The organism is Agarivorans sp. Alg241-V36, from assembly GCF_900537085.1.
Classification (GTDB): Bacteria; Pseudomonadota; Gammaproteobacteria; order Enterobacterales; family Celerinatantimonadaceae; genus Agarivorans.
Window position 1 is genome coordinate 749728 of the sequence record NZ_UNRE01000001.1, and the last position, 115343, is coordinate 865070.

Annotated in this window: 110 protein-coding genes and 1 tRNA gene (2 of these 111 only partly in view); 100 read left to right on the forward strand and 11 right to left on the reverse strand. The window is 43.1% G+C overall.

The annotated features are described in order from the left end of the window. The 6 genes from G6R11_RS03570 to ubiG all read right to left on the reverse strand — a co-directional run. Positions 1 to 520, reverse strand: partial view of a hypothetical protein gene (locus tag G6R11_RS03570; protein WP_163131526.1) — the 5' portion only. 353 nt of this gene lie to the left of the window's left edge; only the first 520 of its 873 coding nucleotides appear in the window; the start codon lies at positions 518 to 520; the stop codon falls past the left edge of the window. 240 nt (positions 521 to 760) lie between these two features. Beyond that, on the reverse strand, positions 761 to 1048 hold the full coding sequence (gene yfaE, locus G6R11_RS03575; protein WP_152781350.1) for a class I ribonucleotide reductase maintenance protein YfaE: 288 nt from the start codon (positions 1046 to 1048) through the stop codon (positions 761 to 763). Further along, positions 1048 to 2178 (reverse strand): class Ia ribonucleoside-diphosphate reductase subunit beta, encoded by a 1131-nt coding sequence (gene nrdB / locus G6R11_RS03580; RefSeq protein ID WP_163131528.1) that lies wholly within the window; start codon positions 2176 to 2178, stop codon positions 1048 to 1050. The genes yfaE and nrdB overlap by 1 nt, the downstream gene beginning before the upstream one ends. Before the next feature lie 50 nt (positions 2179 to 2228). Next, entirely contained in the window at positions 2229 to 4514 is a 2286-nt protein-coding gene (nrdA, locus tag G6R11_RS03585; RefSeq protein ID WP_163131530.1) for a class 1a ribonucleoside-diphosphate reductase subunit alpha, read from the reverse strand. A 290-nt stretch (positions 4515 to 4804) separates the two neighbouring features. Further along, complete coding sequence (locus G6R11_RS03590) at positions 4805 to 5479, reverse strand: HAD family hydrolase (RefSeq protein WP_163131531.1); 675 nt, start codon at positions 5477 to 5479, stop codon at positions 4805 to 4807. Beyond that, positions 5479 to 6201, reverse strand: coding sequence for a bifunctional 2-polyprenyl-6-hydroxyphenol methylase/3-demethylubiquinol 3-O-methyltransferase UbiG (ubiG, locus tag G6R11_RS03595; protein WP_163131533.1), 723 nt, complete (start codon positions 6199 to 6201; stop codon positions 5479 to 5481). The genes G6R11_RS03590 and ubiG overlap by 1 nt, the downstream gene beginning before the upstream one ends. Before the next feature lie 205 nt (positions 6202 to 6406). On the opposite strand from ubiG, the gene gyrA reads away from it, so the two are divergent. The 84 genes from gyrA to ppiC all read left to right on the forward strand — a co-directional run bounded on the left by gyrA (position 6407) and on the right by ppiC (position 93434). Then, positions 6407 to 9112, forward strand: a complete 2706-nt coding sequence (gyrA, locus tag G6R11_RS03600) for a DNA topoisomerase (ATP-hydrolyzing) subunit A (RefSeq protein WP_163131535.1) — start codon at positions 6407 to 6409, stop codon at positions 9110 to 9112. A gap of 107 nt (positions 9113 to 9219) precedes the next feature. Further along, positions 9220 to 10308: a 3-phosphoserine/phosphohydroxythreonine transaminase gene (gene serC, locus G6R11_RS03605; protein ID WP_163131537.1), complete on the forward strand. Its 1089-nt coding sequence runs from the start codon at positions 9220 to 9222 to the stop codon at positions 10306 to 10308. A 9-nt stretch (positions 10309 to 10317) separates the two neighbouring features. Further along, entirely contained in the window at positions 10318 to 11427 is a 1110-nt protein-coding gene (hisC, locus tag G6R11_RS03610; protein WP_163131539.1) for a histidinol-phosphate transaminase, read from the forward strand. A gap of 16 nt (positions 11428 to 11443) precedes the next feature. After that, the gene (aroA, locus tag G6R11_RS03615) at positions 11444 to 12724 is read left to right on the forward strand and encodes a 3-phosphoshikimate 1-carboxyvinyltransferase (RefSeq protein ID WP_163131541.1); all 1281 of its coding nucleotides are present in this window, start codon (positions 11444 to 11446) and stop codon (positions 12722 to 12724) included. Positions 12725 to 12882: 158 nt separating this feature from the next. Further along, positions 12883 to 14109: an EAL and HDOD domain-containing protein gene (locus G6R11_RS03620; protein ID WP_163131543.1), complete on the forward strand. Its 1227-nt coding sequence runs from the start codon at positions 12883 to 12885 to the stop codon at positions 14107 to 14109. A 249-nt stretch (positions 14110 to 14358) separates the two neighbouring features. Beyond that, positions 14359 to 16545, forward strand: a complete 2187-nt coding sequence (locus tag G6R11_RS03625; protein ID WP_163131545.1) for an EAL domain-containing protein — start codon at positions 14359 to 14361, stop codon at positions 16543 to 16545. Between the two features lie 72 nt (positions 16546 to 16617). Further along, positions 16618 to 16962: a flagellar hook-basal body complex protein FliE gene (gene fliE, locus G6R11_RS03630; protein ID WP_163131547.1), complete on the forward strand. Its 345-nt coding sequence runs from the start codon at positions 16618 to 16620 to the stop codon at positions 16960 to 16962. Positions 16963 to 17004: 42 nt separating this feature from the next. Continuing rightward, a complete protein-coding gene (gene fliF, locus G6R11_RS03635) occupies positions 17005 to 18699 on the forward strand; it encodes a flagellar basal-body MS-ring/collar protein FliF (protein WP_163131549.1) in 1695 nt (564 codons plus the stop codon). Continuing rightward, positions 18689 to 19723 (forward strand): flagellar motor switch protein FliG, encoded by a 1035-nt coding sequence (gene fliG / locus G6R11_RS03640; protein WP_163131551.1) that lies wholly within the window; start codon positions 18689 to 18691, stop codon positions 19721 to 19723. Before fliF ends, fliG begins: the two co-directional genes overlap by 11 nt. 2 nt (positions 19724 to 19725) lie before the next feature. Continuing rightward, positions 19726 to 20901, forward strand: a complete 1176-nt coding sequence (gene fliH, locus G6R11_RS03645; protein WP_163131553.1) for a flagellar assembly protein FliH — start codon at positions 19726 to 19728, stop codon at positions 20899 to 20901. Next, on the forward strand, positions 20879 to 22222 hold the full coding sequence (fliI, locus tag G6R11_RS03650; RefSeq protein WP_163131555.1) for a flagellar protein export ATPase FliI: 1344 nt from the start codon (positions 20879 to 20881) through the stop codon (positions 22220 to 22222). Before fliH ends, fliI begins: the two co-directional genes overlap by 23 nt. A 30-nt stretch (positions 22223 to 22252) precedes the next feature. Then, on the forward strand, positions 22253 to 22696 hold the full coding sequence (fliJ, locus tag G6R11_RS03655; RefSeq protein WP_163131557.1) for a flagellar export protein FliJ: 444 nt from the start codon (positions 22253 to 22255) through the stop codon (positions 22694 to 22696). 97 nt (positions 22697 to 22793) lie between these two features. Next, complete coding sequence (locus tag G6R11_RS03660; protein WP_163131559.1) at positions 22794 to 24863, forward strand: flagellar hook-length control protein FliK; 2070 nt, start codon at positions 22794 to 22796, stop codon at positions 24861 to 24863. 83 nt (positions 24864 to 24946) lie between these two features. Then, a complete protein-coding gene (fliL, locus tag G6R11_RS03665; RefSeq protein WP_163131561.1) occupies positions 24947 to 25456 on the forward strand; it encodes a flagellar basal body-associated protein FliL in 510 nt (169 codons plus the stop codon). A gap of 9 nt (positions 25457 to 25465) precedes the next feature. Further along, positions 25466 to 26494: a flagellar motor switch protein FliM gene (gene fliM / locus G6R11_RS03670; RefSeq protein WP_163131563.1), complete on the forward strand. Its 1029-nt coding sequence runs from the start codon at positions 25466 to 25468 to the stop codon at positions 26492 to 26494. Between the two features lie 16 nt (positions 26495 to 26510). After that, positions 26511 to 26882, forward strand: coding sequence for a flagellar motor switch protein FliN (gene fliN / locus G6R11_RS03675; protein ID WP_016401707.1), 372 nt, complete (start codon positions 26511 to 26513; stop codon positions 26880 to 26882). Further along, on the forward strand, positions 26882 to 27286 hold the full coding sequence (gene fliO / locus G6R11_RS03680) for a flagellar biosynthetic protein FliO (protein WP_163131564.1): 405 nt from the start codon (positions 26882 to 26884) through the stop codon (positions 27284 to 27286). The genes fliN and fliO overlap by 1 nt, the downstream gene beginning before the upstream one ends. Further along, a complete protein-coding gene (gene fliP / locus G6R11_RS03685) occupies positions 27276 to 28019 on the forward strand; it encodes a flagellar type III secretion system pore protein FliP (protein WP_163131566.1) in 744 nt (247 codons plus the stop codon). The genes fliO and fliP overlap by 11 nt, the downstream gene beginning before the upstream one ends. A gap of 16 nt (positions 28020 to 28035) precedes the next feature. Continuing rightward, on the forward strand, positions 28036 to 28305 hold the full coding sequence (locus tag G6R11_RS03690) for a flagellar biosynthetic protein FliQ (protein WP_163131568.1): 270 nt from the start codon (positions 28036 to 28038) through the stop codon (positions 28303 to 28305). Further along, a complete protein-coding gene (fliR, locus tag G6R11_RS03695) occupies positions 28305 to 29084 on the forward strand; it encodes a flagellar biosynthetic protein FliR (RefSeq protein WP_163131570.1) in 780 nt (259 codons plus the stop codon). Before G6R11_RS03690 ends, fliR begins: the two co-directional genes overlap by 1 nt. Positions 29085 to 29102: 18 nt before the next feature. After that, positions 29103 to 30230, forward strand: coding sequence for a flagellar biosynthesis protein FlhB (gene flhB / locus G6R11_RS03700; protein ID WP_163131572.1), 1128 nt, complete (start codon positions 29103 to 29105; stop codon positions 30228 to 30230). A 98-nt stretch (positions 30231 to 30328) separates the two neighbouring features. Continuing rightward, positions 30329 to 32440, forward strand: coding sequence for a flagellar biosynthesis protein FlhA (gene flhA, locus G6R11_RS03705; RefSeq protein ID WP_205472566.1), 2112 nt, complete (start codon positions 30329 to 30331; stop codon positions 32438 to 32440). Between the two features lie 37 nt (positions 32441 to 32477). Then, on the forward strand, positions 32478 to 33905 hold the full coding sequence (gene flhF, locus G6R11_RS03710; RefSeq protein ID WP_240352393.1) for a flagellar biosynthesis protein FlhF: 1428 nt from the start codon (positions 32478 to 32480) through the stop codon (positions 33903 to 33905). Beyond that, positions 33895 to 34788: a MinD/ParA family protein gene (locus G6R11_RS03715; protein ID WP_016401699.1), complete on the forward strand. Its 894-nt coding sequence runs from the start codon at positions 33895 to 33897 to the stop codon at positions 34786 to 34788. Before flhF ends, G6R11_RS03715 begins: the two co-directional genes overlap by 11 nt. Continuing rightward, positions 34781 to 35500 carry an RNA polymerase sigma factor FliA gene (locus G6R11_RS03720; RefSeq protein WP_163131576.1) on the forward strand — a complete coding sequence of 240 codons (720 nt, stop codon included), beginning with the start codon at positions 34781 to 34783 and terminating at the stop codon, positions 35498 to 35500. The genes G6R11_RS03715 and G6R11_RS03720 overlap by 8 nt, the downstream gene beginning before the upstream one ends. A 127-nt stretch (positions 35501 to 35627) precedes the next feature. Next, a complete protein-coding gene (gene cheY / locus G6R11_RS03725; protein WP_084681816.1) occupies positions 35628 to 36011 on the forward strand; it encodes a chemotaxis response regulator CheY in 384 nt (127 codons plus the stop codon). Between the two features lie 13 nt (positions 36012 to 36024). Continuing rightward, positions 36025 to 36765, forward strand: a complete 741-nt coding sequence (locus G6R11_RS03730) for a protein phosphatase CheZ (RefSeq protein WP_163131578.1) — start codon at positions 36025 to 36027, stop codon at positions 36763 to 36765. A gap of 11 nt (positions 36766 to 36776) precedes the next feature. Beyond that, on the forward strand, positions 36777 to 38927 hold the full coding sequence (locus G6R11_RS03735; RefSeq protein WP_163131580.1) for a chemotaxis protein CheA: 2151 nt from the start codon (positions 36777 to 36779) through the stop codon (positions 38925 to 38927). 25 nt (positions 38928 to 38952) lie between these two features. Beyond that, a complete protein-coding gene (locus G6R11_RS03740; RefSeq protein ID WP_163131582.1) occupies positions 38953 to 40077 on the forward strand; it encodes a chemotaxis response regulator protein-glutamate methylesterase in 1125 nt (374 codons plus the stop codon). Then, positions 40070 to 40816, forward strand: a complete 747-nt coding sequence (locus G6R11_RS03745) for a flagellar motor protein (protein ID WP_163131584.1) — start codon at positions 40070 to 40072, stop codon at positions 40814 to 40816. Before G6R11_RS03740 ends, G6R11_RS03745 begins: the two co-directional genes overlap by 8 nt. Position 40817: 1 nt before the next feature. Then, the gene (locus G6R11_RS03750) at positions 40818 to 41741 is read left to right on the forward strand and encodes a flagellar motor protein MotB (RefSeq protein ID WP_163131586.1); all 924 of its coding nucleotides are present in this window, start codon (positions 40818 to 40820) and stop codon (positions 41739 to 41741) included. Then, positions 41741 to 42526 carry a ParA family protein gene (locus G6R11_RS03755; RefSeq protein WP_163131588.1) on the forward strand — a complete coding sequence of 262 codons (786 nt, stop codon included), beginning with the start codon at positions 41741 to 41743 and terminating at the stop codon, positions 42524 to 42526. The genes G6R11_RS03750 and G6R11_RS03755 overlap by 1 nt, the downstream gene beginning before the upstream one ends. Then, the gene (locus tag G6R11_RS03760; protein WP_163131590.1) at positions 42523 to 43341 is read left to right on the forward strand and encodes a chemotaxis protein CheW; all 819 of its coding nucleotides are present in this window, start codon (positions 42523 to 42525) and stop codon (positions 43339 to 43341) included. The genes G6R11_RS03755 and G6R11_RS03760 overlap by 4 nt, the downstream gene beginning before the upstream one ends. A gap of 138 nt (positions 43342 to 43479) precedes the next feature. After that, a complete protein-coding gene (locus G6R11_RS03765) occupies positions 43480 to 43968 on the forward strand; it encodes a chemotaxis protein CheW (protein WP_016401689.1) in 489 nt (162 codons plus the stop codon). Further along, the gene (locus G6R11_RS03770) at positions 43969 to 44394 is read left to right on the forward strand and encodes a DUF2802 domain-containing protein (RefSeq protein WP_205472568.1); all 426 of its coding nucleotides are present in this window, start codon (positions 43969 to 43971) and stop codon (positions 44392 to 44394) included. A gap of 321 nt (positions 44395 to 44715) precedes the next feature. Continuing rightward, positions 44716 to 45351, forward strand: a complete 636-nt coding sequence (gene ccmA, locus G6R11_RS03775) for a cytochrome c biogenesis heme-transporting ATPase CcmA (RefSeq protein WP_163131592.1) — start codon at positions 44716 to 44718, stop codon at positions 45349 to 45351. Further along, on the forward strand, positions 45351 to 46016 hold the full coding sequence (gene ccmB / locus G6R11_RS03780) for a heme exporter protein CcmB (RefSeq protein WP_163131593.1): 666 nt from the start codon (positions 45351 to 45353) through the stop codon (positions 46014 to 46016). The genes ccmA and ccmB overlap by 1 nt, the downstream gene beginning before the upstream one ends. 27 nt (positions 46017 to 46043) lie before the next feature. After that, on the forward strand, positions 46044 to 46796 hold the full coding sequence (locus tag G6R11_RS03785) for a heme ABC transporter permease (protein ID WP_163131594.1): 753 nt from the start codon (positions 46044 to 46046) through the stop codon (positions 46794 to 46796). Positions 46797 to 46800: 4 nt separating this feature from the next. Next, positions 46801 to 47007, forward strand: a complete 207-nt coding sequence (gene ccmD / locus G6R11_RS03790) for a heme exporter protein CcmD (RefSeq protein ID WP_163131596.1) — start codon at positions 46801 to 46803, stop codon at positions 47005 to 47007. Continuing rightward, positions 47004 to 47498: a cytochrome c maturation protein CcmE gene (gene ccmE / locus G6R11_RS03795; RefSeq protein ID WP_163131598.1), complete on the forward strand. Its 495-nt coding sequence runs from the start codon at positions 47004 to 47006 to the stop codon at positions 47496 to 47498. The genes ccmD and ccmE overlap by 4 nt, the downstream gene beginning before the upstream one ends. Before the next feature lie 11 nt (positions 47499 to 47509). Further along, on the forward strand, positions 47510 to 49522 hold the full coding sequence (locus G6R11_RS03800; RefSeq protein WP_163131600.1) for a heme lyase CcmF/NrfE family subunit: 2013 nt from the start codon (positions 47510 to 47512) through the stop codon (positions 49520 to 49522). Then, a complete protein-coding gene (locus G6R11_RS03805) occupies positions 49523 to 50053 on the forward strand; it encodes a DsbE family thiol:disulfide interchange protein (protein ID WP_163131602.1) in 531 nt (176 codons plus the stop codon). A 2-nt stretch (positions 50054 to 50055) separates the two neighbouring features. After that, positions 50056 to 50526, forward strand: a complete 471-nt coding sequence (locus G6R11_RS03810; RefSeq protein WP_163131604.1) for a cytochrome c-type biogenesis protein — start codon at positions 50056 to 50058, stop codon at positions 50524 to 50526. Continuing rightward, positions 50526 to 51794 carry a c-type cytochrome biogenesis protein CcmI gene (ccmI, locus tag G6R11_RS03815; protein WP_163131606.1) on the forward strand — a complete coding sequence of 423 codons (1269 nt, stop codon included), beginning with the start codon at positions 50526 to 50528 and terminating at the stop codon, positions 51792 to 51794. The genes G6R11_RS03810 and ccmI overlap by 1 nt, the downstream gene beginning before the upstream one ends. 159 nt (positions 51795 to 51953) lie before the next feature. Continuing rightward, the gene (locus G6R11_RS03820) at positions 51954 to 52727 is read left to right on the forward strand and encodes a VacJ family lipoprotein (RefSeq protein WP_163131608.1); all 774 of its coding nucleotides are present in this window, start codon (positions 51954 to 51956) and stop codon (positions 52725 to 52727) included. Positions 52728 to 52947: 220 nt separating this feature from the next. Further along, positions 52948 to 53949 (forward strand): response regulator, encoded by a 1002-nt coding sequence (locus tag G6R11_RS03825; RefSeq protein WP_163131610.1) that lies wholly within the window; start codon positions 52948 to 52950, stop codon positions 53947 to 53949. A gap of 216 nt (positions 53950 to 54165) precedes the next feature. Next, positions 54166 to 55071: a sulfate adenylyltransferase subunit CysD gene (cysD, locus tag G6R11_RS03830; protein ID WP_163131611.1), complete on the forward strand. Its 906-nt coding sequence runs from the start codon at positions 54166 to 54168 to the stop codon at positions 55069 to 55071. Positions 55072 to 55174: 103 nt separating this feature from the next. Beyond that, positions 55175 to 56596, forward strand: a complete 1422-nt coding sequence (cysN, locus tag G6R11_RS03835) for a sulfate adenylyltransferase subunit CysN (RefSeq protein WP_163131613.1) — start codon at positions 55175 to 55177, stop codon at positions 56594 to 56596. After that, positions 56596 to 58323, forward strand: a complete 1728-nt coding sequence (locus G6R11_RS03840) for an SLC13 family permease (protein WP_163131615.1) — start codon at positions 56596 to 56598, stop codon at positions 58321 to 58323. The genes cysN and G6R11_RS03840 overlap by 1 nt, the downstream gene beginning before the upstream one ends. 32 nt (positions 58324 to 58355) lie before the next feature. Then, complete coding sequence (cysC, locus tag G6R11_RS03845) at positions 58356 to 58964, forward strand: adenylyl-sulfate kinase (protein WP_163131617.1); 609 nt, start codon at positions 58356 to 58358, stop codon at positions 58962 to 58964. A 14-nt stretch (positions 58965 to 58978) separates the two neighbouring features. Then, the gene (locus G6R11_RS03850) at positions 58979 to 59938 is read left to right on the forward strand and encodes a DHH family phosphoesterase (RefSeq protein WP_163131619.1); all 960 of its coding nucleotides are present in this window, start codon (positions 58979 to 58981) and stop codon (positions 59936 to 59938) included. A gap of 256 nt (positions 59939 to 60194) precedes the next feature. Then, positions 60195 to 60710 carry an outer membrane beta-barrel protein gene (locus G6R11_RS03855; RefSeq protein WP_163131621.1) on the forward strand — a complete coding sequence of 172 codons (516 nt, stop codon included), beginning with the start codon at positions 60195 to 60197 and terminating at the stop codon, positions 60708 to 60710. 198 nt (positions 60711 to 60908) lie between these two features. After that, positions 60909 to 63707 (forward strand): SLBB domain-containing protein, encoded by a 2799-nt coding sequence (locus G6R11_RS03860; RefSeq protein ID WP_163131623.1) that lies wholly within the window; start codon positions 60909 to 60911, stop codon positions 63705 to 63707. A 60-nt stretch (positions 63708 to 63767) separates the two neighbouring features. Then, the gene (locus tag G6R11_RS03865) at positions 63768 to 64742 is read left to right on the forward strand and encodes a Wzz/FepE/Etk N-terminal domain-containing protein (protein WP_163131625.1); all 975 of its coding nucleotides are present in this window, start codon (positions 63768 to 63770) and stop codon (positions 64740 to 64742) included. Positions 64743 to 64781: 39 nt separating this feature from the next. Continuing rightward, positions 64782 to 65903 (forward strand): UDP-N-acetylglucosamine--undecaprenyl-phosphate N-acetylglucosaminephosphotransferase, encoded by a 1122-nt coding sequence (gene wecA / locus G6R11_RS03870; protein WP_163131627.1) that lies wholly within the window; start codon positions 64782 to 64784, stop codon positions 65901 to 65903. 43 nt (positions 65904 to 65946) lie between these two features. Continuing rightward, positions 65947 to 66417 (forward strand): GDP-mannose mannosyl hydrolase, encoded by a 471-nt coding sequence (locus G6R11_RS03875; RefSeq protein ID WP_163131905.1) that lies wholly within the window; start codon positions 65947 to 65949, stop codon positions 66415 to 66417. A gap of 70 nt (positions 66418 to 66487) precedes the next feature. Next, positions 66488 to 67891 (forward strand): mannose-1-phosphate guanylyltransferase/mannose-6-phosphate isomerase, encoded by a 1404-nt coding sequence (locus G6R11_RS03880; RefSeq protein WP_163131629.1) that lies wholly within the window; start codon positions 66488 to 66490, stop codon positions 67889 to 67891. 15 nt (positions 67892 to 67906) lie between these two features. Further along, on the forward strand, positions 67907 to 69334 hold the full coding sequence (locus tag G6R11_RS03885) for a phosphomannomutase (protein ID WP_163131631.1): 1428 nt from the start codon (positions 67907 to 67909) through the stop codon (positions 69332 to 69334). A 51-nt stretch (positions 69335 to 69385) separates the two neighbouring features. Continuing rightward, positions 69386 to 70519: a GDP-mannose 4,6-dehydratase gene (gene gmd / locus G6R11_RS03890; protein ID WP_163131632.1), complete on the forward strand. Its 1134-nt coding sequence runs from the start codon at positions 69386 to 69388 to the stop codon at positions 70517 to 70519. Positions 70520 to 70524: 5 nt separating this feature from the next. After that, positions 70525 to 71493 carry a GDP-L-fucose synthase gene (locus G6R11_RS03895; protein ID WP_163131634.1) on the forward strand — a complete coding sequence of 323 codons (969 nt, stop codon included), beginning with the start codon at positions 70525 to 70527 and terminating at the stop codon, positions 71491 to 71493. A gap of 262 nt (positions 71494 to 71755) precedes the next feature. After that, on the forward strand, positions 71756 to 72388 hold the full coding sequence (locus G6R11_RS03900; protein ID WP_163131636.1) for a hypothetical protein: 633 nt from the start codon (positions 71756 to 71758) through the stop codon (positions 72386 to 72388). Beyond that, a complete protein-coding gene (locus G6R11_RS03905) occupies positions 72381 to 73016 on the forward strand; it encodes an HAD family phosphatase (protein ID WP_163131638.1) in 636 nt (211 codons plus the stop codon). The genes G6R11_RS03900 and G6R11_RS03905 overlap by 8 nt, the downstream gene beginning before the upstream one ends. Further along, positions 73009 to 74100 carry a hypothetical protein gene (locus tag G6R11_RS03910; protein WP_163131640.1) on the forward strand — a complete coding sequence of 364 codons (1092 nt, stop codon included), beginning with the start codon at positions 73009 to 73011 and terminating at the stop codon, positions 74098 to 74100. Before G6R11_RS03905 ends, G6R11_RS03910 begins: the two co-directional genes overlap by 8 nt. Beyond that, complete coding sequence (locus G6R11_RS03915) at positions 74093 to 74416, forward strand: cupin domain-containing protein (RefSeq protein ID WP_163131641.1); 324 nt, start codon at positions 74093 to 74095, stop codon at positions 74414 to 74416. Before G6R11_RS03910 ends, G6R11_RS03915 begins: the two co-directional genes overlap by 8 nt. Further along, complete coding sequence (locus tag G6R11_RS03920) at positions 74417 to 75169, forward strand: glycosyltransferase family 2 protein (RefSeq protein ID WP_163131642.1); 753 nt, start codon at positions 74417 to 74419, stop codon at positions 75167 to 75169. Positions 75170 to 75263: 94 nt separating this feature from the next. Continuing rightward, positions 75264 to 76133, forward strand: coding sequence for a hypothetical protein (locus tag G6R11_RS03925; RefSeq protein WP_163131643.1), 870 nt, complete (start codon positions 75264 to 75266; stop codon positions 76131 to 76133). Beyond that, positions 76109 to 77293 carry a hypothetical protein gene (locus G6R11_RS03930; RefSeq protein WP_163131644.1) on the forward strand — a complete coding sequence of 395 codons (1185 nt, stop codon included), beginning with the start codon at positions 76109 to 76111 and terminating at the stop codon, positions 77291 to 77293. Before G6R11_RS03925 ends, G6R11_RS03930 begins: the two co-directional genes overlap by 25 nt. Next, entirely contained in the window at positions 77294 to 78241 is a 948-nt protein-coding gene (locus G6R11_RS03935; protein WP_163131645.1) for a polysaccharide pyruvyl transferase family protein, read from the forward strand. A gap of 649 nt (positions 78242 to 78890) precedes the next feature. Then, complete coding sequence (locus tag G6R11_RS03940) at positions 78891 to 80093, forward strand: glycosyltransferase family 4 protein (RefSeq protein WP_163131646.1); 1203 nt, start codon at positions 78891 to 78893, stop codon at positions 80091 to 80093. Positions 80094 to 80095: 2 nt separating this feature from the next. After that, complete coding sequence (locus G6R11_RS03945) at positions 80096 to 81271, forward strand: glycosyltransferase (RefSeq protein ID WP_163131648.1); 1176 nt, start codon at positions 80096 to 80098, stop codon at positions 81269 to 81271. Positions 81272 to 81545: 274 nt separating this feature from the next. Further along, entirely contained in the window at positions 81546 to 81797 is a 252-nt protein-coding gene (locus G6R11_RS21965) for a hypothetical protein (protein ID WP_370525624.1), read from the forward strand. A gap of 268 nt (positions 81798 to 82065) precedes the next feature. Then, a complete protein-coding gene (locus G6R11_RS03955; protein WP_163131652.1) occupies positions 82066 to 82854 on the forward strand; it encodes a glycosyltransferase family 2 protein in 789 nt (262 codons plus the stop codon). A 15-nt stretch (positions 82855 to 82869) separates the two neighbouring features. Further along, complete coding sequence (locus G6R11_RS03960; protein WP_163131654.1) at positions 82870 to 84108, forward strand: hypothetical protein; 1239 nt, start codon at positions 82870 to 82872, stop codon at positions 84106 to 84108. Between the two features lie 84 nt (positions 84109 to 84192). Further along, a complete protein-coding gene (locus G6R11_RS03965; RefSeq protein ID WP_163131656.1) occupies positions 84193 to 85329 on the forward strand; it encodes a hypothetical protein in 1137 nt (378 codons plus the stop codon). Between the two features lie 101 nt (positions 85330 to 85430). Further along, positions 85431 to 86228, forward strand: a complete 798-nt coding sequence (gene kdsA, locus G6R11_RS03970) for a 3-deoxy-8-phosphooctulonate synthase (RefSeq protein ID WP_163131658.1) — start codon at positions 85431 to 85433, stop codon at positions 86226 to 86228. Positions 86229 to 86232: 4 nt separating this feature from the next. After that, on the forward strand, positions 86233 to 86793 hold the full coding sequence (locus G6R11_RS03975) for an HAD family hydrolase (RefSeq protein WP_163131660.1): 561 nt from the start codon (positions 86233 to 86235) through the stop codon (positions 86791 to 86793). Beyond that, positions 86790 to 87539 (forward strand): 3-deoxy-manno-octulosonate cytidylyltransferase, encoded by a 750-nt coding sequence (kdsB, locus tag G6R11_RS03980; RefSeq protein WP_163131662.1) that lies wholly within the window; start codon positions 86790 to 86792, stop codon positions 87537 to 87539. Before G6R11_RS03975 ends, kdsB begins: the two co-directional genes overlap by 4 nt. Before the next feature lies 1 nt (position 87540). Beyond that, entirely contained in the window at positions 87541 to 88467 is a 927-nt protein-coding gene (locus tag G6R11_RS03985) for an SIS domain-containing protein (RefSeq protein ID WP_163131664.1), read from the forward strand. 269 nt (positions 88468 to 88736) lie between these two features. Continuing rightward, the gene (gene rfbB / locus G6R11_RS03990; RefSeq protein WP_163131666.1) at positions 88737 to 89813 is read left to right on the forward strand and encodes a dTDP-glucose 4,6-dehydratase; all 1077 of its coding nucleotides are present in this window, start codon (positions 88737 to 88739) and stop codon (positions 89811 to 89813) included. An 8-nt stretch (positions 89814 to 89821) separates the two neighbouring features. Next, the gene (gene rfbA / locus G6R11_RS03995; protein WP_163131668.1) at positions 89822 to 90739 is read left to right on the forward strand and encodes a glucose-1-phosphate thymidylyltransferase RfbA; all 918 of its coding nucleotides are present in this window, start codon (positions 89822 to 89824) and stop codon (positions 90737 to 90739) included. 20 nt (positions 90740 to 90759) lie between these two features. Next, positions 90760 to 90885, forward strand: a complete 126-nt coding sequence (locus G6R11_RS21860) for a hypothetical protein (RefSeq protein ID WP_255494534.1) — start codon at positions 90760 to 90762, stop codon at positions 90883 to 90885. 716 nt (positions 90886 to 91601) lie between these two features. Beyond that, positions 91602 to 91757 carry a hypothetical protein gene (locus tag G6R11_RS04005; RefSeq protein ID WP_163131670.1) on the forward strand — a complete coding sequence of 52 codons (156 nt, stop codon included), beginning with the start codon at positions 91602 to 91604 and terminating at the stop codon, positions 91755 to 91757. 117 nt (positions 91758 to 91874) lie between these two features. Then, positions 91875 to 93041, forward strand: a complete 1167-nt coding sequence (locus G6R11_RS04010; RefSeq protein WP_163131679.1) for a nucleotide sugar dehydrogenase — start codon at positions 91875 to 91877, stop codon at positions 93039 to 93041. 114 nt (positions 93042 to 93155) lie between these two features. Beyond that, entirely contained in the window at positions 93156 to 93434 is a 279-nt protein-coding gene (ppiC, locus tag G6R11_RS04015) for a peptidylprolyl isomerase PpiC (RefSeq protein ID WP_163131681.1), read from the forward strand. Positions 93435 to 93543: 109 nt separating this feature from the next. Here ppiC and G6R11_RS04020 read toward each other — a convergent pair whose 3' ends face one another. Further along, positions 93544 to 94203 (reverse strand): glycine zipper family protein, encoded by a 660-nt coding sequence (locus G6R11_RS04020; RefSeq protein ID WP_163131683.1) that lies wholly within the window; start codon positions 94201 to 94203, stop codon positions 93544 to 93546. 423 nt (positions 94204 to 94626) lie between these two features. Between G6R11_RS04020 and G6R11_RS04025 the strand changes: the two genes are divergently transcribed. From G6R11_RS04025 to G6R11_RS04070, 10 genes are all read left to right on the forward strand, one after another. Then, positions 94627 to 95841, forward strand: coding sequence for a lipopolysaccharide biosynthesis protein (locus G6R11_RS04025; protein ID WP_163131685.1), 1215 nt, complete (start codon positions 94627 to 94629; stop codon positions 95839 to 95841). 24 nt (positions 95842 to 95865) lie between these two features. Next, positions 95866 to 96822: a hypothetical protein gene (locus G6R11_RS04030; protein ID WP_163131687.1), complete on the forward strand. Its 957-nt coding sequence runs from the start codon at positions 95866 to 95868 to the stop codon at positions 96820 to 96822. Further along, on the forward strand, positions 96804 to 97976 hold the full coding sequence (locus tag G6R11_RS04035; protein ID WP_163131690.1) for a glycosyltransferase: 1173 nt from the start codon (positions 96804 to 96806) through the stop codon (positions 97974 to 97976). Before G6R11_RS04030 ends, G6R11_RS04035 begins: the two co-directional genes overlap by 19 nt. Positions 97977 to 97998: 22 nt before the next feature. Beyond that, entirely contained in the window at positions 97999 to 99093 is a 1095-nt protein-coding gene (locus tag G6R11_RS04040) for a glycosyltransferase (RefSeq protein WP_163131691.1), read from the forward strand. 86 nt (positions 99094 to 99179) lie between these two features. Beyond that, positions 99180 to 100319, forward strand: a complete 1140-nt coding sequence (locus tag G6R11_RS04045) for a glycosyltransferase family 4 protein (RefSeq protein WP_205472570.1) — start codon at positions 99180 to 99182, stop codon at positions 100317 to 100319. Positions 100320 to 100334: 15 nt separating this feature from the next. Further along, on the forward strand, positions 100335 to 100931 hold the full coding sequence (locus G6R11_RS04050; protein ID WP_304503123.1) for a sugar transferase: 597 nt from the start codon (positions 100335 to 100337) through the stop codon (positions 100929 to 100931). Next, a complete protein-coding gene (locus G6R11_RS04055; protein WP_163131694.1) occupies positions 100928 to 101548 on the forward strand; it encodes an acetyltransferase in 621 nt (206 codons plus the stop codon). The genes G6R11_RS04050 and G6R11_RS04055 overlap by 4 nt, the downstream gene beginning before the upstream one ends. Positions 101549 to 101627: 79 nt before the next feature. Then, positions 101628 to 102803 (forward strand): DegT/DnrJ/EryC1/StrS aminotransferase family protein, encoded by a 1176-nt coding sequence (locus G6R11_RS04060; RefSeq protein ID WP_163131696.1) that lies wholly within the window; start codon positions 101628 to 101630, stop codon positions 102801 to 102803. A 26-nt stretch (positions 102804 to 102829) separates the two neighbouring features. Beyond that, positions 102830 to 104728, forward strand: a complete 1899-nt coding sequence (locus tag G6R11_RS04065; RefSeq protein ID WP_163131698.1) for a nucleoside-diphosphate sugar epimerase/dehydratase — start codon at positions 102830 to 102832, stop codon at positions 104726 to 104728. Further along, the gene (locus G6R11_RS04070) at positions 104729 to 105112 is read left to right on the forward strand and encodes an AAA family ATPase (RefSeq protein ID WP_163131700.1); all 384 of its coding nucleotides are present in this window, start codon (positions 104729 to 104731) and stop codon (positions 105110 to 105112) included. 44 nt (positions 105113 to 105156) lie between these two features. Here the strand turns inward: G6R11_RS04070 and G6R11_RS04075 are convergent, their stop codons facing one another. Further along, positions 105157 to 106938, reverse strand: coding sequence for a long-chain fatty acid--CoA ligase (locus tag G6R11_RS04075; protein WP_163131702.1), 1782 nt, complete (start codon positions 106936 to 106938; stop codon positions 105157 to 105159). A 617-nt stretch (positions 106939 to 107555) separates the two neighbouring features. Between G6R11_RS04075 and galE the strand changes: the two genes are divergently transcribed. Genes galE through galK form a run of 3 tightly spaced genes read left to right on the forward strand, consistent with a single transcriptional unit; the run spans position 107556 to position 110866 of the window. Continuing rightward, positions 107556 to 108575, forward strand: coding sequence for a UDP-glucose 4-epimerase GalE (galE, locus tag G6R11_RS04080; protein ID WP_163131704.1), 1020 nt, complete (start codon positions 107556 to 107558; stop codon positions 108573 to 108575). Positions 108576 to 108629: 54 nt separating this feature from the next. Further along, positions 108630 to 109691: a UDP-glucose--hexose-1-phosphate uridylyltransferase gene (locus G6R11_RS04085; RefSeq protein WP_163131706.1), complete on the forward strand. Its 1062-nt coding sequence runs from the start codon at positions 108630 to 108632 to the stop codon at positions 109689 to 109691. An 11-nt stretch (positions 109692 to 109702) separates the two neighbouring features. After that, positions 109703 to 110866 carry a galactokinase gene (gene galK, locus G6R11_RS04090; RefSeq protein WP_163131708.1) on the forward strand — a complete coding sequence of 388 codons (1164 nt, stop codon included), beginning with the start codon at positions 109703 to 109705 and terminating at the stop codon, positions 110864 to 110866. A gap of 655 nt (positions 110867 to 111521) precedes the next feature. On the opposite strand, the gene G6R11_RS04095 is transcribed toward galK, so the two are convergent. After that, positions 111522 to 111597: transfer RNA gene (locus G6R11_RS04095), tRNA-Arg, on the reverse strand. A 79-nt stretch (positions 111598 to 111676) separates the two neighbouring features. Then, positions 111677 to 112819 (reverse strand): flagellar assembly protein T N-terminal domain-containing protein, encoded by a 1143-nt coding sequence (locus G6R11_RS04100; protein ID WP_163131710.1) that lies wholly within the window; start codon positions 112817 to 112819, stop codon positions 111677 to 111679. Between the two features lie 106 nt (positions 112820 to 112925). On the opposite strand from G6R11_RS04100, the gene G6R11_RS04105 reads away from it, so the two are divergent. From G6R11_RS04105 to G6R11_RS04115, 3 genes are read left to right on the forward strand one after another with little or no spacing between them, the layout of a single operon-like run. Beyond that, positions 112926 to 113510, forward strand: coding sequence for a FlgO family outer membrane protein (locus tag G6R11_RS04105; protein ID WP_163131712.1), 585 nt, complete (start codon positions 112926 to 112928; stop codon positions 113508 to 113510). Continuing rightward, positions 113491 to 113967, forward strand: coding sequence for an LPP20 family lipoprotein (locus G6R11_RS04110; RefSeq protein ID WP_163131714.1), 477 nt, complete (start codon positions 113491 to 113493; stop codon positions 113965 to 113967). The genes G6R11_RS04105 and G6R11_RS04110 overlap by 20 nt, the downstream gene beginning before the upstream one ends. Before the next feature lie 58 nt (positions 113968 to 114025). After that, entirely contained in the window at positions 114026 to 114772 is a 747-nt protein-coding gene (locus G6R11_RS04115) for a FlgO family outer membrane protein (protein ID WP_163131715.1), read from the forward strand. A gap of 244 nt (positions 114773 to 115016) precedes the next feature. On the opposite strand, the gene flgN is transcribed toward G6R11_RS04115, so the two are convergent. Next, positions 115017 to 115343: the 3' portion of a flagellar export chaperone FlgN gene (gene flgN, locus G6R11_RS04120; protein ID WP_163131716.1), read on the reverse strand. Its footprint extends 93 nt past the window's final position; 327 of the gene's 420 nt are visible here — the last part of the coding sequence; the start codon falls outside the window, past its right edge — the gene reads right to left on this strand; the stop codon is at positions 115017 to 115019.

Consider the following 115343-nt stretch of genomic DNA (forward strand, 5'->3'; position numbering starts at 1 on the left):
GGCCACAAATATGGTTTGCTTTTAGCAGCGCGACGGTTTGCTGAATAATTTGGTTAGTATCAAAACCTTCACCATACATTTCATGAATGCCGGTGGCTAAATCGTGTTTCGCTAAACGTACCTTAGAAAAGGTGAGCTGCTCTCTGGTAAATAACCTAACCCGGCTAGGGGCTGCTGGACGGGGCACAATAATCGCTATTTGATTGCGTTTTTGCTCAAAGTACACATTGGCAATAGCTTGCTGCTGCTCACTAATGCTGATGAGCTGGCCGCTAATCTGGCAGCCTACCGATTTAGGTACATCTCCCAAATGGCTAGCGCTTACATACTGGTGAGGGTAGTCGGGCAACGCTTGAATCTGGCCAAGTTGGCGCTGCATAAAGTGGGTAGCAATAGCGGCGCGACATATGGCATTTTCACTAAGAGCCGGTGGGTTAAACACCTTCCAAGTAATCAACACGGCAGTAAGCAGCAACAGGCTGCTACTAATTGCTATTAAAGGTTGGCGCCGAATGATCATGCTGGCCTCACAAGACAAAGAAAAACACAGATAGTTAAGTTATCTGTTACTTGCCGAAAAACTAAAGAGATTATTGAAAGTATAGATCAAGCTCAGCTTAGATAAGTCTGATTTAGCTCCTTGTTCTACAGCGAGTTATCAATAAGTGAAACGCCTAACTCTTACTACATGGTTAAGCGGCATATATAAAAATAGCGCTATCAATTAGCGCTATTTTTAATACATAGTACGTGGTTGTAGCTAGGCAATTTGACGTTTGAAAGGTGGTTGCTCCGCCAGTTCAACGGTGCCTTTGGGCTTGCTACAACAGCTAAGGATTTGTCCTTTGGGAATGTTAGCTAAAGGCGTGTGGCTATATTCCACTTCGCCTTTTACTAGGGTGGTACGGCAGGCACCGCAAACACCTTCGCGGCAATGATACTCGGGGGTAAAACCCGCTTGTTCATAAGCCTCTAAGATGCTTTTGTGGTGGCTATCAACCACCACTTCAATGCCGCCTGCTATTACGCGGCCTTCTTTTTGAGACATTACAGCTCAAAGTCCTCGAAGTCGTCAATGTCGATACTAGAGTCAATTTGGCCCACTAAGTAGGAGCTAATTTCCGCTTCTTGTGGCGCTACTTGCACGTTGTCTGACACTAACCAAGAGTTAATCCATGGAATTGGATTACTGCGGTCTTCAAAGCAAGGCAACAAACCGACCGCTTGCATACGAGTATTGGTAATGTATTCAACGTATTGGCAAAGAATATCTTCATTTAAACCAATCATCGAACCATCTTTGAATAGGTATTTTGCCCATTCTTTTTCTTGCTCGGCAGCATCGGTAAACATGCGCCATGCTTCTACTTCACACTCGGCAGCAATTTCGGCCATTTCTGGGTCGTCTTTGCCTTCGCGCATTAGGTTAATCATGTGCTGAGTACCGGTTAAGTGCAGCGCTTCATCACGGGCAATTAGCTTAATGATTTTAGCGTTACCTTCCATTAACTCGCGCTCAGCAAAGGCGAATGAACAGGCAAAACTTACATAAAAGCGAATCGCTTCTAATACGTTTACTGACATTATGCAGAGGTAGAGTTTTTTCTTAAGCTCTCGCTCTGTGATGTTATGAACCACACCATCAACCTCGTGCTCACCTTCGCCATGGAGGTGGTAAATAGAGGTGGCTTGAATAAGTTCGTCGTAGTAGCCAGCAATGTCGTTGGCGCGTTTGATGATCTCTTCATTTTTCATGATGTCATCAAATACTTCACCAGGATTACCCATTACATTGCGGATGATGTGAGTGTATGAGCGAGAGTGAATGGTTTCACTAAAGGCCCACGTTTCAATCCAGGTTTCTAGCTCTGGCAAACTAACTAGTGGCAACAAAGCCACGTTAGGCGAGCGGCCTTGAATACTATCCAGCAGTGTTTGGTACTTAAGGTTACTAATAAAAATATGCTGCTCGTGAGCTGGCAGTTTGTTGTAATCAATACGGTCACGGCTTACGTCTACTTCTTCTGGACGCCAGAAGAAAGACAATTGTTTTTCGATTAGTTTTTCAAAAATCTCATGACGTTGTTGGTCATAACGGGCCACGTTTACAGGCTGACCAAAGAACATTGGCTCTTTGGTTGCGTCGTTGGCATTTTGAGTAAAAATTGAGTAGCTCATCTACATTTTTCCTAAAAATTTCTTAATGCGCTTTAGCGCGTAAACTTGGCTTAAATCTTACATGCACCGCCAGCGCAATCATCATCTTCTGGCTCTGGCTTCATATCATCATGCTGGTCGCTAGCACCGTCTCGGGTGTTATGGTAATACAGCGTTTTAACCCCGTATTTGTAAGCCGTTAGCAAGTCGGCAATTAATGCCTTCATTGGTACGCGGTTACCTTCATAACGGCTTGGATCGTAGTTGGTGTTTGCCGAGATACTTTGGTCAACAAACTTCTGCATTAAGCCGACTAGCTGTAAGTAACCTTCGTTGCTAGGAATATCCCATAGCAGTTCATAGTTATCTTTAAGTGCTTCAAACTCTGGCACTACTTGCTTCAAAATACCGTCTTTACTGGCTTTAACGCTAATGAAACCACGTGGAGGCTCAATACCGTTAGTGGCATTTGAGATCTGGCTAGAGGTCTCTGAAGGCATTAGGGCAGACAGCGTTGAGTTACGTAAACCGTGGGTGGTAATCTCTTCGCGAAGCTCTTCCCAGTCGTAATGTAATGGCTCATCACTTAGCTTGTCTAACGACTGCTTATAAGTGTCGATAGGCAATACACCTTGCGAGTAGGTGGTTTCGTTGAACATTGGGCAAGCGCCTTGTTCTTTGGCTAAGCGCATAGACGCTTTAAGCAACCAGTATTGAATCGCTTCAAAAGTACGGTGAGTAAGGTTGTTAGCACTACCATCACTGTATTTAGTGCCATTTTTAGCCAAGTAGTAGGCGTAGTTGATAACACCTATACCTAAAGTACGGCGGCCATCAGAGCCTTTTTTCGCGGCTTTAATTGGGTAGTCTTGGTAATCGAGCAGGCTGTCTAGGGCGCGCACCGCAAGATCAGACAATTCTTCTAGCTCATTTAAGTCTTCAATCGCACCTAGGTTAAAGGCTGAAAGAGTACACAGTGCAATCTCGCCATTCTCATCATGTACATGTTGTAGCGGCTTGGTTGGTAAGGCAATTTCTAAACAAAGGTTAGATTGGCGTACCGGCGCTTGTGCTGGGTCAAATGGGCTATGGGTATTACAGTGGTCTACGTTTTGAATGTAGATTCGACCGGTTGAGGCGCGCTCTTGCATTAGCAACGAGAACAGATCAACGGCTTTAATTTGCTCTTTACGAATGCTTGGGTCTTGCTCGTATTTTACATACAAGCTTTCAAATTTGTCTTGGTCTTCAAAGAAGGCGTCGTAAAGCCCAGGCGCATCACTTGGCGAGAATAGGGTGATGTTTTCACCTTTCACCAAACGTTGGTACATAAGCTTGTTCAGCTGCACACCGTAGTCCATGTGACGTACTCGGTTGTCGTCTACACCACGGTTGTTTTTAAGCACTAGCAGTGATTCTACTTCTAGGTGCCAGAATGGATAGAAAATAGTAGCTGCACCACCACGAACGCCGCCTTGTGAACAACATTTAACCGCAGTTTGGAAGTACTTATAAAACGGAATACAACCCGTATGGAAGGCTTCGCCACCGCGAATTTCACTGCCTAGGGCACGAATTCGACCTGCGTTGATACCAATGCCAGCGCGCTGTGAAACATAAGTCACAATAGATGAAGCAGTGGCGTTAATTGATTCCAAGCTATCGCCACATTCAATTAATACACAAGAGCTAAATTGACGAGTAGGGGTACGTACACCCGACATAATTGGCGTAGGTAGCGAGATTTTAAACTTCGAAGTAGCGTCGTAGAAGCGGCGGATGTAATCAAGGCGCACCGACTTGTCATAGTGAGCAAATAAGCAAGCTGCTACCAAAATGTATAGGAACTGGGCGCTCTCGAAAATCTCACCGGTCACTCGATTTTGTACTAGGTATTTACCTTCAAGTTGCTTTACCGCGCCGTAGGAGAAGTCCATGTCGCGCCAATGGTCGATAAAATCGTCCATTTGGGCAAATTCTTCAGGGCTGTAGTCTTTAAGCAAATGCATGTCGTAGCGGCCAGCTTCACACTGTTTTACTACGTGGTCGTAAAGCTTAGGTGGCTCAAATTGGCCATAAGCTTTTTTGCGTAAATGGAATACCGCTAAGCGGGCTGCCAAAAACTGGTAATCTGGGGTTTCTTGAGAGATTAAATCTGCCGCAGCTTTAATAATGGTTTCATGAATATCTTTAGTGGCCATGCCATCGTAGAACTGGATGTGAGACTTAAGTTCTACCTGCGATACCGAGACATTTCTTAGGCCTTTGGCGGCCCACGTTATCACTCGGTGAATCTTGTCTAAGTTGATCGCTTCTTGTTTACCGCTGCGTTTGGTTATCAGAAGATCTTTATTCATGAAGGGGAGGCCCTGTTATCCTAATTTCGCTACTGCTTATCTAGTACTGCTATTTTTCCTTAGCCACTAGATATAGTGTTTTCAAATTTTATGGATACAAGATAATGAGGTTTTGGCTTTTTCGCAAGTCTTGGCAAACTTGAAGATATTGTGTATAACTTGCAAATAACTCAGCTATGTTAGTGCTTACTAACTAGCTATCTATATAAGCTGACTAAGCTTGCATTAATGCAAGTTTTTTTTCATAAATTTTTACTGAAAAAATTTATTTTTATAAAACTTGAACTTGCTTACAAATCGCCCAGCCAGTCGCTTATTGTTTGTTCGAGGTGTTCACTTTTTTGGCAGTGTAAATCTGCCGCCCATTGATCAACCTTGTCTTCCTCAGAAAGATAACCCCATAGGGCGAGCAAAGTGGTCATATTGGTATTATTACCTGCTTGAATATCACGTTCAGCATCGCCTACATATAGGCAGTTTTCAGGTTCAACCTTTATGGTCTGGCAAGCCAGTAGCATGGGGGCGGGATCAGGCTTACGCAGTGGCAAGGTATCTCCACCAACCAATACGCCAGACTGTTCAAATTCGGGAAAGAAGCGAAGTAACTGCTTACTTAAGCCTTCGGGCTTATTGGTAATCACTCCCCAAGGGATTTTGTTTTGGTTAAGCCATTGTAATGATTGCTTAATACCGGGAAAAAAATCGGTGCCGTGGCAAATGTTTTGCTCATAGTAGTCAAGTAATTGTTGGCGTAATTCAGCTTGGGGCTGTTGTTCCCAAAGGCTGCCAAAGCCAGCCTTTAACAAACCAATTGCACCGTGAGAACTAAGCTGGCGTGCTTGAGCTAAGCTGAGCTGTGCTTGTTGGTGTTGATCTAGCACATAGTTAGCAGCTGCGCCTAGATCTGGAGCTGTATCAAGTAAGGTACCATCAAGGTCGAACAGTACTGCAGCTTGTTTATTCATTATTGCTCCGGCTTAGCTAATTGCACCATGTAATTAACATCTACGTTTTTGCTTAAACGAAAGCTTTCAATAATAGGGGTAAATTGCACACCGCTAATGGCTTCGCTGCGTAAGTTGCTTTGATCGGCCCAAGCTAGTAGCTCAGAAGGGCGAATGAACTTGTCATGCTGATGAGTACCGTCAGGCACAATCTTCAGTAACTTTTCTGCTGCCAAAATCATATAAAGGTAGGCTTTGGGGGTCCTATTAATCGTAGATACAAATATTTTCCCACCTGGTTTAACCATGCTGGCACATGCTGCAATCACTGAGCCAGGATCGGGTACGTGCTCTATCATCTCCATGCAAGTCACCACATCGTAGTGAGCTTGATGAGTTTCTGCGTGTGCTTCTGCCGTGGTTTGCAAGTAATTAAGTTGGCTACCGGTTTCTAAAGCATGTAGCTTGGCCACTTCAATTTGTTCTTTGCCCATATCTATAGCGGTTACATCGGCACCGCGAACTGCCATGCTCTCGGCTAGAATACCGCCACCACAGCCTACATCGAGTACTTTCTTGCCAAATAAACCTGCTGCGCCACGCTCAATGTAGTCTAAACGCAGTGGATTGATTTGGTGTAGGGTTTTGAATTCCCCTTGTTTATCCCACCATCGTGAGGCTAAGCCTGCAAAATGAGCAATTTCTTGATGGTCAACATTTTCGTTGCTTTGAGGGTGTTCCATAAAGTTGTCAATCCACATCAGTATTTGTAGGCATTATAAGAACTTGTTCATTGCAGTCACTAGCTTTTGTTCAATTCTTGAGTTTTTTCATTTTTCTAACTGAAAAGAGCGACATCAAGCCTGTTAAGGCGGTTATTTTATGGTAAAGTTTGCGATTACGCTTAGTAATAGTAAAAAGCAATAAAAACGAAGGATTTTGTCGTCTATGAGCGATCTTGCAAAAGAGATTACGCCAGTCAATATCGAGGATGAGTTAAAGAGCTCATACCTTGATTATGCCATGAGCGTTATTGTGGGCCGTGCTTTGCCAGATGTACGTGATGGTTTAAAACCAGTGCATCGCCGAGTGCTATTCGCAATGAACGTATTGGGCAACGACTGGAACAAACCGTACAAAAAATCTGCCCGTGTGGTAGGTGACGTAATTGGTAAATATCACCCACACGGTGATAGCGCTGTTTACGATACAATTGTTCGCATGGCGCAGCCGTTTTCGCTGCGTTACATGTTGGTAGACGGTCAAGGTAACTTTGGTTCAGTGGACGGCGATTCTGCGGCGGCCATGCGTTATACCGAAATTCGTATGGATAAATTAGCCCACTCATTGCTGGCTGATTTAGATAAAGAAACCGTAGATTTTGTGCCCAACTATGATGGCACCGAACAAATTCCTGAAGTATTACCAACCCGCGTACCCAACTTATTGGTAAACGGTTCTTCTGGTATTGCTGTAGGTATGGCAACCAACATTCCGCCACACAACTTAACCGAAGTGGTTAATGGTTGTTTGGCAATGATTGAAAACCCAGACATCACTATTGATGAGCTGATGGAATTCATTCCTGCCCCTGATTTCCCTACCGCCGGTATTATTAACGGCCGTGCTGGTGTGATTCAGGCTTACCGCACCGGTCGCGGTAAAGTTTCTATTCGTGCTAAAGCCGAAGTGGTTACCGATAAAAACGGTAAAGAAACCATTATTGTTCACGAGATCCCATATCAAGTGAACAAGGCTCGCCTTATCGAGAAGATGGCTGAGTTAGTTAAAGATAAGAAGCTTGAAGGTATTTCAGCACTGCGCGATGAGTCTGATAAAGACGGTATGCGTATTGTTGTAGAACTTAAGCGTGATGCTGTGGGCGAAGTTGTATTGAACAACTTGTACTCTCAAACGCAAATGCAGGTGTCTTTTGGTATGAATATGGTGGCTCTAGATAACGGCCAGCCTAAGATATTCAACCTGCAGGAGATGATTGAGTGTTTCATTCGTCACCGCCGTGAAGTGGTAACACGCCGCACCGTATTTGAATTACGTAAAGCGCGCGACCGTGCCCACATCCTTGAAGGCTTAGCCATTGCACTAGCCAACATCGATGAAATCATCGAACTAATCAAAACCTCTCCAACGCCTGCCGAAGCAAAAGCTGCATTGGTTGCTAAAGGTTGGGATTTAGGTGCTGTAGCTGCCATGCTAGAGCGCTCTGGCGACGATGCTGCGCGCCCAGATTGGTTAGAAGCTGAGTTTGGTATTCGCGATGGCCAGTACTTCATTACGCCAATCCAAGCTCAAGCAATTCTAGATTTACGTTTACACAAGTTAACCGGTCTAGAACACGAAAAAATCATTGGCGAATATAAAGACCTATTGGATCTTATCGCTGAGTTGCTCTTCATCTTAAACAATCCAGATCGTTTGATGGAAGTGATTCGTGACGAACTTGTAGAAGTGCGCGAGCAGTTTGGTGATGAGCGTCGCACCGAGATCTCAGCGAACAGTGCTGATATTTCTCTAGAAGATTTAATTAACGAAGAAGACGTGGTAGTAACCCTATCTCACGAAGGCTACGTTAAGTACCAACCGCTAACCGAGTACGAATCTCAGCGTCGTGGTGGTAAAGGTAAAGCTGCAACTAAGATGAAGAATGAAGACTTCATTGAGAAACTGCTAGTGGCCAATACTCACGATACAGTGTTGTGTTTCTCAACGGTGGGTAAGGTTTACTGGATGAAAGTGTACCAGTTGCCGCTAGCCAGCCGCCAAGCGCGTGGTAAGCCAATTGTTAACTTACTGCCGTTAACCGACGATGAGCGTATTACCGCTATTTTGCCAGTACGTGAGTACGAAGAAGACAAGTTCATCTTGTTTGCTACGGCTAATGGTACCGTTAAGAAAACCCCGCTAACTGCGTTTAAACGTCCGCTATCTAGCGGTATTCGTGCGATTAACCTGAACGATGATGACAAGCTGATTGGTGTTGATATTACCGACGGTAATAACGAAATCATGCTGTTCTCAGATGCGGGTAAAGTGGTTCGCTTTAACGAGAAACAGCGCGATAGCGAAACCGGCGCCGTGAAGCTTGACCCAGAAACTGGTGAAGAACTATTGGCATTGCGCCCAATGGGTCGTACCGCTGCTGGTGTTCGAGGTATTTCACTTGATGCCGGCCAGAAAGTAGTATCGTTGATTGTGCCAACTGGTGACGGTGATATTCTTACCGCTACCGAAAATGGCTACGGTAAACGTACCAAGCTTGATGAGTACCCAGCTAAGAGCCGCGCGACTAAAGGTGTGGTTTCTATTAAGGTGAGTGAGCGTAACGGCCTAGTGGTTGGTGCGGTTCAAGTCACCGAAGCTCAAGAGATGATGTTAATTACCAACGGCGGCACCTTGGTGCGTACCCGAGTTAACGAAGTTTCTCTAGTTGGGCGTAATACTCAAGGTGTTACCTTGATTCGTACTTCTGAAGATGAAAAAGTGGTTGGCTTACAGCGAATCGATGAAATTGAAGAAGACGAGTTTGAAGAACTAGCTGAAGGCGAACAAAGCGCCGAAGCGAGTGAAGCCACGCCGAGCGAGGATGCACCAAGTGCAGACGATGCTGGTGAAGCAGAGCCCGATCAGCAATAAGCTACAAATGTAATAACAACGGGCGGCTTTTAGCCGCTCGTTTTAGTTTAAAAAGAAAATACGAACCACTTAAGTGGTCGAACACAACATAGAGTAAGAGATTTAGCATGGACAAAATCTATAACTTTTGTGCAGGTCCTGCGATGTTACCTGAAGCGGTGATGAAGCAGGCGCAAACCGAGTTTTGTAACTGGCAAGGTTTAGGCGTGTCGGTGATGGAAGTGAGTCACCGCGGTAAAGAATATATCGCTATGGCTGCTGAAGCCGAGCAAGATCTTCGCGATTTATTAAACATTCCTGATAATTACAAAGTGCTGTTTTGCCAAGGTGGCGGGCGTGGCCAATTTGCTGCTGCACCTTTAAATCTGCTTGGCAATAAAAAGTCGATTAGCTTTATTACTACTGGCCAGTGGTCGAAAGGCGCGGTAGCAGAAGGCGAGAAGCACGCTCAAGCCCAGGTATTTGATGCGCTAAGCACCAATGCTGATGGCCAAATCAGCGTTAAGCCAAGTAACCAGTGGCAACTTGATAAAGACGCGGCCTATGTTCACTATTGCCCGAATGAGACCATTGAAGGCATTGCCATTGATGAAATCCCTGATGTGGGAGACATGGTATTAGTCGGCGACTTCTCTTCTACGATTTTGTCGCAGCCTATAGATGTGAGCAAGTTTGGTCTAATTTACGCTGGTGCTCAGAAAAACATTGGTCCTTCTGGTTTAGCCATTGCTATTGTTCGTGACGATTTGCTGGATAACGCACACCCACTAACGCCTAACATCTTTAACTACAGCTTATTAGCGGGTAGTGATTCAATGTTTAATACACCGCCTACTTATTCATGGTATTTAGCGGGTTTAGTATTTAAATGGCTTAAGCAGCAAGGTGGTTTAAGTGCTATGGCTGAAAAGAATACAGCCAAAGCCGAGTTGCTTTACTCATATATTGATAGCAGCGACTTTTACCAAAACAATGTAGCCAGCGAGAATCGCTCTAAAATGAACGTGCCTTTCCAGTTAGCGAATAGTGAACTGGATGCAGCCTTTTTAGCTGAATCAGCGGCAGCCGGCTTGGTAACCTTAAAAGGGCACCGAATTGTTGGCGGTATGCGTGCTAGCATCTACAACGCGATGCCTATCGAAGGCGTACAAGCTTTGGTTGATTTTATGGCAGACTTCGCTCAGCGCAATCGTTAAGGAGCATTCATGACTTGTGATTTCCATGCTTTGGCTAACCAAGGCATCCAAGGTTTACATCCTTATCAAGCTGGTAAGCCAACCGACGAGCTAGAGCGCGAGTTAGGCATAAGCAACATCGTTAAGCTTGCTTCTAATGAAAACCCGTTGGGCATGAGCCCACTGGCTTTGGCGGCCATAGAAAAAGCCACGGGTGAACTAACCCGCTACCCTGATTCAAACGGCTTTTACTTAAAGCAAGCGTTGGCAGACAAATATGACTTGGCCGCCGAGCAATTCACTTTGGGTAATGGCTCGAATGATGTTCTGGATTTGATTGCTCGCATATTCGTGAGTAGCGAGCACGAAGTGGTGTTCTCGCAACATGCATTTGTTGTTTACCCTATTGTGACGCAAGCTATTGGCGCAAAAGCGGTGGTTGTGCCCGCTAAAGACTGGGGGCACGATTTAGATGCCATGGCCGCTGCGATTACTAATAAAACCCGCTTGGTATTTATTGCTAACCCTAACAACCCTACCGGTACCTTTTTAAGCAGCGAAGCGCTCTATAGCTTCATGCAAAAGGTGCCAGAAAACGTGGTGGTGGTATTGGATGAGGCTTATTACGAGTACTTACCCGAGCAGGAGCAAGCGCCTTCTACAAGCTGGTTGAGCGAGTTTAGTAACTTAGTGATTACTCGCACCTTTTCAAAGGCTTATGGTTTGGCGGGTTTGCGAGTGGGTTACGCTATCTCAAATCCACAAATCGCCGATTTGCTTAATCGTTTGCGTCAACCGTTTAATGTGAATAGCCTTAGCTTAGTGGCAGCAGCAGCAGCGCTAAAAGATGAACAGTACTTAGAGCAAAGCGTTGCCTTAAATCAGCAAGGCTTAAGCTTATTAAGCGAGTTCTTTAATCAAAACGGTATTAGCTATATTCCTTCTAAAGGGAACTTTATTAGCTTTTTAGCGCCAAGCGGCGATGCTCAAGAACTTTATCAGCAGCTATTGCACAAAGGCGTGATAGTTAGGCCGGTGGGCCCCTATCAAATGCCTGGCTATCTGCGTGTAAGCATCGGTACCGAACAAGAAAACCAAACTTTTATTAATGCTTTAAGCCAGCTAATTGGCTCAAATTAAGTAGAGATTTCGATTCATGGAACAATTAACTTTACAGCCTATTTCTCGTATTAACGGTGAAATTAATTTACCTGGCTCAAAAAGCGTATCAAATCGCGCATTGTTATTAGCAGCACTGGCTGAAGGCGAGACCGTATTAAGCAATCTGCTAGATAGCGACGACATTCGACACATGTTAAATGCACTTAAAAAGCTTGGTGTTAGCTACCAGCTTTCTGAGGACCGCAGCCGTTGCACGGTTACAGGTTTAGGTCGAGCTTTTGAAGTTGCTCAAGCCGAAGAGCTGTTTTTAGGTAATGCTGGTACAGCAATGCGCCCTTTGTGTGCGGCATTATGTTTAAGCCAAGGTGAGTTTACTCTAACTGGTGAGCCTCGTATGGAAGAGCGCCCAATTGGCGCCTTGGTTGATGCGCTGCGCCAAGTGGGAGCCGATGTTACTTATTTGAAGAATGAAAACTATCCTCCTTTAAGTATTAAAGGCACTGGCTTAGCTGGCGGAAAGGTAGATATCGACGGTTCAGTATCTAGCCAGTTCTTAACGGCGTTTTTAATGGCTGCACCTTATGCCCAACAAGATACCGAAATTAGTATTGTGGGTGAGCTGGTATCAAAACCCTATATCGATATTACCCTTAAAATGATGGCCGCTTTCGGTGTGGAAGTTGAAAACGATAACTACCAACGCTTCATCGTTAAAGGCCAGCAAACTTATCAAGGCGCTGGTGAGTTTTTAGTTGAAGGTGATGCCTCTTCGGCTTCTTACTTCCTTGCTGCTGGCGCCATTAAAGGTGGTGAAGTAAAAGTTACCGGTGTAGGCAAAAAGTCTATGCAGGGCGATGTATTGTTTGCCGACGTATTAGCTGCAATGGGCGCTGAGATAGAGTGGGGCGATGACTACATTATCGCTCGCAGCGGAGAGCTAAGCGCAGTAGATATGGACATGAACCATATTCCTGATGCTGCGATGACTATTGCTACAACTGCATTGTTTGCCAAAGGTACTACTGCCATTCGTAATGTATATAACTGGCGAGTAAAAGAAACCGATCGACTAGCAGCAATGGCCACCGAGCTTAAAAAAGTGGGCGCAACAGTAACTGAAGGGCACGACTTTATTGAAGTGACTCCGCCTGCAAGCTTGAATCACGCGGCGATTGATACCTACGACGATCACCGTATGGCGATGTGTTTTTCTTTGGTTGCCTTAAGCGATACACCCGTAACAATTAACGATCCAAAGTGTACTTCTAAAACATTTCCTGATTATTTTGAGCGCTTGCAGCAACTTAGCGAATAAAACTATCGAAATGTGTTGATAACTTAGTTAGTCTTAAAAGAGTCACTTTTGTGACTCTTTTTTTACGTCTGTACTTTGGCTCAAGCAGATAGTTTGAGCTTATTAATATAAAGGCAAAAAGCCACATCATAAAGTACGGCAGAAACGGTAACTGGACTATGAATGTTTATACTGCGCGGCAGGCGATCCTCGATCGCCGGCAGCGGGTAGTAGCCTACGAGCTACTTTTTCGGGATGGACCTGATAATGTCTTTCCCGACGTTGATCCACACGAAGCAACCTCCAAGCTGATTATTCGTACTCAGCTAAATGACGGTTTGAATGCGATCACCCAAGGCAAACCTGCCTTAATTAATTTCCCCGAAGAAAGCCTTCATTCTGAAATGATAAAGCTACTGCCAAATAAGCAAGTGGTGATAGAGATTTTGGAAGACGTAAAGCCCAGTGAAAAGCTCTATAAGCGCTGTCAGTCTTTGTTTCATCGAGGCTATCGGCTGGCTTTTGACGACTTTGTCTACCGTCCAGAGTGGGAACCATATTTAAAGTTTGTTCGGCTAATTAAAGTAGATATACAGCGTACGCCGTTTGATCAACTAGAACCGCTGTTTAGTGCTATTAAGTCACGCAAAAACATTAAGTTATTGGCTGAAAAGGTTGAAACGCAAGCGGAATACCAACAAGCTAAAGAACTAGGGTTTAACTTCTTTCAGGGCTATTATTTTTGTCAGCCTGAAATGCAGGTGACAAAAGACATTGATGCTAGTTATCTGATGATATCTCGCCTGTTTTATGCTGCTACTCGAGAAGACGTAAACATCAATGAAGTGGTGCGCTATTTTGAGCGAGACACCGGCCTAACCTACAAGCTACTGCGTTTTGTTAACTCAGGAAGTTTACCAATTGTTGAAGATATCGCTTCAATCAAACAAGCGGTCGTTTACATTGGTAATAATCAGTTGCGAAAGCTAGTCGCCTTACTAGCCAATGCCATGACCGTAAGCCACAAGCCGCGGGAGCTGGTGCGCCTGTCGGTGCACCGGGCTAGATTTTGTGAATTAGTGGCAATGCGTAAATCACCAAGTATGCAGGAAACCGCGTTTTTATGTGGATTGTTTTCCTTGCTTGATGCCATTTTAGATAAGCCTTTAAGCGACGTTTTATACAGTCTGCCGCTCGATCAAGACATTCGCGATGCCTTATGTTCAGAGCAGCCCTCGATGCTTAGAGCCATGCTACTAACCATAAAATCTTATGAGGAAGGGCACTGGTATAAAACCGAGCGTTTAGCCGAACAGCTGCGCATGGACTACACCCAAGTAGAGCAGTTAAACCTACAAGCACTGCTTTGGAGTGAGCAATATCAGTCATTGATTGGGCAAAATTGAGCTAGCTCAATATATGGTTTTGCCTACTTTACTGAAAATTGTGACTCAACAGCTTATTAAACTAGGTTTTCGTGAATTAAATTGCACTCAGGTCAACTATTTTTCTTAGGTTTTTGGTATGCTGTGACGACTATGAACTTGGTGCAACGGATACCAGGTCAAAGGTTTTTTTAGGAGCTAAATAGTTTGCGGTTGTGCCTCGTTAGATTCTTAACGTTGCTAGTGGTAGGTTGTTGTTGGTCGTTAGGCGTGAACGCCTATATAGTCAATGCGAGTGAATATCAATGGCTCGAAGATAATCCAGAAATCAGGGTTGCCGTAGTGGCGGACCGTTTACCTCTGGAGACGCTTGATCAGGCAGGCTCGCCTCAAGGTTATGCTGTAGAAGCGTTAAACCAATTGGCTTTTCAAACTCGCCTTAAACTTAAATACACTGCTTATCCCAATATTTCCGAAGCAATCTTGGCCTTACAACATGGCCAAGTAGACATGCTTAGTAGTGCTAGTTCGCACCGTCGCCTTAGCCCTTTTGTCAATTACACCTTAACCACTTGGGTTCAACCCTTAGCACTTTTCCATCCGCTAGAGAACGCTCGAATTGCTAATATGAATCAGTTGGCTGGCAAAAACGTCGCGGCTGTTGCAGGTAGCAGTGCTCATGAAGCCTTGTTAAGTAAATACCCAGACGTGAAAGTCATCGTTTATGCAAACTTGTTAGATGCGCTGCTATCGGTTGTAGAGCAGCAAAGTGTTGCTTTGCTTGCTGGTAGCGATGAAGTGGCCGCTAACTTACGCGCACACCCTCAGTGGCGCTTACAGCAAGCTTTTCAACTTGAACATGGCATGTTGCACCGTTTTGCTATTCGTGAAGATTGGCAGCCCTTGGTCGATTTAATGAACCGCGGCATTTTATCCTTTGAGGCCGATTACAGTGAACAAACTTATCGACGCTGGCAGGCTTACGCCGCTAATAGCGCCCAAGCAGGGCAGTTTTCTTACTGGTGGCTGTTAGGTGTATTGTTGTTGCTGTCGATAGCGGCATCAGCCTTTGTACTAGTAAGGCAGCATCTTAAAAAGGCCAATAACAAGACACTGCAGTTGCGTGAGCAACTTGATTATTGGAAAAACCATGATGAAGTAACCAGCCTGCCTAATCGTCGACACATAACCCGTTTGCTTACTAATTGGTTAGACGATGCCACCCCGTTATCGGTGTTGATGTTTGACTTCCCAAGACAAAATGAAGTGTTTGAAAACTTTGGTCAGCGCTTGGGCGAAGTGACTAAAGAAGCCTATGCTAAGCGTGTACAAAAAAGCCTACGCAAGCATTACCCTGAAGCGCAGCTCGCTTATTGGTATCACCACTACTTTGTGGTGGTTGTGCCAAATATAAATAAAGACAAAGAAGTGATAGAAATCGCTAAGCAAATTGTTCAAAGCTGTCGCGGTTGGTTGCGTTTAGAACAACTTCAATTGCTTACTCGCTGTCATGTGGGTTACTGCAGCTATCATCCAAGACGCGAAGCTTTACATAGCGATACCTTATTGGCGAATACCTTTACCGCACTAAATCACGCAGTGAAAACCGGTGTCAGCGTGTGTCGTTACCGGCCTGATTTAAGCCAAGCAGGCTTGGTTAAACTTACTCTAGAATCAAAGCTGCGACGCGCTATTGGCAATAACGAATTAGATTTGTTCTTTCAGCCGCAATACTGTTTAAAAACCAACAAGGTGATTGGAGCAGAAGTTCTGTTGCGTTGGTTTACCGACGATGGTGCGATTTCGCCCGATGAATTTGTACCAGTGGCCGAAGAAACCGGCTTGGTATTGCAGTTAGACAAGTGGGTATTTCAAAACGCGATGCGCTTTATGGCGCGTTTCTCTAGCCAACTACCCGAAGGCTTTAAGTTATCGGTTAACTTTTCTGCTGCTACGGTATCACTGGGTCATGCAGAAAAGATTGCGATTAACTATGCCAAGCAGTGGCAGGTAAACCCGCAGCGTATCTGTATTGAAATTACCGAATCAGCGATGATGGAGCAGCCCACCGAAGCAAAAGCCAGTATTCAGCGAATGCGTGATGCAGGCTTTGGCATTGCCATTGACGACTTTGGTACCGGTTATTCATCAATGGCCTACCTTAAGCATTTGCCGGTAACCGTGCTTAAAATTGACCGCGCCTTTGTAAGTGGCTTAGAAGAGAATTTATCTGATCAACATATCGTTAAAGCCATGGTGATGATCGCCCGCAGTATGAAGTATCAAGTACTCATCGAGGGCATTGAAACCCAAGTTCAAGCCAACCTTGCTTCGGTATTAGGCTGCGAACAAGCGCAAGGCTATTTCTTTGCGAGACCTCAGCCAGAAGCTGATTTTGTGAAGAATTACCTGCCTAAAACATCTACAAAAGAGAACCTTCGATTAGTCGTTAATTAATCTTGGCGCGGCTTTTGCTTTTCCCTGTATATCTTAAGAATAATGCCATTTATCTGGCGGTAGAGGGAAATCATGAGAGTAGATTCGGCAAACCTATTTAGCGAACTGCAATCAATGGCTGGTGAAATGAAAACAGGCGGCATCGCCAATGACATTGCTGCACCAAGCAGCCAGTTAACTACCTCTTCGGTAAACAGCGATTTTGGTAACCTGCTAAAAGACGCAATAAATAATGTAAATGGCTTGCAATCCAATGCCAATGACTTGCGAACCCGCTTTGATTTAGGCGACCGCACAGTGGGCATTGGTGATGTAATGATTGCCGCGCAAAAATCGAGCATCGCCTTTGATGCAACGGTTCAAGTAAGAAATAAGCTAGTTGATGCTTATAAAGAAATTATGTCCATGCCGGTTTAATGTGGCTAGGAGAATACTGTGGCTAGCGAAGGAAGTAACGCAATGAGTCAAGAACCGGCACTACTAGGTTCCGATAGCGAAGGTGATAGCCTAGAGGCTACCGAGCAGCAAAGCTCTGCCTTATCGTTTTTAAGCAATGGCGATGTATTGCGTCAAATCATCATGATTTTGGCTTTAGCCATTTGTTTGGCAATGGCTGTATTCCTATTGATGTGGGCCAAAGAGCCAGAGATGCGTCCGCTGGGTAACATGAATACTAGCGAGTTGGTTGAGACCCTCGACTTCTTAGACGCGCAAAAAATCTCTTATGTTATTGAAGGCAACACCGTATTAGTGAATGCCGAGCAATATCAAGATATTAAACTCAAACTACGACGATCAGGACTAACCGAAGCCGCACCTGCCGGTGAACATATTCTATTAAATGATATGGGCTTTGGTGTGAGCCAACGCTTAGAAGGCGAGCGACTAAAACTAAGCCGCGAGCGCCAGCTAGCCACAGCAATCGAACAAATGAAGTCGGTGAATAAAGCGCAAGTACTACTGGCTATTCCTAAAAGCAATGTATTTGCTCGTCGTGAGCAAAAACCTTCTGCAACCGTAGTGGTTAACCTACGTGGCGGTAACGGTCTTAAGCAGGAAGAAATCGATTCTATCGTTGATATTGTTGCCTCAGCCGTTCAGGGATTAGTGCCTACTCGCGTTACGGTAACAGATCAAAATGGCCGTTTATTAAATTCAGGTAGCCAAGATCCGCTGTCTTCACGCACGCGCAAAGAGTTTGAGATGGAGCGAAAGCGCGAAGAAGAATATAAAGACAAAATTGACGCCATCATGATCCCTATTGTGGGTGTGGGAAATTACACGGCAGAAGTAGATGTAACCCTTGATTTCACAGCTGTTGAACAAACGCAAAAACGCTTTAACCCAGATTTACCAGCAGTGCGCAGTGAATACACCATTGAAGACAACAACGTTGGCGCTGGTGCCATTGGCATCCCAGGCGCGCTAACCAATCAACCGCCGCTGCCAGCAGAAATTCCCGAGCAAGCCGGTGCCGCCAATAACCAAGTTCAATCTGGTAGCAGCCATAAAGAGTCTACTCGCAACTACGAGTTGGATACCACTATCAGCCATACCCGTTCTCAAGTGGGAACCCTAAGACGCTTGAGTGTATCGGTGGCGTTGGATTACAACAGTCAAGTTTCTGACACTGGCGAAACTACCCGCGAACCACGTTCTGCAGAACAAATCGCTAGCATTCGTCGTTTGTTGCAAGGTGGTGTAGGTTTTAACCTAAGCCGAGGTGATGCCTTAGAAGTAGTAAGCGTGCCGTTTTCTCGCCCTGAAATATTCACCGAAGCTGATTTGCCAGTTTGGGAGCAAGCTTGGTTCTGGCGAGCCATGCGAATGGCGGGCAGCGTACTAGTATTAATTGTATTGATTGTTGCTGTGGTTCGCCCAATGCTGAATCGTATTCTATCTAGCGGAGAAGAAGACGAGCAGGCCGAAACTGACTTAGATGCAGCATTAGCGGCCTACGAAAATGACGATGATTTACAGCTTATCTCGGCAGATAATACCGAAGTAGACTTTGGTATTCGCGATGGACAACTTAAACTGCCAGACTTACACAAAGATGAAGACATGCTAAAAGCGGTACGTGCGCTAGTAGCTAATGAGCCAGACCTAGCCGCGATGGTGATTAAAGATTGGGTAATTAACGATGCCAAATGAAGATGAAGTAAATCCAGAGGAAGTCCTCGGTGATATGAGTGGTATTGAGCGCGCAGCCATTTTGATGCTGAGCCTCAATGAAGACGATGCCGCTACCATTTTCCGCCACCTTGAGCCTAAGCAGGTTCAGCGCTTAGGTATGGCAATGGCATCCCTAGAAGATTTTTCTCACGAACGCGTGGTGGCGGTTCATCGCTTGTTTATCGATGACATTCAAAAATACACCAACATTGGTATTGGTAGTCAAGACTTCGTACGTAACGCCTTAACCGCAGCCTTAGGTGAAGACCGCGCATCTAGCTTGGTTGACCAAATCATCATGGGCAGCGGCGCTAAAGGTCTTGATTCCTTGAAATGGATGGATGCTCGCCAGGTGGCCAACATCATTCAAAACGAACACCCGCAAATTCAAACCATTGTTTTGTCGTACCTAGAAGCAGAGCAATCTGCCGAGATTATGTCGCAGTTTGCCGATAAAGTTCGCCTCGACCTAATGATGCGTATTGCTAACCTAGAAGAAGTTCAACCAGCGGCACTAACCGAATTGAACGAAATCATGGAGAAACAGTTCGCTGGTCAAGCCGGTGCGCAAGCTGCCAAGATGGGCGGCCTGAAAGCTGCAGCAAACATCATGAACTTCCTAGATACCAATATGGAAGGTATGTTGATGGACTCTATTCGCGAGAGCGACGAAGAGATGGCGCAGCAAATTCAAGACCTTATGTTCGTATTCGAAAACTTGGTGGATATCGACGACCGTGGTATTCAAACCTTGCTGCGTGATGTACCAGGTGAGTTGCTGCAAAAAGCGCTTAAAGGTGCCGATGACGCACTCAAAGATAAGATCTTCAATAACATGTCTAAACGTGCTGCAGAAATGCTTAGAGACGATCTTGAAGCCATGGGTCCAATTAAAGTTAGCGAAGTTGAAACTGCCCAGAAAGAAATCTTGTCGATTGCTCGACGCCTCTCTGAAGCCGGTGAAATTATGATTGGCGGCGGCGGTGGAGATGAGTTCTTATAAACATGAGCGAGCAAGATAAAACGCCAGAACAACAGAGCGAAGAGCTAGCGCAAAGCGCTCCACTTGAAACGTCCAGCGAGATGATGGACGAAGACGAGATAGCCGCGCTGTTAGAGCAAAATGATGCTTCACCAGCTGGTGAAGCGACTGTTGCAGCTCAACAGAGCGAAGAGCTAGCGCAAAGCGCTCCACTTGAAACGTCCAGCGAAATGATGGATGAAGACGAGATAGCAGCGCTGTTAGAGCAGAATGAAGCTTCTTCAGCTGGTGAAGCGCCTGCTGCAGAACAAGCAAGCGATGATGTGAGCGATGAACAAGCTGCTATTGACGCAATGATAGCCGATGCTGCAGCGCAGCAAAGTGTCTCGCCTGAACAGCCAAACAACCAGCAAGCTCCCTCTGAGCCAGAAGACGATATAGCCTGGCCTCTTCCCGAATTCACCGACCCTCACCATGTAGAAGAAGAACCCACGAGCAACGTATTTAATATGAAGCCAGCGTGGTTTAGTGAAGAGCCGGTTGAAGAAGAACCGGAAATCCAATTCGAGCCAATGACCATTGAAGAGCTTGAAGCGCTTCGACAGTCAGCTTATGAAGAAGGCAAAGCCGAAGGTAAAGCCGAGGGTCACCAAGAAGGTTTACTAACCGGTCACGAAGAAGGCTTGGAACAGGGTAAGGCACAAGGTCATCAAGAAGGGCTAAGCCAAGGCTTAAGCGAGGGGCAGCAACAAATTGATCAATTAAGTAGTCGCTGGGAAGGACTTATTGATCAGCTTCATCAGCCGAATAAACAAATAGATGAAGAGGTTGAGCAACAGGTAGTAGAGCTAGCCACTAAACTTGCTGCAGAAATCGTTCAAGTAGAATTAGTGACTAACCCTAACATTATTGCCAAAACCGTTAAGCAAGCAGTTGCTGCGTTGCCATTGCAAAAGCAACATATTCGCATTCACCTCCATCCAGAAGACATGGCGGTGATTCAAGCGGTGTTTCCCCCAGAAACCCAAGCAAAGAAAAACTGGCAACTCCTGGCCGATGGCAGCTTAACCCAAGGTGACTGTTTAATCGAAAACGATCTTTCTTCGGTATCAGTAGAAATGAACGAAGTAATTAAACAAAGCCTACAGTCTTTTATTCGCCAAAATGGTCAAGACGATGACGCTGAGCCAACGACTTAAAGCTTATAACACCGAGCATGTTCGCAACGCGCCAACCGTGGCGGGCAAGTTGACTCGGGTGGTTGGCCTTACCTTAGAAGCTGTTGGCTGCCGTGCACCAGTAGGATCGCTTTGTTCAGTTGAAACGCTTGACGGTTTCTTAGAAGCCGAAGTGGTGGGTTTTTCTGGCGACAAACTTTTCCTTATGCCTAGTGAACAACTTACCGGTGTGCTGCCTGGTGCTCGGGTTATCCCAATGCATGAACACCACGGGATCCCAGTAGGCATGGAATTACTGGGCCGCGTAATTGACGGCGTAGGCAAGCCGCTTGATGGCTTGGGAGAAATTAATTGCAAGCAAACCACCAATCTTAGCTCTGCGCGTTTAAACCCAATGGCTAGAAAGCCAATTAAACAGCCTCTGGACGTTGGAGTTCGTTCAATCAACTCGGTACTCACCGTAGGGCAGGGGCAGCGAATGGGCTTATTTGCCGGCTCAGGCGTGGGTAAAAGTGTACTCATGGGCATGATGACTCGAGGAACCACTGCTGATGTCGTGGTTGTTGGTTTAATTGGTGAACGTGGCCGAGAAGTAAAAGAATTTATTGATGATATCTTAGGGGAAGAAGGCCGCCAGCGAGCGGTTGTAGTGGCAGCACCTGCTGATGCTTCACCCCTTATGCGTTTAAAGGGCTGTGATACTACTTTAACCATTGCCGAGTACTTCCGCGATCAAGGCTTAAATGTACTATTGTTGATGGACTCGTTAACCCGTTACGCACAAGCCCAGCGTGAAATTGCCTTGGCAATTGGTGAGCCGCCAGCGACTAAAGGTTATCCGCCATCAGTATTTGCTAAGCTACCTCGTTTGGTAGAACGCGCGGGTAATGGCGGAGAAGGGCAAGGCTCTATCACTGCCTTTTTCACTGTACTAACCGAAGGTGATGATTTGCAGGATCCGATTGCTGATGCGGCTCGAGCCATTCTTGATGGCCATATTGTATTGTCGCGAGAGTTAGCCGACTCTGGCCATTACCCTGCAGTAGATATCGAAAAATCAATCAGCCGGGTAATGCCAGCGGTTACCAGTGAAGGACATCAGCAATTGGCTCGCCAGCTCAAATCGCTAAACGCTTCTTACCAACAAAACCAAGATCTTATTGCTATTGGTGCCTACCAACGTGGCGCCGATAAACGCATCGATTTAGCCATCGCGATGAAACCACACATGGATCAGTTCTTGCAGCAAGAGATGAAAGAAGTAGTAGCTTATGACGAAAGTCTGACGCGGATGGAACGCACCATGCAAATGGCTAACATCAATGCGCAAGGCCCATTATAAGCTACGTCGATTTAGTAGTAGGAGTTGGGCATGGCAAGGCGAGCTTTATATTTAATGGTGGAGCGTTTGCAAGAACAAGAGCAAGACGCTGCCCGAGAAATGGGTGAAGCGCAGCAGCAGCTTAGTGAATTTGAAGCACAACTTGCCCACCTCGAAGACTACCGACGCTCCTACCTTGAACAAGCTTTAGCCAAAGGTGTAGACGGTTTTTATGCGGACAGTTTTCATCAATATCAACTGTTTATTCAAAAGCTAGAACAAGCCAGTGTTCAGCAAGGGAAAAGCATTGAGCAGGTGAAAAAGAACGTGTTGTTAAAGCGCAAGCAATGGCTTGATTTGCAAGCTAAACGCAAAGCTATGGAATTGCTGATTGATAAACAAGTTAAACAAAAACAGCATAAGCAAGCACGTGAAGAGCAAAAGCTATTAGATGAATATGCGCTATATGCACATCTTCGAGGTCAAGCGAGCTAATCGGCACGTTTAATGCTTTGATTTTTAGATAATGCTAGCGCGTCTTTAAGAAGTCAGCCGCGCAACAAATATTTTTATCGCAAGGGTAAGCAAATATATGGAATTACTGTTAACCGATACAGCCAACGCCAAACAGTTTTCTTCACTAGGAAGTGCCGCGCTTAGTCCCTCAGAGCAAGGCGACGACTTTGCTAAATTAGTCAAAGAGTTAGAGAACCTTCCCAAAGCCGATAGCCCAGTAAAGCAAGCGGTTGAACAGCAGCTTTCTGGCTCGACAAGCAAATCAAGTGATGAAGCTAAAGCTGATAAGGCTCAAAGCCCTAGCGATTTATTAAAGCAATTGGATAGTGCTAAACAAGCGGCCGATGGTATCGAGAAAAACCAAGGTGAAGCTATAAAAGCTATTGATACAGAGCTGGTTGATAGTAGTAAACCCTCTGGTAATACCGACGCCTCTACTGGTGAAGAGTCTAGTGAGGGCGACCCCCTTGATGCTGAAGCTGTTAGTAAAAATCAGGAAAAACAGTCGCTTGCTGATAGTGAATCAACCCTAAAAGATGTTAAGGCAGCAGCTAGCGACGAAAAGCCCGCGGCCGATAAGCAAACACTGGTAAACCAGACACAGCAAAGCGGCAGAGAGTTGCCGCCTAGCCAAGCAGAAGACCCCAAAGCGCTTTCGAGTGATGCTAAAGATGCCAAGCAAGTAAGTGATGGCAAAGATGCCGCTAAACAAATTAAGGCAGATGGCGGAACGATTGCAGGGGCACAAAGTGCTCAAGCAACTCACTCAAAAGAAGCCGCAGTAGAAGGCCAGAACTCTGCTAAGCCAGAAGTGCTTGATAAAGCCACTGCTAGCCAAGAGCAAACAGCCAATAAATTGCAGCCTGCCCAAGAACAGACCGACTCTAAAATAGCTACAGGCAAAGAGCAAAAACTTGATTCTAGTAATGAGCGAGTGGCAAAGGAAAGTGCGCCAGCCGTAACGGGTGAGCACAACAAAGCTTCAAGTGCTAAAGAGGGTGAGCGCTTAACTTCAAGCGCTAATGAAAAAACGCCCTTAGATAAAACTGTTAATACTAATAATCTAAGTGATGAGCAGAAAGCGCTTAAGGCTAAAGAATCGGAGGCCTTAGCTTCTAGCAGTACAGAAAAAGCCAACCTTGATAAATCCCTAAATGCTACCCAAGACAAAACTTCAGATAAGCCCTTATCTTTAGCGGAGCAAAATCGACTAAAACAACAAGGTGAAGTTCAAGCTAATCATTCGGCGGCTAAATCTCAAGTAGACCAAGGTGAAGCAAAGGCCAATGAGCTTAATGCTAAACTTAGTGGCGAAGCCGCTGCGGCTCAACAATCAAATAAAGTCAGTGACGAACCTAAAGCGGGCGTGGTTGTTCAGCAGAGCGTAAATACCAATGCTAATGGTAAAGTTAGCGCTGCAGACTTTACCCAGCAAAGTGAAAAGCTCGCTAGTGCGAGTGTTGCTGCGGCAAGTAGTCAGCAATCGGGCAGCGAAAGTGGCGCCGAGCATCAAGATCAACAGTCATCACAACCCCAACAGCAGGTATTAGCTAATCAAGCTGAAGCAACTCGTCCTCAAGAGCATCACAGTATTTTTAGGGCCGCTTCGGGCGCAGACGTGGTGGCTCGAACAGAGCAGGGAAATAATGAGGTTGCTTTAAAACAAGCTCAGCAAGCTAATCAAGTTAATGATAAGGCAACGCAGTTCAATGAACGTTTGAACCCTGCGCAATACCAAGCGCCAGCTGAGTTGAATCAACGGGTGCAATATATGTTAAGCCAAGGTATGCAGAAGGCCGAAATTCGTTTAGACCCTGCCGAGCTAGGAAGCATGCAAATTCGCTTGCAAATGAATCAAGACCAACAAGTCTCGGTACAAATTCAAGTGCAAAACCCTCAAGCGCGTGAAGCTTTGGAACAAACTATGCCGCGCTTGCGTGAGATGCTTCAGCAACAAGGAATTGAATTGGGACAAAATCAGGTTAGTCAACAAAATCAAGGTAAGGCCTCTCAACAAGGTGGTGGGCAAGCAATGGCTGGCGGACAATCTGCTAATGCAGAGCATGTTGATGATGTTGCTGAGCAAGACATGAGCGCATTGCTGGCGAATCAAGCAAACAGTGATGGCATTGACTTTTATGCCTAGTTTATTTCTATGATGTGCTATTGAAGCGCCTCTTAACTATGTAATAATAAAAGCAGTTTAGCGATAATTTCATGGAAGCGTAGATGGCTGAAGAATCAGAATTAAAAGTAGAAGATGGTGAAGGTGGTAGTAAAAAGAAGCTGATTATCATCATCGCTATTGTAGCCGTATTGGTGATTGGTGGTGTGGTTGGCTTTTTGTTAATGGGCAGCGGCTCTGATGAAGCGCCAGCAGCCGCGGAGCCAGCAGAAGAAGCAACCGCCTCTGTCACCCATACTGCTTTATATGTAGGTATGCCAAGACCATTTGTATTTAATATTGTGGGCGACCACCGAGATCGCTTAGTACAAATTAAAGTACAATTATTGGTTCGTGGTACAGCCAATGAAGAAGCTGCCAAGCTGCATATACCATTAATCGAAGGGACCTTATTAAGTGTATTTAGCTCTGCAACTGTAGAAGACTTATCCACTCAAGAAGGCAAAGACACAATTCGCGAGAATTCGTTAACTGAGACACAAAAAGCATTAAAAGAGATAACCGGTAAAGTTGTGGTAGAAAAAATTCTATTCACCGGCTTTGTAATGCAATAAAGGACCAACGTGAGCGATTTATTAAGCCAAGACGAGATCGATGCGCTTTTACATGGTGTTGATGATATAGAAGAGGACATCATAGAGCCGGAAATGTCTGGCAGTGTGGTGGAGTTTGATTTCTCTTCTCAAGATCGAATCGTTCGTGGACGAATGCCAACCCTTGAGTTGGTTAATGAGCGATTTGCTAGGCATATGCGAATTAGCCTGTTTAATATGATGCGCCGCACTGCGGAAGTATCAATTAACGGCGTGCAAATGATTAAGTTTGGCGAATATGTTCACACGCTTTTTGTTCCCACCAGTTTAAACATGGTTCGTTTTCGTCCTTTAAAAGGCACGGCCTTGGTGACCATGGAAGCACGTTTAGTGTTTATTTTGGTTGAGAACTTCTTTGGTGGTGATGGTCGCTACCACGCCAAAATTGAAGGTCGCGAATTTACACCTACCGAGCGCCGCATTATTCAAATGCTGCTTAAAATTATTTTTGAAGACTATGTAGAAGCTTGGGCACCAGTAATGGATGTAGGCTTTGATTACCTGGATTCAGAAGTAAACCCAGCCATGGCCAATATCGTGAGCCCTACGGAAGTGATCGTTGTTAGTTCATTTCATATTGAATTGGATGGAGGCGGTGGCGATTTCCACATCTCTATGCCGTATTCAATGTTAGAGCCGATTCGAGAGCTGTTAGACGCAGGTGTGCAAAGTGATAAGCAAGACACCGATCAGCGTTGGAGCTCTGCACTGAGTGATGAAATCATGGATGTGCCAGTAGGTTTGCATACCAAATTGTTAGAAACTGACGTTACTCTGCGCCAGTTAATGGATCTTAAGGCGGGTGACATTATACCAGTCGAGATGCCTGAAACTGCTATGTTATATGTAGAAGACTTACCGAGTTACCGAGTCAAACTTGGTAGACAAAACGAAAAAATGGCACTGAAAATTGATACTCAGTTGAAGCGTCCAGACACTGTGAAAAGTGACCTCGAGATGGTGGTAAGCAGCCGCCGTTCAGCTCCGGGCGAAGAGTAAGAAATAAGGAAAAAGTATGAGTGATCAAGATGATATGGCTGACGAGTGGGCAGCAGCAATGGCCGAAGCTGAGCCAGCTCCGCTTGAAGACTTTGTCGACGAATCGAAACCTATTACTGAAGAAGAACAGCGTAAGCTAGATTCTATTATGGATATTCCTGTGACCATCTCTATGGAAGTAGGCCGCAGTAATATTAGCATTCGCAACTTGTTACAACTTAACCAGGGTTCGGTAGTAGAGCTTGATAGGGTTGCCGGTGAACCATTAGATGTACTGGTTAATGGAACATTGATTGCGCACGGTGAAGTGGTTGTAGTAAACGATAAATTTGGTATTCGCCTTACCGACGTTATTAGCCAAACTGAACGTATTAAAAAGCTCAAGTAATGCAACAATTCCTCGCATTAATCATTATAGCTGGCATCAGTTTGCCAGCTTTAGCTGAACAAGAAACCACTTCTCCTCCCAATAGCCAAGTTGAATTGCTTTCCTGGGTAATGTCTTTGGCTTTAGTCTTAGTGACTATTTTTGTCTGTGCTTGGGTTCTCAAAAAAACTCGGCTTAGCCAGTTTGCTGGCGGTCAATCTAAAGTAGTTATCAACTTAGCCTTAGGCACTCGAGAGCGTGTGATGGTAGTAGAGATTGGCGAACAGCAATACTTAATTGGCGTCACGGCTCAATCAATTAATCTTTTAGATAAGTTGGATAAACCGATTGTTGCTAAACCTAATAAAATGAGCGCTTCATTCACTAAACAGTTACAAGGGTTGTTGGCTAAAAATGAAAAGTAAGCTGTTTATTTTGCTAAGTTTGTTGCTTGGTGTTGTGGCACCAAGTTTTGCTCAAGAAGGTATTTTACCGGCTATCACCATGACGACCAACCCTGAAGGTGGGCAAGAGTATTCGGTTACCTTGCAAGTCTTGGCCTTGATGACGGCGCTGTCATTTTTGCCTGCATTAGTGATTATGATGACATCATTTACCCGCATCGTGGTGGTGATGTCTATCTTAAGGCAAGCCATGGGCTTGCAACAAAGCCCATCAAATCAAGTGATTATCGGTATTGCCTTATTCCTTACCTTTTTCATTATGTCGCCGGTGATCGATGAAGTGAACACTCAAGCTGTACAGCCTTACTTGAGTGAAGACCTTACTTCGATGCAGGCCTTCGAAAGAGCCAAAGAGCCACTTAAAGAATTTATGTTGGCGCAAACCCGGCTAACGGATTTGGAAACCTTTGTTAAAATTGCCAAAGTGGAAGTAGGCTCGCCAGAAGAAGTTCCTTTCAACGTGCTTATTCCTGCCTTTATTACGTCTGAGCTGAAAACCGCTTTTCAAATTGGCTTTATGTTGTTCATTCCTTTTTTGGTTATTGACTTAGTGGTTGCTAGTATCTTGATGGCAATGGGTATGATGATGTTGTCACCAATGATTGTATCTTTACCATTTAAGCTAATGCTATTTGTATTAGTGGATGGTTGGAGCTTGGTGATGGGCACACTTGCAAACAGTTTTGGCGTATAGACGTAGGAGCCTGTAGATGGAACCGGAAGTCTTTGTTGATGTATTCCGCCTTGCCTTAGGCCAAGTTATGCTATTGGTGTCGGCTGCAATTATTCCTAGTTTATTGATAGGCCTAGTGGTCGCTATCTTTCAGGCCGCTACTTCAATTAACGAACAAACCTTAAGCTTTTTGCCCCGCCTATTGGTTACTCTTGCTTCTTTAATCGTAGCCGGCCATTGGTTTACCGGGAAACTAATGGAACTGTTTTTTACTATGGTGGACATGATTCCTCAGGTTGTTGGCTAATGGAGTTCCCCGCCAATGTGGTTATAGCTTGGATTGGCCAATATTTATGGGCTTTAACCCGAGTTGCGGCCATGCTAATGGTGTTGGCGAGTTTTGGTGGTAAATCAGTTCCAACGCGAGTGAGATTGTTACTAGCCTTAGCCATCACTTTTGCATTAGTGCCTGTTTTGCCGGAAGTAACTGGAATAGAAGTTTTCTCTTTCCAAGCCATTATCGTTATTTTACAGCAGGTACTAATTGGCGCTGCCATTGGGTTTATTTCTCAACTGTTGATGCAAACCTTTGTGGTCGGCGGACAAATTATTGCGATGCAAACCAGCTTAGGTTTCGCGTCTATGGTCGATCCAAATAACGGGCAAAGTACTCCGGTTGTTGGTCAATTTTATTTACTCTTAGCAACCTTATTGTTCCTGGCCATCGACGGTCATCTACAGTTAATTACCTTAATTGCCATGAGCTTTGAAACTATTCCAGTGGGGATGAGCGGCTTAAGCAGTTTAGATTATCAATTGTTAGCGGGTTGGTATTCGCAACTATTTTTGGCAGCGCTAGCGCTATCTATATCCTCTGTAGTTGCAATGTTACTGGTAAACTTTTCTTTCGGTATTATGACGCGAGCAGCACCACAGCTGAATATTTTTAGTATTGGTTTTGCAGTAAGCATGCTATTTGGTTTATTCATTCTTTGGCTCACCATTGGTGGATTTTTGGCACACTTTGAACGTCAATGGGAGGTTGGCCGCAGCTTGGCATGTGACATGCTGCTAATTGGTTGTTAAACCAAGGGCCTATTTACTATGGCAGACGACGATCAAGAAAAAACCGAAGACCCCACGGGGAAAAAACTCGAAGACGCCCGTAATAAAGGGCAAGTAGCCCGTTCTAAAGAGTTAGGCACCGCTGCAGTGCTGATAAGTGCAGCCTTAGCCATCATGGCATTTGGCGGAATGCTGGCTGAATCGATGGTTAAGGTTTTCCAAACGGCGTTTGTAATGAGTCGAGAAGAAGTATATGACGTAAATTTCATGCTAAAAAATTTAGGCATTATGGGGTGGCTATTGTTTAAACCACTTATTTGGATAATGGGGTTTATTACTTTAGCTGCGCTTATTGGCAATACCTTATTAGGGGGTATGCCGTTTAGTTGGGAGGCTGCAAGACCAAAGGCCAGTAAAATGTCACCCATTCAAGGCTTCAAGCGGATGCTAGGCCTTCAAGCTTTTGTTGAGTTTATTAAAAGCATTGCCAAAGTGGTGGTTATTGCTGGGGTAGTGTGGTTTGTACTCCAATGGAAGTTTGCTGAGATTCTAACGTTGAGCATGCAGTCTATTCCGGGCTCCATTGTTAATGCTTTGGATATGCTGCAATGGATGTTGTTAGCCTTAGTTTGTAGCTTAATTATTATTGTGATTATTGATGTGCCTTATCAAATTTGGAATCACAACAAACAGCTTAAAATGTCTAAACAGGAAGTAAAAGACGAGCACAAAAACATGGAGGGTAGCCCAGAAGTTAAAGGGCGTATTCGACGTTTACAAATGGAAATGGCAGCCCGCAGGATGATGGCCGACGTGCCGCAGGCTGACGTTGTAGTTACCAACCCGACACACTTTTCTGTCGCGCTAAAATACGACAGTAACGGCAGTGGGGCGCCAAAAGTAGTGGCTAAAGGGGTAGATGAAGTCGCCATGAAAATTCGCGAAATTGCGCGTCACTACGAAGTTCCCGTAATGCAAGCTCCTGCATTAACTCGTTCCTTATATCACACCACTAAGCTTGGCCACGATATTCCAGAGGGTTTGTACGTTGCAGTGGCGCAAGTACTTGCCTTTGTTTTCCAGCTTGAGCAATACCGCAAAGGAAAAGGCAAGCGTCCTAAACCAGTTGTTGATGATCTTCCTATTCCAGATGAACTGAGATATTAAACTCAGTTTCAGCACTTCATTAGTGCGTTTCTTGTGATTGGCTCAGTTATTGCTTTTCTTGTTTCATCAGTTGTTAGGAAGTCAGTATTTCGTCATTTATGGAAATCATCAATCGCCTCACCAGCTTTAAGCTTCAAGATCTAAAAAAAGTTGATGTCAACGTTATAAAGGGCTTTGGCACACCTATGGTAGTGCTAGCCACTTTAGGCATGGTGGTATTGCCAATGGCCGCGTGGCTATTGGATATTCTGTTTGCTTTCAATATCTCGCTTGCTTTGGTGGTGTTGTTGGTTGCTGTTTATACCAAGCGCCCGCTGGATTTCGCGGTATTTCCTACCGTGTTGCTAATTGCTACCTTATTACGCTTAGCCTTGAATGTTGCTTCTACTCGAGTTGTTTTGTTAGAGGGACATAATGGTGGAAATGCTGCCGGTAACGTGATTGAAGCGTTTGGTTCGGTGGTTATTGGCGGTAACTATGCAGTAGGCTTAGTGGTATTCCTGATTTTGATGATTATCAACTTTGTTGTGGTAACAAAGGGTGCTGGCCGTATTGCTGAAGTAAGTGCCCGCTTTACCTTGGATGCTATGCCAGGTAAGCAAATGGCGATTGATGCAGATTTAAATGCAGGCATTATCGACCAAGAACAAGCCCGGGAGCGCCGCGCCGACGTAACCAATGAAGCTGACTTTTACGGTTCAATGGACGGTGCCAGTAAGTTCGTAAAAGGTGATGCCATCGCCGGTATTTTGATTCTATTTATCAATATCTTGGGTGGATTCATTATTGGTGTAGCGCAGCATGACCTAAGCTTCGCTCAAGCCGCAGAGGTATACACCTTATTAACTATTGGTGATGGCTTGGTTGCGCAGATACCGTCTTTACTATTGTCTATTGCTGCAGCCTTGGTGGTGACTCGCCAAAATACCGAAGCGGATATGGGCGAGCAAGTGAGCATGCAAATGTTCAAAGATCCACGAGTGATGATTATTTGTGGATCGATTCTGTTCATTATGGGCATCGTTCCAGGCATGCCGCATTTAGCCTTTTTGAGCTGTGCTGCGGTATGTTTAGGTGCAGCGTGGATGCGACATAAAGGGGATGCTAAAAAAGCCGCCGACACCGCATTACAACCTGCGACTAGTAGTTCTAGTGTAAGTAGCGAGCCAAAAGAATTAGGTTGGGATGATGTTCAACCAGTTGATGTGATTGGGCTTGAAGTTGGCTATCGCTTAATTCCGCTGGTCGATAAATCTCAAGGCGGCGAATTATTGGCGCGTATTAAAGGCGTGCGCAAGAAGCTATCTCAAGATTTAGGTTTCTTAGTGCCTGCGGTGCATATTCGAGACAACCTAGACTTAGGGCCTAACCAGTATCGGATAACCTTAATGGGCGTGACTTACGGTGAGTCGGAAGTGTTCCACGACCGCGAAATGGCGATTAACCCAGGTCAGGTATTTGGTAAAATTGAAGGCCAACCAACTACCGATCCAGCCTTTGGTTTAGAAGCCGCTTGGGTGGCTACCGAGCAGCGCGAGCATGCGCAAACCCTCGGCTATACGGTTGTTGATTCCGCCACGGTTGTTGCTACCCACTTAAGTCAGCTTCTTACTAATAATGCCTCAAGCCTACTGGGTCACGAAGAAGTTCAAAACCTATTGGATATGCTAGGCGGTAATCTACCGAAACTGGTTGAAGGCTTAGTACCAGATACAATGACCCTGTCTACAGTGGTTAAGGTACTGCAAAATCTACTCAATGAAGGCGTGCCTATTCGTGATGTACGCAGTATTGTTCAAACCTTGGTTGAATATGGGCCTAAGAGCCAAGACCCCGATATTCTTACCGCCGCTTGTCGTATTTCTTTAAAACGTTTGATCGTTCAAGAGTTGATTGGCAGCGAAGCAGAACTACCGGTAATTACCTTGTCTCCAGACTTGGAGCAGATATTGCATCAGTCTATGCAAGCGGCAGGAAACGATGGCGCAGGTATGGAGCCAGGTTTGGCAGAGAAACTCCAAGTATCGTTAACGGAGGCATGTCAAAACCAAGAAATGGCTGGCCAACCCGCTATCTTATTAACCTCGGGCATATTGCGTTCAAGCATGTCTCGATTTGTTAAAACAGCAATGCCTGCATTAAGGGTTCTGTCTTACCAAGAAGTGCCAGAAGATAAACAAATACGAATTGTGAGTTCAGTAGGGCAGTAGCCTCAGCGGATTAGCAAAAGGAAGGTGAACAGTGAAAATGAAACGCTTTTTTGCAAAAGATATGCGAACAGCACTAGCCGAAGTGAAGGAAACACTAGGCAGCGATGCGGTTATCATGTCCAACAAAAAGGTGACCGGCGGCATAGAAATTGTTGCTGCGGTCGAACCTTCCAGTGCTAAACAAGCTGCGCCTAAAAGCGATAGAGAATTGGCTGAAGACAGCGTCAATTTGTCGTCTATGAATGCTGGTGCAACTAAAAAAGCGCCAACAAAACCGCATCCCAGTCATGATTTTGACGAAAATGCCAGTTTGAAAGATAACCTAACTAATTTTATGCATCGCCATCAAAAGCGTCAGCAAGAAAATTTGCAACAGTCTCAGCAAAAACAGCAACAGCAGCGACCTCGCACTGTTCAAGCTCCGCGCTCTTTAGCTCAACAACAAGGGTGGGCGCAGCAAGGCTCTCTATCCAGTAAACCAAGCAATGCGTCTATGGGCGGCCAAGCAGCTAACCCTGCTTCTGCCAACGCTGGTAACGAAGTTGGCGAGCTTAAAAAAGAAATGGCAGCGATGCGCAAATTACTTGAGCATCAAGTTTCCGGGTTAATGTGGCAGGAAGTAGAACGCCAAGAGCCGGTACGAGCGATGCTAATTAAACAGTTGCAGCTAGTTGGTTTTGATGAAGATATGGCAGACCAAATTGCCGGATATATTCCTGAAGAATTAGGTGTGCAAGAAGGTTGGCAGCACTTACGTGAGCTATTAGTGAATCAACTGCCAGTTGGCCAGGACGAAATTTTATTAAAGGGTGGGGCAATTGCCTTGCTTGGCCCAACGGGCGTAGGCAAAACTACCACCATCGCTAAATTGGCGGCGCAGTTTGCGATGCGCCATGGTGCCGAAAGTGTGGCGATGATTACTACCGATACCTACCGTATTGGCGCTCATGAACAACTTGCCACTTACGGCAAAATCATGGGCTGTGCAGTTCGCGTCGCCAACGATGAAGAAGAGCTTTCACAGTTGCTTTATCAGTTTAAAGACAAAAAATTAGTGCTTATTGATACCGCCGGTATGAGCCAACGAGATCTGCGCTTACACGAGCAGTTAGATAAGTTAGTAAAAAACAGCCGAGTGAATATTCGTAATTATTTGGTGATGTCGGCCAATGCGCAGTGTCGGGTGATTGAAGAAACTGTGAACCAATTTCAGCGAATTCCTTTAGCTGGTACCATACTTACCAAATTAGATGAAAGCTTGGCATTAGGCGAAGTGTTAAATGTAACCTTGCGCCATGCCTTACCAATAAGTTACGTTACTCACGGCCAACAAGTGCCTGAAGATATTGCGGTAGCTGCGCCTACCCAACTAATTGAACAAGCATTATCGGTTATCGATAAGCAAAGCCAGCAACATTTCTGGTTTAGTGAAACCGAACAACAAAAGGTTTCAGATGTATTCTAAAGACAATGAATTTGACCAAGCTAGCGGCTTAAGAATGATGCAACAAAAAAACAATGTGAAAGTCATCGCAGTAACTGGCGGCAAAGGGGGCGTAGGCAAAACTAACGTTACTCTTAATATGGGCATAGCCATGGCTGCACAAGGTAAGCGCGTAATGGTGCTGGATGCCGACTTAGGCCTAGCAAACGTAGACGTGCTGCTTGGTTTACGTGTAACCAAAAACCTCTCTCATGTTTTGTCGGGTGAATGCACCTTAGATGAAGTATTAGTCAAAGGGCCCAATGGGATTCTAATTGCACCGGCGACTTCTGGCACTCAATCAATGGTGGAGCTCAGTCCTGCCGAACACGCGGGGCTTATTCGTGCTTTTAGCAGCATGAAAACACCTATTGATGTGTTGCTAGTTGATACCGCAGCGGGTATCTCAGACATGGTGCTAAGCTTTGCCAAAGCCTCTCAAGACATTCTGGTAGTGGTTTGTGATGAGCCTACTTCTATTACCGATGCTTACGCGCTAATAAAGCTGCTTTCCAATCAGCATGGTGTATATAAATTTAAAGTAGTCGCAAACATGGTGCGCAGCTTACGCGAAGGCCAAGAATTGTTTGCTAAGCTTACCCGAGTTACCGATCGCTTCTTGGATGCTACACTCGAACTAGTATCTTGTATTCCTTATGACAATAATGTGCGGTTAGCCGTGAGAAAGCAGCGAGTAGTGGTAGAGGCCTATCCTAAGTCTCCTGCTTCTTTAGCGTTTCGCTCATTAGCAAGTAAAGCTTCTACTTGGCCTATTCCTGAACAAGCAGGTGGGCATTTAGAATTTTTCATCGAGAACCTTCTCGAGTTTGGACAACGTAAAAATAGAGAACAGCTTAGTGAATAAAGTTGCCGCTTATGCCAGCGCTAATGACACTAATGTTTTGGTGGAGCGCCATGCAAACTTGGTTAAACGGATAGCCCATCACCTAATGGCTAGGCTTCCGGCTAGCGTAATTGTTGATGACCTAATTCAATCAGGAATGATTGGTTTAATCGAAGCCGCGCGGAATTTTGATGGCTCTAAAGGGGCTAGCTTCGAAACCTACGCTGGTATTCGTATTCGTGGCTCTATGCTGGACGAAATTCGTCGCGGCGATTGGGTTCCGCGCTCGGTGCACAAAAACAGCCGTGCAATCAGTGATGCAATCGCCGCAGTTGAGAAAGAAAAAAATGGCGATGCAAAAGATGCTGAGGTTGCAGCTAAACTTGGGGTTAGCTTGAGTGAATACCATTCAATGCTGTCTGATGTAAATTGCGGACGCATTTTAGGTATCGACGATCTAGGCGTGAGTGAAGATGTCATTTCAAGTGAGGAAAGCCGAGAGCTAAATCGACCGTTTGAAGGTTTTGCTAATCAGCGCTTTCAACAATCTCTTGCCGAGTGTATTAAAGGCCTTCCTGAGAGAGAGGCACTGGTTTTATCCCTCTATTATGATGAAGAACTTAACCTAAAAGAGATTGGCGAAGTATTGAGCGTAAGCGAGTCCCGAGTCAGTCAAATTCATAGTCAAGCGCTTGCTCGAGTTAAAACTCGAATGCGAGATTGGACACAATAGAGAAATTCATCCTTACATTTCTTGTAAAAGATGGACTAAAATTGTGTTTATTAAGGCATAATATCTATATTACATAAATTTTTGGCCTAATTAGTGGCTTGTAAAACATCCTGTTGGGGGACGTACCTTGGATAAAAATATGAAAATTCTGGTTGTTGATGATTTTTCAACGATGAGAAGGATTATTAAAAACCTACTTAGAGATCTTGGTTTCAACAATACGCATGAAGCCGATGACGGAAACACCGCATTGCCTATGCTTAAAGGCGGCGATTTCGAATTTGTAGTAACCGATTGGAACATGCCAGGAATGGAAGGCATTGACCTATTGAAGAATATTCGTGCCGACGAAAGTTTGTCTCACTTACCTGTTTTAATGGTAACTGCCGAAGCAAAACGTGAACAGATCATCGAAGCTGCTCAAGCCGGCGTAAATGGATATATTGTTAAACCTTTCACTGCAGCCACGCTAAAAGAGAAGCTAGATAAGATTTTCGAAAGACTACAATAAGAAAGGAAGATGCGTGAGCACAGAGACTCCGATTATTTCATTAGCCGATGCCAAATCTTTGGTTGCGCTACTTGAAGAAGGAAATGTCGCCGAGGCGAATCAACTTGTTAGTGAGCTTTGTGCTCCAAAAGCTAACCTGCTATTTGATAAGGTTGGGCAGCTCACTCGTCAGCTTCATGACTCTTTAAACGAATTTAAACTCGATATTCGAATTAACGAGTTAGCTAATCAAGAAATACCAGACGCTAAAGAACGGTTGAACTATGTAATAGAGATGACCGATCAAGCGGCCAATAAAACCATGGACGCTGTAGAGTCTGGCCTTCCGATTGCCGATCAATTAACTAACGAAATCAACAATATCATGCCCATATGGCAAAGTTTGATGGAACGAAGAATTGAAATCGGTCAATTTAAGGCGCTATGTCACCAAATCGATATTTTCCTTAATAGTTCTTCAGCAAATGCCGATAAACTACGTAGCATGTTAACCGAAATATTGATGGCTCAAGATTTCCAAGATTTAACCGGTCAGATGATTCGAAAGGTAATTACCTTGGTTCAAGAGGTAGAAGAAAGTCTGGTAGAAATGCTTACCTTGTTTGGAAATGAAAACGCCGAAGTAGCAGAAAGTAAAAAAGAGACTAAATCTGCTATTGAAGCCGAAGGGCCAATATTAAATAAAGAGCAAAGGGATGACGTTGTTAACGATCAAGATGACGTTGATGACTTGTTGTCTAGTTTAGGATTTTAAGGGAGTAGCGCATGTCGTTTGATGTAGATGAAGACATCTTACAAGACTTTCTCGTAGAAGCGGCGGAGATCCTTGAGCAGCTGTCTGAACAGCTGGTTGATTTAGAAAAACGCCCAGATGACAGTGACTTGTTAAATGCCATATTCCGTGGCTTCCACACTGTTAAAGGTGGGGCGGGCTTTTTGTCATTAACCGAGTTGGTTGATGTTTGTCATGGTGCAGAGAACATTTTCGACACCCTGCGAAATGGTGGAAGAAGTGTTTCCCCTGAGCTGATGGATGTGATTCTTGAAGCGCTAGATTCAGTAAATGATATGTTCGCTCAAGTTCAAGCTCGTGAGCCTCTAACTCCAGCCTCTCCTGAATTAATTGAAAGCTTACACCAATTGTCTCGCCCAGAGTCTGCCGACGAAGTGGCTGCAGAGCCAGAGCCAGAGCCAGAGCCAGAGCCAGAGCCAGAGCCAGAGCCGGTAGCAGCTGCGCCGAGTGCTGACGCAGGCAATATTGACGAAATAAGCGATGACGAATTTGAGCGTTTGCTCGATGAGTTGCATGGCTCAGGAGCTCCAGCTCCTGCCGCTGCGCCTAAACCCGCGCCAGCCGCTCCCGTAGCGAAAGCTGCCAGCGATGGTGATATTTCTGATGATGAATTTGAAAAGCTGTTGGATGAACTTCATGGTTCAAAAGCTCCAAGTGCTAGTAAACCGGCAGCGCCCGTCGCCCCAGCCGCGAAACCTAGCTCAAATGGTGATGAAATTGGCGATGACGAGTTCGAGAAACTGCTAGACCAATTACATGGTGCTGGTAAAGCCCCAGACGCGAAAGCCGCTCCAGCTGCGCCAGCAGCTAAAGCAACACCTAAACCAGCCGCTAAAATTGAAGCTAGCCCTAAAGCGCCTGCTAAACCAGCAGCTCCGGCCAAGCCTGCTGCTAAGGCTGCTCCTGCCAAACAAGAGCCAGCAAAAGCGCCAGCTAAGCAAGCTGTGCCACAAGGCGAAACCACGGTCCGCGTAGATACTCGTACGCTAGACGATATTATGAATATGGTTGGTGAGCTGGTATTGGTGCGAAACCGCTTAGTGAGCTTGGGCCTTAATAGCAACGATGAAGATATGTCTAAAGCCACCGCTAACTTGGATGTGGTGACGGCGGATCTGCAAGGTGCGGTAATGAAAACCCGCATGCAGCCAATCAAAAAAGTGTTTGGTCGTTTCCCTCGAGTGGTTCGAGATTTAGCACGAAGCTTGAAGAAAGACATCAACCTTGAGTTGGTGGGTGAAGATACAGATTTAGATAAAAACCTAGTTGAAGCTCTCGCTGATCCATTGGTTCACTTAGTTCGAAACTCAGTTGACCACGGTATTGAAATGCCAGACGACCGAGTGGCTTCAGGTAAACCTCGCACTGGTGTTATCCGTTTATCTGCCTCGCAAGAGGGCGATCACATCTTACTTAAAATCGAAGATGATGGCGCCGGTATGAATGCCGATAAGCTTAAATCTATCGCGATTGAACGCGGTGTACTTGATGCTGATGCTGCTGCTCGCATGCCAGATAAAGATGCTTATAGCCTTATTTTCGCACCTGGTTTCTCTACCAAGACGGAGATTTCAGATATCTCTGGTCGAGGTGTGGGCATGGACGTGGTTAAAACCAGCATTACCCAGCTAAATGGTTCAGTTGATATAGACTCACAATTGGGGCAAGGCACTACACTACAGATTAAAGTACCGCTTACTTTGGCTATTCTGCCAACTCTAATGGTTGATGTAGGCAAGCAAACTTTTGCTTTACCACTGACTAGCGTGAATGAAATCTTCCATCTTGACCTTACCAAAACGAACGTCGTTGATGGTCAAGAAACCGTGATTGTACGTGACAAGGCTATTCCGCTGTTTTACTTACAAGACTGGTTGATTAGAAATGGTCAATCTGGAGAACGTAGTTCTCAAGGCCACGTGGTTATCGTACAAATTGGCCCGCAACAAGTCGGTTTTGTGGTTGATAATCTGATTGGCCAAGAAGAAGTGGTGATCAAAGCCTTAGACCAATTATTGCAAGGTACTCCAGGTATGGCTGGTGCGACAATCACTAGTGATGGCCGTATTGCTTTAATTCTTGATATCCCAAGCCTGTTGAAACGCTACGCTCGTAAGATGTAAGCATAGCCTTTAAGAAGAATCTAACATGGCAATAAAAGTACTTGTAGTTGATGATTCGAGCTTTTTCCGACGCCGGGTAAGCGAGATCATCAACGCAGACCCTTCTTTAGAAGTGGTCGATACCGCAAAAAATGGCCGTGAAGCCATCGACATGGTCGCTCGTCTAAAACCCGATGTAGTGACTATGGATATCGAAATGCCGATAATGGACGGTATTACTGCGGTTCGCGAAATAATGGCGAAGAATCCAACCCCGGTTCTTATGTTCTCATCGCTAACTCATGAAGGTGCCAAGGCCACCCTGGATGCCCTAGAAGCTGGTGCCCTAGATTTTATCCCTAAAAAGTTTGAAGATATTGCTCGAGATAGAGAAGAAGCTGTTAGCCTGCTTCAGCAACGTGTAAAAGCGATTGCTCGTCGCCGTGTTAGCGCCCGCAGAACTGTTAGCCCTCCGGCAGAAAGTGCGCCAGCTAGACCTAATCCAGCGGCAAGGCCGGCAGTAAAATCGTCAGCAAGTGCACCAGCTCCTCAGCCAAAAGAGCGCGTTAGTGCGCGTTTCAAGCCCTCAGGTAAGCGCTATAAACTTGTGGCTATTGGCACCTCAACTGGCGGCCCGGTTGCACTACAAACCATTCTTACCCAAATACCGGCAGGTTTTTCGAAACCTATTTTATTGATACAACACATGCCTGCTACGTTCACAGCTGCCTTTGCTCAGCGACTAAATAGTTTGTCGAGAATTAATGTGAAACAGGCAGAGGATGGCGATGAATTACGCCCTGGCTGCGCGTATTTAGCGCCAGGTGGTAAGCAAATGCTAGTTGAAGGTCGTGGCACTTATGGTCGTTTGCGTGTTATCGATGGGAACGACAAAGTAAACTATAAGCCTTGTGTTGATATTACCTTTGCTTCCTTAGCAAAGAGTCACCAATCTAATGTATTGGCGATGATCCTAACGGGTATGGGCGCAGATGGCAGAGACGGTGCCCGTTTGCTGAAAGAGCAAGGTTCTACTATTTGGGCGCAAGATGAAGCTAGTTGTGTGGTGTACGGTATGCCTCAAGCGGTAGCTAGTGCAGGTTTAGCGTCTGAGCAACTCCCTCTTGATCGCTTTTGTGAAGCGATTGTAGCGGAAATAGGGAATGGATAAACTTAGCATTGCTGGCGTGTTTATCGCCTTCTCTGCTGTTGGTTTAGGTCATTCTTTAGCGGGTGGTAGTTTTTCAGATCTGGTTAATTTGCACGCCTTTATCATCGTTTTAGGTGGTACGGTAGGCGCTGTTATGCTGCAAACTCCCGCTTCTCAATTTGTCCAAGCGATAAAATCCGTTCCGCGAGTTTGGCAAAATCAACAGCTTGATGTTAAGAAGCAAAGCCAACTAATTCTGAGTTGGTCCCACACTGTTCGTAAAGATGGTTACCTAGTATTAGAAAAACATCGACAACAAGCCGATGCCTTTAGTGTATTGGGCTTAGAGATGTTGATAGATGGGGCCGAGACCGCGCAGTTAAAACAGTCATTAGAAGACATTATCGATCTAGAGCAAAACCGTTTAGAGAAGCAAGCTGGTGTATTTGAAGCCATGGGAGGTTATTGCCCAACCGTTGGTATCCTCGGCGCAGTGTTGGGGCTAATTCAAGCCATGGACTTTTTAACGAGTCCTGAGCAATTAGGCCAGGGAATTGCGGTGGCATTTGTTGCCACTATTTATGGGGTGGGCTTTGCCAACTTTGTGTTTTTGCCCATTGCCAATAAGCTTCGTGCTTTAGCAGGAGAGCGAGCAATATACCAAGAGATGACGCTAGCCGGTTTAGTCTCTATTGCTGAGGGTGCGAGTAGCATGGAAGTGCAGCGGCGCTTACATAGTTTTAGTGCGGAACTTCACTAATATGCGTCATCGCTACGCCACGCAGGCAAAGCGTAACGCAAGTACTGAACGCTGGTTGGTGTCTTATGCTGATTATATGACGCTAATGTTTGCTTTGTTTGTTGTTTTGTACGCTATGGCAATTGCCAATGAAAATGACTATCCCGAGCTGCAAACCCGTTTGCAACATGCTATTTCACTTTTTGAAACCGATAAAGCCTCAAGCCAAGCTATGATTGCCGTTGAGTCAGAAGGCTCTTCAGAGGCGGGCATTTTATCCGGCGGGCAATCTATATTAGATGGGGAAGTCTTTAAACGTGTCGAAATTACTCCAATGCCTAGCGATTATCCAAGCAATGCCGACGATGAAGGCTTTATTCAGCTGGCGGAACAATTGGCAACAGAGTTTAAAGATTTTCTAAAAACTGACGATATAGTAATAAGTTATGATGAACAATGGCTCACAATAGAACTCGATAGCCGATTGTTTTTTGCTAGTGGCAGTGCCTATTTGCTCAAACCAGCTGCTCAGGTTATCGATGTACTAGCGGAAAAGCTAAGTCGAATTGATAACTATATTCGAGTTCGTGGTTACACTGATGAAAACAGCATTGATAGTGAACTCTATCCTAGCAATTGGGAGTTATCTGCGGCGCGAGCAACCCGTGTCTTAAGAGAGTTGCAAGCTAGGGGCGTAGCGCCTGCTAGAATGGCATTAGAAGCTTATGCTGAGTTTTCACCCGATGAAACTAAAGTGAGCAATCGGAAAAACCGCCGAGTAGTCATCGCCTTAGCGAAAACTTTATGGCAAGCAAAAGTGGAAGTAAGCTCTGAAACGCCGGTTAAAGTAGAAGCCGAACCTACGAAACAACCAGACAGTGAAACCATGTTAGCTGTACCCTTAGAAGGCGGTGGGGTACGTTTTACAACAAGGCAGGAAGAATAGTGAAAGTTTGGACAGTAGCCAATCAAAAAGGTGGCGTAGGTAAAACCACTACGGTAATTTCGCTTGCCGGTTTGTTGGCGCAACAGGGTAAACGTGTACTGTTGTTAGATACCGATCCGCATGCTTCGTTAACTAGCTATTTGGGTTTTGACGTTGATAGTGTGCAAGGCACCCTATACGAGCTTTATCAAAACAGCCAAATTGATGATGCAATGGTCACTCATAGTATTCAGGCCACGGCATTTGATAACTTAGACCTGATCCCAGCCAGTATGGCTTTAGCCACTCTAGATAAAGTGCTGGGGCAGCGAGAAGGAATGGGCCTAATACTCAAGCGCATTTTGTCTCGCGTTGAAGGTAAATACGACCATGTGCTTATTGATTGCCCGCCTGTGTTGGGGGTAATGATGGTGAACGCTTTAGCTGCCAGTGACAGAGTGTTAGTGCCTGTGCAAACAGAGTTTTTAGCCATTAAAGGTTTGGAACGTATGGTGAAAACCTTAGCTATTATGCAGCGTTCTTGCCCTGGACCTTTACGCTATACCGTTGTGCCAACAATGTATGATAAACGTACCAGAGCGTCATTGGCGGCGCTTAAAGAGCTGCAAGAAACTTACCCTAAAAATATTTGGAATTCAGTTATTCCCATCGATACCAAGTTCCGTGACGCCAGTCTTCGTCACACACCGCCTTCTTATCATATTAAGAACTGTCGTGGTGTTTTTGCTTACCAAACACTATTAGCGCACCTACTGCAAATGACCGATGAGCAGGGGCTATTATGAACAGCGACAAGTTAATGGAGCAGGCTCTTGGTGATTATTTCGACTCATTGTTGAGTGAAACTCCTCCAGAGCCAGAAAAGGTTCCTGAACTTAAATCAGAACCTGAAGCTAAATCAAATGAAGACCAAGCTTTAGAGCCCCAAGCCAAACCCTTAGCTGAGCTATTTGCAGAAGCAGAGCAGCGCGTTGCTGCCGTCGCAGAAGCGCAGCCGGTACTGCTGCCGATCAAAGAGTTGCCTGAACAAGCGCCTGAGCTTGAAGTTGAAGAAACGGTTGAAGAATTAGAGCAGCAGGTAGAAGAGCAAGACATTGCGGTTGAAACCGAAACGTCCCTTGCTCTGCAAGAAGAGTCAACTGCCGCACAGTGGCAAAATATTGACACGGATAACGACTTCCAGGTGCTATTTTTTGAAGTGGCAGGGGTTACTTTTGGTGTGCCTCTCACTCAACTTGGAGGCATTCATAGAATTTCCGAAGTGAGCCCTCTGTTTGGTAAGCCACCGTGGTTTTCCGGCATCATGATAGAGCGTGAAGAAAAGCTAAGTGTGGTTGATACTGCTAAATGGGTGATGCCAAATCAGCCCTTTGAACCAGAGTATAAATACTTAGTGATGTTGGGCGAAAGTGCCTGGGGCTTAAGCTGTGAAAAGCTGTTTGGAACGGAGCGCCTAAACCGAGATGACGTTAAATGGCGTTCTACGCCTGGTCAAAGGCCTTGGTTAGCTGGAATGGTAAAACAAAAAATGTGTGCTTTGTTGCATGTAGAAGAGTTGCAACAAATGCTGGCAGATGGCGTAGATATCGAAGGACATTAAAAATCTGAGAGCCTGATAGGCTTCTCAGTTTGAAAAGGTAGGAAAATCTGCCATTTAGTTTTATAACATATGATATATACTGAATAATATGAGTTGCGAGATCCGATAGGACTCACGAATACTAAAAAGGACACGCAGATGAGCGAGCAGCGTAACATCGCAGAAAATATTGCCGAAGATGAAGTATTACAATGGGTGACTTTTCAGCTAGAAAGTGAAACCTATGGCATCAACGTAATGCAGGTACAAGAAGTATTGCGTTATACCGAAATTGCCCCAGTACCTGGTGCGCCAAACTATGTACTCGGTATTATTAACTTGCGCGGTAACGTGGTTACAGTTATTGATACCCGTTCACGTTTTGGTTTGCCTTCTTCAGATATCACTGAGAATTCAAGAATTGTTATTATTGAAGCGGAATCTCAAGTGATTGGCATCTTGGTAGATAGTGTTGCCGAAGTGGTTTACTTGCGTTCGTCAGAGATTGATATTGCGCCAAATGTGGGTACGGAAGAAAGTGCTAAGTTTATCCAAGGTGTGAGTAACCGTGATGGACAATTACTCATCTTAGTCGACCTAAACAAACTACTTTCTGATGAAGAGTGGGACGAAGTAAGCTCACTATAAATGGATTGGATTAACCTGATTGCCTTAGTGGCAACCGTTGTTTGCCTTGTTGGTGCTATTTGGTTCAGCAACAAGGCGCAACAACAAGTGAAAGCTAACGAGCAAAAGATGCAAAGCTTAGAGGTGGTCACTAAAAACCTTCTTCAGTCACACCGCGTGGTTGAAAAACAACTACAAGAAATTCATCAAGCCAATGCTTCTTTAGTGGGTGAGTTAGAGCGTCAAAGTGAGCAAGTAGAGCAAGCTTTCCTTCGCACTTCGCAGATTCAATCTCAAGACCCGGACAGCAAGCTGTATACTCGAGCGGTAAAGCTGGTTGAACTAGGCGCAGATTTAGATGAGGTAATGCGCGAGTGTGAGCTGCCAAAAGCCGAAGCAGAGTTGCTGCTAAGCCTACGCAATAAAATGAAAGGACAAGTGAGTTAAGCTGGTTATCGCTAAAGATTGTTTTGGATAACCAGCTAAAATATTGTTTCTTGAGTTAACCTGCATTTAGCCAATTTTATATCCTTATCTTTCCCTCGTTTACTTTCGACTCTCGCTTTAGTGGCTTTACTGTCTACTTAAATAAATCGCAAAAAATGTGTTAGCGCTCAACTCAAATGTAGCACTCGATAAGTCGGTCATATTTTTGTTACTTGTATTGCAAAGCGCTGTAAACATGGCGTTAAACCCTATACTCAAGCTAGTTTTTAGGCCAAGCTGTGTTAACATTCTAGCCAATATATCTGGCAAGAAAATAGTTGAATGTTAAAGGTTAATGGACTGTGTTGTGTGCGCGAAGAGCGAGTATTGTTCGACAACTTGTCTTTTACTTTATCGCCTGGTGAAATTTTACAAGTTGCTGGACCAAATGGTGCCGGTAAAACCAGTTTATTACGATTAATCTCCGGTTTATCTCGTCCTGAAAACGGTGAGATTTTGTGGCAAGGTGAGGCGATTTCTCAAGTTGCTGAGCAGTATCATCAACAGTGTCTTTATCTAGGCCATCACGCAGGCGTAAAGGCTGAGCTTAGTGCAGTAGAAAACTTACGTTTTTACTTAGGCTTGGCCGGAGAAAGCATGGAGCAGGAGCAGCTGTATGCATTGTTAACCCGTGTTGGTTTAGCAGGCTTAGAAGAAGAAGCTGTTGCTCACCTTTCTGCAGGACAACAGCGCCGAGTAGCCCTAGCAAGATTATGGTTAGTCGCCCGTAAGTTGTGGATCCTAGATGAACCATTTACCGCGATAGACAAGCAAGGCGTTGCGTACTTGGAACAAGTGATTTTGTCTCATGCTAAAAAAGGAGGAATGGTATTGTTAACGACTCATCAAGAGTTAAATATTCCCACCTCTGATTATCGAGTTTTAGAGATTAAGCCGGCCTTTGAGGAAACGCTGTAATGCGCGCGTTTACTACTGTTGTTAAGCGTGAGCTTTTGGCCGCTTTTCGGCAAAAGTCAGATGTACTCAACCCGCTTTGGTTTATTCTTATCGTTATTACCTTGTTCCCGATAGCAGTAGGCCCAGAGCCATTGTTATTAGCTAAAATAGCGCCTGGCATTTTATGGGTCGCAGCACTGTTATCTTCGTTATTGTCTCTGGAGCGTTTATTTAGAGATGATTTTGCTGATGGCTCTTTAGAGCAGATGTTAATGAGCGGGTCATCTTTACCCTTAATTTCGCTAGCCAAAATAGTGGCTCATTGGCTGATAACGGGCTTGCCTATTTTATTGTTGTCGCCTTTGTTGGCGGTGTTGTTGTCTTTAGAATGGCAGAGTTTTCAGGCGACCTTTTACACCTTAGTACTCGGTACTCCAGTATTGAGTTTGATTGGCTCTGTAGGCGTGGCCTTAACTGTTGGATTACGCAAAGGGGGCGTTTTACTTAGCTTGCTAGTTTTACCCCTGTATATTCCAGTGTTGATTTTTGCGACATCTGCGATTGAAGCAGCGTCATTAAGCTTGCCCTATGCCGGGCATTTAGCGATCATGGGCGCCATAAGCTTGCTTGCACTCACATTGGCTCCTTTTGCTACGGCTGCTGCGCTAAAAGTAAGCATTAACTAAAAAAAGACTGAGAGAGTAAATACCATTATGTGGAAATGGTTACATCCATACGCAAAACCTGAGGCAAGCTACACCCTAGCGGGAAAATTTGTACCTTGGTTTAGTGTTTTTGCCATTGTGTGTTTTTCTGTAGGCTTAGTGTGGGGCCTTTTGTTTGCGCCTGCCGATTACCAACAAGGCGACAGTTTTAGGATCATTTACATTCATGTGCCTTCGGCAATTATGTCGATGGGCGCATACTCATCAATGGCCATTGCGGCTTTTATCGGCTTAGTTTGGCAAATTAAACAGGCTGATATGTATGTGGCAGCGGTTGCGCCAGTTGGTGCTGTATTTACTTTTGTTGCCTTATTTACTGGTGCAGCTTGGGGCAAACCGATGTGGGGAGCCTGGTGGGTCTGGGACGCGCGCCTTACGTCTGAGTTGATTCTACTGTTTTTATATTTGGGTGTTATTGCCCTGTATAATGCGTTTTCCGATAAGACTATGGCTGGCCGCGCCGCTGGTATTCTCAGCATTGTTGGCGTAATTAATTTGCCGATTATTCATTACTCGGTGGAGTGGTGGAATACGTTGCATCAGGGTGCCACCATTACCAAATTTGATAAACCGTCTATCGATTCTCGAATGCTGTGGCCTTTACTGCTCAATATTCTTGCCTTTGGTTTTTTCCTTGGCGCAGTGAGCTTGGTTCGCTTTAGAACTGAACTGTTGCGCCGTGAGCAACGTAGACCATGGGTACAGCAACTTATTCAACGCCACATAAAAGCAAAGGGGTAGAACGATGCAGTTTGAATCAATCGCAGATTTCTTTGCTATGGGTGGTTATGGTTTCTATGTATGGCTGGCGTTTGGCGTAAGTGCTTTAGCCATGGTTGCCATAGTGATCGACAGTATTGTTAAACGAAATGCCATTTTTAAATCTGTTGCGCGACAATCTGCGCGACAACAACGAGTTGAAGCAGCAAAAGAGGTAACTGAACGCTTATGAACCCAAGACGTAAAAAACGCTTAACGATTGTTCTGGCAATTGTACTTGGTTTGGGGGCTTCAATCGGCTTGTTGCTGTTTGCGTTACAACAGAATATCGACTTATTTTACACGCCTACTGAACTGGTAAACGGTAAAGGCAAGGATGAGATTAAACCGGAAGTAGGCCAACGCTTAAGAATTGGTGGCTTAGTATTACCGGGCACGGTTGAGCGTTCGCAAACCAGTTTGCAGGTAAGTTTTAAGCTGAGCGACGCCGGTGGTGGTATTGTGACCATTAACTACGAAGGTATTCTGCCCGATCTGTTTCGAGAAGGGCAGGGCATTGTAGCGCAAGGCGAGCTGGCCAATGCAACAACAGTAAACGCTTTTGAAGTATTAGCTAAACACGATGAAGAATACATGCCACAGGAAGTGGCGGAAGCACTAGAAGGTATGGAACACTTTAAACCAGAATATACAGAAGCCCAGCTTAAAGGCTCTGGACACTAGAGACGGTAATTATGATCCCGGAACTTGGACATTACGCACTAATTCTTTCTTGTGCGTTAGCTATTTTACAAAGTGTGTACCCGCTATGGGGCGCTAGCAAAAATAGTGTTTCTTTAATGAAGCTTGCTCGGCCTTTGGCGCTGGCACAGTTTGCCTTTGTCACATTGTCTTTTGTGGTGCTGAGCTACTCATTTGCTATTAACGATTTTTCAGTGGCCTATGTAGCCAATAACTCTAATAGCCAGTTGCCAGTTCATTACCGCTTATCGGCGGTGTGGGGGGCTCATGAGGGCTCATTGTTATTATGGGCGATGATCTTGTCGGGCTGGGGCGCGGCGGTAGCAATGTTCAGCCGTGGTTTACCACTCGACGCCGTTGCTCGTGTTGTGGCTGTAATGGGTATGATATGCGTAGGCTTCTACCTGTTCATTTTGCTTACTTCAAATCCTTTTGATAGAACCTTGCCGTTTTTCCCGGTAGATGGACAAGATTTAAATCCTTTGTTGCAAGACGTTGGTTTGATTTTCCATCCACCACTGTTGTACATGGGTTATGTTGGCTTCTCGGTGGCTTTTGCTTTTGCTATCGCTGCATTAATGGCCGGACGTTTAGATTCCACTTGGGCACGCTGGTCGCGCCCTTGGACAATGGCAGCCTGGATTTTCCTTACCTTAGGTATCTCATTAGGAAGCTGGTGGGCCTACTACGAACTAGGTTGGGGCGGTTGGTGGTTCTGGGATCCAGTTGAAAATGCTTCATTTATGCCTTGGTTAGTGGGCACAGCTTTATTGCATTCATTAGCAGTAACCGAAAAACGCGGGGTGTTTAAATCCTGGACTGTGCTGCTGGCTATATCTGCATTTTCCTTAAGTTTGTTAGGTACTTTTTTAGTGCGCTCAGGCGTATTGGTCTCGGTACATGCCTTCGCCAGCGACCCCGCTCGAGGCTTGTTTATTCTAGGCTTCTTGTTAGTGGTAATTGGCGGCTCTTTATTGTTGTTTGCTATTCGAGGTTCTCAGGTGAAAAGTCGCGGGACCTATAGCCTGTTTTCTCGCGAGACCTTTTTGTTAATTAATAACATCTTGTTAGTGGCGGCACTAGTAGTGGTATTACTGGGTACTTTACTGCCGCTTATTCACAAAGAAATCGGCCTTGGCAGTATCTCTATTGGCGAAGCCTTCTTTAACCGGATGTTTAGTTGGATGATTGTACCTTTTGCTATTGCCTTAGGTATTGGACCGCTGCTGCGTTGGAAACGCCAAGATATTCGCCCTCTTAAGGGCTGGTTGCTGGCACTCGCAGCATTTAGTTTGATTGTGCCGGCAGCATTATTGGCAATACTTGCACCGAAGTTTTATGCCTTGGCTTATATGGCACTAGCTTTATCATTTTGGGTGATTAGCTGTACAGCCCTAGAAGTATATTTGCGGGCGACTCATCGCCACAGCTTCACCAAAGGTTTGAAAGTACTTAGTCGTTCTCATTGGGCAATGGTGCTTGGCCACTTAGGTTTGGCGGTTACCGTGATTGGCGTGGCATTAACCAGCCATTACAGTATTGAGCGCGACTTGCGTTTAGAGCCGGGTGATTCGGTTACCTTTGCGGCTTACTCTTTCCACTTCAAACAGGTTGAACCTTTAGTTGGTCCAAACTATGAAGGCCATGTTGGGGTGATAGACGTATATAAAGACGAGCACTTAGCAACCACCTTGCGTGCAGAGAAACGCTTCTATCGAGTGCAACGAAACATGATGACAGAAGCCGCCATTGATGCAGGCCTATGGCGTGATTTATACGCAGCCTTGGGTGAACAGCTTCCCGGCGGAGCTTGGGCAGTGCGACTGTATTACAAACCCTTTATTCGTTGGATTTGGCTAGGTTCAATTATAATGGCTATCGGCGGTATATTTGCCATGTCAGATAAACGTTATCGCTTTAAAGTGAAACAAGAACAGTTAAGTGGTAAGCCATCTGTTAAAAGTGCCAGTGGTAGTAAAAGCACTCATTTGGCAGAGGAAGGATAAATGAATAAACGCATTTTCTATTATCTACTGCCTCTTATGGCCTTTCTGTTCATGGCTGTGTTTTTATATCGTGGTTTGTACAGTGATGCTACTGAACTTGAATCAGTATTAATTGGCAAGCCCGTTCCGCAATTCACTTTACAAGATATTTATCAGCAAGATAAGCAACACGACGCTGCGATTTTTAAGGGTGAACCCTTGCTGCTAAACGTTTGGGCTACCTGGTGTCCAACCTGTCGAGCCGAGCACACTTTTCTTAACTCCTTGGCTGAGCAGGGCGTGAAGATTGTCGGTTTGAATTACAAAGACGATCGCATTAAAGCGATAAAGTGGCTGGAGCAACTCGGTAATCCTTATCAAGTTAACTTGTACGATGGCAAAGGCCTGCTGGCATTAGATTTGGGTGTGTATGGTGCGCCAGAAACCTATTTCATAGATAGCCAAGGTGTGATTCGTTATCGCCATGTGGGTGATGTAAACGCGCGTAATTGGCAAGCGGAACTTGCGCCAATATTTGCTGGTTTGGATTAATCATGATGAAAACACTACAAAGCTTTTTAACGGTGTTATTGCTTAGCTTGCCTATTATGGCGAACGCAGCCATTTCAGCTCACGAATTCGATAGCCCGGAGCAAGAAGAACTGTTTAGAGAGCTAACGCGTGAGTTGCGTTGCCCTAAATGTCAAAACAACAACATCTCAGACTCAAACGCTGGACTTGCTCAAGACTTACGTGAGAAAACCTATCAAATGGTTAAATCGGGCAGTGATAAGCAAGAAGTATTGGATTACATGGTGGCTCGCTACGGCAACTTCGTGCGCTACGATCCCCCTTTAACGCCAGCAGTACTCACTCTGTGGGTTGCGCCAATACTGATTATATTGATTGGTGGATTTACTGTATGGCGACTAGCTAGAAGACGAAAAGACGCAAAATCTGCGCTAGATTTAGCCGAACAAGAACGCCTTGAACAGCTAATTAAACAAACGGAGCAAGATAAATAATGACAGTATTTTGGTTGGCTGCTGCCGTTTTAACCGCGTTAGCCGTGGCTGTTGTTGTATGGCCGTTATGGCGACAACGAGACAGTCGCTCAGTGACTCAAACTGAGTTAAATAAAACTCTCTACAAAGATAGATTAATTGAGATTGAACAAGAAAATGCGCAAGGCTTAGCGGAAGACAGCTCAGTGTTAGTGAGCGAACTTCAGCATAATTTGCTGGATGATATTCCCGAAGAAACCAATACCAAACATAGCTCTATTTCACCTTGGGTGGCTCTACCTGGTGTGGTTTTTGTAGTGGCTATTTCCATTGGCATGTATCTCAAATTAGGCAGTGCTGAGAAGGTTCAAGATTGGCAGGCTATTGTACAAAAAATGCCAGAACTGAGTAATAAAGTGCTGCTTGGCCAAGGTGGTGAGGTAAGTGAACAAGACTTAAGTGACTTTGCCTTGGGACTCCGAACCAAGCTGCATCAAGATCCTAGCGATACTCGTGGCTGGTTTTTATTGGCTAAAGTTGGCCAAGCGCTAAATCGTTTAGACATTATGACTGATGCGGCAGAGCAAGCTTATATGCGCGATTCAAGCAGCGCCAATATTATAGCTGTATATGCTCAATCCTTATTCTACAGTGGTGAACCCAGTGAACAAGCTCGAGCTGAGCGACTGTTAGTATTAGCCCTGCAGCAAGATTCAAGTCAATTAGAGCTTTGGTCTTTATATGCCTTTATGGCATTGGAGCAACAACAGTTTCAGTTGGCTATTGACCGCTGGCAACAAATGCTAAGTTTGGTGGATGCTGATTCTGAGCGCTATCAAATGCTGCAACAAAGCATTGAATTTGCTGAAGGGCAAATTGCTCAGCAGCAGGCGCCAGCTATTGAGCCAGCTCCTGTTGAGGACACAGTGGTTGCAAACAACCCCGCGAGTGGCCCTAGCTACAGCATTACGGTAGACGTAAAAGACGGGCTTGAAGTGCCTGGCTCAAGTTTCTTGTTTGTGTTCGCTAAGTCTGTGAACGGGCCGCCAATGCCCTTAGCAGCCAAAAAAGTCGCACATCCACGTTTTCCATTAACGGTGAATTTGTCAGACAGTGATAGCATGATGGAAGGTTTAAAGCTTTCTCAGCAAGGTGATTTTTATATTACCGCTCGCTTATCTTACGATAACAATGTACAAACCATTGAAGGCGATTGGGAAGGGCGATCTTCTGCTATTTCTCAAGGGACAGGACAAGTAATAAGCTTACTTATCGATACTCCTTTGTAACTATGTATTGATATTGTAAGTGTTAATAGTTTTTACTATTCAGTTCTGAACATAGATGCCATAATGAAAAGAGGTTGCTAAGCAACCTTTTTTTATTTGTATTCGCAAATTGTTAAGTGTCGATTTGCGATAGGTATCTGACCAAGGAAGGGGGTCTGAGTGCGCAGAGTGGTTACAGCTTTTTTGATGTCTGCTGTTATGTTGTCTACTGCATCCACCACAATGGCTAATGAAGCAGAGGCCTTTGACGAGCCTTATCAAGACTTCTCCGATCCCTTCGAGGGCTTCAATCGAAGCATGTGGAACTTCAATTACAACTATTTGGATAAACCGCTTTATCGCCCAGTAACCCATGTGTACGCCAAGTTCTTACCCTTTGGTATTCGTGAAGCCATGAATAATGTGATTCGTAATTTAGAAGAACCCGCTAGTTTTGCTAACCACCTGCTGCAAGGTAAAGTTGAACGTGCTTCTAATAACCTCGTTCGATTTTTGTTTAATTCTAGCTTTGGTATTTTTGGCATTTTTGATTTAATGGGTCGCTCCGGTGTACAGCGAGACATTGAAGAGTTTGGCGACGTAATGGGATTTTACGGAGTGCCAGAAGGACCTTATGTCATGTTGCCAGTACTAGGGCCAACTACTGTTCGCAAAGAAGTCGGTGATTGGGTAGATGCCTTTGCCTCACCGCTAACTAACCTAACGTTTGCCGAACAAGTGATTAAATGGGGCTTAGATGGCCTGTATAAACGAGCGTCAGTTATTGAGCAAGAACCGCTATTAGATAACTCGCTAGACAGCTATACCTTTGTTAAAGATGCCTACCTGCAGTATCGCTTATATCGCTTCTATAATGGCAAGCCGCCAACGTCTTCAAAACAAGATATTGATTCAGCTTTAGAAGATTATTTAGACGAGTTAGAAGAATATTAATTAAGCTGAACTATGCTTGTAGGTAGTATAGTTCAGCTCGCCTAAAGGCCTTCATTGCTAGTGTTAGCGCTGCCTATTCAAAATTGGTTTTTTGCATACCTTTACGTGGTATAAATTTTATACATGCCTACTGGCGTTGTAGTTACTTTGCTTATATTATCAACTGATTAGACCATTCAAATACTATTAACATATTAATTAATAAGGATATTTGGCGAGAGTGCAGGAGCGCGACGATAGTCCCTTATACGGGATCTCAATTTTAGTTGTAGAAGATGAAGTGGTATTTCGTCAGCAGTTGCTCGCGTTTTTGACTCAACAAGGCGCAATGGTAGGTGCTGTAGGAGATGGACAAGAAGCTCTTAACGCCATCAATCAACAACACTACGATATCATTTTGATGGACCTCATCATGCCGCGCATGAATGGGGTCGAACTGTTGCAACGCTTAGACAACTTCCCTGGAAGTGTGGTGGTTATTTCCGGTAAAAGCACCATGGCCGATTTACGTAAAGTATTACAGCTTGGGGCTAGTGACTTCTTAGTTAAACCGCTGACTGATTTTAATGAGTTAACCGACACCATTCTTGCCAACCTTTCGATGGCTCATGAGCACAGCCTACAAATGGAGTTTGCTGAGTTTGATGAGCATAAAGCCCACTTCAAAGCCAATGATGCTCAAGCGAGCATGGTGTTAAACGAAATCCTTCCGGAAAACACCCAAGAGATTATTGGGTTCTTTTGTCATTATCGGCTAAAGGGGCAAACCCTATTCCCGATTATCAAGCAAATTGATGAGCATCATGTAGGGTTTTTGGTGGTTGATATTTGCTTATTGGGCGATGAAGGAGTTGTTGCTGCGGTAATCATCAATGGCTTTTTCCAAGACATGTGGAATCGCTTTTTGGTTAATGATCCTACAGCGCTTCAACCTAGCGAAGCACTTAGTACGCTTAACCGTATTATTAAAGCCGCTGACTTACGCGCACCCGTTGCTTGTTTGTATGGTGTGATAGAGCACGACCAAGTGTTGTTCGCCAATGCGGGTTTGTTAGATGCGCCAACTCCTTTTGATGCGGCTCATCCCGGAATGCCTTTAGGTCTTAACGCCGATGCACATTACTTAGAAAGCATAGGAAAGTTGTCTGACATAGGCTTTAGCTTGCGCTTCAAAAACCTGGCTGACGATCGCATTAACCTCAAACTCTTCCCGGTAAATTAGTCTCTTAAGTGACTAGAACGCATTGAGTGAACTTTTTAGTGTTGAGAACATGGCTTAGGCCTAATCTACAGGGCTTCTTCGCTATTCTTAGAATCCAAAGTTATTAAAAGTAGCATAATGTTATAGCGCGGTTACTAGTAGTGGTCAGCTTTATCAGTTAGTCTGAGCTTGTTTTATATTCTATAACGATATAACGAATTAAGAGCTGAAGACTAAATGGAAAATTATAACTTAACTCATCTTAAAGCATTAGAAGCCGAGAGTATCCATATCATCCGTGAAGTAGCGGCTGAATTCGACAACCCGGTAATGCTGTACTCTGTGGGTAAAGACTCCGCGGTAATGCTTCATTTAGCGCGTAAAGCTTTCTATCCCGGAAAAATTCCTTTCCCGCTATTGCACGTAGACACCGACTGGAAGTTTAAAGAAATGATCCAGTTCCGTGATCGCATGGCAGAGAAGTACGACTTCGAATTACTGGTGCACAAAAATCCTGAAGGCCTAGAAATAGGCATCGGCCCATTTACTCACGGCAGTGCTGTGCATACAGATGTAATGAAAACCCAAGGCTTAAAGCAGGCGCTAAACAAGTATCAATTTGATGCAGCCTTTGGCGGTGCCCGTCGTGATGAAGAGAAGTCTCGTGCCAAAGAGCGCGTTTATTCTTTCCGTGATAAAAACCACCGTTGGGATCCAAAATCACAGCGCCCAGAGTTATGGAATACCTACAACTCTAAGGTGAATAAAGGTGAAAGCATTCGTGTATTCCCGCTATCTAACTGGACTGAGTTAGATATTTGGCAATACATCTACTTAGAGAATATTGAAATTGTTCCTCTTTACTTATCTCAAGAACGACCTGTAGTAGAGCGTGATGGCACCTTAATCATGGTTGATGATGAGCGCATGCCTGTTGAAGAAGGGGAGATTCAACACAAAATGGTTCGTTTTCGCACATTAGGCTGTTACCCGTTAACCGGTGCAGTAGAGTCGGAAGCGACAACTCTGCCTGAAGTTATTCAAGAAATGCTGTTGACCAAAACCTCTGAGCGACAAGGTCGTGTGATTGACCACGACAGCGCGGGCTCGATGGAGAAGAAGAAGATGGAAGGTTATTTCTAAGAGAAATAGCAGGCCTCTAAACAGTATTTACCCGCACACCTTAATGAGCGGGAATGGAACAAGAATTTTGACGCTGGCGAAAAGCTAGGAAAGCGAGGATACCATGTCTCATCAATCAACCTTGATTGCTTCAGATATTAAAGAGTACTTACAACAACACGAACAGAAACAGTTACTACGTTTATTAACCTGTGGCAGTGTGGATGACGGTAAGAGCACCTTAATTGGCCGTTTATTGCACGATTCAAAAATGATTTTTGAAGATCAGTTAGCGACCATTAAAAATGATTCAAAACGTTTTAACACCACTGATGGCGAGTTTGACTTAGCCCTATTGGTTGACGGCCTGCAGTCGGAGCGTGAGCAAGGCATCACCATCGACGTAGCCTACCGTTATTTTTCAACAGAAAAGCGTAAGTTTATTATTGCCGATACTCCGGGGCATGAGCAATATACCCGAAACATGGCAACGGGCGCGTCAAACTGTGATTTGGCTATTGTGATGATTGACGCACGTTACGGTGTGCAAGTGCAAACTCGTCGTCACAGCTTTATCGTTTCAACACTAGGCATTAAGCAAGTGATTGTTGCGATTAATAAAATGGACCTGGTCGAGTTCTCAGAAGCTCGCTTTGAAGAAATTAAAGCGGAATACGAAAAGTTTGCTGAGAATTTGAATATTGATAGCATCAAATTTGTACCAATTTCAGCCCTAAACGGTGACAACGTAGTTGAGCGCAGCGAACAAAGTGCGTGGTATCACGGTGAAACGCTAATGGGCATGTTAGAAAGTGCGCCAATTAGCGCCGGTCAAAACTTTGATGACTTCCGCTTTCCGGTTCAATATGTAAATCGCCCTAACTTAGATTTTCGTGGTTTCTGCGGAACCATAAGCTCTGGTGTAGTGCGCAAAGGCGATGAAGTGACTTCTTTGCCATCAGGCAAAATCTCAAAAGTGAAAAGCATCGTAACTTTTGATGGTGAAATTGATGAAGCTTATGCGCCAATGGCGGTAACACTTACCTTAGAAGACGAGATTGATGCAAGTCGCGGTAACATGCTAGTACATAGCAACAATAAGCCTTGGGTAGCCAGCAGCGCTGAAGCGACTGTGGTTTGGATGGCAGAAGAGCCAATGATTGCCAACAAACAATACGATTTCAAACTGGCGTCTAAAACCACTTCAGGTTCCATCGCTAAAATTGAGCATCAAATTGATGTGAATACTTTAGAAGAGCAAGATGCGGTTCGCCTTGGTTTAAACGAGATTGGTTCTTGCCAAATTCAGTTTAGCCAGCAAGTTGCTTTTGATGCTTATAACAAAGCCAAAGGCACTGGTTCATTCATTATTATTGACCGTATCTCCAATGTCACTGTAGGTGCCGGTATTATTACCGCCAAAGGCAGTTTAGAAGAAACAGGGCAACAGCAGGAGTTCTCGGCATTTGAGCTAGAACTTAATGCGCTTGTTCGTAAACACTTCCCGCATTGGGATGCTAAAGACTTAAGCGAATTACTTAAGTAATGAGCATACAGGCCATATTGGTGCTAGTGATTTTCATTGGCACCATTGCGTCTTTAATTCGTTATCAGCAGTATCCCGCCAAAATCTTTGGTGGGGTAATGTTGCTGTTGTTCGTGCTTGATTTAGTTAGTAGCGATCAACTATTGGCCAGTGTTTCGAATCAGGGATTAATGACCCTAGTTCTTTTAATGTTGTGCTCGATAGCCCTGGAAAAAACAAGACTGTTGCGAATGTTGGCTGCATCTATCATTAAGCCATCGCTTCGTTCTACTTGGTTTAGATTATTTTCAACTACGGTGCTATCTTCAGCAGCGTTAAACAATACTGCAGTAGTCGCCACGTTGTTAGCACCTATTCGCAATAACCCTTACCACAGTGCTAGCCGCTTATTGTTGCCCCTATCTTACGCGGCGATATTGGGTGGAACACTTACCTTAATTGGTACCTCTACCAACCTAATTGTGAACAGCTTGCTAATCGAAAGCACTGGTGAGAGCTTGGGCTTTTTTGATTTCACCTTAATAGGCTTGGTTGCGGTGGTAGCCTGTGGCTTTACCTTAGCGTTTTTTTCGCGCTATTTACCCGATCATAAGCGTGAAGAGAATAATTATCACCGCTATTTTATTGATGCAAAGATTCAAGCTGATTCAGCCTTAATAGGTAAGAGTGTTGAAGAAAACGGTCTGCGCCATTTAGAATCACTTTTTCTTGTGGAAATTGTTCGAGATGGAAAGCTGATTAGCCCGGTAGCGCCAAGCGAGGTGATGCAGCAAAGCGATAGGCTTATTTTTAGCGGCGATGTCACTAAAGTCATGCAACTAAACCAATTCTCAGGCTTGCAAACCTTTGCTGATTCTAATGGCTTATTGGGTTCTAACCTAACCGAAGTGGTTATTCGCCCTGAGAGTATGTTAGTAGGTAAAAGCTTAAAGGGTGCTGGCTTTCGCGCTCGCTTTGATGCGGCTGTTGTAGCCATTAAGCGAGACGGCGAAAGAGTATCTGGGAAGCTAGGCGAAATAACCTTGCAGGCAGGTGACTTTTTGGTGTTGGCGGTGGGCGCCGATTTTAAGTCGCGCACTAATCTAAGCAAAAACTTTATTGTGGTTAGTGGGGTAGAGCCCGACACCCGTTTAAATGGCACTTCAGAGCTTATTGCTATTGGTGGCTTTGTTTTAGCTGTAGGTGCTGCGGCCCTTGGCTTAGTGAGCTTATTTAAAGCGATGGTTGTTTTGTTAGGCGGTTTAATCTTTTTCAGGTGCTTAACACCCAGCGAGTTAGTGCGCCGTTTCCCCAAGGAAATCTGGTTGATAGTCGCCTCAGCTTTGGCCTTATCGCAGGCGATGCATAATGCTGGCTTAGTAGAGCTGCTTGAAAGCTTGTTTAACGGCGGCTTAAGTGGCCAATGGTTTATGCTGAGCTTAGTGGCTGTGTACTTATTAACTTGGATATTTACTGAGTTGGTTACCAATAACGCCGCGGCAGCCTTAATGTTCCCTTTAGCTTATGGCTTGGCTAATGCATTGGGAGCAAACCCAATGACTTTTGTTATGACAGTAGCTTTTGCCGCAAGCGCCAGCTTTGTCAGCCCTTATGGCTATCAAACCAATTTAATGGTTTATAACGCAGGGCGCTATAGCTTGCGAGATTTTGTTAAGTTAGGTTTACCGGTAGCCTTGGTTTATGGCTTGGTGGTATTAATACTGGTTCCAATAGTTTTTCCTTTGTAGTGATTTTATTTAAATAGCAGAGTAGGCGAGTTATGGATAAAAAGAGCGAGAATGTGGTTTGGCATAACCATAGCGTTAATCGAGAGTTGCGCACTATGAAAAAAGGCCACAAACCCTGCGTGCTGTGGTTCACTGGTTTAAGTGGTTCAGGCAAATCTACCATCGCTAATGCGGTTGATTACTTATTGTATCAACGTGGTGTTCATACTTATGTTCTTGATGGTGATAACGTTCGCCATGGACTTAATGGTGATTTAGGCTTCTCTGATATCGACCGTGTGGAAAACATTCGCCGTATTGGTGAAGTGGCCAAGTTATTTGTCGATGCAGGTTTAGTGGTCTCTACTGCTTTTATTTCTCCCTTTAAAGCTGATCGAAGTTTGGTTCGCAACCAACTAGAAGCTGGTGAGTTTTTTGAGGTGTTTATTGATACTCCACTAGAAGTATGTGAACAGCGCGACCCTAAAGGCTTATATAAAAAAGCACGTAGTGGTGAGATTAAAAACTTCACCGGTATTAGCTCTGCCTATGAAGCGCCCGAAAAAGCCGATGTACACGTACAAACGGATGGTAAGTCGGTCGAACAGTGTGCAGAGTTCGTGGTAAATGCACTTATTAGTGCTGGCATTGTAAAGGCTTAGTAACGAGGTTCTCTTTGCGACACATAGATATCTTTAACGGTGATGCCGATGGCATTATTTCGCTGATTCAGTTACGGCTAGTCGAACCTCAAGACAGTATCTTGCTTACAGGCGTTAAGCGGGAAAATCAGTTGATGAATGATTTTCAGTTTCAGCCAAACGACCAAGTCACCGTACTCGATATCTCTATGGAAAAGAACCAAGAAGGATTACTGCGTGCTCTAGAGCTTGGCGCTACAGTGCATTATGTGGACCATCACCGCCCAGGAGAAATACCGAAGCACCCAAATCTACTGGCAGATATCAATACTGACGCAGATGTTTGTACCGCTCTGTTAATAGATCAAAAGCTTAAAGGTAAACATCATCACTGGGCTATTGCTGGCGCCTATGGTGACAACTTAATTGCCAAAGCTGATGCATTGTGTAGACAAGCTCAATTGAGCGAGCAGCAAAGCGATCAGTTAAAGGAGCTAGGCACCTTAATTAATTATAATGGTTATGGTGCTACGCTAGCTGATCTCCACTATGACCCAGCTATATTGTTCAAGCTACTTCTTGAATACACCTCTCCATTTGAAGTTATAGCCGATAGCCAATCTGCCTATCATCAGCTGAAAGGAGCTTATCAAGAAGATATGTACCTTGCCAATAGCATCAAGCCTCACTACCTGAGCTCTTCGGTTAAAGTTACTATTTTGCCTAATACGGCTTGGGCGAGGCGGATAAGCGGCGTTTTTGGTAATCAACAGGCCAATTTACACCCTTCTTTAGCCCATCTGGTAGTCACTGAAACCGCTAAAGATACCGCCTTGGTTAGCTTGCGGGCACCACTCAATAACAAGCAAGGGGCTGGCAATATTTGCAGCCAATATCATACTGGCGGAGGGCGCGAAGCAGCAGCCGGGATAAACCAATTTAATATTGAACTACTCAATCAGCTCATTAGCGATATAGAAGGTTATTATTCTTAACTTCTACGAATTTATTGCTGGTTAATTGAACTGTTCTTGGTTTTTATGGTTGTGTTACATCAAATTTAGCTAAAATAATAGTTAGTTATTGAAAAGCCTTTCCCTTTTCTAGAGCGCTGTTTTTAAACTAATTAATAGCATTGTTGCTTTAGTAAAGCTCTGGTATATCAAGCTCTTGAGCCGCCTGTGGTGTTTATCCACAAAATTGCTGTGTTATACTTCTGCCCCATTATTGTAACGTGCAGGGAATCGCCTCGTGGTAGTGTTTAAACGCCTAAAAACTTGTTTCAGTTTTCTCTTCTTCCTATTTGCTAGCGCTAGTACTTATGCTAACACCTATGCAGGTGGAATCTTCTCTTACACTTCTGCAGAATACAACGTTGATGGTACTTCTGCCAGTGAAGGTAAGCCTTGGGTTCTTCAAGCTCAAGTGGGTCACTTTTTTAACGATTATTTTGCGCTAGAAGGCAGATACGGAGTTTCTACAGGGCGTTCTGGTGGTATATCTATTGATAGTTTGGCTTCAATATTAGCGAAAGGAAATTTACCAATCACAGAACAAACTGCTATGTATGCACTATTTGGTGGTTCAACCGCTAAACTAGATCAACAAAATGTTGCGAGTAGCACCGAGAGTGGTATGAGCTTTGGCTTGGGAGCGCATTATGCGTTCAGCCGTAATAGCGCAGTCACCATAGAGTACTTAAGTAGCTTAAATACAAACAAAGCGAAAGTTGGTGGTGTTAATCTAGCGTTTCAATATCGATTCTAAATGCTCTAAGGCTCGGTGCGTGAGCTATTAGCAATAGCGACGTATGAATTTTCAACAATTGGTGGGCTTAAGGCAAAACCTAGGAAGAAATATCAATTGTAAGTTTACGTAAAGAAGTGAATTGAAGTATTATCGAGCACGTTATTAATTGTGTTATTTCTGGCTAGTTTTGTTGATTGAGAAAGAGAAGAATAAAGAATGAAATTTGGACTTAGAAGTCTTATTGTAGTTTGGTTGTTAGGTTTATCTCCGTTTTCTATTGCAATGAACCTTAGCCCCGATCAAGTTCAAATGCTTAAGAATTTACCAGCAGATCAGCAGGCAGCTTTAGCCAGGCAGTATGGTGTTGATATTTCGCAATTTTCTCAATCATCGAGCAATGTAACTCAGTCAACTCAAGAGATCACTCCGCAATTACCGCAAAAACGCGACTTACAAGCTGAACGACAAGCGCTTGCAGATAAAAACAGTGCGGGCGAAACGGCAGAGCTTCAACGTTTTGGCTTAGATGTTTTTGCTACTCAACCTACAACCTTTGCTCCTTTAAATAATATCCCTGTTACTGATAACTATCGCCTAGGCCCTGGCGATACGCTTAATGTACAACTCTTCGGTAAAGAGAACAGTAAATTTGAATTCAGGGTAAACAGACACGGTAGCATTAGCTTTCCAGAGCTTGGCCCTGTGCACATATCTGGTTTAACTTTTAACGAAGTTAGAGAGTTAATGACTCAACAGATTAAAGAAAAGAAAATTGGCGTGCGCAGTAACATAACTATGGGAGAGTTGCGCACTGTAGAGGTTTTTGTGCTGGGTGATGCCTACCAGCCTGGTAAGTATTTAGTGAGTTCGTTGTCTACAATAACTCACGCTCTTTACGCCAGCGGCGGTATTAATCAACAAGGTAGTCTACGAGATATTAGGTTATTACGTGACGGTCAATTGGTTAGTCGATTCGACTTATATGACCTATTGATAAGTGGTGATACCAGTAATGACCTACAATTGCGTAGTGGCGATGTGATTTTTGTAGGGCCGCTAGGTGACACGGTAAGTGTAGAAGGCGAAGTTGTTCGCCCAGCCATTTACGAAATCATTGGTAATGAAACTGTAAAAGGCCTAATTGCATTAGCCGGTGGATACACAACGAGAGCATTCAAAAAATCTGCTAGGTTTGAACGAATTACTAATGAAGGCCTAATCGACCTATTAACACTTGACTTAAATAACAAAGTTGATCTTAAAAGAAACCTGCAAAATGGCGACTTTTTAACTATCGAGCAGGTCGATAAGAGAACACCAAACTATGTATCTCTAAAAGGTAATGTAGCGCGAGATGGCCGTTACCAATGGCGCAAAGGCTTGCGCATCTCAGATTTACTTCCTAGCGTTCAACGTAGCTTAAATACAAGCAGTGATCTCAATTACAGCTTAGTTGTGCGCAAAGAAAAAGATCGCTCAATAACGATCTTACAAGTTGATTTAGAGAAAGCCATTAATGAGAAGCACTCGGCTGACAATATTCTTTTAAAGCCAGAAGATGAAATTCTAGTTTTTACTAAATATGACCTAGAGCTGTTTAGTGAAGCTTTTCAAATTGGTGCTAAAGAGAAAGACTTGTTAAGTGCTGACGCAGCAAGCCTAAATGCGAAGATGGAAACCGCCGAACAGTTGGCCAATCAAACAGTTGGCGAACAAGCTCAGCATAGTAGTCAATTTGGTCAGTATTCGCAAAATGCGGCTTTACCAAATAGTCAGCCTAACGCTTCTAAGCCTCAAGCATCATCAAACCAAACAGTTAATCAAGGTGATTCTTCAGGGCGAGTTGAATCAACTAAAGCTGAAACCGAAATAGAAAGAATTGCACGCATTACCGATATGTCGGTTAATGAGGTCGAAAAGGTTCTCAAGTCTACCCGTGAAAAGTTACTAGCCCCGATATTGATTATGCTGCAAGAGCAGTCGAGCCTGAGTCGTGAGCTAAATGTGGTGGAAGTTTTTGGCGAGGTTAAGTTTCCCGGTATTTACCCAATAACTAACAAAAACACGGTAAAGGACTTAATAGACGCTGCCGGGGGATTAAAAAATGGTGCTTATGCACTTCATAGCGAATTAACAAGAACCATCGTTCAAGATGCTAATGCAGATGTTACCTTGCTACGCCTTGATCTAAATGATGTTCTTGATGGCAACCCAGATCAAAACTTAGCGCTGCAAGCTCGAGATAGATTAAACGTATTAGCAGTGCCAAACTTACGTAAGCAGCGAACTGTTAGTTTACAGGGTGAAGTACGCTTCCCTGGCACATACGTGATTAAACGTGGTGAAACACTGGGCGATGTGATTACTCGAGCCGGAGGGCTAACTGAGTATGCCCACCAAGATGGCGCGGTATTCACCCGAGAAGCTTTACGAGTACGTGAACAGAGTCAAATAGACGCGTACGCGGAAAGTATTCGTCAAGAAGTTGCTAAAAAGAGCCTTCGACAAACCGGACCAGGGAGCTTCACCTCATCTTCGAGCCCAACAGAGCAGCTAGAGCTGATTCAAGAAATGAGTGGTACCCAAGCGCTCGGTAGGATGGTGGTTGATTTACCTGCTATTCTTCTTGACGAGAGCGCTAAAGATTTCATGTTAGAAGATGAAGATATGCTTTATGTACCACAGTACAGAAACACCGTAACCATTATGGGTGAAGTTCAAATATCAACATCTTATCTATTAGATGAAGCATATAGTTTTCAAGACTACATAAACTTTGCCGGTGGTGCTAAAAAGCAAGCTGATGAAGATAGGGTGTTTGTAGTAAGAGCTAATGGCTCTGTTTACAAGCCTGAATCTGGTTTCTGGTTTAAGAACAATAAGCAGCCCTTGCAGCCGGGGGATACTATTGTAGTACCTATTGATACCGATTACCGAGATGCTTTGAGTACATGGACAGCCGCTACCCAAATCTTGTATCAAATTGGTGTGGCGTATAACGCGATCCAAAAATAGCGTTTAATGCACCCTTGTATTCTAGGGTGCTTATTAATTTAATAAGTAGACCAGTAAACTATGACTCAACCAATACAACAGCACGCATCGACTTATCCGCCAGCCTATTTTGAATCTGTTGCTGAAGACGAGATAGATCTTAGAGAGTTGTTCTCAGTTATTTGGCGCGGCAAATGGCTAATTATTGCTTGCACTGTTGTGTTTGCTACAGCTGCTGTGGTATTTGCCATAAATCAACCAAATATTTATCGAGCGAATGCCCTATTGGCAGCATCTAACCAAGAAAGCAATAAGCTGAGTGGCATGGCTTCTCAGTTTGGTGGGCTAGCCTCTCTAGCAGGAATCAACTTAAATGCGGGTGGTGGTACCGATCAAACTACTTTAGCGATTGAAGTATTAAAGTCTCGGCAGTTTTTTAAAGAGTTTTTAGTTAAGTATCAAATAAAAGCAGATTTAATGGCTGCAAAAGAGTGGAACCCAGTAAGTGGCGAATTGAGTTATGACCCCGAAGTTTATGATGCTCAAGCAAACAAATGGACGCGTGAAGTTAAGGCTCCCAAACAGGCTGAACCCTCAATGCAAGAAAGCCATGAAGTGTTTTCTAAAGAAGTGTTGAGTGTTGCTACTGATAAAGAAACTGGTTTAATCACTGTAGCTGCAGAACACATCTCGCCTATTGTGGCACAGCAGTGGGTAAATTGGTTAGTTAAAGACATCAACCAAGTGATGCGCGAACGTTCTCAGCAAGAAACTTTAGCCAATATTAACTACTTAAAAGAGCAGTTAGAAAATACCTCTGTTGCACAAATGCAAACGGTGTTTTACCAGCTCATTGAAGAGCAAACTAAAACTTTAATGCTGGCAGAAGCCAATGGTGATTTTGTGTTTAAGGTTGTCGATCCAGCGGTTGTTGCAGAGCAAAAAGTAAAACCTAAACGAGCGCTTATATGTGTATTGGGTACTTTGCTTGGCGGAATGCTAGGAGTAATGGTGGTTTTGGTTCGACACTTTGCTAAGGGAAGCGCTGATGCTTAGTTGTTGCCTTATTCGCTTAACGAGTATTGGTGAGAGTTTATGAGCACCTTTATATTGTCCTTATTGGTTGCGTTTTTAGGCACTTACAGCGCGATTAAAGTACTAAAGCCGATTGCGATTAAGCATGAGTTAGTGGATAAACCTAATGAGCGTAAGCTTCATGTAGGCTCTATTCCTCTTATTGGAGGAATTGCTGTTTATGTAGGCTTTGTGTTATCTCTGCTGGTAATTGCTCAAGGCTATGACATTTCATTTAAGTACTTTTTGTTAGCTTCTGGCGGCATTTTGTTAGTAGGAATGTTAGATGATAAATATGACCTAAGTGTTCGCTTAAGGATGTTCTGCCAGATCGTAGCCGCTAGTGTAATGATGTTTGCAAGTGGCGACCGTATAGAAAACTTAGGCAATCTATTGGTAATGGGCGACATCCACCTTGGTTGGGCTGCTGTACCTTTTACGTACTTGGCCATAATGGGCGCTATTAACGCCTACAACATGGTAGACGGTATAGATGGCTTAGTAGGTGGTGTAACCTTTACTAGCATGCTTTCTCTATCACTGCTTTTCATACTAGAAGGCTTTGTGCTGGAATCCTGGATAGCACTTTGCCTAGTAGTAGCTCTAATTCCCTATCTTATATTTAACCTTACTAGAGCAGATAACCCCAAACGCAGCAAAATTTTCATGGGAGATGCTGGCTCTATGTTTGTTGGCTTAAGTGTAGTGTGGTTACTGGCGATAGGCTCACAAGGCGAAGCCCCGGCCTTTAAACCTGTAACCGCGTTGTGGGTTATCGCAATCCCGCTTATGGATATGGCAGGGGTTATGATCCGCCGTAAGCGTAAAGGTCAATCACCCTTTAAGCCGGATCGCGATCATTTGCACCACATATTTATGCGCGCTGGTTTCACCTCTAGGCAGACTCTTATATGTATTACCTTATTAAGTTTTAGCATATCTATGGTAGGGGTATTGTTAAACTGCCTAAGTGCACCTGATTGGTTGTCTTTTGGTTTATTTTTGGTGGTGTTTGCAGGTTATTTAATGGCGTTAAAGCATGTATGGCGTTTGCTAATAGCATTCCGAAGAGTAAAAGCATTTAGACGCATGCGACGGGTTAACCAAGTTAAACTGTCTAGAACTAAGCAAAAAAATGCCTAGCAAGAGCCTACTGAGTAAAACAGTGTAAGAAAATATTGCAGTGATGCTTGAATTAGAGACATTTAAAACCGTTATACAATCGACACCTTTGGTGTCGATTGATTTTATTGTGCGCAACACAAGCGGGCAAATATTGTTAGGCAAACGCAACAATCGTCCCGCGAAGGGCTACTGGTTTGTACCTGGTGGGCGTGTGTTGAAAGATGAGCCCTTGGACCTAGCGTTCTCCCGTTTATTGAAGCAAGAACTTGGCATAGACAATGCTTCTTCAAGTTTTAAGGGCGTTTACCAGCATTTTTATGAAGATAACGTTTCATCAAATGATTTTTCTACCCATTACGTAGTTCTTGCCTACGACATTGTAGAGGATGGAGGCTTAACTGAGTTACCTGACGAACAGCATTGCGATTATTATTGGTTCGATGAAGCGGACTTATTGAGAAATAAAAGGGTGCACCGTCATACTCAGTGGTATTTTCAAGCGAATAAACGCGCTGACAACAGTTTTATGTAACGAATTTAGTGTAAAGATAGTTGTTAGCCTTTAACGTAAACGAATTAATTTAGTAGAGAATGAACATCTTATGATTACTCCTGTGATTATGGCTGGCGGCTCTGGGTCGCGCTTGTGGCCGCTAAGTCGCTCTTTGTACCCCAAGCAGTTTCTTGCATTAACATCGCAAAATACCATGTTACAAGAAACCATTAGTCGTTTAGAGGGCGTTGCGACTAACGCACCAATGGTTATCTGTAATGAAGAGCACCGTTTTGTAGTGGCTGAGCAATTGCGCGCCATTGACAAATCAGCATCAATTATTCTTGAGCCAGTTGGTCGCAATACTGCTCCTGCAGTAGCTATTGCTGCAGAAGCAGCGAAGGGCGACGACGACCCATTGCTATTTGTTTTGGCAGCCGATCATGTAATTCAAGACGCCAGTGTTTTCCGCGAAGCACTAAACAACGCTATCCCCTTAGCTCAAGAGGGTAAGTTAGTGACTTTTGGCATCGTGCCAGATAAAGCTCACACCGGTTATGGCTATATTCAGCGTGGCGATTCCATGGCTGACGGTAATGGCTACGTAGTAGAGCAGTTTGTTGAAAAGCCTGATGCAAGCACAGCCGCTGGATATGTAAATAGTGGAGAGTTCTACTGGAACAGTGGCATGTTTTTATTCAAGGCCAGTCGCTACCTAGAAGAGTTGACTCGGTGTAGGAGTGACATCGCACAAGTTTGCAGGCAAGCTATGGCCAACACCACCAAGGATCAAGATTTTATTCGTCTGGATGCAGAGGTTTTTGCGCAGTGTCCCGATGAGTCCATTGATTATGCGGTAATGGAACACACTAAAGACGCCGTGGTGGTACCACTTGATGCAGGTTGGAACGATATTGGTTCATGGTCGTCTTTATGGGAAGTGAACGCCAAAGACGAAGATGGCAATGTCATTTTAGGTGACACAATGCTCCACGATACAAGTAATTGCCTGGTGCATGGCGGAGAGCGCCTTATCGCGACGGTTGGCCTCAATGACGTAGTGGTAATCGATACCAAGGATGCCTTGCTTGTTGCTGATAAGGCTCGAGTGCAAGACGTGAAAAAAATCGTTGAACAACTTAAAGCGGATAAACGAGGTGAGTATGAAAATCACCGCGAAGTGTATCGTCCTTGGGGTAAGTATGACTCCATAGGCACAGGTGCTCGAGATCAGGTTAAACGGATCACAGTGAAGCCCGGTGGCAAGTTGTCGATTCAAAAGCATTATCATCGTGCTGAACATTGGATTGTTGTATCTGGTACAGCCAGTGTGTTGCGAGGTGAAGAAACACAATTGGTGACTGAAAATCAATCTATTTATATTCCGCTAGGTACAGTACACGCCCTAGAAAACCCCGGAAAAATCCCACTAGAAATGATTGAAGTGCAAACCGGTAGTTACCTTGGCGAAGACGATATTGTTCGCTTTGAAGATAAATACGGCCGAGTATAAGGAGTGAACACGCCAATGGTAGTTAATCTAACCACGAGTAAAGTCATTAAAGACAGCGGCGTCGCGTTTGGTACCAGTGGCGCAAGAGGTTTGGTGACCCAGTTTACGCCGGATGTATGTGCGGCTTTCAGTCATGCCTTCATTGAAAGTATGCGCGTCAATTTTACTTTCGATACCGTTGCAATAGCGATTGATAATCGTCCTAGTAGTTATGCAATGGCGCAAGCCTGCGTTGCAGCACTTCAACAGCAAGGTTTACAGGTTGTTTACTATGGGGTGGTGCCTACGCCTGCCTTGGCTTATGTAGCTCAAGAAGACCAGATGCCGGCAATTATGGTTACCGGCAGCCATATTCCTTTTGATAGAAATGGCCTTAAGTTTTATCGCCCCGACGGTGAAATCTCCAAAAACGATGAACAGGCCATTATTAACGCAAGCGTTGGGTTTAAAGCGCTTGAAAGTCTACCTGAGCTTGAAATAAATAACCGCGCTGCAGAAGAATACATCTACCGTTATACCTCACTGTTCGAACACCCTTTTTTAAGCGGTAAGCGTATTGGCATTTATGAGCATTCCAGTGCGGGTAGAGACTTGTATTACCGTATTTTTGAAGCCTTGGGTGCTGAAGTCGTGGCAATCGAGCGCAGTGATAGCTTTGTGCCTATTGATACCGAAGCAGTATCACAAGAGGATAAGCGTAAAGCAAGGGCCTGGGCTAAACAGTATAATCTTGACGTGGTGTTCTCAACCGATGGTGATGGTGATAGGCCTCTTGTATCAGATGAAAACGGCGAGTGGCTACGCGGTGATCTCTTAGGCCTTCTGTGTGCTGATGAGCTCAATATTGGTGCATTGGCTATACCAGTGAGTTGTAATACCGCCATTGAGCTAAGTAACAAGTTTGAATGGGTAAAGCGCACAAAAATTGGCTCCCCTTATGTGATTGCAGAGTTCGTGGCGTTGAATAATGAATACACATCAGTAGCTGGCTTTGAAGCCAATGGTGGTTTTTTGCTTGGCAGTGATATCCAGATTAACGGTAAGGTGTTAAAAGCCTTGCCCACCAGAGATGCGGTGTTACCGGCAATTATGTTGTTAGTGGCTGCACAGCGCGCAAACATTAGTAAGCTAGTTGAAGAGTTACCACAGCGCTTTACTGATAGCGATCGGATCCAAAATTTTGCCACAGCAAAAAGCCAACAAATCGTCGCTGATGGTACTAAAGATCCACAATGGTTAATGCAAAGTTTAGGTTTTGGAGATTTGGCTATTGTATCTGTGGATACCACTGATGGCTTAAGAATTGGGCTGGATAATCAACAGTTTGTGCACTTAAGACCATCTGGCAATGCCCCAGAGTTACGCTGCTATGCAGAGGCGGCGACAGTTGAACAGGCAATAGCAAGCGTTGAAAAAAGCTTAACGAATATTAGGTCACTTTAAACCTAGCATTTGAACGTTTAAGAAATTGAAATAACGAATTGGAATACAGTGATGTCTAAAAATAAAGTGGCTTTAATTACCGGCGTGACGGGCCAAGATGGCTCTTACCTTGCTGAGTTACTATTAGAAAAAGGGTATGAAGTACATGGTATTAAACGCCGAGCTTCATCATTAAATACTGACCGAGTGGATCACATTTACCAAGATGTGCATGAATCTAACCCTAAGTTCTTTTTGCACTACGGTGATTTAACCGATTCGTCTAACTTAACCCGTATCATTAAAGACATACAGCCAGACGAAGTCTATAACCTTGCAGCTCAATCTCATGTTGCGGTCTCTTTTGAATGTCCTGAATATACTGCCGACGTAGATGCCATGGGCACTTTACGCTTGTTAGAAGCAATCCGCTTTTTAGGCTTAGAAAAGAAAACCAAGTTTTATCAAGCATCTACCTCAGAGCTTTACGGTGAAGTGCAAGAGATCCCTCAAAAAGAGACTACGCCATTTCACCCGCGCTCGCCTTACGCGGTAGCCAAAATGTACGCTTACTGGATCGTAGTGAACTACCGAGAGTCATACGGAATGTATGCCTGTAACGGTATTCTATTTAACCATGAATCACCACGTCGTGGTGAAACCTTTGTTACGCGTAAAATTACTCGTGCTATCGCAAATATTTCGCAAGGTTTAGAGCCGTGCTTATACCTCGGTAATATGGATGCACTGCGCGACTGGGGGCACGCTAAAGACTACGTGCGTATGCAATGGATGATGTTACAACAAGATCAAGCTGATGACTTTGTTATTGCTACTGGCAAGCAAATAAGCGTGCGTGAATTTGTGAAACTGTCAGCCAAAGAAGCAGGTATAGAGCTTGAGTTTACAGGTGAAGGACTAGATGAGATCGGCACCGTTAAATCAGTGACAGGCGACAACGCTCCTGCACTAAACGTAGGGGATGTAATTGTGAAGGTTGATCCACGTTACTTCCGCCCTGCAGAAGTTGAAACCTTACTGGGAGACCCAAGCAAAGCAAAAGCTAAGTTGGGCTGGGTGCCTCAAATTACAGTAGAAGAAATGTGTGCAGAAATGGTGCAGCACGACTTGAGCAAAGCTAAACAACACGCTTTGTTAAAAGCTCATGGCCATAAAGTAGCCATTGCCGTAGAAAACCAAGGGTAGCTGCCATGGACCAGAATAGTAGGATTTATGTTGCCGGGCACCGAGGCATGGTGGGCTCGGCCATAGTGCGCCAGTTAGAAGCAAGTGGTTATAGTAATATAGTTACCAGGACTCGTGATGAGCTCGACTTAACGAACCAGCAAGCAGTGTTCGATTTTTTCAAAGCTGAGAACATTGATCAAGTTTACTTAGCTGCAGCTAGGGTAGGGGGTATTGTGGCAAACAATACCTACCCTGCTGATTTCATTTATGAAAACTTAATGATTCAGTGCAATATTATTCATGCTGCGCATTTAGCTAATATACAGAAACTACTATTTTTAGGATCATCGTGTATTTATCCTAAGTTAGCTCCACAGCCAATGACCGAAGCTGCTTTGTTAACGGGTGAGTTAGAGCCAACTAACGAGCCTTACGCAGTAGCAAAAATTGCTGGTATTAAGTTATGTGAAAGCTACAATCGGCAGTTTGGACGAGATTATCGCAGTGTAATGCCCACGAATTTATATGGGCCCAATGATAACTTTCATCCAGAAAATAGCCACGTTATTCCTGCTTTAATTAGACGCTTCCATGAAGCTAAGTTGAACGGAGATAAAGAAGTAGTAGCTTGGGGAAGCGGCAAGCCAATGCGCGAGTTTTTATACGTAGATGATATGGCGAATGCTTCCATTCATGTTATGAACTTAGCTAAAGATAATTATGAAGCCCATACCCAACCTATGTTAAGCCATATTAACGTGGGAACTGGAACTGATTGTACTATTCGCGAGTTAGTTGAGACGGTTGCTAAGGTTGTAGGATTTAAAGGCTCCATTAAGTTTGATGTGACTAAACCAGATGGAGCACCTAGGAAGTTGATGAATGTTGATCGGCTACAATCTCTAAACTGGGTATATTCGATAGAGTTATATGATGGATTAGAGGCGACTTATCAGTGGTTTAACGAAAATATAGATATGTTTAGAGGTTAATAGAACCTGTTATTAAGAAAGATTAGTTGATTAATGCTTAATGTTGGGATTCTGAAAACTACACCCCTTCTGTCGCTGATAGCCCGATATATTAGTTTACTGGGAGATATACACAACTTGGCTATCAGATGGCTGGATAACTAGTTATTAGTCTAGGCATTAAAGTATGTTTAAATACAATTCGTTGGTTGTTTTATAAATTATGGGTTTTCTGTTTAAATTGGAAAATGTTAAACAGGATTGAATTAAGGTTGGTATCAGAATGAAAAATATTATTGCTCATCGAGGATTTTGGTTTGATATTGCAGAACAAAATACACAAGTGGCCTTTGAACGAGCTCTTTCTAATAAGTTTGGTATTGAAACTGATTTAAGGGATCATGATGGTTTCGTTGTTATCAGTCATGATATGCCTGATTCGCAATCTATGAGTTATAATGAGTTTCTAACGACATGTAGCAGATATGACAGGCAATTAGTATTAGCACTAAATATAAAATCTGATGGTTTACAAGCCTTATTAAAGCAATCTGAAATTAGAAATTCACACTTTTACTTTGATATGTCTGTGCCGGATATGTTGGGTTTTCACAAACAGCAATTACCTACATACAGCCGCTACTCAGATATTGAAACGGTACCATCTCTATATAAAGAGAGTCCTGGGATTTGGCTAGATAATTTCAGAGACGAAACCTTAGATCTAGATGCTCTAAAACGGTTTCTTATTGACAAAAAGTCAGTCGTGTTAGTTTCTCCAGAGTTACATAATAGGGATAAAACTGGCTATTGGGAATCCTTGAAAAAATTTATAAATAGAAACCAGCAGTGGAGTGAATTAATAGGATTATGTACAGATTATCCTTCGAAAGCAAGAGAGTATTTTTATGACTAAGAACATTAAAGCGGTCATCTTTGATATGGACGGCGTTCTAATTGACGCTAAAGATTGGCATTATGATGCTTTAAATAAAGCTCTAGAAATCTTTGGCCTAACAATCAGTAGGCATGATCACCTAACGACTTTTGATGGTTTATCTACAGGGCAGAAACTGAAGATGTTGTCTAAGGTTCATGTTCTCCCTGAATCGTTACATGACTTTATAAACGAAATGAAGCAACAATATACGATGGATATCACTCATCAGTTATGCAAGCCTATATTTCATCATCAGTTTGCGTTGTCTAAGTTGAAAGAGAATGGTTACCAGCTAGCTGTCGCTTCTAACTCTATTCGGAATACCGTTAAAGTTATGATGGAAAAGTCTGCATTGATGGAGTATCTCGATTTTTATTTATCAAACCAAGACGTATTGAAAAGCAAGCCTGACCCTGAAATTTATGACTTGGCAATTTCAAGATTGGGACTCAAACCGGAAGAGTGTTTGATTGTTGAAGATAATGAAAATGGTTTAAAAGCTGCTTATGCATCAGGGGCTCATGTATTGAAAGTCGATACTATTCATGATGTTAATTTTGACAATATTACTCGCTTTATTAATGAGGTTGAATCATATGCTTAATATTCTAGTTCCTCTTTCCGGGGCGAGTACGTTTAAAGTGTCTAAGGAAAACAAGTTTCCGAGGATATTAAATGATGTAAATGGGAAACTTTTAATAGAACGAGCTGCAAAGCCGTTTCTAGACTTAAAGTTAGCCAATCAAATAACTGTTGCTCTCCCTCAGCCGGCAGCAAGTAAATACCAATTAAATAACGTACTAAAATTGTTGGGCAGCCATATTAAGAGTTGTGCAATTAATGGTAATACACAAGGGTCCGCTTGTTCAGCGTTACTCGCAATTGAGGAGCTTCAGCTTGACGCTCCGTTGGTTATTGCAAGTTTTGAACAAGTGCTTGATTTTGATATCAATGAACATATACAAGGCTTTATTGATGATGGGGTTGATGCAGGAGTGTTTACCTTCGAGGCAATGCACCCTAAGTGGTCTTTTGTTAAGGTCGATGAGCATAACTTTGTAACACAAGCCGCAGAAAAAATGCCAATAAGTAACAAAGCAATTGCTGGCCTATATTATTTTAGGTCAGCAAGAATCTTTGTAGAGTCCGCCAAAGCTATGATTCGTAAAGATGTAAAAACTAACGGAAGTTTTTTCATTGCTCCTACATTGAACGAGATTATATTGAATGAAGGAAAGGTTAAAGCAGTTGATATTGACAAATCGCGCTACTTTCATGTTACGGATGAGCACGAGCTCAGCAGCTATGAACAAAAATTAATAGAAAACAATGATAAACTAAAGTCACGAATTTACCATAAAACCAAAGAATATGTCGCAGCTTTTAATAGCAAATCGATTGAGTTAATCCTGCCTTTTTTATCCAATGACTTCGTATTAGTTGACCCTTCAGGTGAATTCAAAGGGAAGTCTGTAGCTAAAGAATATATTGAAGGTATTTTTAATGTTACTCAGAGACTAAACTTTAATGCTATAAATATACACCAAACTACCAGTATGTATTCAGTAATAGAATTCGAATTAGTTCTTGATGGAAAAAAACTCGTGGGTACAGATATAATAAAATGGAATAACGAATTAAAAATGGAAGAAATGAAAGCTTATCTTTATGAGAATGCCGATGAATAAATATAATATTAGTGATTTTGTTCGTGGGTGGATCGTTGGTGGCTTCGAGCCAACATTATTCAACACTACTGACGTCGAGTTTGCCATTCAAGAGTTTAAGAAGGGCGATAAGGAAGCTAACCATTGCCACAAAATTGCCACAGAAATTACTGTAATTGTACAAGGTAAGGCTTTAATGAAAGATATGATATTGAATAAAGGTGATATTGTTAAGATCTCCCCTGGCGAATATACAAATTTTGAAGCATTAGAAGATACAACAACCGCAGTAATAAAATTACCAGGTGCGCTTAATGATAAATATCTGGAGGAGTAAATGTTAAATATTGTAGTTCCAATGGCTGGTCGTGGCAGCAGGTTTGCTGATGCAGGGTATACAGACCCTAAGCCACTGATTGATGTACATGGTAAGCACATGATAGAAGTAGTTATTAACAACTTAACTCCAAGTTGTAAACACCGATTTATTTTTGTCTGCCAGGAAGAGCATGTAAAAGCTTACAAATTGGAAGCTATATTTGCTAGAGCATGTGAAAATTTTGAAATAGTTTCAATTAATGGTGTTACCGAAGGTGCAGCTATTACGGTACTAAAGGCTCGCGACTATTTTGATAATGACCATCCATTAATGATTGCGAATTCAGACCAATGGGTTGATCTTAATATTAATGATTATTTACAAGATATGGAACAACGTAACCTCGATGGTAGTATGTTAACAATGAAAGCTGACGATCCAAAATGGTCTTATGCAAAAGTTGATAGCCGAGGTGCTGTTTCTGAAGTGGTTGAAAAAGTTGTGATATCAGATGAAGCAACTGTAGGTATTTATAACTTCGCTAAAGGAAGTGATTTTTGTCACTTTGCTGACTCTATGATCGAGCAAGACATTAGAAGCAATGGTGAATTCTACGTAGCGCCTGTTTACAGCTTCATGGCCGATAAAGATCAAGATATAGGTATATATAATATTGGTGAAGAAGCTAAAGGTATGTATGGCTTAGGAATACCTAGTGACTTAACTTTATTTTTGTCTTTAAAAATATCCACTAAAGCGACTGATTTCTAGAATGTTACGATATATACTAAAAAATAACTTTAGATCACTTAAGTCTTTCCTCGCGCTACAGAAACAAAAGAAAGAACAGGTATTCGAATTAACTTTGAACGGTGGTTTTGGGGATATTATTCTAGACAGCCAGTTTTTATTAACATTAAGAGAGCAATACCCGAAAGCCACAATAAATGTTTATTATAGGGATGATGAGGCGGTAGCCGAACCTTCAAGCTTTAGTTGGGGAAAAACAAGGCATTACACTTCAAAGGATGGCGTAAGCTGCAATCCGATCACAGAGTGGTTAGAAGCTTTAAATTGTGTTGATACGTATACGGGCTGTAATATCGATAAGCTGGAACGAGGGATTCGAGTCTTCCCTGAGTCATTCCACAAATTTTTTGGCGGATATTGGACTCCCAATGAATTTAATAACAAAGTAAATACTATTATATTTAAGAATAGTAAATCTACTAATACACTAGAGCATTTTAATGAATTGTTGTTTAATAAATGTGTGCCTATTGTAGCGTTACATTTAAGAAGAAATGCACAAAAAATAGTAGAAATGGCTTGTGTTATACAAGATGAATTCCCGGATGTTCATTTCGTTTTACTGGGTTCTTCAGAACATCAAACTGTGCCAGACACAAATATGTTAAAAAATAAGACCTCATTGATTGATAGTTATTCTAAAGGGCTTAGCACTCTAGAGCTATTGTCTATTACACAACGGTTCGATTTATTTATCGGAGGGCGAGGAGGCTTTGAACTATTTCACTGGTTATCAGAAACTCCCTCAGTCTGTTTTTTCGATGATATGGGAAAAAGGGAGATAGAACAATTATGGTGGCATCCATCGCTCTGGATAAATAATAAAATTAATAAGCTTTACTTCTCAGATTCAAAGCTCCTTGATGTGCTTGACCATATAAATAGATCTAAGGTATTAGAATGTTCCAAAGACTATTACCATTAATATCAATTTCTTCTATAATTATTGCTCAGTTAGCCACATTTATACTATTTTATTTTTTTGATAAAGGGATCGCAGGTAAGATTGGAATTGCCTATTTGTGGGCTAACTTTTCCGCACGAATAGTCTTTTTGGGAGGAGAGCAATCATTAGTCAAACGGCTGCTGGCGTCAGAGCTATCCGAGTATACTACTGGCTTTTCACTTTACGCGACTATCACTTCTATCTTATTTTTAAGTTCAATTCCGTTAGTGTTTTTGTTTGGAGATTTAGTAAATTTAGATAAGGTCGAGTACTTATTTATAATGACATTTCTCATGCTTTTGGCTTTACAATGGCTCGAGATTTTTTCTAAGGTAGAGGGGCTTTATCACTTATACCAAATAGTACTTCTTGTCACTGCAATATTATTGGTGGCTAGCTATCTTATGGCTTATTTCTTTGATGAGAATAGTTTGTTTATTCTTATTTTAGGGCAGCGCATAGTTGGATTGATTATCACCCTTACTATATTGTTTTGGCTGTTTAAATCCTTTGTTAATAAATTTTCTCTACAAGGTTGGAGGCAGATACTTAAAAGTGATTATGGATTTATTTTATTATTAACAATTTCTCTCATTAATGTTTTTGTTGATAGGATGTTTATATCAGCTAAAGTCGAACCAGATACTTACGCTGATTACATGATTATTGTAGCTATATACTCACTGGCTATTATGCCTAAGTCGTTATTAGCTAATCAGTATTTGGTGTTACTGAAAACTGATATGGAAGGATACTTTAATACGGTTAGAAAAATATCTGCCATCTACGTACCCATACTCCTACTTCTGGGGTTCATGGCTTACTGGGTCGTCACAGTTTACCTTCTTGTTAACTACGAGTTTATGCCTGGCATCTATGGTGTGTTGGCTATTTCTGCAGTGGTTGAGGTTTTACTGGGGCCTGCTGGCATGGTAAATTCTTTTAAATATCATCCTAAATATAATTTGATTCCCGAAATTACAGGTATTGTTACATTCTTGCTTATTCTTTTATTGAATAACATATTTGGTTCACCTTCTGCAGAAGGTTTTTTATCTGTAGTAATCGCCATGGCTATTTCCAAGGTCGTTATTGCATATACAAAGTTAGTTACATTAAAAAGGTTACAGATTCACTAAATGATTACATTATTCGATACAAGTATAGCGTCAAAAAATGTAGGCGACTTTATTATTATGGACGCTGTGAACGAGCAGCTGGCAAATATTATTCCTTTTGAGCAGATAGTTACTCTGCCTACCCATGATACTTTTGGGCGAGAAGGGCGACGGGTACTAAATTTATCTGAGTACTCAATCGTAGGGGGGACAAATTTATTATCATCTCATTTGCTTAGATATCAGCAATGGAAGTTCGGGGCTAAGGACCTGTTGACTCTAAATCATGCGGTTCTAATGGGTGTCGGTTGGTGGCAGTACCAAAACTCTCCCGACTTATATTCTAGAACAGTCTGGAATCGTGTGCTTAATAAAAAAATGCTGCACTCCGTTCGTGATTCATTCACTGAAAAGCAACTTTCTAAAATGGGCATTAAGAATGTTATTAATACTAGCTGTTCTACTATGTGGGGGCTAACACCTGAGCATTGCAAAAAAATCAACCAATCTAAAAGCAACAATGTTGTTGTGACCTTAACCGACTACAACCGTGATCCTAATGCAGATCTTAAATTGATTAATTGTCTATTAGATAACTATTCTGAAGTAAGCTTCTGGCCACAAGGTAGTGGTGATGTAAGTTATTTCGAATCTCTGCACTCATTATTTAAGCGTAATGTGACATTGCTAAATCCTAGTCTCACATGCTTAAATAACGCATTATCTAATGCCGATGTAGATTACGTAGGTACGCGACTGCATGCTGGCATTAGAGCTTTGCAATACAAAAAACGTACTATTATCATCGGGATCGATAATAGGGCAATTGAAAAATCTATTGACTTCAATCTCACAGTTTTAAAAAGAACGGACATTGAGAAGTTGAACGCTTTAATTAATAAAGAAATCGAAACTAAAATTAGAATTCCGTTTGAAAATATTCAAACTTGGAAATCTCAGTTTGTTTAGTTATAAAATTGATGTTAATGCAAATTAACTTTAATCAACTAAGTTTACTCGCAGAAGTAAGTGTGCAAATTCCAGATTATTGTGCTTTACCAGAGGATAAGCAATAGTCATAGATTTTCGAGGGGAAAGTGCGTTGTATACTGAAATTAGTGAATTATATATAATCACAGTAGCGTTCAATAAAACTCTGAGAAAAAGTGGTCTGAAGCTAAAATAGTTGTTGCTGTGGATATATAGAAGTTTAAAAGGAAAAGGAAGTTATGAATCTTTGTACCATATTCCCAGACTATCCGTCTTTAGGGTTGACCTCAAAAATGATAAGAAGTCAATAGCGCATTGAGAACCTGCGGCACTGAATATAGTTCGTTATTTTCAAATAAGATCAGCAACGTATTTATGAATTTGATTAAGCGTTGAACATAGCTTGTAGTAAACACATTAAGCAGAACTTTTTCCAAGAATCCGACGAGTATTAGTCAGTACTTAAGAAGATGAAAAAGCTACGTGGGATAATGATTAAAGAGCTTTCGTTCTCTTTCACTAGCTTAACAAAGCATATACATGCCCATGGTAATCTAATGAATAGTAACCTACGCTATTTTGTTTAAATAAATACACTTAACGTTAGTTAAGTGAGATTGAGAATAAAATGAAAGTTTTAATAGTAAATACATCTGATATAAATGGAGGTGCCGCTCGTGCAGCGTATCGTCTTCATCAAGCATTGTTAGCGCAAGAAATTGATTGCAAAATGTTAGTTCAAAACAAAAAGAGTGATGATTATACTGTTGTCGGTCCAGTATCACTATATGAAAAAGTGCTTAGCAAGCTGAGGCCGTTCTTTGATGCTTTACCGTGTCTATTTATCGAAAATAAGGCATCGACCTTATTCAGTAACTCCTGGTTACCATCTGGTAAAATCATACAAAAGATAAATTCGATGAAGCCCGATATTGTGCATCTTCATTGGGTCAATGACGGTATGATTCGAGTTGAGGACTTAAAAAAAATCAATGCTCCCATTGTTTGGAGTTTACATGATGCTTGGCCCTTAAGTGGAGGCTGGCATTATGAGGAGACTCAAGTTAGTAACGCCCAAAGAAAATTAGATATTAAGATTTTTAATAGAAAGAAAAAAACATACTCTAAAATTGAAAATATGTCTATTGTCGGATTAAGTCGCTGGATCCAAGATTGCGCTAATAATAGCCCCGCCTTTAATGGGAAAAAAATTATTAATTTACCTAACCCCATTAATACAGAAATATATAAACCGATTGATAAAAAAGTATCTCGTCAATTGTGGGGACTGCCCGAAGATAAAAAACTAGTTCTTTTTGGAGCTATAGCAGCTACTAGTGATCCGCGAAAAGGATTTAAAGAACTATCAGATGCATTATCAAAACTAAATAGGTCTGATATTGAATTTGTTGTCTTTGGTTCAAGTAAACCTTTAACTCCTCCTGACTTAGGGTGTAAGGTACATTATGTAGGTATGTTGTCTGATGATGTTAGTTTAGTTAGTTTGTACAGTGCTGTAGATGTGATGGTAGTACCTAGCCTACAAGAAAACTTATCGAATGCAATAATGGAAAGTCTATCTTGCGCAACACCAGTTGTTGGTTTTGATATAGGAGGAAATAGTGATCTGATTGAGCATAAGGTTAATGGTTATTTAGCTCAAGAGTTAAATACTAAAGACCTAGCATTTGGTATTGAGTGGTGTCTTGATAATTCAAATTATGAAATGCTTTCTAGTAGAGGCAGAGAAAAAGTTTTAAAATATTTCGATAGTAAAGTTGTAGCTAAAAAGTACGTTGAAGTATATAAAAGTAAGTTGTGTAAGGGGTAATGATGAAAAAAATATTAGTCATAACACCTCGTTTCCCTTTCCCTGTTGTTGGCGGGGATAAGTTGAGAATCTATCAAATTTGCAAAGAGCTATCTAAATATTACTCTATAACACTGGTTACCTTATGTGAGAGCAAGAGCGAGATGAGCATGGTCATTTCAGACACTGTTTTCGATTCTATACATCGTTGTTTTCTTCCTAAATGGAAGTCGTATCTAAGTGTCGTTTCACGTTTTATACTGAACGAACCTATGCAAGTTTCATATTATAAATCACGAAGATTTCAAAGAATGGTTAAAGGTTTAGCAATAGATCATGATGTTGTCGTTCCTCATCTCATAAGAGTATCTGATTATGTAAAAGATTTAGATATGCCCAAAATACTAGAAATGACCGATGCATTATCTTTGAATTACAAAAGGGTCTCGGAAACTGAAAGCTACGCAGGTTTAAAGGGACTTATTTATAGGTTGGAGAGGAAAAGAGTTGAACGGTACGAAAAAGATATCCCTAAATACTTTAATTATGTTAGCTTTATTTCAGAATATGATAAAAGCTTTTTGTATAGTAATGATAGTGAAGTTTGCCAAAAAGTGGTGGTAAGCTCTAATGGTGTTGATATAACCGCACTTCCTTACAATTTTGTTACTGGTAGCAATAAACTGATTTTTATTGGAAATATGCATTCGGCACAGAACTTTGATGCTGCATATTTTTTTGCAGAAAAAGTTATGCCCGAATTATCTAAAATATGTAAGTTCGAATTTCATGTCATTGGAAAAATCCCTGAAAGATACGAAGCTCAATTGAAATCTTTAAATAACGTGATAGTAACTGGATCCGTAGACAACGTCTGCGAATACGCCCATGGAGCTTTAGCTGCTATCTGTTCAGTGAGGCTTGGTGCTGGTGTTCAAAATAAAATACTGGAATACATGGCGCTAGGAGTTCCAACAATCTCAACATCTATTGGTCTTGAAGGATTGGAAGCTCAGGTAGGACAAGATATTTTGATCGCGGATACTGTTGAAGATTTTATAAAGCATATCCTTCTATTAAAAAACGACTGCTCCTATTCTGAAAATATTGCAATATGTGCGCATAACTATGTCTCGAACAATCATTCTTGGAGTAGTAAACTACAACCTATAGTGAAAGCAGTTGGTTCGATAGGTTGAGTTATATAGTCGGTTGTTGCTTAAATCAATTTGACCTTTTTCACCATATAGCGATCGGCGAGTTAAACCACTATAGTCAGTGACATCGTATCATGGGCAAAGCAAAAATTTACATAGTTTACTGGAAGCAATACAAGAAGGCTTTAACTCTGCGAAGCTCAATAGCTTTTAGTTGGAGGATGCTGCTATAACATCGTGGTGCAAGCGCAAGCTTACAAGGCGTCGAGTACGGCGTAAATTTCACGCTGTTGTTGATGCTGATACGCATGTAGTAGTGAGCACAGCGGCATCCCTCGATTCAGTGCTTGATCGTGAAGTTTTACCCAAACGGTTAAATCCACCTCGCCGCAAAATAGGCAAGGTCTCTGCATACGGCGCCTATGACGCTAATAGCTGCTACACGGCACTAAAAGGTAAAGGAGTGATTCCTGTCAGTTCTCCAAGGAAGAACGCTGTATACTGGGAGATAGGGCCTAAACACAATCAAGCAGTTAAAGCGCTGAAGAATGAACAGCTAGAAGAATGAAAATACAACCAAGCTATGATGCACGTATACTATCATGGGCTGCCGAAAGCCTATACAAGCAACCGCCAAGTGACAAGCTGAGTTTGCGTAATTACAACGCCCAAGTGGGAGAAGTGATGGTAATTGTATGTTTTTCTGGAAATATACACTCAGTGATTTTTTTTGTGGGTAATTAATACAAAGGTTTTTATATAGTTTAAATTTTATGCCTTTTAATTTCCAATTCCAACTTAATTTTCATTGAATAACTAATAGATTAATAAATAGAATGATGGATAAGATTTCAGTAGTAACAATCTGTTTTAATATTGCTCAAGAGTTGGCTGATACATTAGATTCAGTTTTAGAACAAGACTATTCGAATATCGAGATTATAGTTATCGATGGTGGCTCTGCAGATAATACTCAAGAAGTACTCACAGCATATAAAGTAAAAGCTGAAGAACTAAATATCCCCTTCCTCTGGATTAGTGAAAGGGATGAAGGGATTTTTGACGCGATGAATAAGGGTTTAGAGCGTTCTTCTGGTGAATGGATCGCTTTTATGAATGGTGGAGATAGCTTTTACACAAATTCAGCTTTATCAAAATTGATCTATAACTCAAATGGTTATGATGTTGTTTACGGTAGTCGCTGCAATGCTTATGAGGCTTACACTATGAGTGTTTCATCTAAGTCGTTTGATGAAGTTCGTTTTCATCTCCCCTTCTGCCATCAATCTTGTATAGTACGAAGTAAAGTACATAAGAAATACCCATTTGACACTTCTTTTAAGCTTCATTCAGAAATTGATTTTTTTTATAAGATAAAGTCTCTAGGCTATCAGTTTAAAAGGATAGGGGACATTATTTCAATATATGATACTCACGGTGTTTCATCAGTTATTGACCGGGTATCTCGGTGCGAAAGAAGGCGCATCGTATTATCATATTCTTTGTCTCGGTTCTATCTAATTGATTATTATCTTTGGGAGTTTAAAAGAGCTGTTGTTTTTAACTTGAAGGGGACAAGTCTTGGTCTTTTACTACTCAAGTTAAAACATAAGATTGAAGCTTAAGAGGAAGTTAGCATTATGGTTTTAATATTTATTGATAACATTGACAGGCTAAATTTTTTTGAGAGGTATGCGCAAGCTACACTCGAAAAATGTCTTTTTGTAACTACAAAACATTATATTTCAGTAAAGCTCTCACGTAAATACAAGGTGTTCTTGCTTGGGCCATTACAAGACTGTATAACTCACCTACCTAGCGATGAGCAAGTCATACGGTCTTGTACTCATGTTTATAGAGGTAGCCAATCTGTTGAAAAAGCTCAGCTAGTATACTCTACGGTTTTTGAACTATTAAATAAAATTGACTTGAATATTCATGAAGTAAGTTATGGAATGATATTTAATGGGAATGCTGCATCTCAAAAAGCTTTCGCTGAGTACATGAAAATTAATCTTAAGGCTTGCATTTACTGCGAGATTGGTAACTTCCCTCGTAAAATGTTTTTTGATATTAAGGGGGTCAATGCTCAATCTTCTTTGTATAGTGAACCTGGATTATTAGATGAAATCCCACCCGTATCGGATAACGAGCATAATGCTTGGATCGATGGCTATGAAGAATATAAATCCAAACCATTGCCGCAAAGTAAAATTAGGATAGAACATTTTATTTCGTATATAAGCGATAGTATCTTTAGTTACCTAGGTTACGGGATTAGGGAAGAGAGTGTCTCTCTTTTAAAAAGGGGGGGCGATTTTTTAAAGCTTCTTTATAAGAAACGCTTTTCTCTAGGCGTAGGGCGTAAGAAAATAAGTAGTTTAGTAGGTGAACAGTATGAAAGTAGTGTAGGTTATGTTTTCTTTCCGACACAAGTTCGATTCGATTCACAGTTAATTCTTAATAGTGACGTAGATAATATTTTAGGTTTGAAGAAAGCTAAAGTATACGCTAACTCTAAAGGCTTAGATTTATATGTTAAAGTCCACCCAGCAGAGACAAGCCATGAAATACTTTCAACTTACAATAAGCTTAAGGATGAGATAGGGTTTAAGCTTGTGTCTGGTAATACAAATGAACTTATCAAATGTGCTAATGCTGTGGTAACGATTAATTCTACAGTCGGTCTTGAGTCATTAATATATAGAAAAGAAACTTTGGTTCTTGGTCGGGCCCTTTATAGTGGTTTTGACTTTGAGAGAACTAAGAAGTACATCCATCATTACCTTATTGATGTTGATTATTTTTCTTCAGAACCTATTGATACTTCCATACTTCAGGAAATAGAAAGAAAACTGAAAGTTAGCTGTAATTTTTGATAAACTTCACGCGGTAATTTAATGATTTCATAACATGTAGGATGTTTTTTGTCGGTTACGTATTTGATAAGCAAAAGAAAGTTAGTGTCAGCTTCCTGTCTTTGGTTGATGTGTATTGCATACTCACCTCTCCTGTCAGGTTTAATTGGTGTGCCAACTATAGTAATTTATTATCCAGTGTTGTTAGGGTTGTTTTTCTACTATCTTTCCGAAGACGGTATAAGTTTTTCATCATTATCTTTACTAATTGTGTTCATCTGTATAGTTTTGATAAATACAATGGTCATTGAAAATGCTATCTATTTTAATAGGTTTATATTCTTTCCATTTGTTATATTTTGCTCCTATCGAATAGCCCACGACAAAATCTTGGTTAATATTCTTTGTGATATTTTAACTAAATTTGCCTATGTTGCGATTTTTCTGGCTTTTTTATCTTTCCTTTATAGGTTCTTCGGTGGTGACGCGCTAGTTGATATTAAGAATCCTGATGGGAGGGTTGCCTCTTTATATTTGTTTTCTTTAAGTCATAGCACCTTTGGGAACATAATTCGAGGAGGATTTATATATGATGAGCCAGGAATGTTTTCTTTTGTCTTGACTGTAATCGTTGTTCTTAGAGAAGTTACTAAAAAAAGTAAGAAAGGGTCTTTAGCTATTCTTTTAGGGGGGGTATTTACCTTCAGTTTAGCTCATATATTCATTTTGCTATTGTATGTTATCGTTTCGATACGATTAAAATATTCTATATTCCTAGCTGCTTCACTTATGTTCTTGGTTTTTCTACTCTATGATCATATGAGCTTTCTTACAAATAGGTTAACGATTGAGGCGCTTTTGGATAGCAATCGCTTACAGCAGTTGGAGAATTTTAATAGAATTGCTAGTGAAAATATTATCAAATTTGGTAATTATGAGTGTTCAGAACGTCCGGGAAGTATTTGTAAAGAACATGGTGATATTAGTTCATCTCCGGTAACTCCTCTTTATATTGGAGGCTTGCTTTACTTATTTATCCAGGTGGTGACATCCTTTCTTTTTTTGTGCTTTGTCTTACTAAGAAAACAGTTTGTGTTTCCTGCGTTAGCGATGTTTTTAATTTTGTTGCAGCGGCCATTTTTTATAGGGTTTGGGTATGGCTTGATGATTTATATCCCATTTTTTACAATGTTGATACCTATGGTTAGAAAGGGAAAGTTAATAATAAGTAACAAACCATAGTATTCTGAAATTATATTTTAATTAGTTTGCAGTTAATAATGAACTATAGGCTAAGCATTTTTAAATTTAACCATTTAGTGACTTTATCTTAAGGGGGATTTATGTTTTTGATTGCGGGTCCATGTGTCATCGAATCTGAAAGTTTAGTTCTAGATACTTTTGCACAGTTACAAGAGATTACAAGTAATCTTGGTATTGAATATATTGCAAAGTCGTCTTTCACGAAAGCTAATCGATCTTCAGTAAATGCTTTCACAGGTCCCGGTATTGATGAAGGATTGAAGATTTTGCAAAAAGCTAAGGATAAATTAGGTCTAAAGGTGTTAACTGACGTTCACGAAGACACTCCTCTGGAAGAGGTTGCTTCAGTAGTTGATGTCCTACAAACCCCTGCTTTTTTGTCACGTCAAACAGGTTTTATCCAACGCGTCGCATCTATAGGCAAACCGGTAAATATCAAAAAAGGACAGTGGATGCACCCAGCAGATATGGCGCCTGTAGTAGAAAAGTGTCGAACTGTTGGAAATGAAGATATTTGGCTTTGTGATAGAGGAACAAGTTTCGGCTTTGGTCAACTAGTTAACTACATGCCCGGTTTAAACATTATGAAGGAGACTGGTTGTAAAGTGGTGATGGATGCAACCCACAGTGTTCAAATGCCTGGTACCTTGGGCGGTTCAACTGGTGGCAATAGGTATCATGTGCCAGCTATTGCGCGTGCGGCTGTTGCAGTTGGAATAGATGGACTATTTATGGAAACCCATCCAGATCCCGATAACGCACTGTGTGATGGGCCTAATATGTTGCCTCTCAAACATATGGAAGAGCTTCTTGAAACTCTTTTAGAGATTGATGAGGTTGTTCACCGCCGTTCCTTTATAGAGTCTAAATTGATTTAGTATTATGGCTGTTAAATTAAATACCCCCATTAAGTTGGTTTTGTTTGATGTCGACGGCGTCATGACTGATGGAACCATTTATATGGCTGAGTCTGGCGAATTTTGTAAAGCATTCAATGTAAAAGATGGACTCGCTATTGAGTTGTTGCGTGCGCATGAGATTAAGTCTGGTGTTATATCTGGTAAAGCAAGTCCTGCGTTAACAAATCGCTGCCAGAAACTAGGCTTTGATATCATCGAAACGGGTTGTAAGCACAAGCTTCCTAAGCTGGAACAAATCTGCACTAATTTTAATGTTACTGCTGATGCTATAGCCTTTTGTGGTGATGATGTTCTCGATTTACCCATAATGGAGCGATGTGGTTTATCCGTAGCACCTGCAGATGCTCATCAGTTAGTTCTAGAACAAGCTGATTGGGTATCTGCATATAAAGGTGGTTCTGGAATGGTTAGAGATTTTGTAGATACCTTATTACTGAGCCAAAGCAATATTGGGCTAAAGGAGATATATCAACCATTGCTAAGAAAAATCGCTCTAGATGACCTCACTGGTGTCGAACAATGAGTCCTCCCATAAAAGTAGTGATACCCGCTAGGTTTGGCTCTTCCCGTCTCGCAGGAAAACCCTTGCTTCAATTATGCGGAAAACCAATGTTTTGGCACGTGTTTCAAAGAACAGTTGAAGCAGGAGTTGCACCAGAAGATATTGTGTTAGCGACAGATGACCAGCGCATATACTCAGAAGCGACTCGCTTGGAGATAACTTGCTTGATGACTGCCGTGGATCATGCCAGCGGTACGGACCGGTTAAATGAGGTTGCGAATAAACTTAATTGGATTAATGATACGCTGGTCATCAATGTTCAAGGAGATGAGCCGTTAATTCCTAGCCAATTAATTCAACAACTCATTAATTTTACTAATGAAAGACCACATTTTGATATCACAACTGCAGTATCACCGATTCAAACTACTGAAGATGTAACTAATCCCAACATAGTGAAGGTGGCTATGGGAGAGCACAATCGAGCTGTTTACTTCTCTCGCTCAGCTATCCCCTTTAACCGTGATGAGCCTAACTGTGTAGATATGATATATCGTCATATTGGAATATATGCGTATTCAGTAAAAAGTCTTCAGCAATTTTGCCAATACCCAGAATCGGCTATAGAAAGGATGGAAAAGCTTGAGCAATTGCGAGCGTTGAGTAATGGTTTGAGCATTGGTGCAACGATTGTTGAAGAGGCACCGCCCCATGGTATTGATACCAAGCAAGATTATGTCAACATTAAATATTTGATGGAAAGCTAATATGTCAGTTATTGAACGCGCTAAAGAAGTTATCCGCACAGAAATTAGCGGTTTAGAATTTATGGCTACACAGTTGGGCCAGTCTTTTGAAGATGCTGTAGATGCAATTCTAAATACGAAAGGGCGGACTATTATTTGTGGTATGGGTAAATCTGGCATTATTGGTAAAAAAATTGCTGCCTCGTTTGCAAGCACAGGAACAGCTGGTTTTTTTATGCACCCAGGAGAAGCATTCCACGGTGATTTGGGTATGGTTAAGCCAGAAGATGTGTTTATTGCTATATCCAACTCCGGTGAAACAGACGAAGTGCTTAAATTGCTGCCTTTCTTGCGTGATAATGGCAATTTTATTATCGCAATCACTGGTCGACCAGCCTCTTCATTAGCAAAATCTGCGCAGTGTCACTTGGATATTTCTGTCCCTCAGGAAGCATGTCCATTGCAACTTGCTCCAACGGCCTCGACCACTGCAACGCTGGCTATGGGGGATGCTTTGACGATTTGTTTAATGGAAGAGCGTAATTTCAAACCAGAAAATTTTGCTCGCTTTCATCCTGGCGGAAGCCTTGGTCGCCGCTTACTTGGAAAAGTAAGAGATGAGATGATTTCCGATTATTTACCACTAGTAAAGCCAGATACTCCTTTTAAAGATGTTATTAATATTATTTCAAGTGGACAGTTGGGACTTGCGGTAATTCTAGAGTCTTCTAAAACGGGAATTATTACGGATGGAGATTTGCGGCGTGCTATGGAAAGTAGAGGGAAAGATGTATTCGATCTAACCGCAATAGATATTGCAACTTTTGACCCCGTTTCCACCTCACCTGAAGTTAGCATTCAGACTGCATTTAAAGTTATGGATGAAAACAAGATTAACGCATTGTTAGTTTTTGAGGCGGATAGTGTCGTGGGTTTATTAAGGAAATAGATTGTTAGGGTCTGTTGCTCCTTCGCAGTTAAATTTTGTTCGAGAAAAATCGTTTTAGGCGCGGCAAGGGGTATGTAGCCTAGCTTTTAAAATAAATACTCCTTAACAATGCATACAAACGATTATAGAGCAACGATTGGTGGTCTTATGCAAATTTTGTGGGAACGAATAGACATCGCTTAACAAAGAGGGGTTCAAAATGCCTATGATTTGTTATTATGTGGTAGTTTCCAAATACTCCTTTATTTTCAATGTTAAGTGACCTTTAAATGAATAAGATACTCGTCACTGGCGGCGCTGGTTTTATAGGCAGCGCCGTTGTGCGCCATATCATCGATAATACCAACGATGGCGTATTAAACGTTGATGCGCTGACCTATGCGGGTAATGTGGCCTCGTTAGATGCGGTGGCATCCAATCCGCGTTATCAGTTTTTGCAGGCCAATATTTGTGACAAAGCGGCGATGGTCAAAGCCTTTGCTGAGTTTAAGCCAACGGCGGTGATGCACCTAGCGGCAGAGAGCCATGTAGACCGCTCTATTGATGGCCCGGGTGAGTTTATTCAAACTAATATCGTTGGCACGTATACTTTATTAGAAGCGGCGCGCGAGTATTGGGCTGGCTTAGCGGGTAAGGCCAAGGATGACTTCCGTTTCCACCATATCTCCACCGATGAGGTGTATGGTGACTTAGAAGGCACAGAGGACTTATTCTTAGAAACCACCCCTTATGCGCCTAGCTCGCCGTATTCGGCCTCTAAAGCGTGCAGTGACCATTTAGTTCGCGCATGGCATAGAACCTACGGTTTGCCAGTGGTGGTGACTAACTGCTCAAACAATTATGGGCCTTATCATTTTCCTGAAAAGCTTATTCCGCATGTGATTTTAAACGCCCTAGAAGCCAAAGCCTTGCCGGTATACGGCGATGGTTTGCAAATTCGAGATTGGCTATTTGTAGAAGACCACGCAAGGGCGCTGTACAAAGTAGTGACTACGGGTGAAGTAGGGGAGACCTACAACATTGGTGGCCACAATGAAAAAACCAATATTGAGGTAGTGCGCACCATATGTAGTTTGTTAGAAGAGCTCGCCCCTAGTGAGGCTAAGGCCAAGCTCGCGGTGGCAGGGCACAGTCACTTTGAAGATTTGATTACCTTTGTTAAAGATCGCCCCGGGCATGACGCGCGCTACGCGATAGATGCCTCGAAAATAGCCAATGAATTGGGTTGGACACCAGACGAGAGTTTTGAGACGGGCATTCGCAAAACCGTACTATGGTATTTGTCTAATCAGCCATGGTGGCAAGCGGTGCTTAATGGTGATTACCAATTAGAGCGCTTAGGCTAGGAGTTGACATGAAAGCATCAAATAGTGCTAAACCTTTTAAAGGAATTGTATTGGCGGGTGGTAGCGGTACCCGTTTACACCCTATCACCATTGGCATTTCTAAACATTTATTACCTATCTACGACAAGCCGATGATTTTTTATCCGTTGTCGGTACTGATGCTCTCAGGAATAAAAGAGATATTAATCATCTCAACTCCAGAAGACTTGCCCAATTACCAAAAGTTGCTCGGTGACGGCAGCAGGTTTGGTATTACGTTAACCTATGCTGAGCAGCCCAGCCCTGATGGCTTAGCACAAGCGTTTATTATTGGTGAGAAATTTATTGGTGATGATAATGTCGCGCTGATTTTAGGCGACAATATTTTTTATGGTCAGCGCTTTACTGACAAGTTGCTACATGCAACAAGTAAGTCCTCTGGCGCTACAGTATTTGGGTATCATGTCAACGATCCCGAGCGTTTTGGTGTGGTGGAGTTTGATAGACAAGGTAAGGCATTAAGTATTGAAGAAAAACCAAAACTTCCTAAGTCTAATTATGCCGTTACTGGCTTATATTTTTATGACAATCAGGTGGTCGAGATAGCTAAATCCATCATACCCTCTGCGCGTGGCGAGCTAGAAATTACCGATGTGAACATGGCGTATCTTAAGAGCGACGTTCTCAGCGTTGAGCTCCTCGGGCGCGGCTTTGCTTGGTTGGATACGGGCACTCATAGCTCACTTTTAGAGGCGGGGCAATATGTTCAAACTATTGAGCATCGCCAAGGCTTAAAAGTCGCCTGTATAGAAGAAATTGCTTTTAACCAAGGTTGGCTGAGTCAGGAGGGGCTGCAAGCTCAGGCTGACGCCCTGAAAAAGACAGGTTACGGACAATACTTACAATGCTTGTTAGATGAGCAGCGCGCTCAAACGCTAAGTCAATAATTGGATTAAAGAACGCAAGAGTGAATGTAATAGACACTCGTATTAGTGATGTAATAATTGTCGAGCCTAAAGCGCTTGGCGATGAGCGCGGTTTATTATCGGCCTTTCAATCAGAGCTCTATAAGACTTTGTCGATTGTTGACTAAGATTTTGTGCAAAATAACTACTCTCTCTTTGGGCTGGGCGCGCGGCTTACATTTTCAAAAAACAAAGCCACAAGTCAAGTTAGTGCGGGGCGGCGTATTTGATTCTGTTGTCGGTAACTCTCTCACCCTTGCCCATTGGGCTGGAGTCGCCCTGTTCGAAGGCAGCAAACGCTAGTTTTAGGTGTCGTTAAGCTTAGTCCATGGTTTGTGGTGACTAGAGGTGTGGCGGATTTTGAAAGCTATTGCACCGATTATTACGACTTGAGTGATGAGCGCAACTTAGCCTGAGGTGACAGCGAGGTAGGCATTGAATGGCCACTGAAAGGCGTTCAGATCTTCAACAAAAAAAAGCATAGGACTATGTGCAGAGCTATTCGCCCAATGAATGTGTTGCTAACCGGTACAAACAGTCGGTTAAGCACACGCTTACAAGGTTTAGCCAAACAGCAGATCTTTTATTGTGAATGCCGCAGAACATACATCAGTCGATAAAGCACGAACTGAGCTGGAACTAGCCGCCCACGATTAACGCAAAGGGACCTGAATATTTAGCAATAACGGCGAGTGATAAGAGCCAGATGTGATCGCTGAACAGTGCGGCTGCCGCCCTTATTTTAGCGTGTTGTGAGTAAATTAAGGGCGGTAAAACTGCTTGGAGCAGTTACCGCGATAGTGGGGACATACTCACTAGTTGGCATGAATTTACCCGAGCGATTTTGACCGAAGGCTTAGTCCAAGGCAAGTTGACCAACGCGGTGAAGCTAAATGTGATTAAAACCGAAGATAATCCACTACCTGTGCCGTTCGCCGCTTACTCGGTGATGGATTGTGCCAGTATGTTTGATGCTTGGGGAGTGGGGGCTAGTGACTGACGTAGCGCATTATCTCGTGTTTTTATCAGGTTTTAATGGGGTGGCAAATGTTTTAAGCTGTAAAGTGTCACATTAGTTAATTAGCATTATTATGCCCAGCCATATAGAGAAGAGTTAATGAAAATAGCAGTAGCTGGTACAGGTTATGTAGGTCTGTCCAACTCTATGTTGATCGCACAGCACCACGAAGTGGTGGCTGTAGATATTGTTCCTGAAAAAATCGCTTTGCTGAACAACAAACAATCGCCGATTGTCGATAAAGAGATTGAAGACTTTTTAGCCAATAAACCCCTCAATTTCATAGCCACCTTAGATAAGCAGCAGGCTTATGCAGGCGCTGATTATGTGATTATCTCCACGCCTACCGACTATGACCCAGAAACCAACTATTTCAATACTAAGTCGGTTGAAGCGGTGATTGCCGATGTATTAGCGATTAATCCCGAAGCGGTGATGGTGATTAAGTCGACTGTGCCGGTGGGTTACACTAAATCAGTACGAGATAAATTTAGTGTAGATAACATTATTTTTTCACCTGAGTTTTTGCGAGAGGGCAGGGCACTGCATGATAACTTACACCCGTCACGTATTGTGGTGGGTGAGGAATCGGAACGCGCGCAAGTGTTTGCCGATTTGTTGGTTGAAGGCGCAATAAAAGAAAACATTGATGTATTGCTTACTGATTCAACCGAAGCAGAAGCGATTAAGTTGTTTGCTAACACCTATCTTGCGCTGCGGGTGGCTTACTTTAATGAGTTAGATACTTACGCAGAAACACATGGCTTAGATAGCCGGCATATAATCGAAGGGGTGGGTCTGGACCCGCGCATTGGTAATCATTACAACAACCCTTCATTTGGCTACGGTGGTTACTGTTTACCTAAAGATACCAAGCAATTGTTAGCTAACTACAAAGATGTACCGAATAATATTATTGGTGCGATTGTTGATGCCAATACTACCCGTAAAGACTTTATTGCTGAATCAATCGTAAAGCGTAACCCAACGCGTGTAGGCGTATATCGCTTAATTATGAAATCGGGCTCTGATAATTTCAGGGCCTCGAGTATTCAAGGCATTATGAAGCGCATCAAAGCCAAGGGTATTGAAGTAGTGATTTATGAACCGGTGATGGAAGAAGACGAGTTTTTCCACTCTAAGGTTTATCGAGACTTAGATGCATTTAAACAAGACTGTGATGTGATAATTGCTAATCGCATGGTGGATGATATTAAAGACGTTGCAGATAAAGTGTATACCCGCGACCTGTTTGGTAGTGACTAAGTCTAAAGATTTACACTGAAGCCAGAGTCAAGGCATTAGCCTTGGCTCTTTTATTTTAGTTATCTTAAGAATGCGTGTTCTAGGGTATAATCTTTCTTTTTTTTTGGATTCATCATGGCTAGAACTGCAGCTGCATTACACATTTTGGTTAAACACAAAGAACAAGCTGAGGAGATTATGGCCCAGCTTAAAAAAGGCGCGAAATTCCAAACCTTAGCAAAAAAGCACTCGACTTGCCCTTCAGGAAAAAAGGGCGGTGATTTAGGCGAGTTTCGACGCGGGCAAATGGTGCCGCAGTTCGACAAAGTATGCTTTAGTGGTGAGATTCTTGTGCCGCACTTAGTTAAAACTAAGCACGGTTGGCATGTAGTTAAAGTGCTTTATAGGACTTAACTTTCGGATCCCACTATTATTTGTTGCTGACAGTTGCCTCGAGGTCTGAGGTGGTGGATTTATCATCGATAACTCCACCTTCATTAAGCACCTAGTATAGCAATCTGAATTAAGAGCAGCTTTCTGGCAGGTCGTGCTCAAGTCTAATCTGTTTTAATTTACTTAAGCTTTCTGATAATTCAGTTTGTGCTTCTAGCACATTGCTCACTTGTTTATCGAGCTTGATAATTTCTGTGTAGCTAGCATTTAGCTTATCAACATCCCCTGTTTCAGCGTAACTTAGGGCTTCTAGCCACACACCAGCCTCTTGGTAATGAGGCTCGCTGGCGGCTTTTGATAACTGAGCATTACTTAAAGCGCTTGAGTAATCGCATTTTGCTAATGCCACTATGCCATCAACAGCGGGCTCGCCAATGGCTGCAATAAGTTGTTCTTTGCTTGGAAGTTGATTAGAGCTAGTCTCAGCAGTCTCTTGCGGGGCTTGCTCTGCAGAACTTTGCTTAGCATCTTGCACGGCTCCTACCGCTGCGCCTGATGCAGCCCCAACGGCTGCTCCTCTTGCTGCTGACTCTAAAGGGTCGCCCCCCCAAATAAGACCAGAAACTAGGCCGCCAGCCGCACCGGCTAGTGCGCCGGTACCTGCTCCTTCTGCGGTGTTGGCGCAACCAGATACGTGTAAAATAACTATCAAAGATATTATGGCTAAAGTCGATCTGATGTTAATGATAGAGCTGTTGGTTATTTGTTGAAAACGAGTGCTTATTCGCATTTTACTTCCATTGTAGTTGTCGATTATCTAGTTTAGTTATACAACATACTGGCTTGAATTATTGAGTTTTTGTTAAAGATAACTGAGTAATTTTTTTTAGTTGATTAGTATAACAGTTGTCGTGACTTTCCTCTGGTTTCCTCATACCTTAGTCACAGCACTGAAAGGGATACAGTGCGGAGCTTGCAGTTGCTTGGCGAGAGGCGTAAACGCAGTGTTAACTAATAGCTAACAATATAGTTGTTGAAAAGTTCAGGTTCTTTATATTAACTTTGACAAAAGTGACTGGTAACTTTGTTAAAGGTTACACCTCTATTGTTAAAAGAAGAGGGCATTAATTAGGTTTTTGATAGGGTATAAAGCAAGGTTTGGTAGCTAAAACCCCTTGTTTAATCATATTTCTTCTAATGGATTAGTTTACGAGTGTCATTATTCAAAGATAGTTTAAAAGGAGGCGCTACTCGATATATCGCCCTAGCTATAAATTTCTCTCTATTGGTTTTGGTAGTTCGTTCTTTAGGAGCAGAGCTTCGCGGTGAGTACGTTTATCTATTGGGCTTAAGCGCTGTGATTGCAAAGTTCATAAGCTTTAGTGTCCAGTCATCTATCCATAATCGCCGGTTGAGCGGTGACCCCTTGTCTTCACTGTTGGGTTTTTTCGTACTTCTTTGTTTAATTTGTGCTGTAGTTTTTGCCATAGCAATGTTGGTAAATACTTACACCCACTTTGCAAGCATTAGCTTTTTAGTTTTGTTATTGTTGGTTACTGTTATCACTATCGCAGATGCATTCACAGTACAGCTTTACGTTTATAACGGCTTAATCAACGCCTACAACCGTTCACTCGTGATTACCGCAATAGTTACATTTATAACTACGTTATTGCTTTTGTGGTGGGGGATGGGCTTAACCGGTGTTTTTGCCGGTTTCATCATTGGTAAGTTGTATTTTTGTTGCTCGTTTTTGTATGCACTATCGTCGGAAAATATCGATTTATCAAAACCAGATTGCCGACCGTCAACAATCATTGAGCTATTGCGAAACAGCTTGAGTTTACATGTTGGCATGGCTGGTCAGGTGGTGATCGCTCAAACTAGTGTCATCATGTTAGGGGCTTCGCTTAATATGGCGGGTGCAAGTTACTACCAGTTATCTTTGCAGCTCATATCACTAGTTTATATTTTCTCTCAATCTGTCTCATTTGTGTTTCTGTCCAAAAACTCCTCTGGGAAACTAGCCGAAAACTGGAGAGAGCAAAAAGGTGTTATCGGTTTATTATTGCCGCTTTGTATCTTGATATGTACTGTATTGTTTTTCGCAGCAAAGCTTATTCCTTATGTTTTTGGTGAAGAGTTTGAAGAAGCAGTGGCCATTTTTAGGGTTATGCTGCTAGTTGTGCCTATCGTTGTCTTTAAGAACTTGATTCAAAATCAAATCCTCTCTAGAGGGTACTTCAAGGTGTTTTCTTTTTTTACTCTTTTGGTGGCGGCTATTAGCGTGCTGGCAAATTATCTATTGATTCCCTCGCTTGGCGTGGCGGGGGCTTCTTATGCTTATGTTATTGCAAATAGCTTTTACGTGGTAATGCTTGTTTATTTGGTTCTTCGCTTAAATCGTGAGGTAGTTGATGAGGTATAGCATGCTTGGTCATTGCAGGTTCAGATGCTGTTAAGCCAAGAACAAAAAGATCTATCCCTCGCGTTTCTATTTACGGTTCTTGTATTCCTTGTGCCTTGGGTGGAGTTACGAGGCGCAGGCTTAGCCGATTTGGCAAATTATATCTATCGCTTTAACGAGTTAAAGGTATATGGTTCAGAATTTATTAACCCAGATAATTCACTGATTGGTTACTTCACTTCTGAAGCTGCTTGGGCATATTTGCTACTGCTTCTATCTAAAACGGGTATTGAAGCCAAGACTGCAATGTTCGCTATTTCTTTCTTTTGCTTTCTTTGTATTAGTTCATTCGTTTTTGTAAGAGTGAATAAGCTATATGCTGCTTTGTTGCTGGTAAACCCTTTGCTTATAGATTTAGTTATGGCCCAGCAAAGAAGCGCTCTCGCTTTAAGCTTGTTCCTATTAGCAATACCTAGAGCAAACCAACACCTTAAAGCCATGTTGTTTGTTATGGGAGTGTTTACCCATGCTGTATTTTTGTTTATGAGTGCCCTTTATTACTTATCGAAGTTACTTTCACAAAGAGAGAGAGAGGAATCAAGCAATCAATTCTACACACTTGCTGTAATTGTGGTGGTTGCTGCTGTGTTTATATTTGGTAAAGATGTGTTGCTTGCTTTGTTGGGGGATCGCAGAGCAGGTGTCTCAGGTAAGTCAGTTTCCTTTCTGTATGCTGCCTTCTGGATTGTAGCGTTGTTCTATGTAGCGGCTTTTCACAAAGAAGTCCCTTATTATCATACTTATATGTGTTTGTTTTTTTTGACTCTATTTTTGTTTGCTACCTTGTCAGGTCAGTATAGCTCCCGTTATATAGCACTTGGATATCCTTTTTTTATCGTCACGATGGGGAGCTTCGAAAGAAATAAATCTTTGGTGCTATTTCTTGGGTTATTAATGTATCAATATTTGCAGTGGATTTATTGGTGGGGATTTTTGAATTGAGCTTAAGAGCGAGTGAGACAACTAAACACGGCCTAATTATTGTTCCTACTGATGCTTTAGGAGGAGCCGAATCAAACCTAATGAAGGTGGCAACAGAGCTGAAAAGACGCCGTTGGAATCTCTGTATAATTTTTTTGTCTAGAGGTGATAACGGGAAGTGGGATCAGTTTGATGTTAGTGAAAAACACTATGTAGCTTCAAATCGGGAGTTATATGGATTTATCAAATCGGTATTATGGTTGGCTAAAAAGCGGCTAAGCGGACAACGGTTTGATTTGTCTTTCACTTCTCATGTGCATACCAATGCATTTGTTGGGCTGTGCACTCTACTTGGTTGTTTGGCTGTTAAGCGTAGGGTTTATCGCGAATCTAGCAAACCGTTTGACCGCTACACGGGTCTTAGGATATTTGCTTTCAAATTAATGTACCGATTATATCGAGCGCCCGACTTACTTGTGTTGCAAACCCAAGACATGAAAGAACAGCTAATGAAAAGGGTGCCTTTTACCAGAGCTCGTCGATTAAAGGTAATACCTAATCCGGTTGAGTATGAGAGCTTGTTAAAGCGTTCAAAGCAGTCTGCGGACGTTAAATATCCTCTACACGAAAATCAAAACACGGTTGAATTAGTAAGTGTCGGCAGGTTAGTTGATGCCAAAGCCTTTGATGTACTGTTGTATGCCTTTAAACAGCTATTGGACTCTTCTACTCATCAACGTTATCGGTTAAACATTGTGGGTAAGGGGCCTAACTACGACAGCTTGGTTTGTATTGCAGAAGAGTTGGGTATTAGTAACAAGGTCTGTTTTCATGGGCATATAGCTAACCCTTTACCTTTAATGCGAGAAGCTGACCTTTGCGTAGTTTCTTCTAGGGTTGAAGGATTTCCTAATGCTCTTCTAGAAATGATGACTGTATCAAAAGCAGTAGTTTCAACTACATGTGCTGACGGCGTATCTTCTCTACCCGGTATAAGCGTTTGTGATACTGAAAGTGCTAAACAACTTTCCAACGCTATGGTTCAAGAGTTGTCTGTCTGCTCAAGTGAGCGAAGGAAAAAAATCATCCTGATGCGAAAGCATGTTAAAACACGAACAGTGGAAGGTTTTGTAAACAGTTTGCTAGAAACCACAGACGAAGCAATTAATTACTAATAGATTTTAAGCGATGAATTGAATGGCCAAGCGTAAAGTATTACATGTTATTACTAATTTTGGTGGGATTGGCGGTGCAGAAACCATGCTAATTCGAGTTATAAACCAAAGTGATCAAGAGTTTGAACATGTAATCGTTTCTCTAATGGATGTATCAGAAGTATTAACAAGCAGGCTTAATACCAATATAAAGCATTATGCTTTGGGGGCTTCATCTATTGTAGGCTTGCTCAAGGCAACTTTTCAGCTAAGAAAAATCAGCAAAGTCGAAAAGCCTGAACGAGTATACGCTTGGATGTATCATGCCAATTTTGTTACTGCCTTGGCTAAATGCTTTGGTTTTATTAAGGTTGATCTAGTTTGGGGAGTCAGGCATTCGTTAGATTGTTGGGAATCGGAAAAAACAAGCACTAAGTTGGCCATACTGTTTGGTAAAGCCTTACGTTGGGCTCCTGCTAAAGTGGTTCATTGTTCTGAAAGGGCTCTGAAGCAGCATGTTGAGTTTGGATACCATAGCGATGAAAAATCACTTTGGATACCCAATGGATATACGTTCCCTGAACATCAGCTTCGTTCATTTTCACACAATAATTTTGTTATTGGCGCAGCTGGGCGTTTTCATGATGCTAAGGATTATCAAACTTTACTTTCTGCATTCTCCATGTTGTTAAATGCAAATAGTGCTTTTACCCTAGTAATTGCTGGACGGGATATCGACAGTGACAATCAGGTACTTGCTGAAATGATTGAACAGAGCAATATACCCAGTAAAAAGATACGCTTGTTGGGCCAGCAATTGGATATGAATAGTTTCTATCAGTCAGTGGATTTTTTTGTTTTAAGTTCGAAAACTGAAGGTTTTCCAAATGTGCTGGCAGAAGCGATTGGTGCAGGGTGCATTGCATTCTCAACCGACGTCGGAGACGCAAATAAAATCTTGAATGATACTCAACGTATAGTGCCTATTGGCGATAGTAAGGCTCTTGCTAACTCGATAGAGTTTTTCTCATATAAAACAAAAGACGAACTGCTGAATATATCAAATGAAGATGCTAATCGAGTTCGCAAGCAGTTTTCTATTCAAGCTGCAGCAGACAAATTGCTTCAGCTATCTTAGCCATTATAGCTGTAACCGGAGCATTTAAGTTGTTTCAAAATAGCATTGTAAGTTCAGCTCAAGGTTCTTATTTATATGGAGTGTAAATGACTATAAAAGTATTGGTGATCGCCAGCTTCGCCGATTCCATTTTAAGTTTTCGTGGCGATTTGCTTAAAGCCATGCAACAGCAAGGCAAAGAGGTGCATATTGCCGCGCCAGACTTTTCTCCTGAGCAGAAGAAGGCCTTGATTGAATTAGGTATTACACCGCATGTTTATGCTTTGCAACGTACAGGCTTAAATCCAATTAAAGATGCTGCCAGCGTTTGGTCGCTGTTTCGTTTGATTCGAAATCTACAACCTCAGCAAACCCTTGCTTACACCATTAAGCCGGTTATTTATGGCGCGCTAGCTGCGAGATTAGCTGGCGTAAAAAACGTTTACTCAATGATTACCGGCTTGGGTTACGTGTTTACTCAGCAAAATACAGCCAAACAAAAAGTGCTGCATTACTTGGTTAGCTTACTTTATAAATCAGGCTTGGCTTGTTCACAGGGCGTGTTTTTTCAGAACCCAGATGATCGTAAGTTGTTTGTTGAACAGGGTTTAGTTCCAGAGCATAAAACAAAGCTAATTAACGGTTCAGGGATTAACTTAGCTCGCTTTCCTCAGTTAAATTTGCCAGCTGTCGATGACCAGCATCCCGAAATACATTTTTTGCTAATCGCTCGCTTATTAAAAGATAAAGGCGTTGAAGAATACGCTGCTGCCGCTGCTTTGCTCAAAAAGCAAGGGCACTGCGCTGTGTTTCATTTAGCCGGCTGGATTGATGATAACCCCAGCGCCATTGCCCAAGCTGATTTAGATACTTGGATTGCTAATGATCTGGTTAAGTTTCATGGGCGAGTAGAGGATGTAGCTGGCTTAATTGCGCAATGTCATGTTTACGTATTACCTTCTTATCGAGAGGGTACACCGCGTACTGTGCTTGAGGCGATGAGCTGCGGCAGAGCGATAGTGACTACCGATGCGCCAGGTTGCAGAGAAACGGTGAATGATGGGAACAATGGCTTTTTAGTGCAACCTCAAAGTGCTGAGTCATTAAGCAAGGCTTTAATGCGTTATTTTGAGCAGCCTGAGTTAATTGCGCAACAGGCCGCAATAAGTCGGCAATATGCAGAGCAGCGTTACGATGTTAACTTGGTTAATCAGCAAATATTACAGTTTATGAATGGAGAGAGTTAGTTGCTTAAGGATAAGGTGTTTTATTTTTTTGAGCGAATTGCCGCGGCAGTTTTGCTTGTAGTGTTGTCGCCACTGTTATTGGTGCTTTGTTGGCTGGTGGCCAGCAAACTAGGCAAGCCCATCTTCTTTAGCCAGCAACGTCCGGGCTTGAAAGGAAAAGCCTTTAACATGATTAAGTTTCGCAGTATGCGTGATGATAAAGACGCGCAAGGTAACTTATTGTCAGACGCCGAAAGACTAGGTGCCTTTGGTCGAGCGTTACGTGCTAGCAGTGCTGATGAACTGCCTGAGTTGTGGAACATCGTAAAAGGTGAAATGAGTTTTGTGGGGCCACGCCCGCTACTCATGGAGTATCTACCGCTTTATTCTTCTGAGCAGGCAAAACGGCATAACGTGAAACCCGGTATAACTGGCTGGGCACAAATAAATGGTCGCAATGCTTTAAGTTGGCAGCAAAAATTTGAGCTAGACGTTTGGTATGTCGAGAATCGCTCATTGTTACTCGATATCAAAATTCTGTTTCTAACCGTGAAGAAAGTCTTTGTGAAAGATGGGGTTAGCGCCGAAGGTGAAGCCACAATGGCTAAATTTACCGGGAATGGCGAATCATGAAGCTAGCAGTTTATGGGGCTGGAGGCCACGCTAAGGTGGTGGTCGAGATCGCTCGACAGTTGGGTTATCAAGCCATTAGTTTGTTTGATGAGCGTTGGCAGGAGCTTGGCGAAACCGAAGGCTGCCAAGTGATTGGCGGTTGGCAAGACATGTTGAGTCATCTCGCTAGCAATCCTGATTGTTCAGCCCATGTTGCGATTGGCAATAACTCTACTCGGCTAAAGCGTTTGCAAGCGCTCAAAGACCTTGATGTAAAACTCCCAGTATTGATTCACCCTAAGGCTTACGTTTGTTGTTCTGCTCATCTAGGTGACGGAAGTGTTGTAATGGCTAATGCCACGGTGAGTGTTGGTTCAAGCATAGGTCTTGGGTGTATCATAAATCATAATAGCTCGGTTGATCACGATGTAAAGCTAGGCGATTGCGTGCATATTTGTCCTGGGGTAAACCTTGCGGGTGAAGTCCAGGTTGGGCATGAAACAATGGTAGGGATTGGCAGCTGCGTTATTCAGGGAATTATCATTAAGGAGCGAGTGTTTATAGGGGCTGGCTCGGTGGTGGTTAAAGATGTGAAGTGTGCTGAAAAAGTGTACGGCAACCCGGCTAAATCACCTTAATTTACACGACTAAAGTTGTAGATTGAGCAATTTTACCGCACTATAGGGAAGGTGTTTTAAAGGATTAAAAAAAGTAAAAATGCGAGATTTACCTTCTTGGCCAAGCTTTACTGAGCAGGAAGCTCAAGCTGTAAGTGATGTACTGCTATCAAATAAAGTTAACTACTGGACTGGTTCTCAAGGTAAAAGCTTTGAAGAAGAGTTTGCTGCGTGGGCGGAAACTGATTATGCCATCGCAGTAGCAAATGGTACTTTGGCGCTAGAGTTAGCTCTCCGTGCCTTAGGAATTAGCACCGGTGATGAAGTGGTGGTTACCTCGCGTACTTTCATTGCCTCTGCAAGTGCAATCGTAAATGTTGGCGCTAAACCTGTTTTTGCCGATGTTGATCTCTCTAGCCAAAATATCACCCCAGAAAGCATTCAAGCCGTTCTTAGTAATAAAACCAAAGCGATTATCTGTGTGCATCTTGCAGGTTGGCCTTGTGATATGGATGCGATTAATCAGTTAGCTCAGCAACATAAATTGTTTGTGATTGAAGACTGCGCGCAAGCCCATGGCGCTCTGTATCGTGGTAAGCCAGTGGGTGGACTAAGTGATGTTGCTGCTTGGTCATTTTGCCAAGACAAAATTATGACCACCGGTGGCGAGGGGGGCATGGTAACCACTAATAACCAGGCCTTGTGGGATAAAATGTGGTCTTATAAAGATCATGGCAAGTCTTACGATACGGTGTTTAACAAACAACACCCTCCCGGGTTTCGTTGGTTGCATGAAAGCATTGGCAGCAATTGGCGGATGACCGAGATGCAAGCGGCTATTGGCCGAATCCAGCTAACTCGAATGACTGAATGGCAGCAACAGCGACAAGCTAATGCTCTGCAATTGGCTAGTTGTTTAGCGCCTTTCTCTTTTATTAGCGTGCCTCAGGTTCCTGAACATATTCAACATGCTTTCTATAAGTTTTATGCCTTTGTGGACAAGGGTCAAAACAGCATAAGTCGCGACCAAATTATCGAGAGTCTAAACGCTGCAGGTGTACCTTGTATGCAAGGTAGTTGCGGCGAGGTTTATTTGGAAAAGGCCTTTGATGGTTTAAATGTTCGACCGGAGCAGCCATTAACTAACGCCAAGCAATTAAGTGACAGTGCCATTATGTTTATGGTGCACCCAACCATTACCACACAAGATATGCAGCATGTCTGCAAGCTTGTTCAGGATTGTTTAACCAGCATGTCTGCAGAGATGCTTGTTTGACTATACTTGTCTAAAAAGGAATTTAGATGTTACCGCAATTCAATTTGATGAGTTTATTCGAGCGGCCAAGCCGTAGGCAAAAAGTTGCGCTTATCTTTACGCTTGACCTGATTTTCTTAAGCTTAGCCTTCTGGGGCGCCCTTTGGGTGCGCTTTGAAAGCCACCACTATTTTGCAGATACGCCGACTTGGATTACCTTTGGCTCGGTGATCTTCACAACACTAGCAGGCTTTTGGTATTTTGGGCTTTACCGGGCGGTACTTCGCTACATTAATGAGAAAAACCTGCAAGCAATCTTGTTTAGTTTTGCCATTGCCACCTTATTGATGATTGTTACTTCGTTTTACTTTCAAGCGGTTATCCCAAGAACAGCACCATTTATCTACTTGGCCTTTGGCGTAATTATGTGTGGTGGTGTGCGCTTTGCGGTTCGCTATTTATTTGTTTGGTTAGAGAACAGTACCAAGCAAAATGTAATTATATTTGGCGCTGGCGACAGTGGCCGCCAATTGCTGCAAGCTATTGGTCAGGGTGATGACTTTCAAGCAGTGGCTTTTATAGATGATAAAAAAGAGCTACGCCATTCGTTGATTCACGGTTTAACGGTTTACCCTCCTCAACAACTTCCTACACTTATTCGTCGCTTACATGTGAGCAAGGTATTATTGGCAATTCCGAACGCTGGGAAAAAACGCCGTTCAGAAATTTTGACTTCTCTTGCTGATCTAAATACTGAAGTTCTAACAGTACCTCGTTTAAACGACTTAGTGACTGGGGAAGCTAAAGTAGATCAGATTAAAGAAGTAGAGATTGAAGACTTGTTAGGGCGCGAAGCAGTAAGCCCAGATGCGCACTTAATGGATAGCTCGATTCGTAATAAAATTGTGCTGGTAAGTGGTGCTGGTGGTTCTATTGGTTCAGAGCTTTGCCGGCAAATTATTCAATTTAAACCTAAGCGTTTGTTGCTGGTTGAGCGCTCTGAAGTTGCCTTATATGAAATTGAACGTGAACTTATTAAACGTTGTGAAGCCTTAGCGCTTAATGTTGAACTGGTGCCTTTAATGATCTCAGTTCAGCATTTACCCCGCTTGAGTGCGATGATGTTAGCCAACAAGGTGGACACTGTTTACCATGCCGCTGCTTATAAACATGTTCCGTTGGTGGAGCAAAACGTAGTAGAAGGCGTATGTAACAATGTGTTTGGCTCATACAATATTGCTCAGGCGGCAATTGAAGCTAAAGTGACTACCTTTGTATTGGTATCAACTGACAAAGCAGTACGGCCTACCAATGTGATGGGGGCAACTAAGCGCTTGGCCGAGTTGGTGATGCAAAGCCTAGCCGACCACCAATCAGAAACTACCATCAGCATGGTGCGTTTTGGTAATGTCTTAGGCTCTTCTGGCTCGGTCATCCCGCTATTTAAAGAGCAAATTCGCAAAGGTGAAGACCTAACCATTACTCACCCCGATATTATTCGCTACTTTATGACTATTCCCGAAGCTGCTCAGCTAGTGATTCAAGCCGGCTCTATGGCGAGGGGCGGTGAAGTATTTGTATTAGATATGGGCGAACCGGTCAAAATTGCTGAGCTAGCTAAACGTATGGTTCATCTTTCTGGTTTAGAAGTGAGAGATGAGCTTAACCCTGATGGCGACATAGAGCTTAAGTACACAGGTTTACGTCCTGGTGAGAAGCTTTACGAAGAGTTGCTGGTAGGTGATGATGAGCGACCTACCGATCACCCGCGCATTCTTACTGCCAACGAGAGCTTTATGCCTTGGGCAGAGCTGATGGCCTTGTTTGATGAGCTTAATGAGGCTTGCGAAGCTATGGATGAACAGGCAGTGATAGCCTTGCTAAAAGAAGCGCCATTAGCCTATTGCCAAGAGCAAACTAAGCCGAAGCTTAAGGCTGTATCCTAGTTGGCAAATAAGCCGCTTAAGCTTACGCTTATTCGAGGTTTGCCGGGCAGTGGTAAGTCGACCTTAGCCAGCACTATTGATGCCGTTCATCTAGAGGCTGATATGTACTTTGTGGATAAACAAGGTGACTACCATTATAGAGCCGATGAAATTGCTAATGCGCACCGTTGGTGCCAACAGCAAACAGAGTATCACCTAGCTAAAGGCAGCAATGTGGTGGTAGCCAATACCTTTGTTAAGCAATGGGAAATGCAGGCTTACAAAGAGCTGGCTGACAAGTACCAAGCAGCGCTAGCAGTGCGAGTATGTAGCGCAGCTTACCCCAGTATTCATGGAGTAAGCCAAGGCATTATCGAAACTATGCGGGCAAATTGGGAAGATTAGTCAGCAATAAAAAAGGCGCTTTAAGCGCCTTTTTCGTTTATTGTTTAGGTCGTTTTAGGCTCTGCGTACATCGCGCTAATTTGCTCGGCAAAGCGGCTTTCAATCACCGCTCGTCGTAGCTTTAACGTTGGCGTAAGCTCACCTTGCTTCATGCAAAACTCGCGTGGTAACAGAGTAAATTGTTTTACCTGCTCAAACCTGGCTAAGTTGGTTTGAACTTGTTTCAGCCTAGCCTGAATTAGGCTTTTTATTTCGGCATTCTCAAGCAACTCATTGCGATGTTGCCATTTAATGCCCAGCTGTTTTGCATGCATTTCTAAGGCTTCAAATGCCGGAACAATAAGTGCAGAAACAAAATGGCGCGCATCGGCAATAATTGCCACCTGTTCAAATAAGGGCTCTCGAATTAAGGCTCCTTCGACACGTTGCGGCGCTATATACTTGCCGCCAGAGGTTTTCATCAGCTCTTTAATGCGCTCGGTTAATACCAAGTTACCTTCTGTATCTAACTTTCCTGCATCGCCAGTATGCAGCCAGCCATCAACAATGGTTTCTGCGGTGGCTTCTGGTTTGTTGTAGTAACCACGCATCACCGTGTCGCCTTTAATTAAAATCTCTCCTTGCTCAGAGATTTTGATTTGTAAGGCTTCTAGAGGTTGTCCAATGCTGCCAATGGTCTTTTGCATCTCACTGTAGCAAGATACGGTCGCTGTGGATTCGGTCATGCCGTATCCGTAATTAATCGGAACATCTAAGCTTTGGAAAAAACTGTTGATGTCATCGGCTAATCGAGCGCCAGAGCAGGGTAATAAGCGTGCTGGGCCAAATATCGCGCGTAGCTTTTTTAGCACCAGTTTGTTGGCGAGGGAAAATCGCAGATTAAACAGGGTATTTGGAGTTTTGTCTGCTTGTTTAAGTAACAAACGCTGCTTAGCGATTCTCATTGCCCAGTTAAACAATAATTGCTTGGTTTTTGGTGCTGCAGCTACTTTCTGCAAAATAGCTGCATGGATTTTTTCATACAAGCGTGGAACGCTGCACATTAAGGTAGGCTGGCTGCGAGGCAAGGCTTCTTGTATCAGTGCCGGGTCTTCCAAATAGATGTTACTCGCGCCGCGGTACAAAATGTAATAAGTCCATGCTCGCTCAAATACGTGGCTTAGCGGTAAGAAGCTAAGTGATACATCATCAGAATTTACTTCTAAACGTTGGTCATGCATCTCGAAGGCCGCTGCAAAGTTTGCATGATCGAGCATTACGCCTTTGGGCTCACCGGTAGTGCCAGAGGTGTATATTAAGGTTGCGAGGTCGTTCATGGTTATGCGCTCGCTGCGCTGCTCGAGTATTTGCTTATCTTGTTGCTCACCTAACTCAAGCAGTTGTTGCCAACTTAATACGTTTTCAAGCTCTGTGTAGTTGCTGTCTTCAAAACAAATTAGTGTGTTTATTCGCCCAGCATTTAATAGCTCTAAGCCAATCTGAATTTGCTCTTCTTGCCCTACGAACAAAATTTCGCAGTTAGCATCTTCTATAATGTATTGGCTTTGCTCTAAGGTATTAGTGGGGTAGATAGGTACCACACAGCCCCGTGCAGCGAGTATGCCTAAATCAGCAATGCTCCATTCAGGCATGTTGGGAGACATTATTGCTGCTGCTTGTTGCTCGGTATGACCAAGACTAATTAAACCTTTTGCAACTAGCGTCCACTGCTGAGAAAAATCCTTCCATGTAAAACATTGCCATGCTTGATTGCGCCAAATTTTTAGCGCCACCTGATCTAACTGCTGCTGAGCTTGTTGGCTTAGCATGTTAACGATGTGCTGCATGTTTTTACCTTTATGAGGATGAGGGCGAATAGCCAAATTAAGGCGGCTATTTTAGGTAGTTTTATTTTAGCGTACAAGTGTAAGCCAAACGGTTTTGAAATATTCTTTTGTGATTGGTGACGAAATGTTGGTGCTCAGCAAATAAATGCAGGGGTAGGTCTACATATGTCCGAATTATCTACAAAACACCCGCTTACTCGAATATTTCAAAGAAACATGACCACCTTGTGACATTTACTACTAATCTTAAGCTTGGGTAAACGTTGTCTCATGTGATGCGCGAAAATGCTCTAGGAAAACCTTTCCCCAAAAACAGCGGGTTTACTTTAGAGATGTAAGTTTCATCCTTTCAATAATAACCCTGAATGGCAGTTATTACATGGCTTGGTGAGTAGTTTTCTCTAGTTGCCTAAGATCTTGAAAGCTGGAGTTTACTGTAGCGCTAAACAATTTTGAAAATTGAGCAGATCCGCAAAAATAGTTAATAGCTCAATTACTTTATATTTAAAAGTGGAAACGTTTACCCTTTCGTGCTTCAATATACTTATTCGAGGCTGTGAAAGCAGTTTGTAAAGGAACTGGATGCATCTAAATTTGCACAGATTTTGGAGAACGTAATGAATAAGGTCTTGGTTACAGGCGGTATGGGCTACATTGGCAGCCACACTTGTGTACAACTGATTAATGCCGGTTTAACTCCCATTATTTTAGACAACCTGTGTAACAGTAAGCGCGAAGTATTATCGCGCATCGAAACCTTAAGTAAGCAACAGCCTGCCTTTTATGAAGGCGATGTTAGAGACCGAGCGGTGCTAGAAAAGATTTTTAGCGAGCACAAAATTGATTCAGTGATTCACTTCGCGGGATTAAAAGCAGTGGGTGAGTCGGTTGAGAAACCTTATGAATACTACGACAACAACGTTAATGGCTCATTAGTACTTATCGATGTTATGCGCAAAGCTGGCGTAAAGAGCATTGTGTTCAGTTCTTCTGCAACAGTATATGGCGAGCCGAGTGTTATGCCCATTGATGAAAACACCCCAACCGGTGATGTTACCAATCCTTATGGTCGCAGCAAGTTTATGGTTGAAGAGTGTTATCGCGATATTCAATTAGCCGCACCAGACTTAAGTGTTACTTTATTACGCTATTTTAATCCAGTAGGCGCTCACCCTAGTGGCTTAATGGGGGAAGATCCCCAAGGTATTCCGAATAACCTAATGCCATTTATTGCTCAAGTTGCCGTTGGGCGAAGAGATAGCTTGTCGGTATTTGGTGATGACTACCCAACGCCAGATGGCACAGGCGTACGTGATTACATTCACGTAATGGATCTCGCCGATGGACACGTTGCTGCCTTAACTAAAATTGGCGAGCAAGCCGGCCTGCATATTTTTAATTTAGGTACTGGTAAAGGTAGCTCGGTACTGGAAATGGTTAAAGCCTTTAGCCAAGCCAGCGGTAAAGAGATCGCTTACCAAATTTGTCCTCGTCGTAATGGTGATATTGCCGAGTGCTGGGCTGCAACCGATAAGGCAGAAAAAGTTTTAGGCTGGAAAGCCACGCGTAGCATTGATGATATGACCGCTGATACCTGGAACTGGCAGTCAAATAATCCCAAGGGCTACGACCAGTAATTGTTTAGAAATAAGGAGCACCCGAGGGTGCTTTTGATGGAGTAAGAAAACCTCATGTTAGACACTAAATTTGACCCTACAGAGCATCCACATCGCCGCTACAACCCGCTAACGGGGCAGTGGATTTTGGTATCTCCGCATCGTGCTAAACGACCTTGGAGTGGTCAAGACGAAACGCCGTCTACCGCCGAGCTTCCAAGTTACGACGAAGGCTGTTTTTTGTGTGCTGGTAATACCCGAATTTCTGGCGATGTTAATCCAGATTACAAAGGGACTTATGTATTTGGGAATGATTTTGCGGCACTAATGACCGACTCGCCAGATGTGCCAAAATCTGCCGATCCTTTGTTTACTAGTATGGAAGCACGCGGGCTTAGCCGAGTAATTTGCTTCTCGCCGGATCACAGTAAAACCCTGCCAGAGCTTTCAGTGCCAGCTATTCGTGGTGTGATTGATACCTGGAATGAGCAGATAGAAGAGCTAGGTCAAGACTACCTATGGGTTCAGGCTTTTGAGAATAAAGGTGAAACCATGGGCTGCTCTCAGCCTCACCCTCATGGCCAGATATGGGCGAATAGCTTTTTACCTAATGAGATTGAGCGTAAGGATAAACACTTACGAGATTACTACCAGCAATATGGCAGCAACCTATTGGTTGACTATGCGACCAAGGAGCAAGCTGATGGCGTCCGCACGGTGGTGGAAACCGAACATTGGTTAGCAGTGGTTCCCTATTGGGCTGCTTGGCCGTTTGAAACCATGTTATTGCCAAAAGCGCATATTCGCCGTATGAGCGAGCTAAGCGATGAGCAGCGCGATGATTTATCATTAGCCATTAAAAAGCTAACTAGCCGTTACGACAATTTATTTAAGTGCTCATTCCCGTATTCAATGGGCTGGCACTATGCACCGTTCTTTAAAGAGGGTGATACTTCTACAGAGCATTGGCAGTTGCATGCCTTGTTTTATCCACCGCTATTACGCAGTGCCAGTGTACGTAAGTTTATGGTGGGCTACGAAATGTTAGCCGAAAGCCAGCGTGATTTAACTGCCGAGCAAGCAGCCGAAAAGCTACGTAACTTAAGTGACGTACATTACAAAGAACAAGATCAGTAAAGGAGCCGTTAATGACTAATCGCCAACAACAACTAATTGATAAGGTTTCGAGTGCCTTTACTGAAATGACCGGTCAGGCACCCGCAAAACTGATTCAAGCACCAGGTCGAGTTAACCTAATTGGTGAACACACCGATTATAACGATGGTTTTGTTTTGCCTTGCGCCATCGACTACCAAGCAGTAGTTGCAGCCGCGCCGCGCACCGACAGCATAGTGCGGGTAGTGTCGGTTGACTATGGTAATCAAGTAAACGAATTCGATATTAGTAAGCCCTTGCTATTTGATGAAAATCTAATGTGGGTTAACTATATCCGTGGGGTTATTTCAGTATTGCTAAAGCAAGGTTTTAGCTTTTCTGGCGCTGATATAGCCGTTAGCGGAAACGTGCCCCAAGGGGCGGGTTTAAGCTCTTCAGCAGCCTTAGAAGTTGTGATTGGCCAAACCTTTAAAACCTTATACAACTTGGATGTATCACAACAGCAACTGGCGCTGATAGGCCAAGAAGCTGAAAACAACTTTGTAGGGTGTAATTGCGGCATCATGGACCAGCTAATATCTGCTGAAGGTGAAGAAAACCATGCCTTGCTTATCGACTGTCGCTCTCTAGACACTAAAGCAGTGGCGATGCCAGAAGAAATGGCTGTAGTGATCATTAATTCCAACAAGAAGCGTGGTTTGGTTGATAGTGAATACAATACTCGCCGCGAACAGTGTGAAGCGGCGGCCAAAGGTTTAGGCTTTAAATCTTTACGTGATGTAAGCGAAGTAGTGTTTGCTGATAACTCGAACAAGCTAGACCCTGTTGTAGCGAAACGCGCTCGCCATGTGATAACAGAAAACGCTCGTACTTTAGCTGCAGCAGATGCACTAAAAGCTAATGACATGGCCAAGCTAAGTGTGCTTATGGAGCAGTCTCATGCCTCTATGCGTGATGATTTTGAAATTACCGTTCCAGAAGTTGATGGGCTGGTGGATATTGTAAAACAAGTCATTGGTGCGGAAGGTGGCGTCAGGATGACTGGCGGCGGTTTTGGTGGCTGTATCGTAGCGCTTATGCCACCGGCGCTTGTGGATGATGTATGCCAAGCCGTGGAGCAAAAGTATCAAGCGCTTACTGGGTTAAAAGAAAGCATTTACGTTTGCAAAGCCATGCCAGGTGCAGGCGCTATTTAAGGCCAAACTGTTAATGTAAAGCCTTGGTGTATTCGAGGCTTTTTGTTTTCAGGCGGGCTAATCAGAACTTGAGAACGGCATAAGCGGATGGCTATTTTAAAACTAGGTATTTGATTGTATTGAACTATGCAATTGAACTATGTAATTCATCTAGCGTATAAGAGATATACATTTGTGGCCCAGCGGCTAAGTGCTAATATCAAGGTCTAGTTAGAGGGAACTCTGACGTAAACCATAGACAGGAAGTCGCCCGAGGGCGGCTTTTTTTGTGCCCTAAGTAAAATACTGACTAAAAAGTTAACAGTGTAGGAAAGTAGCAACAGAAATTGCTTCATGTTCTTGGTTAACGAGTTTTGCTTTAAAGGCACCGGAATATAGAACGAAGAGGTAACAGTATGAAGGGTGTAAGTTTTCACAAACGCGACGCACTATGGATGGCTCATATATTTATCGAAGGAAAGCGCAGGCATTTGGGCTGTTTCAAAAAGCAAGATGAAGCAATCGCAGCACGTAAAGCAGCAGAAAACGAATGTACCAAGGAAGCTGCGTAGCTAATTTGTTAGAAGAAGCTCTTAGCTTAACGAAAACTGAATCTGTCGCAGATAGACAATTGACAAAAGTTAAGGGGCTGGAGCGCATCTTATGTTGTAGATGCTGGCGTCCCCTACAGGATTCGAACCTGTGTCTAAGACTTAGGAGGTCCTTGTTCTATCCAGCTGAACTAAGGGGACGCAAAGTAAGGTGCGCACACTATTACTGCTAATGTGCGGTTTCATTATACTCAGCTTTAAGCTTATGAAAAGCCAAGCCTTACTGTTTGCTTACTAAGTCACCAAGTTGGATGTTGGCAGTCATGCTTGGGTCCACCGCAACCACAATTGCGCTCTCTTGATAAACCTGCTCAATTCTTACCATGCTATCAGCGATGATTTGTTCTTGGCGCGGAATATCCCAGTTGCCCCAATGATAGTTTTGATGGATAAGGCTTAGCAGCATACCTCGGTTAAGCTGGTTTGCTTTACCTAAATTAATTTGCCAGCGATCAGGTCCAAGAACTTTAACAACACTGCCTTGCAGGGGCTGGCAAGCGAGTAGGGCATCTACTTCTGTCACCACTTGTTGCAAGGTAGAATTTACGGTTTCTCCATAGGACGATAACCAAAACTCAGCTGAGTGAGGGGATACCACTTCTCTGGCATCAAATTCCCAAGGCGCATTTACCGAAAAGCGCTTGTTGTATATTTCTTCTAGATCTATGGCGTTGTATACCCTGGCGTTAACCACAAAGTAACGTTGAGGATAGCTAAGGTTAATAAATTTAGGTTTGTGTACTTGGTCTAGCGAAATGTTTTCGATTTCTAAGCCAAGCAGGTATTGCGCGCCATACCGATCGGCAACATCTTTAATGCCCTTGTAGTTATGCTCCCCCGGCTTGTAATAGTTTAAGGGTAACTTTGGTGGGGGTTTTACGTTGAACTGATTGCTCACCTGACGAGCAATGTCGTAGGTTCGTTGTTCAATAGCCGGTGACAATTCTTGTAGTTGGCCAACACGCGCTTGATGCTGTTGCTTTAAGAAGGGAGGGAGTAGCAACATGTTTTTACTATAACCACTGGCTTTACATTGGCTGGTGGCCGGAAAAACGTCGGCTTGTAAGATAATATAGTATTGCTGGCCGTGATTACCTTCATCTAGCACAGTTAAGTTGTGCAACGAGCCTTTCGATACCACTTCAATTTGATCTAGTGTGAGCTGCCCACCAGAGACTTTGCTGATACTGGTAACAGACGCTCCCGAATACAACAATAACTGCTTAACCGCATCTTGTGTGGCTAAACTTTTGGCTTGCTCAAAGTCGTTATTTACGATGGTGGCTTGGCCTTTAGCCTCGTACCATATTGCCTGTGCTGACATGCTAATTAGCAGCCCAGCTATAAGAATTATCTGTTTCATAAGGCCCTCCTATCCCAAGGCAAAGCAATAACCGTACCCAAATAAAACGTTATTTTTTTGACTGGAACAGTTATTGCTAGGAACAGTGGAGTCGGAGGAGATTGATATGCGATATACGACATTACTTATTGTGCTGGTAGCGCTACAAGGATGCAATACCAGTTTACACCATGTTTCAAATTACCCTTATGTAGAGGCGCGCGAGCAGCAAGATGCCGCGTTGTATGTGCATGTAGATAGCTTGTCCAAGCAACTTACCGATGATGTAGACCTAATTGAAACTGATTCTGTTGCCGTGAGCACGGTAGTGGATTTAGATAACTTGCAATCGAGTGATGCGTTTGGGCGGCAAGTGGCAGAGGCAATGTTTGCCGCTTTGTCTAAAGAAGGCGTAAACATGGTAGAGCCGCGCTTAACCGGTAGGTTGCAAATGGACCCTGGTTTTGGCGAGTTCTCTTTGTCTCGAGATGCTGAATTATTGAGAACTGAAATGGAAATCACCTATGTGGTGGTGGGTAGTTTTCAGCGAACTACCTCAGGAAGGCATGTAAATCTGCGTTTAGTTGAATTATCTAGTCAAGCGGTGGTGTCGGCGGCGTATCAATTTATCCCCAATATGGCGGGAGCCACCTCTCCGCGTGTGACTAGTGTAAATGGGAGCTTGCAGCGTCATGAACAAACTGTACTTTAGATCGTGGTTTATTAGTTTAGCGGTATTGCTGTTATTAGCCTGTACGCCAACTACTCAAGTTAAACAAGTTGAATGGACCTATGAACCTCCAGGCGATTTTACCGTGGTTAATGCCGTTGGTTATGCACCTATTAGCCAACAGCGTGGGGCTGACATGAGCGCCAAGCAATTGCGTGCGATGAAAGCCTCTAAATTGGATGCTTATCGTGAGCTTTCTGAACAAGTTTACGGTCAACACATTGATAGCTCGGCAACGGTTAGCGATATGGTGCTTGGCAATGAGCGCTTAGCTGCCTCGGTTGCTGGGGTAATTAGAGGCGCTAAAGTAATTAATGCCTATGCAGTTGACGATGTGTATGTTACTGAGTTGCAACTGGATTTTAGAGAGGTTTATCGTGTTACTATGTCCATGGCGCCAACCCGTCACTTAGAGAGTCAAAAAACCGTTCATTTTTAGTAAAGATTTTACCTTTCTGGCCGATACTTTAAGCGTAATAGACGATTAAGGAAGCGACATGAAAGGTATATCTTTAGTAGCCTTGGCTACTTCAATGCTGGTGGGCTGTTCTAGCTCACCCTCGATGCAGAAGGTCGTGGTGTACGATGGCTCAAAACACCACGCAGCGCATACTCACAATTCCCACTATATGGAAGGTGTCGTTGACGAGAATGGTCAGCTGTATTTAAGCGGAATGCAAAGCCGTTCGCTTCAGCCAGAGGGGCCTGACATGAGCGACCCCGACGTGCAACACTCGCTTACCGATTATGTAAATTTAATGTCGCAACGCTTAGTATCTAGTTCACATTATGTGAATGCAGATACGCCTATTGGCGTGGCGTCTTTTGTCCCTCTAGACAACCTTCGCACTACTGATTTGTTTGGTATGCAACTAGCCGAAAGCTTTGTTTATGAAATGCAGCAAAGCGGCTTTTCTGTGATTGACTACAAAACAACCGGTTTTATCCGCATTACTCAAGAAGGTGATTTTGTATATAGCCGTAACGTAAAAGAGTTATCAAAGCGCTTGCCGATTGAATATTTGTTAGTTGGTACCTTTAGCAAATCAAATCAAGGCATATTGGTGAATGCTCGCATTGTTGGCGCGCAGTCAAAAGTTGTGGTTGCTTCCGCTCAAGAACTTATTCCTAACGAAGTTTACCAAAGCAAAGTGCCTGCTCCGGTTAAGCGAGATGGAGTAATGATTATTGAGTCGCGTAAACAAGCCAGTAAAACTAAGATGCCGACGGGTGAGCGTGGTTAGTTAATTTCGTCTATTACTGTTACAAGCAAAACCCTGGCTTTGGCTGGGGTTTTGTTGTTTTTGAGTTGGTGGTTTATTTAAGCACACTAGCATTGGACCACTAAGCACATGTAGTAGTGTGTTTAGGTTTAGGTTTAGGTTTAGGTTTAGGTTTAGGTAGGGGAGATACTTCAGACAAAGCTAATGTGAGAAGGCCTGTTATCTCAAAACGAAGTGATTTTCTTATTGAAGAACGTTCTAAAGCTTAAGCTTTAAAGCCTTTGCCCATTCGTTGTGAACTGTGCTTTTTACCTAGCTTATCGTAGGTAGAGGCATTTTGGTTTTGCAGCTGATCAATGACCGCGCTTAGCTGCCTGACCTTTTCATTGCTGGCTTTGATTATCTCGCCATTTAACTCATTTCGCTCTTGGCATTGAGCAAGTAAATCTTTGATGGTTTCTACTTGTTGAGCAAACTGGGGATCAGAGTTTAGTTGTTCCTTCTCCGAAGAGGCTGCGATCTCTTCATCAGCACTGGCTATTAGCACCAGTGCTTGCTCTTTTTGTTCGGCGACGGCATAGAGTGCAATGGT

Excerpts from the sequence above, each read along its gene's own strand:
- yfaE (WP_152781350.1), bottom strand. The coding sequence starts at position 1,048 with ATGTCTCAAAAAGAAGGCCGCGTAATAGCAGGCGGCATTGAAGTGGTG.
- nrdB (WP_163131528.1), bottom strand. The coding sequence starts at position 2,178 with ATGAGCTACTCAATTTTTACTCAAAATGCCAACGACGCAACCAAAGAG.
- nrdA (WP_163131530.1), bottom strand. The coding sequence starts at position 4,514 with ATGAATAAAGATCTTCTGATAACCAAACGCAGCGGTAAACAAGAAGCG.
- G6R11_RS03590 (WP_163131531.1), bottom strand. The coding sequence starts at position 5,479 with ATGAATAAACAAGCTGCAGTACTGTTCGACCTTGATGGTACCTTACTT.
- ubiG (WP_163131533.1), bottom strand. The coding sequence starts at position 6,201 with ATGGAACACCCTCAAAGCAACGAAAATGTTGACCATCAAGAAATTGCT.
- gyrA (WP_163131535.1), top strand. The coding sequence starts at position 6,407 with ATGAGCGATCTTGCAAAAGAGATTACGCCAGTCAATATCGAGGATGAG.
- serC (WP_163131537.1), top strand. The coding sequence starts at position 9,220 with ATGGACAAAATCTATAACTTTTGTGCAGGTCCTGCGATGTTACCTGAA.
- hisC (WP_163131539.1), top strand. The coding sequence starts at position 10,318 with ATGACTTGTGATTTCCATGCTTTGGCTAACCAAGGCATCCAAGGTTTA.
- aroA (WP_163131541.1), top strand. The coding sequence starts at position 11,444 with ATGGAACAATTAACTTTACAGCCTATTTCTCGTATTAACGGTGAAATT.
- G6R11_RS03620 (WP_163131543.1), top strand. The coding sequence starts at position 12,883 with ATGAATGTTTATACTGCGCGGCAGGCGATCCTCGATCGCCGGCAGCGG.
- fliE (WP_163131547.1), top strand. The coding sequence starts at position 16,618 with ATGAGAGTAGATTCGGCAAACCTATTTAGCGAACTGCAATCAATGGCT.
- fliF (WP_163131549.1), top strand. The coding sequence starts at position 17,005 with ATGAGTCAAGAACCGGCACTACTAGGTTCCGATAGCGAAGGTGATAGC.
- fliG (WP_163131551.1), top strand. The coding sequence starts at position 18,689 with ATGCCAAATGAAGATGAAGTAAATCCAGAGGAAGTCCTCGGTGATATG.
- fliH (WP_163131553.1), top strand. The coding sequence starts at position 19,726 with ATGAGCGAGCAAGATAAAACGCCAGAACAACAGAGCGAAGAGCTAGCG.
- fliI (WP_163131555.1), top strand. The coding sequence starts at position 20,879 with ATGACGCTGAGCCAACGACTTAAAGCTTATAACACCGAGCATGTTCGC.
- fliJ (WP_163131557.1), top strand. The coding sequence starts at position 22,253 with ATGGCAAGGCGAGCTTTATATTTAATGGTGGAGCGTTTGCAAGAACAA.
- G6R11_RS03660 (WP_163131559.1), top strand. The coding sequence starts at position 22,794 with ATGGAATTACTGTTAACCGATACAGCCAACGCCAAACAGTTTTCTTCA.
- fliL (WP_163131561.1), top strand. The coding sequence starts at position 24,947 with ATGGCTGAAGAATCAGAATTAAAAGTAGAAGATGGTGAAGGTGGTAGT.
- fliN (WP_016401707.1), top strand. The coding sequence starts at position 26,511 with ATGAGTGATCAAGATGATATGGCTGACGAGTGGGCAGCAGCAATGGCC.
- fliO (WP_163131564.1), top strand. The coding sequence starts at position 26,882 with ATGCAACAATTCCTCGCATTAATCATTATAGCTGGCATCAGTTTGCCA.
- fliP (WP_163131566.1), top strand. The coding sequence starts at position 27,276 with ATGAAAAGTAAGCTGTTTATTTTGCTAAGTTTGTTGCTTGGTGTTGTG.
- G6R11_RS03690 (WP_163131568.1), top strand. The coding sequence starts at position 28,036 with ATGGAACCGGAAGTCTTTGTTGATGTATTCCGCCTTGCCTTAGGCCAA.
- fliR (WP_163131570.1), top strand. The coding sequence starts at position 28,305 with ATGGAGTTCCCCGCCAATGTGGTTATAGCTTGGATTGGCCAATATTTA.
- flhB (WP_163131572.1), top strand. The coding sequence starts at position 29,103 with ATGGCAGACGACGATCAAGAAAAAACCGAAGACCCCACGGGGAAAAAA.
- flhA (WP_205472566.1), top strand. The coding sequence starts at position 30,329 with ATGGAAATCATCAATCGCCTCACCAGCTTTAAGCTTCAAGATCTAAAA.
- flhF (WP_240352393.1), top strand. The coding sequence starts at position 32,478 with ATGAAACGCTTTTTTGCAAAAGATATGCGAACAGCACTAGCCGAAGTG.
- G6R11_RS03715 (WP_016401699.1), top strand. The coding sequence starts at position 33,895 with ATGTATTCTAAAGACAATGAATTTGACCAAGCTAGCGGCTTAAGAATG.
- G6R11_RS03735 (WP_163131580.1), top strand. The coding sequence starts at position 36,777 with ATGTCGTTTGATGTAGATGAAGACATCTTACAAGACTTTCTCGTAGAA.
- G6R11_RS03740 (WP_163131582.1), top strand. The coding sequence starts at position 38,953 with ATGGCAATAAAAGTACTTGTAGTTGATGATTCGAGCTTTTTCCGACGC.
- G6R11_RS03745 (WP_163131584.1), top strand. The coding sequence starts at position 40,070 with ATGGATAAACTTAGCATTGCTGGCGTGTTTATCGCCTTCTCTGCTGTT.
- G6R11_RS03750 (WP_163131586.1), top strand. The coding sequence starts at position 40,818 with ATGCGTCATCGCTACGCCACGCAGGCAAAGCGTAACGCAAGTACTGAA.
- G6R11_RS03760 (WP_163131590.1), top strand. The coding sequence starts at position 42,523 with ATGAACAGCGACAAGTTAATGGAGCAGGCTCTTGGTGATTATTTCGAC.
- G6R11_RS03765 (WP_016401689.1), top strand. The coding sequence starts at position 43,480 with ATGAGCGAGCAGCGTAACATCGCAGAAAATATTGCCGAAGATGAAGTA.
- G6R11_RS03770 (WP_205472568.1), top strand. The coding sequence starts at position 43,969 with ATGGATTGGATTAACCTGATTGCCTTAGTGGCAACCGTTGTTTGCCTT.
- ccmA (WP_163131592.1), top strand. The coding sequence starts at position 44,716 with ATGTTAAAGGTTAATGGACTGTGTTGTGTGCGCGAAGAGCGAGTATTG.
- ccmB (WP_163131593.1), top strand. The coding sequence starts at position 45,351 with ATGCGCGCGTTTACTACTGTTGTTAAGCGTGAGCTTTTGGCCGCTTTT.
- G6R11_RS03785 (WP_163131594.1), top strand. The coding sequence starts at position 46,044 with ATGTGGAAATGGTTACATCCATACGCAAAACCTGAGGCAAGCTACACC.
- ccmD (WP_163131596.1), top strand. The coding sequence starts at position 46,801 with ATGCAGTTTGAATCAATCGCAGATTTCTTTGCTATGGGTGGTTATGGT.
- ccmE (WP_163131598.1), top strand. The coding sequence starts at position 47,004 with ATGAACCCAAGACGTAAAAAACGCTTAACGATTGTTCTGGCAATTGTA.
- G6R11_RS03800 (WP_163131600.1), top strand. The coding sequence starts at position 47,510 with ATGATCCCGGAACTTGGACATTACGCACTAATTCTTTCTTGTGCGTTA.
- G6R11_RS03805 (WP_163131602.1), top strand. The coding sequence starts at position 49,523 with ATGAATAAACGCATTTTCTATTATCTACTGCCTCTTATGGCCTTTCTG.
- G6R11_RS03810 (WP_163131604.1), top strand. The coding sequence starts at position 50,056 with ATGATGAAAACACTACAAAGCTTTTTAACGGTGTTATTGCTTAGCTTG.
- ccmI (WP_163131606.1), top strand. The coding sequence starts at position 50,526 with ATGACAGTATTTTGGTTGGCTGCTGCCGTTTTAACCGCGTTAGCCGTG.
- cysD (WP_163131611.1), top strand. The coding sequence starts at position 54,166 with ATGGAAAATTATAACTTAACTCATCTTAAAGCATTAGAAGCCGAGAGT.
- cysN (WP_163131613.1), top strand. The coding sequence starts at position 55,175 with ATGTCTCATCAATCAACCTTGATTGCTTCAGATATTAAAGAGTACTTA.
- G6R11_RS03840 (WP_163131615.1), top strand. The coding sequence starts at position 56,596 with ATGAGCATACAGGCCATATTGGTGCTAGTGATTTTCATTGGCACCATT.
- cysC (WP_163131617.1), top strand. The coding sequence starts at position 58,356 with ATGGATAAAAAGAGCGAGAATGTGGTTTGGCATAACCATAGCGTTAAT.
- G6R11_RS03860 (WP_163131623.1), top strand. The coding sequence starts at position 60,909 with ATGAAATTTGGACTTAGAAGTCTTATTGTAGTTTGGTTGTTAGGTTTA.
- G6R11_RS03865 (WP_163131625.1), top strand. The coding sequence starts at position 63,768 with ATGACTCAACCAATACAACAGCACGCATCGACTTATCCGCCAGCCTAT.
- wecA (WP_163131627.1), top strand. The coding sequence starts at position 64,782 with ATGAGCACCTTTATATTGTCCTTATTGGTTGCGTTTTTAGGCACTTAC.
- G6R11_RS03875 (WP_163131905.1), top strand. The coding sequence starts at position 65,947 with ATGCTTGAATTAGAGACATTTAAAACCGTTATACAATCGACACCTTTG.
- G6R11_RS03880 (WP_163131629.1), top strand. The coding sequence starts at position 66,488 with ATGATTACTCCTGTGATTATGGCTGGCGGCTCTGGGTCGCGCTTGTGG.
- G6R11_RS03885 (WP_163131631.1), top strand. The coding sequence starts at position 67,907 with ATGGTAGTTAATCTAACCACGAGTAAAGTCATTAAAGACAGCGGCGTC.
- gmd (WP_163131632.1), top strand. The coding sequence starts at position 69,386 with ATGTCTAAAAATAAAGTGGCTTTAATTACCGGCGTGACGGGCCAAGAT.
- G6R11_RS03895 (WP_163131634.1), top strand. The coding sequence starts at position 70,525 with ATGGACCAGAATAGTAGGATTTATGTTGCCGGGCACCGAGGCATGGTG.
- G6R11_RS03900 (WP_163131636.1), top strand. The coding sequence starts at position 71,756 with ATGAAAAATATTATTGCTCATCGAGGATTTTGGTTTGATATTGCAGAA.
- G6R11_RS03905 (WP_163131638.1), top strand. The coding sequence starts at position 72,381 with ATGACTAAGAACATTAAAGCGGTCATCTTTGATATGGACGGCGTTCTA.
- G6R11_RS03910 (WP_163131640.1), top strand. The coding sequence starts at position 73,009 with ATGCTTAATATTCTAGTTCCTCTTTCCGGGGCGAGTACGTTTAAAGTG.
- G6R11_RS03915 (WP_163131641.1), top strand. The coding sequence starts at position 74,093 with ATGAATAAATATAATATTAGTGATTTTGTTCGTGGGTGGATCGTTGGT.
- G6R11_RS03920 (WP_163131642.1), top strand. The coding sequence starts at position 74,417 with ATGTTAAATATTGTAGTTCCAATGGCTGGTCGTGGCAGCAGGTTTGCT.
- G6R11_RS03930 (WP_163131644.1), top strand. The coding sequence starts at position 76,109 with ATGTTCCAAAGACTATTACCATTAATATCAATTTCTTCTATAATTATT.
- G6R11_RS03935 (WP_163131645.1), top strand. The coding sequence starts at position 77,294 with ATGATTACATTATTCGATACAAGTATAGCGTCAAAAAATGTAGGCGAC.
- G6R11_RS03940 (WP_163131646.1), top strand. The coding sequence starts at position 78,891 with ATGAAAGTTTTAATAGTAAATACATCTGATATAAATGGAGGTGCCGCT.
- G6R11_RS03945 (WP_163131648.1), top strand. The coding sequence starts at position 80,096 with ATGAAAAAAATATTAGTCATAACACCTCGTTTCCCTTTCCCTGTTGTT.
- G6R11_RS03955 (WP_163131652.1), top strand. The coding sequence starts at position 82,066 with ATGATGGATAAGATTTCAGTAGTAACAATCTGTTTTAATATTGCTCAA.
- G6R11_RS03960 (WP_163131654.1), top strand. The coding sequence starts at position 82,870 with ATGGTTTTAATATTTATTGATAACATTGACAGGCTAAATTTTTTTGAG.
- kdsA (WP_163131658.1), top strand. The coding sequence starts at position 85,431 with ATGTTTTTGATTGCGGGTCCATGTGTCATCGAATCTGAAAGTTTAGTT.
- G6R11_RS03975 (WP_163131660.1), top strand. The coding sequence starts at position 86,233 with ATGGCTGTTAAATTAAATACCCCCATTAAGTTGGTTTTGTTTGATGTC.
- kdsB (WP_163131662.1), top strand. The coding sequence starts at position 86,790 with ATGAGTCCTCCCATAAAAGTAGTGATACCCGCTAGGTTTGGCTCTTCC.
- G6R11_RS03985 (WP_163131664.1), top strand. The coding sequence starts at position 87,541 with ATGTCAGTTATTGAACGCGCTAAAGAAGTTATCCGCACAGAAATTAGC.
- rfbB (WP_163131666.1), top strand. The coding sequence starts at position 88,737 with ATGAATAAGATACTCGTCACTGGCGGCGCTGGTTTTATAGGCAGCGCC.
- rfbA (WP_163131668.1), top strand. The coding sequence starts at position 89,822 with ATGAAAGCATCAAATAGTGCTAAACCTTTTAAAGGAATTGTATTGGCG.
- G6R11_RS04010 (WP_163131679.1), top strand. The coding sequence starts at position 91,875 with ATGAAAATAGCAGTAGCTGGTACAGGTTATGTAGGTCTGTCCAACTCT.
- ppiC (WP_163131681.1), top strand. The coding sequence starts at position 93,156 with ATGGCTAGAACTGCAGCTGCATTACACATTTTGGTTAAACACAAAGAA.
- G6R11_RS04020 (WP_163131683.1), bottom strand. The coding sequence starts at position 94,203 with ATGCGAATAAGCACTCGTTTTCAACAAATAACCAACAGCTCTATCATT.
- G6R11_RS04030 (WP_163131687.1), top strand. The coding sequence starts at position 95,866 with ATGCTGTTAAGCCAAGAACAAAAAGATCTATCCCTCGCGTTTCTATTT.
- G6R11_RS04040 (WP_163131691.1), top strand. The coding sequence starts at position 97,999 with ATGGCCAAGCGTAAAGTATTACATGTTATTACTAATTTTGGTGGGATT.
- G6R11_RS04045 (WP_205472570.1), top strand. The coding sequence starts at position 99,180 with ATGACTATAAAAGTATTGGTGATCGCCAGCTTCGCCGATTCCATTTTA.
- G6R11_RS04055 (WP_163131694.1), top strand. The coding sequence starts at position 100,928 with ATGAAGCTAGCAGTTTATGGGGCTGGAGGCCACGCTAAGGTGGTGGTC.
- G6R11_RS04060 (WP_163131696.1), top strand. The coding sequence starts at position 101,628 with ATGCGAGATTTACCTTCTTGGCCAAGCTTTACTGAGCAGGAAGCTCAA.
- G6R11_RS04065 (WP_163131698.1), top strand. The coding sequence starts at position 102,830 with ATGTTACCGCAATTCAATTTGATGAGTTTATTCGAGCGGCCAAGCCGT.
- G6R11_RS04075 (WP_163131702.1), bottom strand. The coding sequence starts at position 106,938 with ATGCAGCACATCGTTAACATGCTAAGCCAACAAGCTCAGCAGCAGTTA.
- galE (WP_163131704.1), top strand. The coding sequence starts at position 107,556 with ATGAATAAGGTCTTGGTTACAGGCGGTATGGGCTACATTGGCAGCCAC.
- G6R11_RS04085 (WP_163131706.1), top strand. The coding sequence starts at position 108,630 with ATGTTAGACACTAAATTTGACCCTACAGAGCATCCACATCGCCGCTAC.
- galK (WP_163131708.1), top strand. The coding sequence starts at position 109,703 with ATGACTAATCGCCAACAACAACTAATTGATAAGGTTTCGAGTGCCTTT.
- G6R11_RS04100 (WP_163131710.1), bottom strand. The coding sequence starts at position 112,819 with ATGAAACAGATAATTCTTATAGCTGGGCTGCTAATTAGCATGTCAGCA.
- G6R11_RS04105 (WP_163131712.1), top strand. The coding sequence starts at position 112,926 with ATGCGATATACGACATTACTTATTGTGCTGGTAGCGCTACAAGGATGC.
- G6R11_RS04110 (WP_163131714.1), top strand. The coding sequence starts at position 113,491 with ATGAACAAACTGTACTTTAGATCGTGGTTTATTAGTTTAGCGGTATTG.
- G6R11_RS04115 (WP_163131715.1), top strand. The coding sequence starts at position 114,026 with ATGAAAGGTATATCTTTAGTAGCCTTGGCTACTTCAATGCTGGTGGGC.